This window comes from Spongiactinospora sp. TRM90649 (assembly GCF_029382225.1).
GTDB lineage: Bacteria > Actinomycetota > Actinomycetes > Streptosporangiales > Streptosporangiaceae > Spongiactinospora.
The window spans coordinates 229547-343342 of sequence record NZ_JARLTC010000002.1; the positions used below are offsets into that span (position 1 = coordinate 229547).

The window sequence follows — 113796 nt, forward strand, 5'->3', positions numbered from 1 at the left end:
CGAACTCCGACGACATCCGCGACTCGCCCGCGCTGGACGTCGCGGCGACCATAGGGGATCAGGGCGGCAGGGTGACCGTCTACGATCCGGTGGCGCTGGACAACGCCCGCCGGGCGCATCCCGAGCTGACCTACGGCTCCTCCGCGCTGGAGGCGGCCAGGGGTGCGCACGTGGTGCTGCTGCTCACCGAGTGGCAGGAGTTCATCGACCTGGATCCGGAGGAACTGGGCTCGGTGGTGGCCACCCGCAAGATCGTGGACGGCCGCAACGCGCTCGACGCCGAGACCTGGCGGGCCTCGTCGTGGCACTACCGGGCGCTGGGCCGTCCCTGACCTTACGGACGGCGCTGGGCCGTCCTGACCCTCGTACTAGGCTTCGGCTCTCAGTTTCTCGCCCTTGGCGTGGGCCATGGCCCGCAGGTCGTCCTGGAAGGCGACCATGCGCTCGCGGAGCGCCTGGTCGCCTGCCGCCAGGATGCGGACGGCCAGCAGCCCCGCGTTGCGCGCCCCGCCGATCGCGACGGTGGCCACCGGCACCCCGGCGGGCATCTGCACGATCGACAGCAGAGAGTCCATGCCGTCCAGGTATTTCAGCGGCACGGGCACGCCGATCACCGGCAGCGGCGTCACGGACGCCAGCATGCCGGGCAGGTGCGCCGCTCCCCCGGCCCCCGCGATGATCACCTGGAGGCCCCGGGACGCGGCCTGCTCGCCGTACGCGATCATCTCGTGCGGCATGCGGTGCGCCGAGACGACGTCGGCCTCGTAGGGCACGCCGAACTCCTTCAGGGCCTCGGCGGCGAGCCGCATGACCGGCCAGTCCGAGTCGCTGCCCATCACGATGCCGACCGTGGCGGTCACGTGTAGATCCCTTCGCTGAGGTAGACGGCGGCGTGCCGGGCGCGGGCGCGCACCGATTCGAGGTCGTCTCCGAGCGCGGTGACGTGGCCGATCTTGCGCCCGGGACGTACCTCCTTGCCGTAGAAGTGCACCTTGATGCCCGGGTCGTGGGCCATCACGTGCTCGTAGCGGGAGTACATGTCGGGGTCGTCGCCGCCGAGCAGGTTGGCCATCACCACGACCGGCGCGGCCATGGACGGCGAGCCGAGCGGCAGGTCGAGCACCGCCCGCAGGTGCTGCTCGAACTGGGAGGTGCGGGCGCCCTCGATGGTCCAGTGGCCGCTGTTGTGCGGGCGCATGGCCAGCTCGTTGACCACCATGCCGGTGCGGGTCTGGAACATCTCCACCGCGAGCAGCCCGGTCACGCCGAGCTCGTTGGCGATCTTCAGGCCGACCCGCTGGGCCTCGGCGGCGTGCTCGGGGTCAAGGTCAGGCGCGGGCGCGATCACCTCGACGCAGATGCCGTCACGCTGCACCGTCGCGACCACCGGGTAGCTGACGCCCTGCCCGTGCGGCGATCTGGCGACCAGTACGGCCAGCTCGCGCTCGAAGTCGACGTGCGCCTCGGCGATCAGCGGGACCCCGCTCGCCAGCACCTCGGCCGCCTCGGTGGCGTCGCCGCAGATCCACACGCCCCGGCCGTCGTAGCCGCCGCGGATCGCCTTGAGCACCACCGGCCAGCCGTGCTCCTCGCCGAACTCCCGCACGTCGGTCTCGGAGGAGACGCGCCGCCACGGCGGGCACGGCGCGCCGAAGGCGGTCAGCCGCTCCCGCATGACCGCCTTGTCCTGCGCGTGCACCAGGGCCGACGCCCCCGGGTGGACGGCCAGGCCCTCGGCCGCAAGGGCGGCGATGTGCTCGGTCGGGACGTGCTCGTGGTCGAAGGTGACCGCGTCGCACCCCTTGGCGAAGTCGCGCAGGTCGTCGAGGTCGCGGTAGTCGCCGTAGCGGGCGTCGGGGATGACGCGGGCCGCGCTCTCGCCGGGGACGCCGGCCAGCACGCGGAGTTCGACACCGAGGCCGATCGCGGCCTGTTGCATCATCCGGGCGAGCTGCCCGGCCCCGACCACGCCGACGACGGGCATACCGACACCAGGCATATCTTGGCTGCTCACGTCGGCTCAGCTTACCGGGGCCCGCCGGGCGGCCCGCCACGTGTACAGGGCGAACGTTCCCGCGCCCATGACGGCCTGGACGGCCGGCAGCCCACCGGCCGCTCCGGCGGGCAAGGAAAAGGCCAGCAGCAGCGGCGCGCAGCCGAGCAGGGCGATGTCGATCCCGGTGAACGCCCAGATCAGCGGGCCGGTAGGGATCGCGCCGCCGGGCGTATCGATGATCGGCATCGAGTGGTCCACGGGCCGCCGCCGGGCCATCCGCAGCGCCCCGGCCGCGATGGCGGGGGCGGCGAGCGGTGCGAGGGCGATGGTGGAGACGGATGAGTCCAGAGTCATGAGGGCGGCGGCCAGCCAGACGGCGGCGAGGAAGGCGGGGAGCAGGCCGCGGGCGGCGAGCAGGGCGCCCTGGCCGACTCCGAGCAGGCGGGCCAGGGTGGGGTCCTCGCCGTCTCGGCGGGCGCCCGCCGTACCCGCGACGGCGGCGGCCAGCGCACCGGCGAGCAGTAGGACCGGGGTGAGGTCGGTGTCGCCGCGCGCCGCCACGGCCAGCGCGGGCAGCGCGACGGACCCGGCCAGCAGCGCCATGCGGAGCGGACGGCGGGCCAGCCTGCGCCAGTCGTACCAGGCCAGGGCCAGCGGGGCGGGCAGCTTCGGCCAGGGCCGCGACCGCAGGACGCGGGTGCGCCAGTGGTTCTCCTCGGCGATCCAGGTGAGCACGCCGGGGTCGAGTCCGACGGTGGCGGTGGCGACGTGCCCGGCTCGGGTGGAGGCGGTCAGGACGGCGGCGGCGGGCATGCTCGCCAGGGCCGTCCAGGCGCGCCGGACGAGGAGGGCGGCGGCGACGGCCGTCCCCGCGCCCCCGGCGACCGGGACGAACACGGCGGCCAGCGCGACCAGTACGGCCAGCGCCACCGCGAGCGGGATCCACCATCGCTCCCACGCCGGATCGGCCTGGGCCAGCACGGTGAGCACGCCGCCGCCCGCCGTCGCCGAGACGCCCAGGACGGTCGCGACGGCCACGGACACCACGATGGAGCCCTCCGCGCCGAGGAGGCCCAGCAGCCCAAGGCCGAGCACCGCCCCGGCGGCCAGCGCCACGGCCAGCAGGATCGCCCCGGTACGGCTCAGCACCGCGCGGCGCGGCAGCGGGGAGAGCAGCAGCCAGGCGGCGTCGGCGGCGGAGACGGCGACCGGGCCGACCGCGCGCGCGGCGGCCAGCGCCCCGGCGAGGGCCAGCCCGAGCAGCACCAGGCCGGGCACGACCCGCGCCGGGTCGGCCTGCCCGGCGAGCGCGCCCAGCACGGACATCACCGGCTGGGAGAGGACGGCCACCGCGACCGCGAGGCCGACGAGCAGCGTGTAGCGGTCGCTCCAGGTCCGCGGCCGGATGTTCCCACGCCGGTATGCGCGGATCTGCGCGCGGACGGCCGTCACGTTGGTCACACCGGTCCTGACAGTCCCGGAGGTCACTTGGACACCGCCTTTCCGTCCGAGAGCACCACCAGGCGGGCGCCCGCGGCCTCGGCGAGGCGGGCGTCGTGGGTGGCCATCACGACGGTGCCGCCCGCGGCGGCGTACCCGGCCAGGACGGCGGCCAGGCGGAGCCGGAAGTCGGCGTCGAGGCCGCGTTCCGGCTCGTCGAGCAGCAGCAGCCTGCTGGGGCGGATCAGCGCCATCGCGAGCGACAGCCGCTGCCGCTGGCCTGTGGAGAGGTTGGGTGGCGCGACGTCGGCGCGTTCCCGCAGGTCGAAGGCGTCGAGCATGGTGTCGGCGGACTGGCATGCCGTCCCGTGGACGGCGTGCGCCAGCTCCAGGTGCTCGCGGACGGTCAGCCCCGGATACCAGCCAGGTTCGTCGGCCACCAGCACCACATCGCCCCAGAACGCCGCGTCGTCGCGCGGCGGCCCGCCGCCGAGGACGTCGAGGAGGCCGTCGTCGAGCCGCTGGAGCCCGGCCAGGCCGCGCAGCAGCGTGGACTTGCCGACGCCGTTGCCGCCCATGACCGCGACCACCTCACCGGCCGCGACGTGCAGGTCCACGCCGCCGAGCACGAGATTGCCGCCCAGTTCGACGCGGGCGTGGTCGAGTGTAACGACTGGTTCTGTCACGTTTGGGATGCTAGCGAGCCGGGGGGCCGGGTGGCCCCTGGAGGGACGCCCGGATGACCCCATGTGACTGGGTCTCCCCAGACCCCCCATTACAGGAGATAATCCGCACTTAGGTCGAAATATCAGTCAAGCGGCGATATTTCATTCCTAGCACTAGAGTGCAACAGATGCACCTTCGGGCATCTGCGTACGTGGGGGCTCACTCCCCCGGTAGCCTGATGTCAGAGCCAGGCCCGGCCCGCACCACACGGTCGGCCCTCCCGGAAAGGACCGCACCGGAGCCGTGCAGATACTCACCCGCCTCTACCAGCGGTTTTCCGCCCTGGTGTACGAGCTGGCCAAGTTCGGCACGATCGGCGCCCTCGCTTTCGTCATCGACTTCGGCTCCACCAACCTGTTCCGCTTCGGGATGGGCATGGGGCCACTGGTCTCGAAGGTCATCGCCACGGTGATCGCGGCCACGTTCGCCTACCTGGGCAACCGCTTCTGGACCTGGCGCCACCGCCAGCAGAACGGCATGGCGCGCGAGTACGTCCTGTTCTTCGTGCTCAACGGCATCGGCCTGCTGATCTCCCTGCTGGTGATCGGCTTCGTGTTCTACGGGCTCAACCTGAAGGACCCGCTGAGCTACAACATCGCGTTCGTCATCGGCACCGGCCTGGGCACGCTGTTCCGCTTCTGGTCCTACAAGAAGTGGGTCTTCCTCGAAGCCGGCGTCGAACCACAGCTCACCCGCGCCCGCTGAGCCCGCGAACACAGGACCACGCGATCACGCGGGCCCGCTGACCGCACGGTTGCGGCCGTCGCCGTTCAGCCCGCCGTTCTCCTCGCCGTCTCGCCGCACGGGCAGCAGGAACACGCCGAACACCGCCGGACGGGGCCGTAGCAGTTCCAGGCGCCCGCCGTCCGCCGCCGCCAGTGCACGGGCCAGGGTCAGCCCGAGCCCGGTGCCGCCCCCGCCGCTCACGTTGCGCTCGAAGACGCGCGGAGCGAGGTCGTCGGCGATGCCCGGCCCCTGGTCGCCGACCTCGATGACGATCGACTTCTCGGTGCTGCTGGTCGTGACGATGACCGGCCCGCCGCCGTGCTCCAGCGAGTTCTCCAGCAGCGAGGCCACCACCTGCCCGAGCGCGCCGGGAGTGGCCATCGCGCGCAGGCCGCGGTCGCCGTCCAGCATGAGCTTCCTGCCGGACCGGCGGAACGCCGGTTCCCACTCGGTGACCTGCTGGACCAGGATGGGGTCGATGGCGATCGGCGCCGCCTGGGAGTGACGCTGACGGCGCGCCGCGCTGAGCAGCTCGTCGATCACCGAGGTCAGGCGCTCCGCCTGGACGATCGCCGCCTCGCCCTCCTCACGCACCACCTCGGGCTCGTCGGCGGCGCCGACGATCTCCTCCAGCCGCATGGTGAGTCCGGTGAGGGGCGTGCGGAGCTGGTGGGACGCCTCGGTGGCGAACTCCCGCTCCCTGCTGAGCAGGTCGGAGATCCGTGTGGCGCTGCGGTCCAGCACCTCGGCCACCCGGTCGAGCTCCTGGATGCCGTAGCGGTGCTTGCTGGGGCGCGCGTCGCCGGAGCCCAGCCGTTCCGCGATCATGGCGAGATCCCGCAGCGGCAGCGTGAGACGGCGCGACTGCACGATCGCCAGGCCCACCGCGACGGCCAGCGCCGCCGCGGCCAGCGCCACGATCAGCAGCAGCCGGGCGCGCACGTCGCTCTCGACCTCACCGCGGTCGCGGCTGACCTGGACCCACACCCCGCTCTCCGAGTTGGCGTCGGCGGTCATCTTCCGCCCAGTGGGCGGCTCGGTGCCGACGATCGTGGCGCGTGGGGGGTTGCCGCCCTCGTAGACCTGAATGTAGCGATCCGGGTAGTTGCGTGCGAGCTGTTCGGCGTCGATGGGTTCGTCCTGAATGCGGGCGTACTCCACCTCCCCCAGCAGCCGCCTCGCGTCGGACTGCAGTTCCTGTCCGGCCTCATCGACGATCAGCCGGCTGACCACGACCCCGAGCGGCACCCCCAGCAGGAGGACGGCGATGACCGCGACGACCAGGGTGGAGGACAGTAGTCGTCGGCGCATCGCCTACTCGCGTTCGAACCGGAACCCGACTCCACGGACAGTCGTGATGTATCGCGGCTTGGCGGCGTCGTCTCCGAGCTTGCGGCGCAGCCACGAGATGTGCATGTCGAGCGTCTTCGTGGAGCCCCACCAGTTGGTGTCCCAGACCTCGCGCATGATCTGCTCGCGGGTCACCACCTTCCCGGCGTCCCTGACCAGCACCCGGAGCAGGTCGAACTCCTTGGTGGTCAGGTGCAGCTCCTTGTCGCCCATCCAGGCACGGCGGGAGTCGGCGTCGATCCGCACCCCCTGCACCACGGGCGTCTCCGAGGTGCCCCGGCGCAACAGCGCCCGCACGCGCGCGAGTAGTTCCGCGAGCCGGAACGGCTTGGTCACGTAGTCGTCGGCGCCCGCGTCCAGCCCGACGACGGTGTCCACTTCGTCAACGCGCGCGGTGAGGATCAGCACGGGTGTCCCGTGGCCCTCCGCGCGAATACGGCGGGCGACCTCCAAGCCGTCCATCTCGGGAAGGCCCAGGTCCAAAACGATCAGGTCGATGCCCCCCGACAAAGCCCTTTCCAGGGCCTGCGGGCCGTCGGGGCTCACCTCTACCTGATAGCCCTCACGGCGCAGTGCGCGCGCGAGCGGCTCGGAGATCGAGGTGTCATCCTCGGCGAGAAGTACGCAGGTCATGAAGCGATCGTAGGACCTTAGGGGATCGTTTCCCGGCTGCAGCGCGCGGTTTGACTCGTCATTGACCTATCCATTGACCTGGGCAAACGTTGATAAATCACGGTTTGTCATCGCCCATCGACCATCGTTTCTGAGCTACGCCGCGCCCGCGCCGCATAACCTTCCCCAAAAGCCGGCCCGCTAAATGTTCCCCCAATTCGATAATCCTTCCCCAGATCCCGCCGTAGCAGGCGTGTCCCGACATTCCCCCACCAATCGGGGCGCTGTGCGGTCACGGGCCCGCGTCGCCCGGCTCCCGCTCCTCCGTAGGGAAGAAGATCCCGCTGATCACATACGGCCGGCGCCCCGGCGCGGGCCCGTTGCCCGCCCGTGCCCTGAGCACCTCCAGCAACTCACCGGCCACCTCCTCCATCTCCTCCGGGCCGAGCCACAACGTCGACTGCCGGTACCCCACCCGATCCGCCTCCGGATCGGCCCCCGGCCGATCGAGATAGGCGTTGAACTCGGCGAGCAGCGCCGCCATGGCCGCCGCGAAGCCGTGCCGGTGGTCCTGGAGGGACATCGCCCTGGCCGTGCCGAGATCGATGTGGGTGGCGTCGCGCCGGAGCCGGTAGTGGCGCTCGACCATCCCCCGCACCCGCTGCTCGTCGGCGACCTCCAGCAGCCCGGCGTCGGCGAGCAGGCCGACATGCCGGTACAGGGTGGTCTTGGGTACGTCGGGAAGGCTCTCGCAGATGTCGGACGTGGTGCGGACGCGTCCACCGGACAGCGCCCACATGATGCGCAGCCGGACGGGATGCAAGATCAGCTCAAGCGAGTCCATCGGCCAATTATCCCATATCTGGTACTGTTCCCGAAGTTGGGAATATTTGGGAGGTAATCGATGACCACGCACACGCCCACGACGCCTGCCCGGCTCAGCGACGAGGCGGTGATCCCCCTACGCACCCTCGACCCGGCCGCCGACCTGAACGACCTGGACGACCTGGACGACCTGGACTGGCTGGACGACGCGATCGGTGACGCGCGGGTGGTGGCCATCGGCGAAGGCGCGCACTACAACCGCGAGTCCTACGAGCTGCGTCACCGCCTCCTGCGCCGGCTGGCCGAGCGGCACGGATTCAGCGCCTACGCGATGGAGACCGGCTTCACCGAGGGCCGCCGTACCGACGCCTGGGTCCGTGGCGGCGACGACCGGCTCGACGAGATCATGGCGAGCGGCCTGACCTCACTGACGGGCCTGTGGCGGCAGATGGGCGCCCACCTGGAGTGGATGCGGCGGCACAACGCCACCGCCGACCGTCCCGTCGGCTTCTACGGCATCGACCTGGGCGGTCAGAACGCCTCCCTGATCCCCGCCCTGGACGCCGTGCTCGCCTACCTGCCGCAGGCCGACCCCGGCTTCCGGATCGACCCGGCCCTCCGCGAGACGGCCACGGCCTTCGCGGCGACCTCGGCGTTCGCCGCCCCCGCGACCATGGCCGTCTACGCCCAGCTCCCTGCCGGGACGAAGGACGCGCTGACCGCCGCCCTCGCCGGCCTCGCCGAGCGCATGAAGGGACGGCGCCTGGAGTACGTCCGGCGCACCACCGCCGAGGACTACGAATGCGCGCTGCGATCCATGCGCCACGTGCTCACCCTGGACTCGGTCATCCGCGGCATGACCGGCGGCGACCAGCAGACCGTCCTCTACAACCGCGACGCCGAGATCGCCGGCACGGTCGAATGGATCCTGCGCCGGCACGAGCGGATCGTCCTGGCCGCCCACAACGGCCACGTCCAGCGCGGCCCCGCCACGCTCCCCGGCATGGACCCGGTGACCCCGCTGGGGATGCACCTGGCCGACCGGCTCGGCGCGGACTACCTGGTCATCGGCGCCACCCTGGGAACCGGCCACATGCTCAACTCCGACGCCGCGGCCTTCCAGGCCGGCGCCCTCTTCGCGCCGATGGAACCCCCGCGGCCCGGCAGCCTCGACGCCCTCATGCACGCCAGCCACGACGGCCTTTTCGCCACCGATCTGCGACGGCTGTCGCCGCACGACGCCGCCGCCGTCCGGGACGCCACCGTGCAACGCGCCGGTCTCGGCGAGCACTACTCCCCCGTGCGCGCGCTGGACGCCTACGACGTCCTGGTGCACCTGCCTCACGTCACGGGCGCCGACCCCGACAAGGCCGCGCTCGCCTGCTCACCGCCGGAGGTGCGGGAGGTGTTCTCGGCGTATGAGGCCGACCAGGGAGTGTGAGATAGGGGAGAAGGAAACCGATCCTATTCTGTAGAGCGTGATAGATCGGGGCCCATCGGTATCGGGATCGGCGTAGTTGCGCATCACGCGGGCGAACGCGCGCTTCCAGCAGTGGCAGGCGCTGCTGGGCAACCGGTCCAAGCGGCAGCGGGCAAGGGAGTTCCTGATCCAGGGCGTGCGCCCGATCAGCCTGGCGATCGAGTTCGGCTGGCCGGTGCACGCGCTCATCTACGACGCCGAGCGACCGCTGTCGAGCTGGGCGAGGCAGACGCTGAAGGCGGCCGGCTCGGCCAGCTCACTGAACGCCGCCAGCGCGGCGACGGTGATGCTGTACGAGGCCGCCCGCCAACGCCGCAGCGGAACGAGCGGCACCTGATGAGCCACCGGTCGCGCGCCCCCAGGCCCCGGACGGCACCGGGCCCAGCCCCGGACTAGCCGCCGCAAATGGCGACGCCCCCGGAGGGCCTGGGGGCGTGAGGGCGCCGGTCAGTCGTCGCCGGAGGGGGGTTCCGCGAAGCGGGCCAGGTAGAGCTGTTCGCCCAGGCTCTGGATGAGCCCCAGCTCGGTCTCCAGGTAGTCAATGTGCTTCTCTTCGTCTTCCAGGATGTCCTCGAAGATGCGGGCCGACGTGGCGTCGCCCTTCTCGCGCATCAGGATGATCGCGGGCTTCAGCCGCTTGATCACACCGAGCTCCAGGTCAAGGTCCGCCTGGAGCTGTTCGGGGACGGTCTGGCCGACCGCGATGGTGCCCAGCCGCTGGTAGTTGGGCAGCCCCTCCAGGAAGAGAATCCGGTCGGTGAGCCTTTCGGCGTGCCGCATCTCCTCGAAGGACTCGGCACGCGTGTGCTCGGCCAGTTTGAAGTAACCCCAGTTCTCCTGCATTTTCGCGTGCAGGAAATACTGGTTGATCGCGGTCAGCTCAGATGTGAGCTGCTCGTTGAGCAGTTCGATGATCTGCTTGTCGCCCTGCATTGGCAGGCCCCTCGTGCTATACGGTCGGTACCAATTCCTCGGACCGTTTCAGGATCGCACAGATCCTGCGCACGCAAGATGCACAGTCGCCCCCGGCGCCCGTAGTGTCGCGGATCTGCCGCGCCGACCTCGCGCCGGAGGCGATGCAGTCATGGACCTCATTCTCCGTGACCGCACGGCAAACGCACACGTACATGGCTGGGGAGGGGCCTTTCAAGCGTGGATCTTCCCTTAGGTTAGGCACACCTAAGGTAACCCACATTGGTAAGGCTTGCCTACGTGAGCTAAGCCACAATTCCTAACCCAATCCGCGGGCGGCCTCCGCCGCGATCGTGGTGTCGTCGCCGTGGCCGGTTCGCACCACGGTTTCGCCGGGCAGGCTGAACAACCGGATTCTGATCGACTCGACGATGGTGTCGTGTGAGGAGTACGACCGTCCGGTGGCTCCCGGCCCTCCGTTGAAGAGCGTGTCGCCGGTGAAGACGGTGCCGAGGCCGGGGGCGTGCAGGCAGACCGCGCCCGGGGAGTGGCCGGGGGTGTGCAGGACCTCCAGCCTGACATCGCCGACGTGCAGGGCCTCGCCGTCCTGGAGCGGTTCGTACGGCAGGCTCTCGCCGTACTCCATCTTCCACAGCACGTCGTCTTCGGGATGCAACCGGACCACCGCGCCCGTGGCCTCGACGACGCCGCGCGCCGCGTTGATGTGGTCGTTGTGGGCGTGGGTGCAGACCACGGCCTTGAGCCGCCGGTCGCCGACCGCCGCGAGGATCGCCGCCGGGTCGTGGGCGGCGTCGATGACGATGACCTCCTCGTCGGACCCGACGATCCAGACGTTGTTGTCGACCTCCCAGGTGCCGCCGTCCAGGGCGAACACGCCGGAGGTGACCACGCGCTCGATCACAGGACCACCACCGAGCGCAGGACCTCGCCCCTGCCCATCTTGGCGAACGCCTCCTCGACCTCGCCGAGCGCGATGGTCTCGGTCACGAACCCGTCGAGGTTGAGCCGTCCCTGCAGGTAGAGGTCGATCAGCATGGGGAAGTCGCGGGACGGCAGGCAGTCGCCGTACCAGGACGACTTGAGCGCCCCGCCCCTGCCGAACACGTCGAGCAGCGGCAGTTCGAGCGTCATATCCGGGGTGGGCACGCCCACCAGCACCACGGTCCCGGCCAGGTCGCGGGCGTAGAAGGCCTGCTTGTAGGTCTCGGGACGGCCGACCGCCTCGATCACCACGTCGGCGCCATTACCGTCGGTCAGCTCGCGGATGCCCTCGACCGGGTCGGCGCCGCGTGAGTTGATCGTGTGGGTGGCGCCGAACTCGCGCGCCCACTCCAGCTTGCGGTCGTCCACGTCGACGGCGATGATCCGCCGCGCGCCCGCCAGGGACGCGCCGAGGACGGCGGCGTTGCCGACGCCGCCGCAGCCGATCACGGCCACGGAGTCGCCCCTGGTGACCCCGCCGGTGTTGATGGCGGCGCCGAGGCCGGCCATCACGCCGCAGCCGAGCAGCCCGGCGACGGCGGGCGCGGCGGCCGGGTCCACCTTGGTGCACTGGCCCGCGGCGACGAGGGTCTTCTCCAGGAAGGCGCCGATGCCGAGCGCGGGGCTCAGTTCGGTGCCGTCGGCGAGGGTCATCTTCTGCTTGGCGTTGTGGGTGTTGAAGCAATACCAGGGGCGTCCGCGCAGGCAGGCGCGGCAGTTGCCGCAGACCGCGCGCCAGTTGAGGATCACGTAGTCGCCGGGCGCGACGGTGTCGACGCCCTGGCCGACGGCCTCGACGATCCCGGCGGCCTCATGGCCGAGCAGGAAGGGGAAGTCGTCGTTGATGCCGCCCTCTCGGTAGTGCAGGTCGGTGTGGCAGACGCCGCACGCCTGCACGTTCACCACCGCCTCACCGGGGCCCGGGTCGGGCACCACGACGGTCTCCAGCGAGACCGGTTCGCCCTTGCCCCGCGCGATCACACCTTGGACTTCGTACGGCATCGTGCACCCCTCAGCTCTCGGCAACACCGTCAAACGATCACTATTGGCGCCCTGCGGTCAAGCAGGGCGGTTCCTGGCTTCGACCTCGCCGTCCGAGGCGTCCTCGACCAGGCGGAAGAGCTGCGCGCGCACCTCCTGGATGCTCGGGATGTCGCGCAGCGCGATCTGCCCGCGCTCCCCCGCCGACTCCACGGTCAGCGTGCCGCAGCCGAGCATCCGTTCGACCAGGGTCTGGTCGGAGCTGACCGTGTTGACCTTCGTCATCGGGATCTCGTCGGTGGACTTGTTCAGCACCCCGGTGCTGATCGTGAAACGGTGCGTGGTCAGCACATAGGCGGTGTTCTTCCACCGCAGGTAGGGCACGAAGGCCCAGACCGTGAGCAGGATTACGGCGATCACCGCGATGGCGATCCGGGCGTACGTGGCGTACTCGAAGCCGTCCGGGACGAAGAAGATCCCCGCCCCGGAGGCGAGCACGATGACGACGAGGGCGATGAACGGGACGATCAGCCGCTTCCAATGCGGATGGAAGGAGCTGATCCGCAGCTCGCCCTCGGTCAGATGGTGATCTGGGAGACCCATGCGGGAAATCGTGGCACGGCCGGGCCTCGCCCCGCCACGACCTCCCGCTGCGTCTCTGGCAACGACTAGGTCTCGTCCAAGCGAACGGCTAGGACTCGTCGCGACGGACGTGGACGACGTCGCCCGCGCTCAGGGCGTGTTCCCTGCCGTCGGCGCGGACGATCAGGCAGCCGTTCTCGTCCACGTCGGTCGCGGGGCCGGTCAGCGTGCCGCCGCCGGGCAGGTCGACGCGCACCTCGGTGCCCACCGTGGCGGAGGCCGTCAGGTAGGCGCTGCGCAGGCCGCTGGCCTCCGGGTCGCCGTCGGCGGCGACCCAGTCGCGGTAGTGGGCCTCGAACTCGCGCAGCACGGCGCGCAGCAGCGGGTCGCGGTCGAGGCAGGCGGCCTTCTCCTCGGCGAGCGAGGTGGCGGTCTCCACGGGCAGTTCGTCGCCGTGCAGGCTGACGTTGAGCCCGACGCCGACGATCACCGCGGTCTCGACCCGCTCGGCGAGGATGCCGGCCAGCTTGCGCTCGCCGATCAGCAGGTCGTTGGGCCACTTGAGGCGGACGTCGGTCTCGGCCAGGCGGCGCACGGCGGTGGCGGTGGCCAGGCCGGTGAGCAGCGGCAGCCAGCCGATTCTGGGCGGCGGGACGCCGGGGCGCAGCACCATGGAGAACATCAACGCGGAGCGCGGCGGCGTGGTCCAGGAACGGCCCAGCCGTCCCCGTCCGGCCGTCTGCAGCTCGGCGACCAGCACGGCGCCCTCGTCGGCGGCCGGCGTGGCCCCTTCGCGGACGGCGGCGGCCAGGTCGGCGTTGGTGGAGCCGGTCTCCTCCACCACGGTGACGCTCGTCCACAGTCCGCCGGGACGGACGAGCGCGCGGGTCAGCGCCTCCTGCGAGAGCGGAGGCCGGTCAAGATCGGAATAGGGCGAGTCAGCCACCCTGCCATCATGCCCGCGTCAGGGAGAAGATGGGGGACATGAAGAAACTTCTGGATCCGCGCAACTGGGCGAGCCTCAAGCCGTTCGGGCTCGGCGAGCGCAAGCCCAACAACTACCTGGAGCTGCTGAAGGCCTTCAGGTCGGTCAAGGGCAACCGGCGCTACGCGTTGCGCATCCTGAACCAGGGCACCTGCGATGGCTGTGCCCTGGGCACGCGTGGCATGCGTGACTGGACGATGAACGAGATCCACCTTTGCAACATCCGGCTGCGGCTGCTCCAACTGAACACCATGCCGGCGCTCGACACCTCCGTGCTGGCCGACGTCTCGGCCCTGTCCGGCAAGCGCAGCGCCGAACTGCGCGACCTGGGGCGTTTGCCCTATCCCATGCTGCGGCGCGCCGGAGAGCCCGGTTTCACCCGAGTGAGCTGGGACGACGCCCTGCGGATCGCGGCCGACGGGCTGCGCGGCAAGCGCTTCGGCACCTATCTGACCAGCCGTGGCGTGCCCAACGAGAACTACTTCGCGGCGCAGAAGTCGGTGCGCGCGATGGGCTCGGCCGCCATCGACAACGCCGCCCGGATCTGCCACTCGCCCTCGACGGTGGCGCTCAAGGAGACCGTCGGCGTCGCGGCCACCACCTGCTCCTACACCGACTGGATCGGCAGCGACCTGATCGTGTTCATCGGGTCGAACCCATCGAACAACCAGCCGGTGGCGATGAAGTACCTGTATCACGCGAAAAAGGAGGGCACCCGGATCGCGATGGTCAACACCTACCGCGAGCCCGGGATGGAACGTTACTGGGTGCCCTCCAACGTCGAGTCCGCCGTGTTCGGCACGAAGATCACCGACCACTTCTACGGCGTGAACATCGGCGGCGACGCCGCCTTCCTGAACGGCGTGCTGAAGCACCTGATCGAGAACGACTGGCAGGACAAGGCGTTCATCGACGCGCACACCACCGGCTTCGCCGAGACGGCCGACGCGGTGAAGGCCATGTCGTGGAAGGACCTGGAGGCCCGCTCCGGCGCCACCAAGGAGCGGATGCTCGACCTGGCCAGGCGGCTCGGCGAGGCGCGCTCGGCCGTACTGGTCTGGTCGATGGGCATCACCCAGCACACCAACGGCGAGGACAACGTCCGGGCGATCGTCAACCTGGGGCTGGCGCGTGGGTTCGTCGGGCGCGAGAAGTGCGGGCTGATGCCGATCCGCGGGCACAGCGGCGTGCAGGGCGGGGCCGAGATGGGCGCGTACGCCACGGGCCTGCCCGGCGGTCTGCCGGTCACCCCGGAGAACGCCGCCCGGTTCACCGAGCTGTGGGGGTTCGAGGTGCCCGACGCCCCCGGGCTCACCGCCACCGACATGATCGACGCGGCGTACGCCCGCGAGCTCGACGCGCTGATCTCCTCCGGCGGCAACTTCCTTGAGGTGCTGCCGGACCCGGAGCACTGCCGGGAAGCGCTGTCCAGGCTCCCGCTGCGCGTCCACATCGACATCGTGCTGTCGTCGCAGATGCTCGTGCCCGGCGCGGGCGACGTGCTGCTGCTGCCCGCCCAGACCCGTTACGAGATGGTCGGCGGGGTCACCGAGACCTCCACCGAGCGGCGGATCATCTACTCCCCGGAGGTCGAGGGGCCGAGGATCGCCGAGGCGTGGCCGGAGTGGAAGATCTTCACCGAGCTGGCCGGGCGGGTGCGTCCGGAGATCGCCTCGAAGGTCTCCTACACCGGCACCGCGCAGATCCGCGCCGACATCGAGCGGGCCGTGCCGTTCTACCAGGGCATCGCGGGCCTGTCGAAGTTCGGCGACAGCGTGCAGTACGGCGGGCGCCACCTGTGCGCGGACGGCCGCTTCCCCACCCCCGACGAGCGGGCCCGTTTCTCCACCGTGCCGGTGCCCACGGCCGAGCGTCCCGACGGCGCGTTCATGGTGGCCACCCGGCGCGGCAAGCAGTTCAACAGCATGGTCCACGAGCGCCGCGACGGCTTCAACGGCGCCACCCGCGAGGCCGTGCTGATGAGCGCCTACGACGCCGACCGGCTCGGGCTGCCCGACGGCACGCCGATCGAGCTGCGCGGGCACGACGACCGGACCTTCCACGGCGTGGTGCTGCGCGCCCCGCTCACGCCGGGGAACCTGCAGGTCCACTGGCCGGAGGGCAACGTGCTGCTGGACGAGGCCCGCCGCTCCCCCGATGCCCGCATCCCCGACTACAACGCGCTCGTCACCGTGTCCAGGCGACCGCGGTGACCGTGCGCAAGGGACCGACCACCCGGACCCGCGTTCGCGAGGTCACCCCTGAGCGGGTCCGGGAGCGCCGCGACGACCTGGCCACCGAGGAGCCGCTGGAGATCCGCGTGCAGGCGGGCGGTGAGCGGCGCACCCTGGCGATCACCATGCGGACCCCGGGGGCGGACTTCGAGCTGGCCGCCGGGTTCCTGCACGGCGAGGGCGTGGCGGGTCCGGGCGGGATCGCGGCGATCGGGTACTGCACGGACGAGGACGTGCCGCCCGAGGCGCGGTACAACACGGTCACGGTGCGGCTGGAGGCGGCGACCCTGCCTGACCTGCCATCCCTTGACCGGCATTTCATGACATCAAGCGCCTGCGGAGTGTGCGGAACCGCCTCCATCGATGCCCTTCGCGCCCGCCGTCCGGCCGTCCCCCCGGGGGCCGACGGGCTGAAGATCGCGCCGGCCGTCCTGTACGAGCTGCCGGACCGGCTGCGCGCCGCGCAGAGCGTGTTCGGCAAGACCGGCGGCCTGCACGCCTCCGGGCTGTTCACCCCGGACGGCGCGCAGGTGGCCGTCCGCGAGGACGTCGGACGGCACAACGCGCTGGACAAACTGGTCGGCTGGGCGCTGCTCGACGGCCTGCTGCCGCTGCGCGACCACGTGCTGCTGGTCAGCGGGCGCACCAGCTACGAGATCGTGCAGAAGGCGGTGGTCGCCGGGATCCCGGTGGTGTGCGGGGTGTCCGCGCCGTCCTCCCTGGCCGTGGAACTGGCCAGGGAGTTCGGCCTGACGCTCGCCGGCTTCCTGCGCGGCGAGCGGGTCAACCTCTACACCTGCCCGGAGCGCATCATGTGATCAGCCCGTGTTCTGCAATCCCGCCGCCACACCGTTGACCGACAACAACAACAGCGTGGACAACCGCTCGCGCTCCTCCTCGCCGAGCTCGTCGCCGCCCGAGCGCAGCGCGGCGAGCGCGCGGAGCTGGAGGTGCGAGAGCGCGTCCACGTAGGGGTCGCGGAGCTGGACGGCCCGCGAGAGCACCCGGCGGTTCTCCAGCAGCCGGGTGTGCCCGGTCACCATGAGCACCAGCCGCCGGGTCAGGTCGTACTCGCCGAGCACCTGGTCGGTGTAGTCGTCGCGCCCACCCAGCGCCAGGTAGCGCTCGGCGATGGCCCGGTCGGTCTTGGCCAGCGACATCTCCACGTTGTCCAGCAGGGAGGCGAACAGCGGCCACTCGCGGTAGGCGGCGCGCAGCTCGTCGATGCCCTGCTCCGACACCACCGCGTCGAGGCCGCTGCCCAGGCCGTACCAGCCGGGGAGGTTCACCCGGGTCTGCGCCCAGGCGAACACCCACGGGATGGCCCGCAGGTCGTCGAGCGAGCGCGGCGCGCCGAGGCCGCGCCTGGCCGGGCGCGAGCCCAGCCGCAACGAGCCGATCTCCTCAAGCGGGCTGACCAGCCCGAACCACTCGGGGAACCCGGGCGACTCGGTCAGCCCCCGGTAGGCGTGCTCGGAGGCCGACGCGACCCGCTCGGCCAGGCCGCGGAACCGATCGGCCGCGGCGGCGGTGCGCTGCCCGGCGGCCTCGGTGGAGGCCAGCAGCACGGCGTGGGTGACCTGCTCGGTGTGCCTGCGGGCGATGGCGCCGTGGCCGTATCGCGCGAAGATGACCTCGCCCTGCTCGGTGACCTTGAACCGGCCGTTGACGGAGCCGGGGGCCTGGGCCAGCACGGCCCGGTTGGCCGGGCCGCCGCCGCGCCCGAGCGCGCCGCCCCGGCCGTGGAACAGCGTGAGCCGCACGTCGTGGTCGCGCGCCCAGGCCGCCAGCGCCTCCTGCGCCTGGTACAGCCGCAGCGTGGCCGCGGCGGGCCCCAGCTCCTTGGCCGAGTCGGAGTAGCCGAGCATGACCTCCAGCCGCCGGTCGTTGGCGGCCAGCCTGGCCTGGACGGCGGGCAGCTCCAGCATGCCGGTCAGCACGGCGGGAGCGTTGGCGAGGTCTTCGCCCGACTCGAACAGCGGCACCACGTCGAGCGCCGGGGCGCGCTCGCCGAGCGCGTGCTCGGCCAGCTCGTAGACGGCGGCGATGTCGCGCGCGCTGCGGGTGAACGACACGACATAGCGGGAGCAGGCGGTCACGCCGAAGCGCTCCTGGATCCAGGCGATCACCCGGATAGTGGCCAGCACGTCTTCGGTGCGCTCGCCGACCGCGCCCTTCACGATCTCCTCAAGGGCGGCGGCGTGCACCTGGGAGTGCTGGCGGACCTCCAGCTCGGCCAGGTGGAAGCCGAACGTCTCCACCTGCCAGATGAGGTGCTGCAGCTCGCCGTAAGCCTGGCGCTCCGCGCCGCTCTCGACCAGCGACTCCTGGCAGAGCCGCAGGTCGGCCAGCAGGTCGGCCGGGGAGCGGTAGGCGAGGTCGAGGTCGCGCCTGCGGGTAGCGGCGATCCGGGCGGCCAGGAACAGCAGCCACTGCCGGTGCGGCTCGCGCGGCGAACGGGTGGCCATCTCGGAGACGACCTCGGGGTGGGCGTCCTCGGCGTCGGCGACGGCGGCGCGCAGCCGCGCCGAAGGCGGGGTGTCCTCGGCGGACAGGGTCAGGCCCCGGCCGATCCGGTTGGTGGCGTTCTCCAGGGCGATCAGCACGTGCTCGGCCTGGATCAGCATCGCCTGCCGGGTCACGGCGGAGGTCACGTTGGGGTTGCCGTCACGGTCGCCGCCGATCCAGCTTCCGTAGCGGATGTAGGGGCGGGCCAGCGGCGGACGGGTGCCGGTGCCCTCGCCGAGCGCCCGGTCGAGCGACCGGTAGACCTGCGGGACCACCCGGAACAGCGTCTCGTCGAAGGCCGCCATGGCGGTGCGGACCTCGTCGAGCGGGTCGAGACGGGTGTGGCGGAGCTGGGCCGTCCGCCACAGCAGGTCGATCTCCTCAAGGAGCCGCCTGCGGGCCTCGGCCCGCTCCTCCGCCCCCCTTCCGGGCGCGTTGTACTCGGCGAGCTGCCCGCTGATCCGCTGGATCGCGGTGGCGACGGCACGGCGCCGCGCCTCCGTCGGATGCGCGGTCAGCACCGGCCGCAGCTCCAGCCCGGCCACCAGCTCGGCGGCACGCTCCGCCCCGACCTCCTGGACGGCGGCGGCCATCGACTCCGGCAGCGGCGCCTCACCGGTGTCCCGGTCGCGCAGCGTGCGAATGCGGTAGTGCTCCTCGGCCAGGTTGGCCAGATGGAAGTAACAGGTGAACGCGCGTGCGATCTGCACCGCGCGATCGACAGGCCATTCCGCGACCATCGCGGAGACCTGATCTATCGGCATCTGCCGCCTCCGGGCGGCGATGACCCCTTTACGCAGACGTTCGACGTCGGCGAGCAGCTCAGGACCGCCATGCTCGGCGATCACCTTCCCCAACAGCTCACCGAGCACACGCACGTCGGCCCGGAGCTCGTCCGGCATCTCGCTGACTGCGTTGTGGCGTTCGGCTGATGCGATCGCGGCCATGTCTCGAAGAGTATCGAGTCCCCCCAGACCACCGGAGACCGGTCTCACCAATTGGACTAGACCACTGCACCTGCACACCCAGACCAAGAGCTGGACCATCCCCCGCAGGCTCTGGCGCGGCCCCAGCAAGACCGGTCACCTGTGCGAGGCCATCGCGGCACTCCAGAACCACGAACTCCCTGAGAACCAAGAGTTCTACTACGTTAGGCCCTCTTAGGTGCCGTGCGTAATGAGGTGAGCGGTTTCGTTTCGCTGAGTTTTGTGCCAGCTGTACTTAACTTTGTGGCCGCGAGGCACTACCGCACCGGCCTGCGTCCGCCCGTTCTTCCAGCCGCTCTTCCAGCCACGGTTGCTTTGAACATAGGTCCAGCTGTGGCTGCCGCACCCTCCCTGCACCTTCCGGGTGTGGGCGCCGGAGTGGCTGCTGTAGAAAAGCCAGGTGCAGCCGCTTCGGCGCTTGTAGGAGATCTTCCTATGGGCCGCCTTGTTGCTGTCCACCGACGAAACAGTTGAGTAGGCGGGCTGTACCTGATCATGCGCCTGCGCGGGTGGGGCGGCAGGTAAACTCGCCCCCCAGACGAGCGCTGCGATCCCCAGGATCGAAGACTTGGCGATTCGCATTTCCCGGATCCTCTCTGTAGGAATTTGCGTCAGATCTCGTACAGCAGGCCGCAGATTGGGAGCCATGCGGCCATAAACGTCACCTCGCCATCGGGCATGGCCCATCTGGCCAACTCATCACCCCAGCCCCTCAGGCCATCGTTCATATGACAAGAGATCCGTCGCTTCCCGCATAATTCTCCAACACAAAAAAGTGGATGTCGTCAGCAATGAGTGCACTGTCCTACGCACTCAGTGAACCTTTTTCATCCTCCAGCGAGCTCATGGCTCTGGAGTACCGCCGCGGCGACATTCGACACCTTCGGCCGGGGCGGCGTGGACGAGTCGATCTGGGGCGAGGCGCGCAACCCCACCACGGGCGCGTGGGACGCGGTGCGCCGCCTGGTCCTCACCCAGAACTGGATCTACCAGCGCACCGACTTCAGCCCGCCGTACGACCTGGTGCTGTGGCTCGACACGGTGCACGAGGTCGGCATCGCCGGAACGCAGCAGATCACCCTGCCGCCGCGCGACCTCGACCCGGTGATGCTGGCCGTGAAGATGGACTATGACACCAGCCGAACCCCTGCGGCGGCGGTAAGGGCCGCGACGGCTCCGACTACCTGCCCGACAAGACCGGTGACTGCTACCAGGTCGACTACGGCAGCGATCCCGGCGAAGGCTACGAGAGCTGGTCGCGGTACTACAAGCAGCTCGCGGTCAAGGTGGTCGAGCGGGACATGGTGGCCGGGTCGCCCGACATGGTCTACGACTACGAGTTCATCGGCTCGCCGTGGTGGACCAACCGGGTGCAGTTCGCCCAGCCTGACCAGGCGCCGACCGGCTCCGACTGGCGCGGCTACGGGCAGGTGCGCGGTTGACGACCCATGGGCGGTCAGGTGGGGCGGGAGACGGCGGCGATGATTTCGGGGAGGCGGGAGTGGCCGATGGTGCCTGCCAGGCGGCGGCCGGTCCAGGCGATGAGGAGGCCGTAGGGGAGGGCGGCGAGGCTCACCCAGGGGAGGCCGAGGAGGACGGGGAGGGCGATGAGCAGGGAGAGGACGCTCGTCACGATCATGGTCAGGAGGGATCCGGCCAGGGCGACGCCGCCTTGGCCCGGGGCGGCGCCGGTGAAGGCGTTGAGGCGGTCCGGGGTGGTGTACGGGAGGAGGACGGAGACCACCGCGCCGACGCCGAGGGCGATGGCGAACAGGCCCCAGGCGGTGAGGACGGCGGGCAGCGCCCACAGCACGTTTCCGGCGAGTACCGAGGCCACGACCGAAACGATGGCGATGAGCGGGGCGGCGAGGGTGGCGACGGCCAGGTGCCGTCCGGCGAAGTCGGTGCGCAGGGCGCGCGGCGAGCCGTAGACGACGGCGTTCATCCACAGCGCGCGGCCGTCCAGGGAGAAGGCGTTGGCCGACTGCATGCCCATCACCAGCGCGCCCAGGCAGGCCGGGCCCACGACGGCGGCGAGGGTGCCCTGCGCCCCCGTGTCGCGGGTGAGTGAGAAGGAGATCACGACGCTGACCATGATCGCGGCGAGCCAGGAGATGCGGCCCCGGGGATCGCGGCGAGCGTACTTCAGGTCCTTGGCCACCACGGCGGCGATCGGGCCGTCGGGCAGCAGCCGGGCCACGCCGCCGCGCGAGCGGCGGACGCCGCTGCCGCCGCCCTGGGTGGAGGAGTCCGGGGTGACCAGCGCGCGGCGCAGCGCGGCCATCCACAGCCAGGTGATCAGCGCCACGATCACGGCGAGCGCGGCGATCTCGGCCAGCGCCACCGCCCCGCCGTCCGCGACGGCGTGCGCGGCCATGCCGGACGGCGTCCAGCGCAGCAGCGACGCCGCGTTCTCCAGCAGCAGCCGGGGGTCGCCGGACATGCCCTGGTTGAGCAGCAGGTTGGGAAGCTGGACGGCGAGCACCACCAGGATCGCCGACACCGCCAGGATGTCCCGCCCCCGCCTGCTGCGCAGCGCGCCGGACAGGCCCGTGGTGATCGCCCGCGAGGTGACCACGCACAGCGCGAACTGGAGCAGGACGGCCAGCACGCCGAGCACCGCTCCGACCGGCGAGGTCGCCAGCCCCGCCACCGCCCCCGCGCACACGATGAGGGTGGCCAGCGGCCACGGCCCCGTCGCCGACGCGGCGAACAGGCCGGCGGCGAGCGGGCCGGTGCGGACGGGGAAGAGGGCGAGCTTGGCCGGGTCGAGCGTGTCGTCCACGCCGAAGAGCAGAAGCGGCACCACGGCCCAGCTCAGGAAGATCATGGTGTAGGCGATGACGCCGACGTTCGCCGCGACGTCGTGCGGCGCCAGGCGGAGCAGCGCCATCAGCGCGAACCCGCCGAGGGCCAGCACCAGGGCGACGGCCAGCGTGAAGGCGAAGCCGAGCTGACGGCTCAGGTCGCCGCGCAGGTTGCCGCCGACCAGCCGCAGCTTCAACCGCACGAACAACCGAGCGGTGGCCCCCGCCCCCAGGGTGGTGATTGTGCCTGCGGTCATGAAGAGGTCGCTCCGAGCCAGGCCAGGCCGTCGCCTTCACCGCTGTGGGGGGCTCCGACGAGGTCGAGGAAGGCCTGGTTGAGGCCGCGTTCGCCGCGGACCTCGGTCAGGGGGCCCTGGGCGACGATGCGGCCGCGGTTCATCACCGAGACCCAGTCGCAGAGGCGTTCCACCAGGTCCATGACGTGGCTGGAGAAGACGACCGTGGAGCCCGAGGCGGTGTAGCGGCGCAGGACCTCGACCAGGGTGTTGGCGCTGACCGGGTCGACGCCCTCGAAGGGCTCGTCGAGGAAGAGCACGGCCGGGTTGTGGAGCAGGGCGGCGGCCAGGCCGATCTTCTTGCGCATGCCGGTCGAGTAGTCGACCACCAGCTTGTCGGCGGACTCGGTCAGGTCCATGACCCGCAGCAGTTCGTCCGCCCGGAGTTCCACCTCCTCCCGGGCGATGCCCCGGATCTGCCCGTTGTAGGAGAGCAGTTCGCGGCCGGACAGCCGCTCGAACAGCCGGAGTCCCTCGGGCAGGACACCGATCCTGGCCTTGGTCACGATGGGGTCGCGCCACACATCGGTGCCGTCGATCTCGATCAGCCCGCCGTCGGGCCGGAGCAGGCCCGTGATCATGCTCAGCGTCGTGGTCTTGCCGGCTCCGTTCGGGCCGACGAGCCCGGCGAAACTCCCCTTGGGGACGACGAGATCGACCCCGCCCACCGCGATTTGCTGCCCGAATTGTTTAAAGAGCCCCTGAGTGCGTACGGCATCCGCCATATGTCCCACTCTGCCAGATCAGCCGCGTCGGCGGTCCGCTGGTCACATCGATGGCCAGGCGCGGGTCTACCAAGGGAAGCCGACGTCAGGAAGGACTGTGGACACCGTGGACGACCGCGAATGGCTGACCGACCGGTTCGAGGAGCACCGCGACCGGCTGCGCGAGGAATCGTTCCAGGACCACTCCCCCGATCCACCGGACTTCGAGGGCGCTGACCGGAGCGTGAGGCGCTGCTCGCCGACTCGGTCGGTCCGGCGTTGCTGGTGGTGCTGGATCGCCGATCCGGAGCGGTTGCGGACGCTGGACATCGCCGTCCTCGGCCACTGAGCCGCCCAGAGTGGGGCGTGCGGATCCACGAATTCGCTTGACCGGCGTGACCGGTCGATTACGATGTGTAGCGCATGGTCCTTTCGGAGCCATGCCACGAGAAGCCGGGCCCGCCGATCCGTACGGCGGCCCGGCTTTCCCGATCGCGTCCCGGTGCGAGGCTGTCTCCCGCGATACCTCCTCCCCCCGGCTCGCAGCGATCGGAACCCCCGAATGGAACCGCACACCCTCCGGAGATTCGCCAGATGGGCCACGCTCAACGCCGACGGCCTGATCGCCCTCGTGCTGGCCCTCGTGGTGGGCGTGTTCGGCGTGTTCGCCGACCAGATGCCCGACGGGATCGCCGAATCGGCCACGCTGCTGGTCATCTCGCTGATGGCGGTGACGTTCCTCCGCGACCGGGCCCACCTGTCCTGGCGGCTCGACCGCATCGAGGAGCTCGCCACGAACTCCTCCCCCGCGTCGCGCCGCCGGCCCGTCACGACCGAGGACGAACACCTCGACGAGCGCTTCACCACGCTGGCCAACCGGCTTGAGGAGACCTTCCAGGAACTGGAGGAGCTGGAGAACGCGATGCGGGCCCGCGCCGCCATGGCCCGCAGGCTCGCCGCCGAGGCCGAGTCCAACCGCCGCGAGGCCGAGACGAGCCGCGAGGTGGCCGAACGCCGTCAGGAGGAGGCCAGCGCGTTCGATCTCCTCCTGCAGAGCAAGGTGGACGCGGTCGCGGCCCGCGTGGACGAGCGCAGCAAGGGCACCCAGCGCCGGTACATGCTCTACGGCGTGGCCCTCGGAGCCGGAGCCGCCATCCTCCTCGACGCCACCGAATCTCTCTGGAGCTTCTGGAACTGACGCGAAGGCCCCACGCCATGGGACAGTTTGGTGCCATGGATCACCAGTTCATCAGCCATCTCGCCCATCGGGACCATCCCATCGCCGCGCCGGTCTCCGGCGCGATGGTGACCCGGTTGCTGCGCCGGGCCCGGTTGCCCGAGGGGGCGCGGATTCTGGATCTCGGCTGCGGCGAGGGGGCCTGGACGCTGCGCGCGCTCGCGCTCTACGAGGACGCGACCGCCGACGGCGTCGACATCTCCGCCGAGGCGCTCAAGGCGGCCGAGTGGAACGCGGAGATGCAGGGCCTTTGGGAGCGCATCCGGCTGCACCAGCGGCCGGCCGCCGACTTTCCGGTGGCCGAGCGGTACGACCTGGTGCTCTGCGTCGGAGCGACGCACGCGTTCGGCGGTCTCGGTCCCACCGTCGAACACGTGCGGCGCTACCTGCGGCCGAACGGGCTGGCGCTGATCGGTGAGGGGTTCTGGGAACGGGAGCCGACGTCGGAGGCGCTCACCCGGCTGGACACGGAGTCGTCGAAGTACCTCGACCTGCCGGGTACCGTCGCCGCCGCCGAGTCCGCCGGTTTCGACACGGTCTATGCGTACACCAGCGACCGAGCCGAATGGGACGACTACGAGTGGTCCTGGACGGGGACACTACTGCGCTGGGCCAACGAGAACCCCGGCCCGGACTCCGACGCGGCCCGCACGGCCGCCCTGGAACACCGGGCCAGGTGGCTGCACGGCTACCGGGGAATCCTGGGCTTCGTCACCCTCCTGCTCCAGCGGACCGGCTGAGCGCGGCGCGGCGGCCCCGACCGCCGCGCGGAGCTCACCGTGTGTCCGGGCGGGGCAGCAGGCAGCCGGGGCGGTTCAGGTCGAGCCTGTTCCCCGCGCCGAGGCAGGTGGTGAGCCAGTACGTCTGGGTGCCGTAGGCGGTGCCCTTGCGGACGGCGATGGCGCCGTCGCGGTTCATCTCACACGGGTCGTCCATCGTGCAGCGGCCACCCGTGCGGTTGCTGGTGTTGTTGACGCCGATGACCTGGCCGGTCGTGGCGTCGATGACCGGGGAGCCCGAGGTGCCGGGGCCGGTGTCGCATCGCTTCGTGTAACGCAGGACGTCCCTGGTCACATAGCCCGTCTCCAACACCCGGTAGACGAGGGCGTCGAGCTCGCAGGAGAAGACCTTCTTCATGCTGCCGGAGGCCACCCGGATGTCCGTGCCCGGTGTCGGGCGGGCCGCCGACACCGTGAGCGGCCGGACGCGGTGGTTCCGCTCCAGTTGCCGGTAGGTCACGCCCAGCCGGTACAGCGCGATGTCGGTGCCGGTCATGGTCACGTAGACCGCTCTGGCCGCGTGCAGGGCGGCCACCGGCTTGCCCGCGCCGTCGAGCAGGTTCAGCACGCGGTGGGACGGCTGGTCCACAAGGACCTCGTCCGGGACCGTCCACGCGCCCTCGTAGCAGTGTCCGTTGGTCAGGACGAGCGCCGGGTCGTCGGGCGCGGTGGCCGGCATCCGTACGAGTGATCCCGAGCAACCGTCCACGTCGACGGTGCCCGCCAGGTCCACGGTCGCCGCCCCCGCCGGGGGTGCCAGGAGGGTCAGGCCGAGGAGGGCGGCACCCAGTGCCGCGCCGATTCGCCGAAACGCACGCATCTCATGTCCGTTCATCGGAGGGACCGCGGTCAGCGCACACCGGGGCAGGTGCCCCCGGTGGTACGGCCGGTGCGGAAGAAGTCGACCACCTTGGTGGCGCAGGGCAGCCCGCGCAGGGAGCCGTGCTGGTTGTCCTGGACCGTCAGCAGGGTTCCGCCCGCGGCCTTCCAGGTGTCCACGGCCCACGCGTACGGCGTGACGTTCTCGTCGACGTGGCCGGACACCTGGAGCGGGCTGGTCCCCTTGACCGGCTTCCACGGGCGCGCGGGCCACGGCCACGAGCCGCACCAGCCGCTCGCCTCGATGTAGCCGCCGGTGGCGGGGAAGGTGCTTCTACGGGCCTCGGCGTTGGCCCACACCTGCTCGAAGTCGCGACCGCCGACCCCGTCGTTGCAGAAGATCGCCTGGTACTGGAGGCCGTTCAGGCCCAACGGCGTGTCATCGAAGCCGAACGTCCCCGAAGGCTGCGGCGCCGGACGCGCCGACAGCGGGACGCCGCCCTCGCGGACGGTGGCGAGATCCTTGGCGTAGGAGATCCAGTCGCTCGGCCAGCCGCCGAGCAGCGACCTGACCCATTCGCCGTCGAGCACCGTGTTCTCGTCCACCTCGCGCGGCTTTCGTGTGAGCCGGTCGCGCAGGGCGAAGAGCGTCGTGCGGACCTCGGCGTCGGTGGTCCCGAAGTGGTATTCGGCGTCGTGCCGGGCCAGCCACGAGGTGAACCGGCCGAAGTTCTTCTCGGCGAGCGCGTCCCTCGCGCCGTCCATCGCGGCGAGGTCCATGGTGGGGGGCATCGTCGAATCCACCCACATCCGGTCCACCCGGGCGTCGAACATCGACCGGTAGTTCACGCCCACCGCGGTGCCGTAGGACACCCCGTAGAAGTTGATCTTCGATTCGCCGAGGGCCGCCCGGATCGCGTCGACGTCACGCGCGATGTTCGCGGTGGTCAGCTGCTGGACGAAGGCGGGGTCCTTCGCGGCGCACCGTTTGTTGTACGCGGCTTCGTGGTCGAAGAGGTCCTTCGCCTGTTCCTTGCGGGAGACGGGGGACGGAGGCTTCTCGCCGTCGTCCTTCGCCTCCTCCCTGGCGCACATGATCTTGTCGCTGTAGCCCACGCCCCGAGGGTCGAGCCCGATCAGGTCATGGTCGACGGCCAGCGTGGCGAGGCCGCTCGCGGCGTACGACGCGGGGGCACTGATGTTGGACAGGCCGGGACCGCCGGGACTGATCACCAGCACGCCACGTCGCCTGCCCGGGTCGGTGGCCTTCAGCCTGCTGACGGCGATCTTGATTTTGCGCCCTTGGGGCTTCGCGTAGTCCATCGGAACCGTGAGGAGGGCGCATTCCGACCTGGTGTCGTCCGGTTCCGGCCAGTCCTTGGCCGTCGTGACGCACTGACGCCACGACAGGGGGTCTTCGCCCGCGTGGGCCCCAGCCGCCTGGGCCTCGGCAGCGTGGGCCCCGGCAGCGCCGGCGACGCCGACGCTCGCCAGGCCGATCACGCACGCGACCGCCGTCCGCGCCAGGCGAGCGCCTGGCAGATCACGAATCCTGGGCATCGTCGCATCTTTCGGTGGTCCTGCCCGCGCGCCTCATGGCACGTGGGGCACGCCGTCAGGCGCACACTGGCCACCTTGGACAGCGAACATGACCAAACCGTCATGGCCCCGTCTCGGTGACCACACAGCTATATGGGTGTGCGAGGTCCGAATCTCACGAGGGTCACGCGTCGGCAGGCGGCCAGACCGTCGAAGGTCCCGTCGGCGACCGAGGAGTCGCGATGCGCGCGGTTGTCATCCGGCGGTTCGGCGGTTCGGCGGTTCGGCGGTTCGGCGGTTCGGCGGGCCGGAGGTGCTGGAGATCGCCGACGTGCCAGTGCCGGTGCCGGTGCCGGGTGAGGGGCAGGTCCTGATCCGGATAGAGGCCGCGACGGTCAACCCCGTCGATCTGGCCACCCGGTCCGGGGCGCTCAGTGCGGCGGGCCTGCTGCCCGCGCGGGACGTGATCGGCATCGGCTGGGACGTCGCTGGAACCGTCGAGCGAGTATGACCGGGGGTCACCGGCATCACCCCCCCTCCCCCCGGGACCGGGTGATCGGTCTGTCCGACCGGGTGGACATGCCGCTCGGCGCGCAGGCCGAGCACGCCGTCCTCGACGCGGACGCCTCCCGCGAACGTGACCCTCGCGCAGGCCGCCACGTTGCCGCTGAACGGTCTCACCGCCGCGCGGGCGCTCGACGGGCTCGGCCTGGAGCCCGGACGGACCCTGCTCGCCGAGCTCGCCGCCCTGGCCGGGGCGGGCTCCCTCACCCTGCGGGTGGCCGAGACCATGCCGCTCGACCAGGTCGCCGCCGCCCATCGCCGCCTCGCCGAAGGCGGCCTCCGTGGCCGCCTGGTGCTCACTCCCCAGCGCCGTTCACCCGGCAGGCATACGCCCCAGCCGGTCGTGGATCTCGTCGAGCGCGTCCCGCATCGTCGCGAGGTCGGACCGCATGATCGCGAGGTCGGAGTCGTGCGTGCCCGGTTCGTCGCGCGCCAGCCCTTCCATGATCTGGACGGCCCGCAGCGCCGGTTCCACCGCCTCGGCGGGGCTGAACCACCGCAGGTTGACCGCCTGGAGGTGCAGCGTCGCGGCGAGGGTGAGCGCGTCCACGCCGGGGAGGCCGTCTCGCGCGAGGCGATCGTAGATGCCGGCGGCCTCCTTCGCCGCGGTGGCCGCCTCTTCGTGGCACCGGACCCTGCCCGAGTTGTGCGCGTGGCGTTTCAGCGCGAGCGCGAGGTGTCCGCGGTGTTCGACGGCCCCGGCGTGCGCCAGCCGACGGCGGATCGGGAGGGCTTCGCGACCGGCGGCCAGGGACTCCCATCGCCGGTCCATGCTCCACAGCGCCCCGGCCAGCGTCTTCAGCGTGACGGCCAGGCCCTGATCACGCTCGCGCGCGTCGCCGTGGGAGCGCCGACGATAGGCCGCCGCGATCCGGTTCAGCACGGCGACGCTCTCGTCTCGCGCGAAGCTCTCGAAGCCATCGGCGGACCGCTCGCCAAGGTCGTCGGCGGCCACCGCCGTCAGCCCCGCTTGAATGCCGTACTCGCGCTCGGTGCCACCCCTTCGCCGGAGTTCCTCGGCGATCTCGCCGACCACGTCCAGGGTCTCGTCCCAGCGTTCCCGCATCGCCAGGACGCGGCCGTTGGCCGCCAGCATGCCCAGGACCAGCTCCGGGTCGTCCAGGTGCCTGAGCAGGTCGATGAAATCGCGCTGCGCGGCCAGGACGAGATCCCACCGCTCCCGCCGGCGCAGGAAGATGTCGAGCGCGTAGTAGGTCCGGCATATCCCGGGCCCGTTGGTGACAGGGTCGGCCCGCGCCTCGTGGCGGAACACCCGCAGGATCGTTTCCAGACCGGTCTCCACGTCGGCCTCGGTCCCCTGCATCCACATCACGCCGAGGATCACGGCGGCGGTGTCCTGCCAGGCGTCGCCGGGCTCCGCCTTCCGCCGGTCCAGGCGGCGACGGATCCGCACCGCCTCGTCGAACGCGGCGATGGCCGGTTCGGTGCGGCCCAGCCGCAGCAGCACCCCGGTCTGGAGGGTCAGCGTCGTGTGCAGGTCCTCCTCGTGCACGGACTCCGCGGGGTCCTCCCGGACGAGCCGGCGGAGCCTCTCGACGGCCTCGCGGGCCAGCGCCTCGGCCTGCTCCGGTTCCGTGGCCACCAGATTGCCCGCGAGGGTCACCAGCGCCATCGCGACGTCGCTCGTGGCCTCCTTGTCCCGGCCTTCCCCGTCGCGCGCCAGCCGGTCGAGGGTGTCGACGGCCTCGCGCGCGAGGGCCAGCGACTCCTCCCCCGCTCCCAAATACGGCCCGCAGAGCGCCGCCGCGAAAGTCGCGATGGCCAGGTGCTCCCGGTGTTCGGCGGGATCGTCGGCGGCGAGCCTGCGGTAGATCTCGACGGCTTCGCGGAACATCGCCAGCGCCTCATCCGGGCGGGCCAGGACGGGACGCAACGCGTCGCCGCCGACCGTCATGGGGGCCTTTATCGCCGCGAAAGCGTCGGGCTTGGGCAGGATGCCCCCGAGGGCCAGGAGCAGGGCGAGGTCGAACGCCGACTCGGCGAGCCTGGGTTCGAAGGTCGTCGGGTCGGTGACGGCCAGCGATCGATAGAGCCGGATGGCCGCGTCGAACGCGGGCGCCGCCTTCTCCTCCCGGTGGGCCTGGTTGAGCCAGCGGCCCAGGGTGTGGTGCAGGTCGGCGCGGGCGGCGGGATCGGTGAGCGCCGGCAGGCGGTGCCGGGCGAGGCGTTCGGTGAGGTCGGCCACGGCGACGACGAGGTCGCCCGCCGTCTCCTGCGGATCTTTGGGAAGGAGCCGCTCCAGCGCTTCCAGGACGGGGAGCACGTGCGGCCAGCGTTCACCGGCGGCGGTGAGGAACGTGATCGCCCGGGCGGCGTACGGCGGCAGCGTGCCGTCGCCGGACGGTGGGGTGAGCAGCACCTCGGGCGCGTCGGCGGCCCAAGCGTCCGGCCGATGCTCGGGCAGGTCGTGGCCGGGCAGGCACAGGGCCAGGAAGTCCTCGGCGAGGCGGTCGGGATAGAGGGGTTCCAGGACCGTCCGGGGGTCGGCGGGCGGGTAGCAGAAGGTGTGGTCGGTGAGCACGCCGTCGGCGTCACCGCCGACGCCGACGGCCTCCAGCACCGCCCTGGCGTCGCGATGGCCCAGCGGGCCGGTGAGCACGGCGGTGAACACGGCCCGGCGCATCCGGACCGGGTCGGTGCCGAACGTGGTGCGTGCGCCCGCGAGGGGATCGGTGGTGCCGTGCAGGGCGTTCCAGTGGTGGCTCTCACGCCCCAGCAGGTAGGCGGTCAGCGCGGGCATGTCCGCACGCGGCGGCGCGGGACGGGGCGTGTCGCGGGCTTGACGGTCCACGGCCACCAGCGCCGCCATGTGCACCGCGAGCGTGAGACCGAACTCCGCACGCTCCAACCAGTCGGGCACGCCGATCGCCGCCGCTTCCGCCTCCGGCAACCCGTAGCGGCGGGCGAAGCAGTCGCGGGCGGTGACGAACATGTCGCCACGGGCGTCTCTCTCGCCCGGCAGCGCGCCCAGTGACCGGGTGGTGCAAGCCTCGGACGGCCAGCCGCCCTGGGTGAGGGCGTGGCGCAGGGCGGGCCAGATGTGCTCGTTGCGGGCGAGGAGCAGCACTCGTACCGGTATGCGCTGGTCGAGCACCTTGTTGCCGAACAGCCAGGTCAGATGGGCCAGCGGCCAGCGGTCGGCGTAGTCGACCAGCATGAGCAGCCCACGGGCCGCCCCGATGCGCAGATCGTGGCTCGCCGGGTCCGTGGAATCGATCACCCGTGCGGCGGCGTGTTCGGCGACGATCACCTTCCACCCGTCGTGGGCCGCGGACGCGGCGAGGTGGGCGGCCAGGCGGGTCTTGCCCTGGCCGCCGGGTGCGTGCAACCAGCGGACGGCACGGGCCTCACCGCCGTCGCGCCAGGCGTTCAGTTCGCGGACTTCGCCGTGGCGGCCGGTGAAGTCGACGACGGCGTGGCGGGCGTTGAGCAGCCGACTGGGTTGGGCGGGCAGGCCGTGGCCGTCCGGCGCGGTTTTCAGGTCGGCCGGGCCATCGGCTTCCTTGAGGAGGTAGACGGGCCTGCCATCGCCGAAGACATGGAGATCCCCGCCGATCACCCCGTAGCCGAACCCACTCTCGACCCGCACCTCCTGGTGCGCGTTCCACCCCAACTGCCCGAAAACACCGTCCACGTGCCATCCCGCCCTGTCAGGGGTTCTACGGCAGATCGAATTCCCCGCCCCTGGCCCCGTCGAGGAAGCATGCCCACTCGTGCGGCGTGAAGACCAACGGTGCCGTGCCGGGGTTCTTACTGTCTCTGACGGCGACGATCCCGGAAATGTTCGTGGCGACCTCAACGCAGCCGCCGCCAGCATTCCCGCCGGACTTCTTCGCCTTATGCCAGACTGCCCGGGTAAGGTCGACTCTGTTCAGATCCGCTTGGTCCATTTGTCGATCGCATCCCTAATCGTCTGTTGTGACTGCATTTTCGGATAAGCATGCGCCCGTACCATGTCATGGTACTTCTGGTGCTCTGCGATAACCAGCGGGTCCGTGGCCACGATCCCACCTGCCGTGGACTCCATCAGCAAGGCATCTGGCCGCCCTGATACCTCAGCAAGCACGAAGCCTCCCATCAGGGAAGATGCGCAGTCCGCCGTCATTGGGACTATCTGAATCGTCACCCCGGGATGATCTGAAATCTCCAGCAGCGCCCGAAGTTGCTCGACGAGCACCACAGGTCCACCGACCGGCCGATGCAGGGCTCCCTCGTCCACCAGATCCCAGATGATCGGGAGTGGATTCCGCTCCAGCAGCGACTTGCGCCGCATGCGAATGCGGATCTGCTCCTCGACCTGATCGGCCTCGGGTGGAGCGGACGGAGATGACGCGAAAAGCGCTCTGACATATGCCTCCACCTGGAACAGGCCATAGATGACCACAGGCGTCCAGGTGCGGAGAACACTCGCGAACGGCTCGATCTCCTCAGTCCACCGGATGGACCACCTCGGGGAGCGGGCCTCGCGTTCCAACCGCTCGTACAAGCGGACAAAGACCTTCTTCTCCGTCAACCCGAAAAACTGGTCGAGCCGCTCTGCCTGGTACAACTGCGGGGCCCGCTTGCAGTGCTCCAGAGCACTGACGAGAGACTGATCGCACATCAGCACCCTGGCCACCTGTATCTGCGACAGCTTCCCTCTGAGACGGTATTTCCGCAGCTCAGCCGCAAAGGCCGCGCGGGCCGACGTGTGCGGGTCGAGGTCATTGAAGTTGGCCGCCATCTCGCCTCCCATTACCGTTCAGGACATCCAGGACCGAGTTATGACAGATAGCACAACAGTATTTGTCGCACCCGTCATGCAAGGTCCTCTGCCGTCCAGGGGGAACCTCCTCACGTGGCCGAGAATAGCGGCAACCTAATCGGGCAGCGCCATTTTTCCAGCTCTTCGCATACGCGGATATAACAATGCGGAACAAGGCGACAAATCAACCCGAGGATCGCCCATGCCTCACCTGACGGATTCACCGGCCCTCCGGAGAGACGGCCTTACCCTGGTCGCCCTCCCCAACTCCGTTCAAATCGGACGCCTCTACACGACGGCCGTCCTACGCGGATGGGGCTACTTAAACCAGGAGTTCCTCGACGACGCACAGCTCGTCGTCTCCGAACTGCTGACCAACTCCGTCCAGGCGATGCGATCGGCGAACGGCCACACCCCCGTCACCGCCCGCTCCTTCATCAAGATCACGCTGTCCGAGCTGCGCGACCGCATGTGCGTCGAAGTGTGGGACCCCCATCCCGGGCTCCCGCACCCCGGCGGCATGCCCGACGCCGAATCCCTGCGTGGACGCGGCCTGGAAATAGTGCGGGCCCTCGCACTGGACATGGGATACCGCGTCCCCCGCGACGGTTCCACCACAGCCGGTAAGACCGTTTTCGCCACACTGCCCTTCCCTTGATAAGTCACGCACCGTGTCCCGGTGATCGCCGGGACACGGCGGCGGCCCCTCTCAATGGCAGCCAAGCGACGATCGTTGGCAGCATTCAGGCGGGACGAAACTTCCGACCCCCATTAGAGTTTGTGCACCGACCGAAAGGACAAGCAGTCAAGTTCCGATTAGCACTGTCATGCGACGGGGGGAACACGCATGCCAGCACCACTTTTCAGCATGTCCAAGGGGCCGATCGCCGCCCTGCTGATTTTGACGGCGATATCGGGCTGCGCGAACGCCCACGGCCGGGCCCATACGTCGCATCCCCGCCCCACGCCTGTCTCTACCGGCAAGGCGACCCTCTCCGACCTGGACCTTCTGCACCAGGCCGAACAGATTCTCGTACGCGACTGCATGGCGCGGCGGAACCTCGAATACCGGCCCATCCCGCGAACGCAGGTGCCGGACATGGAGTCGTTTCCCTACGTCGTGGACGATGTGAAATGGGCCCAGAGAAACGGCTACGGCCGCGCTGAACGCCAAGCACTCGACAAAGCCGCCGGATCCTCCACACGCTACTACCGCACGTTCTCCGGAGCACAGCGGCAGACCTGGCTCATCGCCTACCACGGAGACCGCTCCTCGCCACTGACGGCACGGCTCCCCACCGGCGGCACGATCGGCCACAGCGGCAACGGCTGCGCCGCCCAGGCGTGGCAGGAACTCTACGGCGACAAGCGCCAATGGTTCCGGGCCGCCAGGATCACCCAGACGCTCGACAACCTGCGCGTCACCCAGACCCAGGGAGACCCCGAATACCGGGCCGCGCTGGAGCGCTGGCAGAAGTGCATGTCGGGCGAAGGCTTCTCCGCTCCCACGCCCCTCGCGCTCCGCAGCCGTTCTCTCGCCTATCGCGGAAAGGACGCCGAGGCCCGCGACATACGCGCCGCCACGGCCGAAGCCCGCTGCGCGGCGAGTTCCGGCCTGTCGAGAACGGCTCATGAGCTGGACGCCGCGAACGCCGCCGCACTCGACCAGCGCAATCGCGCGGAATTCGAGACCGCCGAGCGCTTGCGGGCGTCCGCGCTCCCCAAAGCACGTGCCCTTGTCGGCGCACGTTGATGATCACCCACAGAACAGGAGCAGCTATGAAGACTCTCCGGAATATGACGCTGGGCGTCGCGTCGGCCGCCGCCCTCCTCATGGGCGGCCCGGCCGTCGCACACGCCGAGCCCGCACCCGCCGCCGCCCCGACCGGCACCCCCGCGCCCGAGAGCGCCCCCGCCCCGAGCCCCGGCCCGAAGAAACAGGTGACCAAGCAGACCCTGACGGGGAAGAAGTCGTCCGCACAGGCCCTCTACCCGGACGGCTATCTGTACGTCTACTCCGACGACATGGGCTATTCCAAGAAGTACGCCGGAAACGCCTATGAGGGTTGGCCCTCCGGGTGGAACAACGCGGTGGACGTGCTGTGGAACAACGGCTACCCGGGCGGGGCCGACGACGTCAACATCTACGACTACTCGACCGGAGTGGGCGCCTACGCCTGCATCGGCAACGGCGACTACTGGGACCTGCGCGCCGACCCCTATGTCTTCTCCTGGTACAACGACTACCACGACGAATGGGCACGCGCCCCTTTGGGCAAGCGCGTCCACGACCGCGGCAGCGGCCACATCTGGGTGAGCTGGTGCGGCAACAACAACCGCTGATCCCTGCCCCGGCGGCCCTGGGCCGCCGGGGATGACCGATTTTCCGGGACGCTCGGCGTCCCTAACCGAGAATTGACGTACTGGGCGGGCCGATCGGGGCTACGGAGGGCGTTCGATCGGACACGATGGCAGGGTGAATCGACGCTCGGTGCGTTCGAGGGCGGCGGTGGCCGTGTTGGTCGTCGTGGCGCTGGGGGCGATCGTGATCCTGGTGGCCCGGGTGTTGGACCCGGTCGCCGAGGTCAGTGTCGCCGACCTGGTCGGGCTGCTGCTCGCGGTGATCCCGCTCGCCGTCGCCGTCGTCACCTGGGCGAGAACCCGGCCGTCCGTCCGCGCGGATGTGGAGGCCGCCGCCGGGGTCCTGGCCGGGCTGGTGGAGCGGCAGTGGCGTGACGAGGCCCGGCATCGGCTGCTCGACGACCCCGAGCCGATGCCCGTCCGGTGGCGGCTGACAAGTGCCGGGGCCGGCACGGGCCTGCCCCGATTGCTCGGCCCCGGGGCCGAGGCGCTGCGCGAGGGCGGGCATGACGTGCCCGCCCTGGCCCGTGCCTTCCGCGGCCTCGACCGCCCGCGGCTGGTCATCACCGGCGGCCCCGGCATGGGCAAGACCACCCTGGCCGTGCGTCTGCTGCTGCGACTGCTGGCCGACCGCGCCGCCGACCTGGCGGCGGCCGGTCCCGGCGAGATCGTCCCCGTCCCCGTGCTGGTGCCCGTCAGCGGGTGGGACCCGCGCACGGACCCCCGCCTGCACGACTGGCTCGCCGTCCGGCTGGCCCAGGACTACCCCGCCCTCGCCGCGCCCGAGCTCGGCCCCGGAGCCGCCGCCGCGCTGGCCACCGGCGGTCACATCCTGCCCGTCCTGGACGGCCTGGACGAGATCGGGCCGCAGGCCCGCGCCCGGGTGATCGACGCCCTCAACGCCTCCCTCGACGCCCGCGACCGGCTCGTCCTGACCAGCCGCACCGGCGAGTTCGGCGAGGCCGTCGCCATCGCGGGCCGTCCGTTGTCCGCCGCCGCCGTCATCGCGCCGATGACGCTCCCGCCGCAGGCCGGGGCCGACTACCTGCGCGCCTGCCTGCCCGCCGTCCCCACCGAGCCCTGGCGGCGGGTGCTGGACGCGCTCGGCGCGGGCACCGCGCCCGGCCTGACCGCGTTCGCCGCCACCCCGCTCGGCCTGTGGCTGATCCGCGCGGTCTACCTGGACACCCGCGCCGACCCGTCGCCGCTGGCCGGGCCGCTCGGCGGCGACCAGGCCGCGCTGCGCGCCCACCTGCTCGACCGCCTCATCCCCGCGCTGATCGCCACCCGCCCGCCCAGCGGCGACCCCGCCGACCACTTCCGCCCCGCCCGCGCGCTCGACCCCGACGCCACGCGCCGCCACCTGGCCTGCCTGGCCCGCCGCTTCCCCGGCACGGAGACCCGTGACATCGCCTGGTGGCGGCTGGCCCGGACGGTCCGGCGGTTCCCCCTCACCGTGGCCGTGTCGGTGGCGCTCATCACCACCGTGCTCTTCACCGTCATGCTCACCGCGGGCAACGTGGTCATGCGGCTGATGCTGACCGGGCCGAGCGACGTGCCGGACGGCGTGCGCGACGGCCTGGTCGGCGGGTCCGTCATCGGCGCCGCGCTCAGTCTGGCCTTCGGGGCCGCCGCCGGGCTGGCCGCCATGCGATCCCGGGACGGAGGTCCCCCGGCGTCCTGGTACCGCGCGCTCGGGCGCAGGATCGTGCGCGGGGCGCCGCCCGGCGTGGCCTTCGGCACGTTGATCTACCTGCTGGCGCGGACGATCGCGGGACCCGAGGAGTACCCCACCCTGGTCCTCCTCGGGGTGCTCGGCGCGCTGGCGGTGGGCATCGCGGCGGCCGGTTCGTGGGGGGAGCAGCCTCCCGGACACGCGGCGCTGAGCCTGCGCAAGCACTCCGGCCGCCGCTTCCTGCTCCGGGGCGCGTTGCGCGGGATCGTGCGGGGGATGGGTCTCGGCGTGCTGGTCGGGGTGATCTGCGGGCTGGTGTTCGGCCTGTCGATCAGCCCCCTGCACGGACTGGCCCTCGGCGTCCTGGGCGGGGGGCTCTACGCCTTCTGCTTCGGGCCCGCGATCGGGCTGATCAGATGGCTGGAGGTGCCGCTGATCACGACGATCGGCACCCCGGCTTCCAGCTACCGCGCCGACCGCACGCTGTCGCTGGTCCGCGCGCTCATCCCGGGGCTGGTGTTCGGGGCCATGATCGGGTGGGCGTGCGCCCTGCTGACGCCCTCCCTCGCCTACCCTCAACCGGCCGGGGTCGGGTTCGTTTTCGGCCTCACCTTCGGGTTCGCCTTCGGGGCGATGTTCGGGCTGGTCTCCGGAGATCACCACGCGTGGCCGTCGTGCTCGTTCACCGTCGCGCGGCTGGCGCTGACCCGCCGGCTGCCCTGGCGGCTCATGGCGTTCCTGGACGACGCCCACCGGCTGGGGCTGCTGCGGGCCGTCGGGCCGGTCTACCAGTTCCGTCACGCCGCGCTGCACGACCATCTGGCCGCTGAGGGGGTGGTGCGGGCTGTACTACGGAACTCCAGCCCACGGGATCGATCGGCGACGGGTTCCCCGGAAGGGTTGAGGTCGTAACAAACGACCACTCAACAGGGAGTTCTCATGTCGTTCCGGACACCCCTCGCCGCCGCCGCCCTCACCGCGCTCGCGCTGAGCACCGCCGCCACCCCGGCGAGCGCCGCGCCCGCCGTCCCGGGGTCGGTGCAGAAGAGCCTGGACGCGCTGGTCGCCGACGGCGCGTTCCCCGGGGCGCTGGCCGCCGTGCGGGACGCCGAGGGCCGTACGCGCCACTACACCGCCGGGGTGGGCGACCTGAAGACCGGTGCGAAGGTCCCGGTGAACGGGAGGGTCCGCATCGCCAGCAACACCAAGATGTTCACCTCCGTGGTCGTCCTGCAGCTCGCCGAGAAGGGATTGATCGACCTGGACGCCCCCGTCGAGAAGTACCTGCCGGGCCTGATCAGGGGCAACGGCAACGACGGGCGGAAGATCAGCACTCGCCGGTTGCTCCAGCACACCGCCGGGCTGCCGAACTACACCCGCGACATGCCGCCGATCCTGACGGTCCGCGACCGCTACACCGACCCCCGGCGGCTCCTCGACGAAGGCCTGGCGGAGAAGCCCTCGTTCCGGCCGGGCAAGGGCTGGGAGTACAGCAACACCGGCTATGTGGTGCTGGGCCTGCTCGTGGAGAAGGTCACAAGACGCCCGATCGGTGATGAGATCACCCGGCGGGTGATCCGGCCGGCGGGGCTGCGCGACACGTACTGGCCGGGCGTCGGCGACCGTTCCATCCAGGGCCCGCACCCGAAGGGGTACACGCCCAAGAAGCCCGGTGGCCCGATGGTGGACATCACCCGGCTGGACCCCTCGTGGGGCTGGGCGGCGGGGCAGCTCATCGGAACGCCCGGCGACCTCAACCGCTTCATGGTCGCGCTGCTGGACGGCAGGCTGCTCAAGCCCGCGCAGCTCGGTCAGATGAAGAAGACCGTCCCCGCGCCCGGTTTCCCGAAGGGCTGGGGCTACGGCCTGGGCCTGGTGAAGATCAAGCTCAGTTGCGGGGACGCCTGGGGCCACGGCGGCGACATCGACGGCTACGAGACCCGCGACGCCGCCATGGAGGACGGCCGGGCCGCCACGGTCGCGGTGACCGCCCTCCCCACCAGCGAGAAGAACGCCGAGCGGGTCAACGCCGTCCTGGACACCGCGCTGTGCGGGAAGTAGCGCCCCGCCCGCCGTACGGGTTCTCCTAAAACGATTCAGTGGGACCCGGCGGAACCGAGGCGGCGAGAGTGGTTAACCTGACGGGCATGAGCGCTGAACCCGTATCCGAGGATGTCGACATCCACACCACGGCAGGAAAGATCGCGGACCTGGAGCGGCGCATGTTCGAGGCCGCCCACGCGGGGTCGGCGAGGGCCGTGGAGAAGCAGCACGCCAAGGGCAAGATGACCGCCCGGGAGCGGGTGCTGGCCTTCCTCGACGAGGGCAGCTTCGTGGAGTTCGACGAGTTCGCGCGGCACCGCTCCTCGGCGTTCGGCCTGGAGCGGGAGCGCCCCTACGGCGACGGCGTGGTGACCGGCCACGGCACCGTGGACGGCCGGCCCGTGGCGATCTTCTCCCAGGACTTCACGGTCTTCGGCGGCTCCCTCGGCGAGGTCTTCGGCGAGAAGATCGTCAAGGTGATGGACCACGCGCTGAAGACCGGCTGTCCCGTGGTCGGCATCAACGACTCGGGCGGCGCGCGGATCCAGGAGGGGGTGGTGAGCCTCGGCCTGTACGCGGAGATCTTCAAGCGCAACGTGCACGCCTCGGGCGTGATCCCGCAGATCTCGCTGATCATGGGCCCGTGCGCGGGCGGCGCGGTCTACTCGCCGGCGCTCACCGACTTCGTGCTGATGGTCCGCGAGAAGTCCCACATGTTCATCACCGGCCCCGACGTCATCAAGACCGTCACCGGTGAAGAGGTCACCTTCGAGGAGCTGGGCGGCGCTCACACGCACAACTCCAAGTCCGGCGTGGCGCACTTCGAGGCGGCCGACGAGGACGAGTGCCTGGAGTTCGCCAAGGCGCTGCTGTCGTACCTGCCGGGCAACAACCTGGACGAGGGCCCCGTCTTCGAGGTCGATCCCGTCATGCTGGTCACCGACGAGGACCGCGAGCTGGACGCGCTGATCCCCGACTCGGCCAACCAGCCCTACGACATGCTCGAAGTGATCGGCCACGTCCTGGACGACGGCGAGTTCCTGGAGGTCCACGCCCAGTTCGCGCCGAACATGGTGGTGGGTTTCGGCCGGGTGGAGGGCCGGTCGGTCGGCGTCGTGGCCAACCAGCCGATGAGCCTGGCCGGGACGCTCGACATCGCCGCCTCCGAAAAGGCCGCGCGTTTCGTGCGCACCTGCGATGCCTTTAATGTGCCCGTCCTGACATTTGTTGACGTTCCCGGATTCCTCCCGGGTACCGATCAAGAATGGAATGGCATCATCCGGCGCGGCGCCAAGCTCCTCTACGCCTACGCCGAGGCCACCGTGCCGCTCGTCACGGTCATCACCCGCAAGGCGTACGGCGGGGCCTACGACGTCATGGGCTCCAAGCACCTGGGCGCCGACGTCAACCTGGCCTGGCCGACCGCGCAGATCGCCGTCATGGGCGCGCAGGGCGCGGTGAACATCCTCTACCGCCGTGAGCTGGCCACCGCCGACGATCCCGACGCCGAGCGCGCCCGGCTGACCACCGAGTACGAGGACACCCTGGCCAACCCCTACCTCGCCGCGGAACGCGGCTACGTGGACGCCGTCATCCGCCCCTGTGACACCCGTGTCCAGGTGGTGAAGGCGCTGCGCTCGCTGCGGAACAAGCGCAGCGTGCTGCCCCCGAAAAAACACGGCAACATCCCCCTTTAATCAACGACGATCCTGGGCAGGAGAGCTGGAGGAGGACGCAGGATGCCCGACGCGCACATGAGCATCGTTCGCGGTGACGCCACGCCAGAGGAGATCGCCGCCGTGATCCTGGCGCTCACCCGGAGGACGACACCCCCGAAGGCGCCGACCAGAAGAAAGACCGACCTGTGGAGGGATCCGACGCATAGGATGCGAAAGCCACTGGCCCATGGCCTCGGCGCTTGGCGAAGCGGTTCTCTCCCGTTTTAGGTAGGAGGATCCCCTCGGATGGGGTGTCAACTTCCTCAAGTGTTGGGACTATCTAGAAATGGGCGAATATAGTCAGCCGATCATCTAGTCCCGAGGCCTGGAGGACGACATGGCCATCCCGGACCTCTTGCCACATGCCGTGGTCGCCAAGTACGCGGTCCTCGTTGACGTCGGCTACCTCTACGCCGCCGCCGGCGAGGTCATCCTCGGGGCCAAGGAACGCAAGGAATACCGTGTCGCCGCCGATGAGCTGATCCAGGCGCTGCAAAAACATGCGGAAGACCGTATTTCTGGGGAGCTTCTCCGTATTTACTGGTACGACGCCGCGCGCGACCGTGTGCCCACCGTCGACCAACGGGTGATCGCCCAGCTCCCCTGGGTCAAGGTCCGGCTGGGCAACCTGAACGCGCGCGGCCAGCAGAAGGGCGTGGACGCCCAGATCAGGAGCGACCTGGAGGCGCTGGCCCGGCACCACGCGGTCAGCGACACCATCCTGCTGGCCGGTGACGAGGACATGGTGCCCGCCGTCGAGGCCGCCCAGGCGTACGGCGTGCGCGTCCACCTGTGGGGTGTCGAGCCCCCCTACGGCACCAACCAGGCCGAGCGCCTGGTCTGGGAGGCCGATACCGTCGAGGTGATCAGCGCCGACTTCCTGCGCCCCTACTTCAGCCGCGCGCCGCAGGCCGTGCCCGCGGCCCCGGCCACGCCGTCGCCCGCGCAGGTCTTCGCCGGGCGCACACACCCCGTCAAACCGGCGCTCAAGCACGGCCAGATCACCAAGCTGGGCCCCAGCCGCCCGCACGTCGAGGAGGTCGGCGAGCACGTGGCGCAGAAGTGGATCCTCACCCGGGGCCGCGACAACATCCGCGACCTGCTGCCCGGCCCGATCCTGCCCACCGTGATCGACACCGAGCTGCTGATCGAGGCGGAGAAGGAGCTGGGCCACTCGCTGCGCCCCTACCCGGAGGCCCGGGTGTGGCTGCGCGACGGCTTCTGGGCCCGCGTCTACCGCGAGTTCGACCTGGGCGTCGGGGTGTCCAGCAAGTAGTCGGGTGTCCGGCAAGTAGCGGAAACAGCGGTCGCCGTCAGGTCCGATTTCCGCGAGTCATAGCCTCTGGCATGGGCATATTCTGGCGAACATGTTGATGAGAGCGGAGCCGGCGAGCCCGGTCGGGCTGGACTTCGACGCCTGTTACCGCGCCGCGTCGGCGCGAGACCCGCGTTTCGACGGCCGCTTCTACACGGCGGTCAGCACCACGCGCATCTACTGCCGGCCGATCTGCCCGGCCCGCACACCGGCACGTCGTAACGTACGATTCTACCGGCACGCGGCCTCGGCCGAGGCCGCCGGATTCCGGCCCTGCAAGCGCTGCCGCCCCGAGCTGAGCCCCGGCGACCCCGGATGGGACGTCCGGAGCGACCTGATCGGCCGGGCCCTGCGGCTGATCGACGAAGGGGTCGTGGACGACTTCGGCGTCGCCGGGCTGGCCCGGCGGCTGCACATCACCGAGCGCCACCTGCACCGGCTGTTCACCGCCGAACTGGGGGCCGGGCCGCTGGCGGTGGCGCGCACCAAGCGGCTGCTGCTGGCCAAGCAGCTCCTCACCGAGACCGCGCTGCCGGTCACCGACGTCGCCTTCGCGGCCGGGTTCGGCAGCGTGCGGCAGTTCAACGCGACGATGAAGGAGACGTACGGCTTCGCCCCCGGCGAGCTGCGCGCCACGGCGGGCGGGCCGCGCACCGACACCACGGCCGCGCTCGCGCCGCTGAGCCTGCGGTTGCACCACCGCGAGCCGTACGACCCGGTGGGGCTGCTCGGCTTCCTGGCGGCGCGGGCGATCCCCGGCGTCGAAGAGGTCGACGCCACGTCCTACACGCGGGCCGTCGCCGGAGGGTCCGTCACGCTCAAGGTGGCGAAGGGCCATCTGGCGCTGACCGTTTCGGTGGCCGACACCCGGCACGTGGCACGCATCGTGGCGCGCTGCCGGCGGCTGTTCGACCTCGACGCCGATCCCACGGCGGTCGGCGAGGCGCTGTCGCAGACGGCGCTGCACCCGCTCGTCCAGGCGCGGCCTGGGCTGCGCGTCCCTGGCGCGTGGGACGGGTTCGAGCTGGCCGTCCGGGCCGTGGTGGGGCAGCAGATCTCCGTCGCGGGGGCGCGCACCCTGCTCGGGCGGATCGCCGAGCGGGCCGGGGGCGACGGGCTGTTCCCGACGGCCGAGGCCCTCGCCACAGCCGACCTGTCCGGGCTCGGGCTCACCGGCCGCCGGACGGCCACCCTCGCGGCCCTCGCCGAGCGGGTCGCGTCCGGCGAGATCGACCTCGACGGCGCGCAGGAGCCCGGCGAGGCCGTCGCCCGGCTCCTGGAGATCCCCGGCATCGGGCCCTGGACCACCAGCTACATCGCCATGCGCGCGCTGCGCGACCCCGACGCCTGGCCCGGCGGCGACCTCGGCCTGCGCAAGGCGATGGCGTGCCTGAACATCCCTGAAGATCACATCGAGCGGTGGCGGCCCTGGCGGGCCTACGCCGCGATGCACCTGTGGAGTTCGTCATGATCGAAGCACAGACCCTGCCGACCCCGGCCGGCCCGCTGTCCCTGCTGGTCCGCGAAGGCGTGCTGGTGGCGGCGGGATTCACCGAGGACCCCGGGGAGATGTTCGACCGGCTCCCGGCCGTGCTGCGGGCGGAGGAGGAGCTGAAGGTCGTGGACGACCTGGGCGAGCCCGCGCGGGCCGTACGAGCCTACCTGGACGGCGACCTGACGGCGCTGGACTCGATCCCGGTGAGCCAGCCCGGCTCCGAGCGCCGCCAGCGGCTCCTCACCGCGCTGCGGGACGTCCCGGCTGGTACCACCGTCACCTACGCCGAGCTGGCCGAGCGCGCCGGAATGCCGAGGACGGCGGCGCGCGCGGCGGGCGGCGCCTGCGCCCAGAACCTGATCGCGCCGTTCGTGCCCTGCCATCGGGTGCTGCCCGCAACGGGTGGCTTCGGCGGCTACTACTACGGCACGCCGGTGAAGGAGTGGCTCATCGCGCACGAGTCGGGCGCGGCCATCGGCTGACAGCGACGATAGAGGACGAAAGGGAACGGCCCCGGCTGAGGAAGCCGGGGCCGTCGTACGTCAGTCGCCCAGCTTGGTGACCGTGCTCTGCACCTCGCCCACCGGCACGTCGCGGGTGACCTCGATCGCGATCGGCTGGTAGGCCACCGGGATGGGGCCGCCGTCGGTCTCGACGTCGACCTGCCAGGTGGTGGTGACGGACAGCTCATATACCTTGCGCGGCAGATCGACCGAGGCCCGGCGGTAGATCACCCCGCACTGGAGCTTGCCGCCCTTGACGTAGGGGTGACCGGTGGGCCCGCACTCGGACTTCAGGTCGTAACGCTGGGTGTCCGTGGTGCCCGGGTCGATCTCCATCTCGTCCAGCGTCGCGGTGACCGTCGCACTCATCACCCCGGGAAGCTCGGCCGTGACCGAGCGGCTGGGATCGTCCACTCCCAGCCACACCCAGGTGCCCAAGTTGACGTAGCTCTTCTCGTTGGGATTGAGCATGATCTTGGGTTCGGGGACGGTCAGCGCCGCCCGCGCGATGTCCGCCAGTTCCTGGGCGGTGATGCCGTTGGGCGGGGTCTCGCCCTCCGGGGCCCAGACGAACGGGTCGAGCGCGCCCCAGCAGGACAGCCCGTTGGGGTCCTTCTCGTTGTAGGAGGGGACCCACCAGCGGCCCTTCTTCCCTTCCTGGTCCTTGAACTGCTTGAGGAACTCCTGGAACTCCTCTTCGGTGCCGTCGGGGTGGGCCTGGAACCAGTACGGGCGGATCTGCTCCTGCTGCTGGAGCATGTCCTTGCCGTCGGGGCCGGGTTCGTACCAGCAGGGGCGCTTGAGGCGGTAGCCATCGCCGCGCTTGCCGTTCAGGCCGTCGCCGCGCAGGACGATCTGCGAGTTCCACAGCTTCACCCCGACCGTGCGGTCGTTCTGGAAGCTCTCGCCCTTCGGCCCCGGCGGCGGTGCGGCGGCGGCCGAGGCAGCGCCCGCGCCGGACAACACCAGGCTTCCCGCGGCGAGGAGAACAAGCAGCCGGGGCATCCTCGGACTCATCGTCGGCATCCCTTCGCGCGTTCGTTCGTCAGAGCGGCATGGCGGAACAGCTTGATCCGCCAGGTTCCGTCGTCGCCACGATGGACGGCGGCCGACTGGAGGTAGGTGGACTTCGGCGGCCTGTACGAGGCGGGCTGCCGGGCGGCGGGCAGCTCCCGCCCGGTGCGGGCGTCGGTCAGCCGCAGCCCGGACTCATCGACGCAGACGTCGACCTGCGCGGCGGTCTCGAACTCGCCGCTGACCATGAGCCCGTACAGCCGGGCGGTGCCGCGCACGCCCCGGCGTCCGTCGACGTACGCCTTGACCCACTCGTAGGAGCTCTGACCGGCCTGCGTCTCCATCAGCGCCAGGTACCGGGTGTCCTTGCCACGGGTCACGACCGCCTCGAACATGCCGGTGTAGGCGTCGCGGAACGTCTCGATCATCTGGGTGTGCTCGGCGTCGAGGCCGCCCGGCCACTCCACGACGACCTTCAGGTCGTCGCCGACGCTCAGCGTCTCGCTGCGGGGCGGCGCGCTCGACGGGGCCGCCGAGGTGGCCCCCGACACGGGCGCGTCGCCGCCTCCCGGCGTGAACGGCCGATCGGCGCCGGAGGCGGCGCACCCGGCGCAGAGCACGGCGGCGACCGCCGACGCGATCAGCCCTCGCATGCCGATCACGTTAGGACGGCGCGGCACTTCCGGGCCACCGCTATATCCGGATCGGTATACCCCGGTTCCTCCGCCCACGCGGCCGGACTCCTCTCGTGTCGCACGGGCTCGGATCACGCCGACGGCACCGACTGCACGCGCCACGCCGGATACAGCTCGTCGATCAGCGCCTCGGTCTCGGGGGCCATGCCGCCGCCGTACGGGTGGGAGGCCGCGCGGCGGTGCAGGGCGTCCACCACGGCGCGCAGCCCGGCGACGTCGCCGGTGGCGTGCGTGGCCCGCAGCAGGTCGCGCCACAGCCCCTCGTCGTCGGCGGCCAGCAGCAGCCCGGCCCGCACCGCCGCGACGGCCTCGGCGGGTTCGTCCTGCGCCAAGCGCAGCTCGCACAGCCGGTGCGCGGTGTCGGCGACCGCCGCCGTCACGTCGTACTCCAGGTCGTCGTCGGCCAGCCAGGCGTAACGCCCGCGCGGACGCGGGCTCAGCAGCGGCCCGCGAACCAGCCGCAGCGCCCGGTCGAGCAGGACGGCACGCGCCGCCGTGTCACCATGCGACCGCCTGACCAGCTCGCGGAACAGCGCCCAGTCGGTGCGAACCTCCGGCCCGAGCCGCAGCCGCCCCGACGAGTCGGTGGAGAGATGGGGACGCCCCTCGGAGTCGTCGCCCAGCCAGGCGGCGACCCGCTCGATCGTCGCGTCGCGCACGTCGGGCTGCACCCCGCGCGGCCACAGCACCCCGCCCAGCACGACGGGATGCACGCCGCCCGGATGCGTGGACAGGTAGACGATCAGCTCTCCGGCGAGCGCCATCCTGCCCTCCTCCAGCGGCTCGGGCGCGGAGATCTCGATCGGCCCGAGGACGCGGACCTCGACGGCGGGCGGACGCGACTCGATCGGGATCTCCGTCTCGACCGGCAGCGGCTCGCCCTCGTAGCGCTCGGTCGTGCCGAACAGCTCGACCAGCGCCGTGTACTGGCGGCGCGGCAGGAGCTGGGCGACGACCTCGAAGCCGAGCGCGTCGACCCTGGCCCTGCCCTCGTCGGTGACCTCCCAGGTCCAGGTGGCGTGCGGTACGTCACCGGCCACCACGTAACCGGCGGCCGTACGGGTGCCCGCCCTGGCCAGCAGGGCGAGCCTGCGGGCCTCCTCCGGGTTGGGCGCGATGGCCGACAGCAGGTAGTGCGGCGGCCAGGCCGGGTCGGCGGCCCTGCCGTTCACCCGGCCGGTCAGCACCTCGCCCTCGCGCACCTGGTCGTGGACCCGCGCCTCCAGCTCGGGCAGCACCTCGGCCAGGCTTCCGGCGCAGGTGATCCGCTCGGGCGCGATCGCGGCCAGCTCGTCGCCGAAGCCGACCAGCGTGACGTGCATGGTGTCGGACCACCGGTTGGTGCCCAGCTCGACGGCCAGCGCCGCCAGCGCGGCCGTGGTGTTCGCGCCGGTGATGTTGATCAGCCCGTGCGCGGCCTCCAGATCGACCAGCACCCGGCCCGCCTCGTCGGTGCCCAGCGACACCAGGCCCGGGTAGGGCGCCGGGGCGTCGGCCACCGACTGCTCGTCGAGCATCCGGCCCTCGTGCGCTTCGAGCCGCCACACCCGCCCGCCGTCGTGGGCCGCCCACGGCGCGGGCGGCTCGCCCTCCGGCGGGTGGATCCACAGGTCGAGGCTGCGCGCCGACAGGTGCGCCGCGTAGATCGTGGGAGGGGTGCGCCCGCGCAGCGCCAGCGCCCTGCCGAGCACCCGCAGGCCGATGTCGAGCATCCGGGTGCCCGGAGCGTCGGCCCCCAGCCGCAGCGCGACCTCCGCCTGCGCGGCGTCGTCGCGGGGGCGGGCGATCCGCCGCCCGAACACCCGGCGCCACAACTGCGCCCTGCGCCGCCTGCCGAGCAGCACCAGCAGCCCGGCGGCGGCCAGCGACATGCCGGCCAGGAAGTCGCCGACGTCGAGGTGGACGCCCTGGTCGGCGACGGCCTTCTCGGCCCGCTCCCGGTCGGCCTGGGCCAAGTCGGCCCACGCCGCCTCCTCGGCGGTCTCCTCGGACGTTCTTTCCGGCTTCTCTTCGTTCTGGCCCTTCTCGTTCTGACTCTTCTCGGTGAGTTTCTCTTCGCGGGGGGCCGGGGGCTCCTGTGAGGTCTCCTTGCCCTGCTCGCGGGGCGTGACCCGCTCCTGCTCGCGCGGGACGGCCTGCTCGGCGCGCTCCTGCGACGGCGTGCGGTTCTCGACCTCGCCCCGGGGCGTGACGACCTCCTGGGGACGGCCGGTCCGCTCCTTGCCGTCGAGCTCCATCCGCTCGCCCGCGCCCTTGACCCCGTCGTAGCGGGTGCCGCCGTCCATCTCGGACGGCCGGTCGCGGTGGTCGGCCAGGGTCTCGGGGCGCGGCTGCTCCGACGGGACGATGTGCACGTTGACCGCGTCGTCCGGCATGTCGAGCACCCAGCCGGGGCGGATCAAGTCGGCCATGTGCAGGCGCGTGCCGTCCGGCTGCTCCTTCTGCTGGTTGAGCTTGAAGATCTCCGGATACCTGCGCCCGTCGCCCAGGCACTTCTCGGCGATCTCCCACAGGCTCTCGTGGTGACGGCCGTGCGGCGGCTGGACCACGTAGACCTTCTTGGCCTTCTGCACCTCGTGCAGCACCTGCCGCTGCTCCTCGATGGCCTCGTGCAGGGTGACCGCCGCCACGGAGGTCACCGCGGGCGACACCGGCGGAGCCTGCGCCCGGACCAGCGGAATGACCACGGCCGACGCGGTGAACAGCACCAGCGCCGCCGAGACCAGCCGGTTGGCCAGCGCCTGCGTGCCGCCGGACAGCGGCACCCGCACCGGCATCCCGATCCGGCGGACCCCGGCGTAGACCTCGACGATCACACAGAGCAGCAACTGCAGCCATGCGAGCCAGACGAAGAGCACCATGATCGCGATGAGCGTGCTCGTCCCGACCTGACTGGTGAGCAGGTCGATGTCGAGCAGTTCCGGGGCGATCGGCGGCCCGGCCAGGCGCAGCAGCGCGTACGGCACGCCGCTGACCAGCGCGACCAGCACCGCCAGCGCGCCCAGCCCGGCGATCACGTCGCCGAACGTCCGCCTGGTGGTGATGCGTTGGGGCTGTCGCGTCGGCATGCCTCTCCTTCCTCGTTCAGCGTCCTCCTGGGCGGCCTCCGGGGCCAGAGCCTCCGGAAGATCAGTCGGCCTCCTCGCCGATGTCCGGCCCCGCCGTGGCCGATCCCTCCATCTCGGTGCCCGCGAAGCCCAGCGCGGCCAGGAAGAACGCCTCCCAGCGCACGCTGACCCCGACGGTCACCTCGGTCTGCCCGTTGCCGACCTCGCAGCGGGTGCGCTCCATCGCGTCGTCCTCGTGCGCGTCCACGATCTCGTCGGCCTGCTCGCACACCGGGCCCTCGTCGAGCAGCCGGGCCTCGCCGGTCTCGCGCAGGTGCTCCTGGTCGATCACGTCGGCGGCGGCCCTGGCGGCCTGTTCGGCCACGTCGTTGGCGCGCAGCCGCGCGTTGATGGCGGCGCCGCCGTCCACGAGCAGCCCGGCGAGCAGGAACACCACCACGGAGAAGACCACCACGAAGATCGACATCGAGCCGCGCTCATGGTCTCGCTCCCGCCGATGCTCGCGTCCGCAGGTCACTCGAACCTCCGGAACCGCTCAAGGGGGACGACGGAGGTGCCGGTGATGGTCTTGCCGGCGCTCCAGCCGAGGAACGACAGGTCGAGGTCGCAGGTCACCTCTGCCGAGATCCGGCCGCCGTAGGTCTCCTCCGAGCCCTCCTCCGGCCGCTCGGCGTCGATGTCCAGCTCGGCGGCGGGGTTGTCGCACTGGCCCTCCAGCGCCGCCTTGACGGCGTCGTCGGCCGCGGTCTGCGCGGCGTCCTCGGTGCGCTGCACGGACGCGGCGCGGGCGGCGTCGCGCGCCGCGCCGTTCACCTCGCCCTGCGCCTCGACCAGCCGCCCGGCTCCCACGAGGAAGAGCAGGAACAGCAGCAGCACCGGCGCGAGCAGCACGGTCTCGGCCGACATCGACCCGCGCTCGGCGCGGGCGGTCGCACGAGAACGGCCGGCCGGCGTCATTCCTGGCATCCCTCCGAGCCGTCGTCGGGCCGGAAGCACTCCACCGGCCCGCCGAACCTGGCGGTGACGGTGAAGGTCAGCTCCGGCAGCAGCGGCACGACCTGTACGGCACTGCCCGTCACTTCCACCCCTCGCTCGTCGCCCTCCTCCCACGCCGTCACCTGACGGTCGGTGAGGATCTTCGGCCCCACGGTGTCCACGATGTGCTCGGCCCGCTCCTTGGCGCGCTGCTCCCAGTCGGTGGACTCCGTTCCCGCCGCCCGTGCGATCCGCGCGCCCTCGCGGGCCGCCGAGTCGGCGACCTGGCGGCCATGGAACCACAGCGCCATCTGCACCACGAGCAGGATCACCGCCAGCACGACCGGCATGATCAGCGCCAGTTCGAGCACGGTCGCCCCGCGCTCGCCTCGGCGAGCACGGGGCGTGGGGGAGGGAGCAGGGATCATTGGCCGCCGTCACCGCCACCGCCACCGCCACCGCCGTCCCCGCCGGAGCCGCCGCCGAACTGGTCCTCGATCTCGCTCTGTCTCTCCTCGACGAGGGTTCTGATCAGCGTGGCCAGGCCGAGGGCGACACCGGCGATGATCGCGGTGATGATCACCCATTCGACGGCCGAGGCGCCCCTGGTGGGGGCGGTGCGCGCGCGGTGGATCCGCACGCTGAGGAAGGCGACCAGGTAGATGACCCACGGGTGATTGCGCATCTATGACCCCAACATCTTCATCGCTGCCGGATAACTGAGAAAGACGACGAATCCCGCGCACAGCAGCAACTGGGCGACGAGCATGGACTGCGAGCGCTCCCCCGCCCGTCCCTCGATCTCGGCGAGCTCGCGCCGCCGGAGGGTCGCCGCGCGGGCCGACAGCGACGCGCGGACCTTCGCCCCGTCGTCGGCGACCAGGCCGAGCGCGGCCGACAGGTCGCGCAGCTCGTCCACGTCGATCTCGTCGCCGAGCTGCCCGAGTGCCTGCCAGGGGGTGATGCCTACGATCCGGGCGTTCGACAGCGCCTCGCGGATCCGGGACATCGCCCAGTTGGCCTCGTCGGGGCCGCCGCCCACCGACACCGACATCAGCAGCGCCTCGGGGACGCCCCGCCCGCCCGCGAGGTTCATCGACACCAGGTCCAGGAACGCGCCGACGACGTGCCGGAAGTCGCGCCGCCTGGCCGAGGCGTCGCGGCGGATCTGCACGTCGGGCAGCAGGAAGAAGACCAGGGCGAAGGCCAGCGCCGACCACAGCGGGATGGTCGCCGAGGTGCCCCAGCCCATCAGGGCCAGCCAGCCCCACAGGATCGGGAAGGCCAGCAGGCCGGACACCGACAGCAGCACCTTGGTCGCCAGGAAGCCCTCGAAGGACCTGCCGACCAGGGCGAGGTCCGCCTTGATCGAGCGGGCCTCCCAGCCGCGGGCGGCGTAGAAGCGGGCCAGCCGTACGCCCAGATTGCGGCGGAACGCGCTGACCTCCTCGTCGGGCAGCACGAGCTGGAGCATCGGCGAGTCGCCGTCGTGGCGGGCCGCGTCGAGCGCCAGCAGCCGGGCCACCAGGCCCGGCCTGGCCGGGAACAGCGCCCGCAACAGCAGGAACAGCCCCATGCCGAGCACGGCTCCGGCCAGGATGGACTCAGTCACCGCGGCCTCCTCCCGGACGCGGCGCTCCGGCCGCGGCCGTCTTCGGGGCCTGGCCGTTGGCGCCCGCCTGCTCGGGGCGGGCGGCGGCGGCCTGGCCGTCGTCGGCCATGGCGGTGCCGAGCAGTCTGCTCGGCTTGTCGAACCTGGCCAGCCGCCGCATCCAGGCGAACCCGGCGCCGAACAGCCCGGCGACCACCACCAGCACCGCCTGGCCGAGGGCGTCGTCGTACTCCTGCACGTAGGAGGGGTTCCACACCACCAGCAGCACCGCGAAGCCGACCGCCGTGCCGACCACGATCTGCACGCTGCGGCGGGTGGCGCGGCGCTCGGACTCGACCCGGCGGCGCATGTCCAGCTCCTCGCGGGCCGACACGGCGAGCGCGCCGAGCACGTCGCGCAGGCCGGGGCCGCGCAGCCGGGCGTTGAGGATCAGCGCGGCGATGACGAGGTCGGCCGAGGGGTCGTCGAGCTCGTCGGCGAACAGGCGCAGCGCGGCGGGCAGCGCCATGCGGGTGTGCAGGCGGTCGACCATGGCGCGCAGGTGCGGGCGCAGCATCGGCGCGGCGGCCCTGATCGAGGCGGGGATGGCCTGCTCAAGGCCGGCGGCCCCGGCGATGGTGTCGCGCAGCGACTCGGTCCAGGCGGCCAGGCCCTCCAGGCGGCGCATCGCGGATCGTTCCTCGGCGGCGCCGCCGGAGAGGCCGCGCCAGGCGAGCACCAGCAGGACGGCGCCGCCCGCCATCACGGGCCAGCCGGTGATGATCAGGACGCCCGCGCCGCTGATCGCGGCGATGGCGCCGCGGGTGGTCAGGGCGCGGATCAGCTCTTTGCGCCGGGCGCTCTTGTCGGGGGTGGGCGGGCGCGGGCGCATGCCGTACAGGGACAGGGCGAGCAGGAACAGGCCGCCGCCGACGGCCGCGCCCGCCAGCAGCACCAGCGGGTCGAGCGCCCCGGACCAGGACGGGATCATCCCCACCCCCCGGGCACGTAGCCGTGCGGGACCAGCTCGTCGAGGCACGACAGCGGCGCGTGCGGGACGGCGTACCCCTCCGGCGAAGGACGGAACACCTCGGATGACAGCACCCGGCCGTCACAGCCGGTCACCTCGCGCACGCTGGAGACGTATCGCCGCAGCCGCCCGCCCTGGGCGTAGTCGTTGCGCTTCTCGATGAAGACCACGAAGTCGATGGCCCCGGAGATCAGCATGTGGGTGGCCTCGATCGGCAGCCGCTCGGCGGCCTGCAGGGCGTAGGTGGCGACGCGGTTGAAGACCTCCATGCTGGAGTTGGCGTGGATGGTGGACAGCGAACCGTCGTTGCCCTGGGTCATCGCGTTGAGCATGGTGACGATCTCGTCGCCGAGGACCTCGCCGACGATCACCCTGCTGGGGTTCATGCGCAGGCTGCGGCGCACCAGCTCGGCCATGGTGATCTCGCCCTGGCCCTCGGAGTTGGGCAGCCGCTGCTCGAACGCGACCACGTTGGGGTGCAGCTCGGGGAACTGGTCGAGGCCCAGTTCGAGGGCCCGCTCGACGGTGATCAGCCGCTCGTGCGCGGGGATCTCGTTGGCCAGGGCGCGCAGCAGGGTGGTCTTACCGGCGTTGGTGGAACCGGCGATCATGATGTTCTTGCGGGCGCCGACGGCGGCGGCCAGGAACCGGCCGACCTCGGGGGTGAGGGAGCCGTTGCCGACCAGGTCGGTGAGGAAGACCTTGCCCAGGCGGGCGCGGCGGATCGACACGGAGGGGCGGACGGTGACGTCCATCACGGCCGACAGGCGGGAGCCGTCGGGGAGGCGCAGGTCGAGCTGGGGGTTGGCGGTGTCGAAGGGACGGCTGGACAGGCCGCTGTAGGCGGCGAGGATCTGGATCAGCTCGGTCAGTTCATCGTCGGACTCGGCGACCGGCTCGCTCATCGCCTCGCGGCCATCGGCGTATCCGACGAAGACGCGGTCACAGCCGTTGATGTCGATGTTCTCGACCTCGGGGTCGTCCAGCAGCGGCTGGAGCCGTCCGACGCCGAACAGCGCGGCGTGGATGCCCGCCGCCAGCGCCTCCTCCTCGTCGGCGGTCGGCGGCACCCGCCCGACCCCGATCTCCCCCCTGGCGTACTCCTCCAGCACCTGCGCGATCAGCGCCCTGGCGAACTGCCGCTCGTCCTCCCCCGTCATCGGCGGCAACCCCGACGCCTGATCCAACCGCCGCTGATGCGCCAGCCGATCCCCGACCTCCTGCCGGAACCGCTTCACCAGCGAATGATCAGTGCTCATCGCGCTCGCTCCGCTCGCGAGGCGAGGGCGCTGATGACCGGTGCCTTCGCGGGGCAGGGGATGGGGTCATGGGGTGCGCTCCGGGGTGCGGACGTGGGTGGCTAGGCGGGCGGCCAGTTCGCGGGCGGTGCGGATGAGGAGGGAGCGGTCCAGGCGGCCGCCCCATTGGCCGCGGAGGAGTTCGGCGCCCTTGGGGTCGTGGGCCAGGCCGCCGACGAAGGCGACCTCGCGGCCCGTGGCGGTGACGATGCGGCGGACCTCGTCGATGGAGGAGCGGTACTGGCGGGGGTCGGCGATCACCACGACGCCGATCTGCGGGCCCTTGGCCAGCACGCCGAGGCGTTCGCGCAGGTGGGCGACGTGGTCGAGGCTGGCCCTGGCGAACAGGACGACCAGTTCGGCCTCGGTCATCAGGTCGTTGATCTCGGGGTGGGCGCCGAGCCGGCCGCAGTCGGCCAGGACGTCGGCGCGCGGGATGGACGCCAGGGCGCGCCCCAGCGGACCCCACAGCCAGGTGAGGCCCGCCGCCTGCTCGCCGTGGGTGAGCCCGGTGAGGACGTCGAGGCCGCCCACGATCTTCTGGGAGTGCTCGTGGATCTGCTGGACGGTTAGCCCCCGGCGGGCCGTGGCGCCGAGTGTGAGCAATCCCCTTGTGGGATTGAGCACACCGCCGTCGGCCGACGGGAGGCGGTAGGCGAGGTCGCCGCCCGCCGGGTCGCACTCGGCGAGCAGCACCGGGCGGGGCCAGACCGCGCCGAGCGCCGTGGCGGCCGTGGTGACCCCCGGCGCGCCCTTGTCGGCGGCGAGCACGATGAGCGCCATGTCAGCGGGCTCCCGGCAGTTCGGCCAGGGCGATCTCGCCGATGGTGGCGTAGCCCGCGACGACCGGCGACAGCCCGCTGTCCACGATCACCGTGACCGCCCCGCTGGAGCCGCTCCTGCCCGACGTGCCGACGCTGTCCACCAGCGCGCTCTGGGCGAGGACCCGGGGCTCCCGATCGGCGCCCGACCGCCCGGGGACGTGGATGACCTGGACGCGGTCGCCCGGCCGCAGGCCGGAGGGCGACTGGCCGGGTTTCAGGGAGAGCCCGACCCGGGCCTTGCCCGGACCCAGCTCCTGACTGGCCCGCACGACCATCTGTTCGGTGAGCAGGGTGCCCGGCAGCAGCGTGACCTTCGCGAAGGTGCGGCTGACCTCGTCACGGTGCGCATATGCCACGTAGCCGAGCCCGGTGTCGGCGATCTGGACCTCTCGCATCGCCGCCACCGGGATCGCCTGGCCGGTGCCGACCTGCTGGGTGATCACGATCGCGGAGACCCGGTCGCCGCTGCGCATCACCAGCAGGGTGGTGGCCAGGGCGCCGCCGAGGATCAGCAGGACCGCGACGGCCGCCAGGGCGGGCCGGCGTTCGCGCGGGGAGACGGGGAGCTTGCGGGAGGCGGGGCCGGACAGAGTGCCCTGAGCACCCGCGGCGGCCGGGGTCCGGCTGTCGCGGGCGGGCTTCTCACTGATCCTCATGGGTCGGGGGCTCCCAGGAGTCGGTGGATCCGCCCACGCTGCTCATGAGCATGGGCTGCGATCACAATAACGGCCAAGCGTGAATAACGGAATTCACGCCATTATGTGCGTCGCGACGAAGACCTGGGGTGCTTATCCGCAGACCCATGCTCGTTTCATCGAGCTGACCATGTCAACACCGGGCGAGCAAGACCGTCTCGTTAAGACGGCTGGATTCCGCGGTGAATAGCTGGTAATGCGGATGGAATTAAACTTTAGTAACAGGCGCACCATAAATCCCACTGGTCGGCCTTGGGACCCGGCGAACCCGACGATTGACGTCAACCCATCGCAAGGCCGGGCCGGTCCTGGTTACTTTGAACCGCGAAGCACCCCCCTAGGAGTCGCGCTATGCGGATCATGCTCACTCTGGTGGGCGAGCACGGCGGTCGTGATGTCGTGATCGAAGTGGACGACGGCACCACCGTCGCCGGGCTGGCGGATGCGCTCGGCGGCGCGACCGGCGAGCGGCTGGCCAAGGTGGTCCGGCTGTCGCGGGCGCGCGCGCCGTACGGGATGGACCGGCGGTCGCTCGTCCCCGCCCAGCGCACCCCCGAAGAGAGCGAGGGCGGCGGGCGGCTCTGGCGCGGCGGCCGGGTGCTCGACCCCGACGCCGCCGTGGTCAGGGTGCTGCGCAACGGCGACCTGGTGACGCTCGACGCGCGCCTGGCCGGGGCCACCGTCATCGACGAGCCCGCCGGGATCGCCGAGCTGCGGGTGGTCGGCGGCCCCGGAGCGGGGTCGGTGCACCGCCTGGGCCTGGGCAGCCACATGATCGGCTCCGGCCCCGCCTGCACGGTCGCCGTGACGGACCCCACCCTGCCCGCCGAGGCCGCCCGCCTGCGGATCACCACCGAGGGCGTCACCGTGGAGCCGCCAGTACTCTCCGACGCCCCGCCGCCAAGGAAACCGCACAGGAAGCGCAAGGCGCGCAAGACCCGGAAGGGCGGTCGCCGTGGAAGCCCCCTGTCCGGCCCTGAGACGGCCGTTGCGGGAGTGACGCCCACCCTTGAGGGCGAACCACTGACCGGCCCCGCCACGTGGCCCTGGGGCGCGCTGATGCTCTGCGGCAGCTCGGCTTTCACGCTGACCCTGATCGAGCCGCCGGATGCCCACCTCGACTCCCGCGCCGACGGCGGATTCGCCTACAACCGCCCGCCCCGGCTCGCCAGGCCCGACCGCGTGCGCCGCCTGGCGGTGCCCGCCGAGCCCAGGCGCGGCGACGGGGTCAGGCTGCAGCTGCTGGCCGCCATGCTGCCCGCCGTCCTCGGGCTGGCGCTGGCCTGGGTCCTGCAGATGTGGTACTTCCTGCTGTTCGCGCTGATGACCCCGATGATCATGATCGGGCAGTGGTGGAGCGACAAACGCCACGGGCGCAAGCAGTACCGCCAGGCCGTCAAGGAGTACAAAGAGCGCACCCGCGCCTTCGAGCGGGAGCTGGAGGTGGCCAGGGCCGCCGACGAGGTCGCGCGGCGGGCGCTGGCGCCCGACCCGGCCGAGGTGCTGCTGACCGCCACCGGCCCCCGGCGGCGGCTGTGGGAGCGGCGCGTTCACGACGCCGACGCGCTGCGGCTGCGGGTGGGCCTCGCCGACCTGCCCGCGGACCTGGAGCTGGTCCCCGAGCGCGGCGCGCCCGGCGACTTCGTCGCGCCCGATCCGCCGACCTCCCACACCGTGCCGGTCGCCCTGGCCATGCGCCGCCTGGGCGTGGCCGGGATCACCGGCCCCCGGGCGCAGGCCGCCGCGCTGGCCCGCTGGATGGTCGGCCAGGCCGCCGCCCTGCACAGCCCCCGCGACCTGGCCGTGGTCGTGCTGTCCGCGCACGGCGACGGCGGCGACCACTGGAGCTGGGCCCGCTGGCTGCCGCACTGCGCCCCGCACGGCGGCGAGGACTGCGTGGCGCTGATCGGCGCCGACCCCGAGGCCGCCGCCCGCCGCGTCGCCGAACTGGCCGCGCTGATCGAGGAGCGCCTCGGCGAGGAGGCCTCCCCCGGCTTCGGCAAGATGCCCGCGGGCTGGGACGACCTGGGCTGGAACGGCGGCAGGAAGTCCTCCGAGTGGGGCGCGACCGAGGAGCCCGCCTTCTCCTCCTACGACGAACGCCCCTACGACGTGCTGGTGGTGCTCGACGGCGCGCAGTTGCTCCGCTCGCTGCCCGGCATGCCGCAGGTGCTGCGGCAGGGCCCCCGCGCGGGCGTCTACACGCTGGCGCTGGACGAGGACCAGCGGCTGCTGCCCGAGGAGTGCGCCACCGTGGCGGCCTGCGACCGCGAAGGCCGGGTGCGCCTGCACGGCGGCGGGCTCGACGCCATCGGCGACATCCTGGCCGACCAGGTACCGGCCTCGTGGTGCGACCGGCTGGCCCGCGCCCTGGCGCCCATCCGCGACGTGAGCCGCGAGGACGCGGGCTCCGCGCTGCCCGACTCGGTCCGCCTGCTCGACCTGCTGAACATGCCCGCGCCGTCCGCCCCCAAGGTCGCCGAGCGCTGGCGGGGCGCGACCACCCGCGCGCTGCTGGGCGTCGGGCCCGACGGCCCGTTCACCGTGGACCTGCGCCGCGACGGCCCGCACGCGCTGGTCGCGGGCACCACGGGCGCGGGCAAGTCGGAGCTGCTGCAGACCATGATCTGCTCGCTCGCCGTGGCCAACCGGCCCGACGAGATGACGTTCGTGCTGATCGACTACAAGGGCGGCGCGGCGTTCAAGGAGTGCGTACGGCTCCCGCACACCGTCGGCATGGTCACCGACCTGGACGGTCACCTCACCGCCAGGGCGCTCGCCTCGCTCGCCGCCGAGATCCGCCGCCGCGAGCGGCTCCTGCTGGAGGCCGGGGCCAAGGACATCGAGGACTACCAGGAGGCGCGCGGCTCCCACCCGCCGCTCCCCCGGCTCGTGCTGATCATCGACGAGTTCGCCGCGATGGTCACCGAACTGCCCGACTTCGTCACCGGCCTGGTGGACATCGCCCGGCGCGGGCGCTCCCTGGGCATCCACCTGATCCTGGCCACCCAGCGGCCCGCCGGCGTCGTCACCGCCGACATCCAGGCCAACACCTCGCTACGGATCGCGCTGCGGGTGACCGAGGGCGTGGAGTCGTCCGACGTGATCGACCGGCCGGACGCGGCGCACATCTCCAAGTCCACGCCTGGCCGGTGCTACGTCAAGTCCGGGGCGGGCGCGGCGGCGGCCGTCCAGGCGGCCAGGATCGGCGGACGCCGCGGCGCCGGAGGCGCGAACGGCCGGGTGCGGGTGGCCGAGCTGGGCTGGCGCGCGCTGGGCCACGCGCTGCCCACCTCCGCCCCCGAGCAGGCCGAGGGCGCGGCCGGCAGCGACCTGGCCACGCTCACCCAGGCGCTCATCGACGCCGCCCGGATGCTGAACGTCCCCGAGCAGCCCACGCCGTGGCTCGATCCCCTGCCCGACCGGGTGACGGTCGCCGAGCTGCGCCGTCCGGACAAGCCGGAGGGGCGCGAGGTCCCCCCGCTGGTGTTCGGCGTGACCGACGAGCCGTGGGCGCAGGGCCGCCGCGACCTGGCGCTCGACCTGGTCGACGGCGGGCACCTGCTGCTGGCGGGCGCGCCGCGCAGCGGCAGGTCCACGGCGCTGCGCACGATCGCCGGGGCCGTGGCGGCGGGCGCGTCGCCCGCCGACGTCCACCTGCACGCGATCGACTGCGGGTCCGGCGCGCTGCTGCCGCTCGTCGCGCTGCCGCACTGCGGCGCGGTGGTCACCCGCGACCAGCTCGACCGGGTCGAGCGGCTGCTGACCAGGCTGCGCGCCGAGGTGGGCCGCAGGCAGCAGCTCCTCGCCTCCGCCGGGTACGCCTCGCTGGCGGAGATGCGGGCCGCCGAGACCCTGGACGGCGAGCGCCCGCCGTGGCTGCTGCTGATGCTCGACCGCTGGGAGGGCTTCGTGGCCGCGTTCGAGGGCTACGACTACGGGCGGCTGATCGACACGACTCTGCAGATCTTGCGCGAGGGCCCCGCCGTCGGCGTGCGGGCCGTCGTGACGGCCGACCGGTCCGGGCTGCTCGGGCAGGTCTCCACGGTGTTCGACGAGCGGCTCATCCTGCGGCTGTCCGACCCCACCGACTACGGCCTGGCCGGGCTTCCGCTGCGCGACCTGCCGTCCGCGATGCCCGCCGGCCGGGTGCTCGCGATGAGCGACCACGGCCTGGTGGAGAGCCAGATCGCGCTGCTGGACGCAGAGCCGTCCGGGCCCGCGCAGGTCGCCGCGCTGCAGGCGCTCGCCCGCGACGCGGCCCCGCCGCGCGAAGGGTGGGAGCGCCCGATGCGGGTGGACCCGCTGCCGATGCGGATCACCACGGGCCAGGCGATGGAGCTGGCCCCCGCGTTCAAGCCGCCGTCGGCGCTGTGGGCGATGCTCGGCGTGGGCGGCGACGCGCTCGCCCCGCTCGGGATCGACCTGGTCGGCCATGGGCCGGGCGCGGTGATCGCCGGTCCCTCCCGGTCGGGCCGGTCGGCCGCGCTGCTCACCGCCGCCCGCTCACTGCTGGCGGCGGGCACGCCCGTCGTCGTCGTGACGCCGCGCAGGAGCCCGCTGCGCGACCTGGCGGGCGAACCGGGGGTGCTCGCCGTGCTGGGCGCCCAGGACGGCGACCTGCGGGCCACGGTGGCCGGCCACGACCGCTACGTGGTGCTCGTGGACGACGCCGAGCTGATCTCGCCCGACTCCTCGCTCGGCGCGGCCCTGGAGGAGGTGCTGCGGTCGGGCCGCGACGCCGAGCACGGCCTGATCATCGCCGGTCCGACCGGCGACCTGACCACCGCCTACCGGGGGTTCGTGGCCGAGGCGCGCAAGGCGCGCACCGGGCTGCTGCTTTCGGTGCAGAGCCCGGCCGACGGCGACCTGTTCACCGTGCGGCTGCCGCGCGGGGCCGTCGGCGGCCCGCCGGGACGCGGCCTGCTGGTCACCCTGGGCACCGTCACGCCGATCCAGGCCGCGCTGCCTGAATAGGGCGGATACGCGGCCGATACCGGGTGGACACGCGGCGGCGAAACACGACGGGCGCATTCCGGAAAGGAATGCGCCCGCGTGCGGGGTCAGGGAAGTCAGCGGGTCGCGGACTCGATGTTGCCGCGGTAGGTGTTGATGACCCTCGACGCCTCCTGCAGCTCCTCGGCCATCCGCTGGAAGGCGGCACGATAGTTCTGCCAGGAATCGCGGAACCGCTCGGCACCCGGACCGGTCCACGCGGTGCCCACCTTCGCGGCCTCTCTGTCCAGGGCGGCCGTGGTCGCACGAACCTGATCGGCCTGTTGGGTGAACTGGGTGGCCATCTGCTGCATTTCCGCGGGATTGCCACCGAGCAAGCTCTGGCTCATGCCAGTCTCCTTCTCGTCGACGTCACAGGGTCGCCAAGCGCCATCACGTTAGACGCCAGATTACGGGGAGAGAGCCGTTATGCCGAGTGGCTATGGAGAACTCGCCGAGAACAATCCCGTCGCATTGCCCCGGAGTTTGCCCCGGGGTCCCTCAATGCGACGGTCAGGGGACGCCTAAACTCCGTTGCAGGCCGAGTGGCTCTGACGCCCGCACGAGGCATCCGAGGTGCCCCGACGACCCGGCGGGCGTGCGAGGAAGGAACGACGTCTGTGCAGAAGATCCTGATCGCCAACCGTGGAGAGATCGCTGTTCGGATCGCCCGGGCCTGCCGGGACGCGGGGCTGGCCGGCGTCGCCGTGTACGCCGACGAAGATCTCGACGCGCTGCACGTGACCATGGCCGACGAGGCCTACGCGCTGGGCGGCACCACGCCCGCCGACACGTACCTGAACATCGGCAAGCTGCTCGACGTCGCCGCGCGCAGCGGGGCCGACGCCGTCCACCCCGGCTACGGGTTCCTGGCCGAGAACGCCGACTTCGCCCAGGCCGTCATCGACGCCGGGCTCACCTGGATCGGCCCGCCGCCCGCCGCCATCCGTTCCCTGGGCGACAAGGTCTCCGCCCGGCACATCGCCCAGCGGGCGGGCGCGCCGCTGGTCGCGGGCACGCCCGACCCGGTGTCCGGAGCCGCCGAGGTCACCGCGTTCGCCGCCGAGCACGGACTGCCGATCGCCATCAAGGCCGCCTTCGGCGGCGGCGGGCGCGGCCTGAAGGTCGCCCGCACCATGGAGGAGATCCCGGCGCTCTACGAGTCGGCGGTCCGCGAGGCCGTCACGGCCTTCGGCAGGGGCGAGTGCTTCGTGGAGCGCTACCTGGACCGGCCTCGGCACGTCGAGACCCAGTGCCTGGCCGACTCCCACGGCAACGTCGTGGTCGTCTCCACCCGCGACTGCTCCCTCCAGCGCCGCCACCAGAAGCTGGTCGAAGAGGCCCCCGCGCCGTTCCTGACCGACGAGCAGACCCGGGTGCTGTACGCGAGCAGCAAGGCGATCCTGCGCGAGGCGGGCTACGTCGGCGCGGGCACCTGCGAGTTCCTGGTCGGCCTCGACGGCACGGTCTCCTTCCTTGAGGTCAACACCCGGCTCCAGGTAGAGCACCCGGTCAGCGAGGAGGTCACCGGGATCGACCTGGTCCAGGAGATGTTCCGGATCGCCTCCGGCGAGGCGATCGGCTACGACGACCCGCCGCTGCGCGGGCACTCCATCGAGTTCCGGATCAACGCCGAAGACCCCGGCCGCGGCTTCCTGCCCGCCCCCGGCACGATCACCTCGATGCGCATCCCCACTGGGCCGGGCGTGCGCCTCGACTCCGGCTACAACGCCGGGCAGACGGTCCCCCAGACCTTCGACTCGCTGATCGCCAAGCTGATCGTCACCGGCGCCGACCGCCGTCAGGCGCTCGCCAGGGCCCGGCGCGCGCTGGCCGAGTACGACGTCGAGGGCATGCCCACGGTGCTGCCCTTCCACCGCGCGGTGGTGAACGACGACGCCTTCACCGGCGAGCCGTTCACCGTCCACACCGGGTGGATCGAGAACGGGTTCGACAACACCATCCCGCCGTTCGCCGCCCCCGCCGAGCAGGCCGACGGCCCGGCCGAAGAACGCGAGCGCATCACCGTCGAGGTCGGCGGCAAGCGGCTTGAGGTGGTCCTGCCCGCCGGGTTCGGCGGCGGCGCGGGAGCGGGCCGCGCGGCGGGGGCGCGTCCGCCGCGCCGCGCCGCCACGAGCGCCAAGAAGGCCGTGGCGGGCGGCGACTCCCTGGTCAGCCCGATGCAGGGCACGATCGTCAAGGTGATCGCGGCCGACGGCGACACGGTCGCCGCCGGCGACCCGATCGTGGTGCTGGAGGCGATGAAGATGGAGCAGCCCCTCACCGCGCACAAGGACGGCACCGTCTCCGGGCTCAGCGCGATCGTCGGGCAGACGGTCAACTCCGGCGCGGTCATCTGCGATATCAAGGAGTCCTGAGATCGACGAGAGGTACGGTCGAAACAAGGGGACGACCGGGAACTTCGCTGACCGCCCGTTCGTCCTTCCGGGCGAAGGAGGCTTGCTGCCGTGAACATGACCCACCCGGTCCGCCGAGCGGGCACAGCGCTGGTCGCGCTGCTCGCCGGGCTTTTCGCGCTGTTCGCGCTTGCGCCCGCCGCGAGTGCGGCGGCGCCGCCCGACGCCAACACGCTGGTCGCGTCCTGGAAGACCAGCGACCCGCTCTACGTGATGAGCGGAGCGTCGCTCAGCTCCAGCCAGCAGTCCGACATCCGCGCGGCTCTGGAAGACTCGAAGAGCAAGATCTACATCGCCGCGTTCCCCGACGGGACCGTTTCCAACGACCAGATCGCCGCGTACATGCGGTCGATCGGGCAGGCCCTCACCGCCGAGGGCCGCAGGGACGCCACCGTCGGCGTGATCGACGGCACCAACCTGTTCGCCTCGTCCGGCCTGGTGAACCAGAAGACCATGGCCCGGATCGCCAACCTGTCGGCGCAGAACAACCCGGGCGACATCACGGCGGTCGTCCAGGAGTTCGCCACCCGGACCAACGCCGCCGTCGACGGCGACCGTGGTGCCCTCGACCCGAAGCAGAACTCTTCGGGCGGTGGTTCCAGCGTGGGCATCCTGGTGGGCATCCTGGTCCTCGCCGCCGCCGGTGGCCTGGGCCTGTTCTTCTACGCGCGCAAGAAGAAGCAGCAGCGCGAGGCCCGCGAGGCCGCCGAGCTGGCCGCCGTGAAGCAGACCGTCGAGGAAGACGTGACCAAGTTCGGCGAGGAGATCACCTCGCTCGACACCGACGTCAAGCTGCTCGGCGCGGGCGGCGGGCACCTCACCGAGTGGCAGCAGGCGCTCGACTCCTACGAGAAGGCCAAGGTCGAGCTCGCCGGGGTCGCTCGCCCCGAAGACGTGCGCGGCGTGACCACCACGCTGGAGGACGGCCGTTACGCGCTCGCGGTGGTGAAGGCCAGGGTCAACGACCAGCCGATCCCCGAGCGCCGCGCGCCCTGTTTCTTCAACCCGCAGCACGGCCCGTCCGTGCGCGACGTGTCCTGGGCTCCGGCCGGTGGCGCGGTGCGCAACGTCCCGGCCTGCGCGGCCGACGCCGAGGCCGTCGAGCGCGGCTTCGACCCGCAGATGCGCGAGGTCATGGTCAACGGTCAGCGGCGGCCGTACTACGACGCGGGCCCGGCCTACCAGCCCTACGCCTACGGCTACTACGGCGGCTTCGGCGACGTGATGAGCCTGATGCTCGTCGGCACGCTCATGGGCAGCATGATGGGCGGCTTCGGCGGCATGGGCGGCTACGGCGCCGGCTATGAGCAGGGCCTCGCCGACGGCGGCATGGGCGACATGGGCGGCGGAGACTTCGGCGGCGGAGGTGGCTTCGGCGACTTCGGCGGCGGAGACTTCGGCGGCGACTGGTAACCCACCCTCCTTCGAGAACACGAACCCCGGCGGCCCCGGCCGCCGGGGTTTTCTCTTGCGGAGGGCATACTGAGTATGCATACTTAGTATGCATGACGATCCGGCACGGACTGCTCGCGCTGCTCAGCAGGGGGCCACGACACGGCTACCAGATGCGGGCGGAATTCGAGGCGTCGACGGGGGCGACCTGGCCGCTGAACATCGGCCAGGTCTACACGACGCTGTCCCGCATGGAGCGCGACGGCCTGGTCGAACCGGGCGAGTCGGACGAGCAGGGCCGGGTCGTCTACACGATCACCGAGGCGGGCCGGGCGGAGATGGTGCGCTGGTTCGGCACCCCCGTCGCCCCGTCCGACCGGCCGCGAGACGAGCTGGTCATCAAGCTGGCCATGGCCGTCGCCGCCGAGGAGGTGGACGTCGCCGAGGTCATCCGCGCACAGCGGACCGCGACCATGCGCGCCCTCCAGCGGCTGACCAAGGCCAAGCGAGACGCCACGGAGGGCGTCGCCCGGCGGCTCGTGCTCGATTCCATGATCTTTCAGGCCGAGGCCGAGCAACGGTGGCTGGACCACTGCGAGGCCGTTCTCAGGGAGGACCGATGACGGTCTTAAAGCTGGTCGAGGTGGCCAGAATCCACGGCGAAGGAGCGACGGCCGTATCCGCACTGAAAGGGGTGAGCCTTGAGGTCGGCGCGGGCGAGCTGGTCGCGGTCACCGGCCCTTCCGGCTCCGGCAAGTCGACCCTGCTCAACCTCGCGGGCGGGCTCGACCGGCCCACGTCGGGTGCGGTACACATCGACGAGCGGGACCTGGCCACCGTTCGCGACCTGGCGGCACTGAGACGCCGGGGGGTCGGTTACGTCTTCCAGGACCTCAACCTGATCACGTCGCTGACGGCGGTGGAGAACGTGATGCTGCCGCGCGAGCTCGACGGCGTGCGATCACGCACCGCCCGCGAGGAGGCCATGGCCGTACTGACGGAGATCGACGCGGCGCATCTGGCCGGCCGTTTCCCCGACGAGCTGTCCGGGGGCCAGCGCCAGCGGGTGGCGATCGCCCGCGCCCTGATCGGCGAGAGGCACCTGCTGCTGGCCGACGAACCGACCGGCGCGCTCGACACGCGCACCGGCGACGAGATCCTGCAGGTCCTGCGCGCCCGCTGCGACGCGGGCGCGGCGGTCCTGCTCGTCACCCATGAGTCGCGTTACGCCGCCTGGGCCGATCGTGTGGTGTTCCTCCGCGACGGGCTGATCACCGATGTCACGACCGCGTCGCCGGCGAGCGCCGGATGAGCGCCGTACGAGCCGCGCTGCGCCTGGCCCGCCGGAACGCGTGGCGTTCCCGGGGACGAAGCGCGCTCATCATGGTGATGATCGGCTTACCGGTCCTGGTGATCACGGCGGTTCTCACGCTCCTCGCGACCACGAGCGTCTCCCCGCAGGAGGGCCTGGTCGCGGAACTCGGCGCCGCCGACGCCCGTCTCATACGGATACCCGAGGGCACGGAGTTTCAGCAGGATCCGGACGGGGCAGCTTGGAGCGGGGGTGGCGGCGAAGAGGCCCTGACCAGGATCGGCGACGCCGAGGTAATAGCACTGCTCGGACCGGGCACCCGGTTGGTCCCATTCAGGAAGGCTGCGATACAGCTCGGCACCGAGCGGGTCGACGCGCTCGACACCGACCTGCGTGATCCCCTCACCAAGGGCATGCTGACGCTGAGCGAGGGCAGATTTCCCGGCGTCGGCGAGGTCGCGGTGACATCCGCGTTCGGCCTGCGGCCCGGCGATCTCCTGCGGCCGTCCGGCTCGGCGCCGCTGACGGTGGTGGGCGTGGTCGAGCACCCGCACGAGCCGTCGCTTCGACAGGTCGTGGGGCCGGATCTACCGCTGACGACGTCGGTGGAGTTCTGGTCTTCGTCCGGAGACGGCATCGGCTGGCTGGCCGACACCCCCAAACCCGTCTCCTGGGCCGATGTGCCCGCGCTGAACAAGGCCGGTCTGTACGTCACCTCCCGCTCCATGATCACGGACCCGTCGTCGTACTCCCAGCTTCGCGCCCCGGCCTTCGAGGTCCAAGGCGTGATCGCGATGGGCGCCATGGTGATCATGGTGGTGCTGGTGACCGTGCTGCTGGCCGGGCCCGCCTTCGCGGTCGGGCTCCGCAGACGGCGCAGGGAACTGGCCGAGATCGCGGCGCAGGGCGGCTCGGCCGGACACCTGCGGACCATCGTGCTGGCCGACGGGCTGATCCTCGGCGGAACGGCCACCCTGGCGGCGACGGCGCTGGGCATCGGGGCCGGAACACTGGGCGCCCCCGTGCTGGCGAGCTGGGGAGGGCAGACCGGCCCGCCGGAGGTACCGTGGACGCCCGTTGTGAGCATCGCCGCGCTGGGCCTGCTCACCGGGCTCGTGGCGGCACTGGTGCCGGCCGTCCAGGCGGCCCGGCAGAACACCGCGACCGTGCTGTCCGGCCGCGCGCCCGTGGTGGCCGATCGGCCGGGATGGCCCCTGGTGGGCGCCGGGCTGGTGGTGGGCGGACTGGTGGCGACCGTGGTGACACGGCGTCAGCCGGACTCGATCTGGGTATTGGTTTCCGCGCTGCCGGTACTGCTCGGGCTGGTGGTGCTGACGCCGTGGCTGGTCCGTCAGACGGGGCGCCCGGCCGCGCGGCTATGGCTCCCGCTGCGCGTGGCCGTCCGCGACGCGGTCCGCCAGCGAACCCGGACGGCGAGCGCCGTGGCGGCCGTCATGGCGGTCACGGCCACGGTCGTGGCGCTCGGCATCGGCACCAACAGCGAATACATGGACCGGCGAAACGCCTACACCTCGGCACGCCCGACCGGCTCGCTGGCGATCTGGGCCGGCAACATCGGTGACGCGTCCTGGAACAAGGTTCGCGCCGAAACCATCCGCCTGCTGCCGGGCGTACCACTGGCCTCCGGCTATCTGGCGAGGGACGCCAAGGGCCACCGCTACGCGTTGCGGTACTCGGTGCGCTGGAACGGGATCCGGACGCGTCGCACGGCGGCCATCGGGGACCAGGCCCTGCTCCGACTCCTGCAAGGGCGCCATGACCCGGTCGCGGCGGCCGCACTGGCGAGCGGCAAGGCCGTGGTTTTCGACCCGTCCTCGGTGCGGAACGGCAAACTGACCCTGCGGGCGGGCTCCACCGGCGGCCCGCCGCGCGGGCTCGAAGTTCCCGCCGTCGTGGCCACCCCCGCCGACCCGCACCAGGGCGGCGCCCTGCTGCCGCGCGCCCTGGTCGAGGGGGCCGGCTTCACCACAGTGGAGCGCCAGCTCTACGGCATGTACCGGCCGCCGACCAACTCGACGCTCTGGAGCGATCTCACCAAGGCGTCCCACTACCTGACGGTCGCCACGGAGGCGGGGTACGGCAATGTGCCCTACCCCGTCGAACCTTGGATCTGGCTCGGCGGCGCTCTCGTCCTCGTCGTAGGCGGCACGCTGGCCGCCACCCGCCTGGCGGCGGCCGACATGCGGCCCGAGCGGGCGGCGATGGCGGCCATCGGCGCCCCGCCCCGGACGTTGCGGATGATCGTGGCCGGCCAGGCCCTCTACATCTCCGGGCTGGGCGTGCTGGTGGGATTGACCGCGGGAACGGTGACGGGTGTGGCGCTGAGCCGGACGATGACCACACAGGCCGCCAGGGATCCGGCCACGCTCGCCGTCCCGTGGCCGTTCCTGCTCGCCGTGGTGATCGGGCTCCCCCTGCTGGCGACCCTGCCGGCGCTGCTCGGCCGCACCCCCCAGCCTCTCACCTGCCGATCCGTATGATGCTGGATCAAATCCCGTCACCGGACGTCGCCGCACTGCACCCGCGGGCCGACGTCCGGGCCGGATCGGGCCGGTCGATCGAGTTCCTCGCCGACCTGGACGTGCTGCCGTAACGGCAAGGACGCCCTCGACCCGGAAGAGTCGCAGGACGGCGACGCCCGTCGCGTCTACCTCGGCCCCGAATGCGCCGCCACCTTCCGCATTCAGGTGGAAGACGCTAGGAGACGAACTGGCTCGTCAGATCGCTGATCATGGTCGCGGAGTCGAACTGCCCGTCTCGCACACCGGCAAGGAAGGCGTCCCACTCGGCGATCGTGAAGACCTGCGTCTCGCGATCCCGGTTCTTGGTGTCGCGGACCAAAACGACGAACTCCTCGGCGGCCTTGTTCGCGATTCCCGCGTCACTGCCACGCACGACGGCGACCTCGACGCAGTTACCACCAGTGCTGTTGCTGCGGGTGCTCTTGCGCCAGATCGCGGTGGTCAAGTCCATGCTGGACGCTTCCCCCTTGTTGTTGGCCCCTTCTCAGGTCAGCTCCGCCGCCACCGCGCGCAACATCGCGATCGTCTCTGCGGGGCCGAGCGCTCGCGCGCGCAAGTGGTCGAATCTGAGGCTATACCACTCCACGTCGTGCGTCTTCTGGGTGTAGAGGCCGCCGAGATGCTGCTCGACATACACCTTGTCAGGGTCGCCTGCGGCAGGGAATTTCAATAGGTAGAACGATCCGCTCATGGCACCATGCTCGCCGGACTTGAACGGGAGGACCTGCAGTGTGACGTTACGAAGCCGGGCGAACTGGATCAGGTGCTCGATCTGCTCCCGCATGACCTCCGGGCCTCCAACCACACGTCGGATGACCGCCTCGTTCAGCACGAACCAGACCTGCAGCGGGTTCCGCTCTTTCAGCCGGACCTCCCGGCTGGTTCGGAGCTTCACCATGTCGTCGATTTCGTCATCCGGTTCGGCGGTCGATGTGGTCGAGATGATCGCCCGTGCGTAACGCTCGGTCTGCATGATGCCTGGGACGAGCTCTGATTCGTACCCGTGGACATGCGATGCGGACGCCTCCAGTACGACGTAGACCTGGAAGTAGTCCGGGATCGCGCTGGAGTACTGGTGCCACCAGTCGGGCTCGCTGGCCCGCCGTGCGAGCTCGATGATCGCGTCCACCTGCTTCGTGCCGGTTCCGTAGAGCTTGAGCAGGCGTTTCACGTCGCGTTGCAGGACGCGACTCTTGTCGTTCTCGATCCGGTAGAGCTTGCTCTCCGCCCATCCCATCTCCTCCGCGACGGCCTCTTGACTCAGGCCGGCCGCGTCGCGCTGAGCGCGTAGCTCACCCGCCAGCCGTGTGCTGGCGACCGTTGGGATGTGCTTGCCGCGTGCCACCATGCTCCCCTTGGATAAAGAATCTTGATTGGTTTCAAATGAATGCTTGCATTAAGGCCTGCCTATGTGAAAACTACCACTCAGATGTCGTGTTCGTTGGCTGACCAGCGAGATTGGCACCGATCTCACCTCATCGGAATGGGTACAACCCACCGATTAAGGTGAGATCGCGGCAAACCGCTGGCCGAGATACGGCGGTGATCGCGTGAGCGTGACGGCCCCTTCCGAGGCGCGAGAGCAGTACCTGTACCTGACCCGGCTCGCGTGGAGCCTGCGGCTGCTCGGCGCGGACGTGGTGCTCGAACTCGGGACGGCGGTGCCCGTGGTGGCCGTCCGGCGCGGGCCAGGGGATCGGCTGCGCGTCACGGCAGTCGTCTGGTCGGGCCGGTGGGTGTACGCCTGGGGACGGGGACGCAGGCGGTGGGCCGACGCCGACGAGAGCGCCGCCCGGGTGATCATGAGGGCCGCACGGTGACGGCGGTCGCGGCCGTGGTCCCGCTGATGGTCTCGATGCCGGGGACGCAACGGTCGGTGCCGGTGGCCCGGCACTGGATCGCCCAGGTCGTGGAGGCCTACGGCGGTTCGGGCATCGATGACGCGTTGCTAGTGGCCAGCGAGCTCGTGGGCAACGCCGTCCGCCACAGCCGCTCGGGCGAGCCCGGAGGCCGGGTGGTAGTGCTGATCGCCCGCCGAGGGCAGGCCGGGGTGCGGATCGAGGTGATCGACGAGGGTGCGGAGACGATCCCCCGCCAGCGTGATCCGGACTGGGAACGGGAGTCCGGCCGCGGCCTGTGGCTGGTGCAGCAGATGTCGCTGGCCTGGGGGGGTGGAGGTACTGACGGGCGGACGGCGGGCGGTATGGGCCGAGGTGGCGGTGCCCTGCCGCACGCCGGGTGAGGTGGGCGGGCGATGACGGTCGTAGCGCGGCGTCATGGCGGAGTCATGAGGGGAGGTGATTACAACCAGGCCGACCCGATCTTCGGTCATAGCCGATCGACTTCAAGTCGAGCCGACCGAAATTCATGACGAAATGGATAGACGGAGGGACCTTTTCGGCCTACCAAATCCGCAGGAGGTACGTTGTCCAAGCATGACCTTCTCGATTTCGTGTGGTGGGAGATCACAGGACGTTGTCAGCTCGCCTGTGACCACTGCTATGCCTCATCTGGACCTGGCGAGACCCACGGAACGATGACTGTCTCGGACTGGTGCCGCGTCATCACGCAGACTCGCGCGACCGGCGCGATATTGGGCCAATTCATCGGCGGTGAGCCAACTCTGCACCCGGCGTTGCCGGAACTGGTACGGCATGCCCTCGCCACGGGGATGGAGGTCGAGATCTATACGAATCTCGTCCGCGTCACCCCGGCGATGTGGGAGACCTTCCGCCTGCCGGGGGTCCGGCTGGCGACCTCCTACTACTCCGACCGGGCAGAGGAACACCGAGCCATCACGAAGCATCCCTCTCTCAGGAGCACCACGAAGAACATCGCTCGTGCCAGGGAACTCGGCATCCCGCTTCGCGCCGGTGTGATCGGGGTTCTCTTTAGGCAACGTACCGGCCAGGCCGCCGCCGTCCTGGAGCGGCTGGGCGTCACTGAAATCGGCTACGACGATCTTCGAGAAGTGGGGCGCGGCATTCGGGGGGACGGGCCAGGCGTTGATCAACTCTGCGGCAACTGCGCAGACCGGCAAGTCGCCATCTCTCCAACTGGAGAGGTCTGGCCGTGCGTGTTCTCGCGCTGGCTGCCCGTAGGCAACGTCCATCGATCGTCTCTCCCGGCTATCCTCATGGGCGAGACGTTCACCCAGGTCGTGAGCGATCTCCGGAGGGAATTCGGGGAGCGTCTGGCGGGCAGTCACAGCAAGCCGTGCCGACCCGATCCGTGCAGCCCGGACTGCAGTCCCTCGTGCCAGCCTCAGCGCAACTGCCGTCCAGCGGGCAATTGCGCGCCGAACTATAGCTGCGGGCCCTGCGCACCCAAGGACCAGAACTGCAATCCTCTACGGAACTGCAACCCCAACAAGTGCCGCCCAACCAGCAAGTAGGGATCGATATGACCAGCCGACACCGTGACCCCGAGTCCGGGCAGCGCGCCTTTCTGCGCCGTGTCCTCGCCGAAGGCGCTGACCGCCTCGGTGTGACTCTCACCGGGGACGCGGTGTTCGGCTGGCATGACCGCACGATCGGTTCGGCCTGTCTCAGGGAAGACCATCGGCTGTGGTTGCGGGCCACCGCCGAGCATTGCGATTGGGCGCACGGCGAAGGGTGGACCGGAAATCAGGATGCTACGGCGATCACCGGAGTGCCCAAGCCTGTATTGATCTCGCGTGCCGAGTGGGAGGAGACACCGGTTTTGATGTACGCGGAACTGCTCACCCACGTGGCCGACGAACCGTGCTCCACTTCTCCAGAACTGACCAGGCCGCTGGTATTGCCCGCTTCCTGGTGGGCTGATCTACGCGAAGCCGTCGATACGCTTGCCGCGCATTCCACCCCCCGAGGCGATCACGATCCGTCCAGGGTGCCACGCGATGTCGAAGCCTTTTACGGCAGAACACTCGACTTCCCCGAGCCCCCGATCATGCGCACCGAGCACACCGATCTGCATTGGGCCAACCTCACCCAGCCTCGCCTATGGCTCCTGGATTGGGAGTATTGGGGCAACGCCCCAGCGGGGTACGGCGCGGCCGTCCTCTACCTGCACAGTCTCCTGGTCCCCGCCACGGCTGCCCAGGTCTACGACGTATTCGTCGACGTCCTCGACACCCCGACCGGCCGTCTGGCACAACTTTCCGCCGCCGCGCACATCCTTCACCGAGCCGAGCACAGCGGTGACTACCCAACGTTGGCCGGTCCGGTGCGCACTCTCGCCGATCGCCTGATGATGCCCGCCAGGAGGCGCTAGCCGTGCTGCTCACCCGGCTGACGGCCCGCAGTGTTCCTCCTGGTTGGCCCGCCGCCTTGGCCCCCGTGGCCCACCTCGCGGAGCGCGGTCTCACACTGACCAGCCCGGTCGCCTTCCTCGTCGGTGAGAACGGCTCAGGCAAGTCCACCATTCTGGAGGCGATCGCCGATGTATGCGGCATCAATTCCGCCAGCGGTAAGGCCGGTACCAGGTACGCCAGTAGCAGTGGGCCGGAAACTCCGCTGGGTGAGGTGCTCGACGCCGATCTGACCGCAACGGGGCTACGGCTCGTTCGTGGTCCTCGTCTGAAGCGGCGAGCGTTCTTCTTTCGTGCTGAAACGCTCTTCAATCTGGGGCAGAACGTGTCTGGCCTGCACGGTTTCTGGGAGGACGACCTTACCGAGCAATCCCACGGTGAGGGGTTCTTCACGGTGCTCGAACGCATGGTGTCGGGGCCGGGACTGTTTCTGCTGGACGAGCCCGAAGCGGCTCTGTCCTTTCATTCGTGCGTGCGGCTGGTGGGTTTCATGCATCGTGTCGCACGTCAAGGGGGGCAGATCATCTGTGCTACCCATTCGCCGGTTCTCACCAGGCTCCCGGGCGCGGAGATCATCGAGCTCGGTGACCATGGCATGCGCACAGTCGCGTGGGAAAGCCTCCGGTTGGTCGATGATTGGCGGCGCTTCCTCGCCAAGCCGGACTTCTACCTGCAGCACGTTCTGGAGGCGGACTGAGGCCGAGTTCCCGAACAGCGTCACTGTGCGGCTTGTCGCCGGGACCGGAGTAGGTGCGGAGCGGGGTGGAGGGGGCGTGGCCGCGCGGAGCGCTGGGCCGCCCCGGCGGGGGGCATCGCCCCGGAGGGGCGGTGGGGGTGGTGGGTGGGTAACGGTCTGACAGTACCGGCACGGACGATCACCCCGGGGAGGGCCTTTCCAACTGGTGCCGTAACGGCGAGAACCATGCACGCTTGAGAAGCGCTCGGGCACGGGCCTTCGCCAGGCACGGGCGGCGGCGTTGGGAACGGCTTGCCGTACCGGCCGATCACCCGCACCTGTGCGCGATCAGATGCCGTTGCCGGTCATCGGTTGCATCAGGCGGCGGGCGGCCTCGGTGACCGAGCCGGACAGCGACGGGTAGACCGCGAAGGTGTGGGCGAGCTGGTCGACGGTCAGCCGCTGCTGCACCGCGACCGACACGGCGAGGATCTGCTCGGAGGCGCGCGGGGCGACGATGACGCCTCCAAGCACGATGCCGGTGTTCGGGCGGCAGAACAGCTTCACGAAACCGTCGTTGAAGCCCTGCATCTTGGCCCGCGCGTTGGTGGCCAGCGGCAGTTTGACCACGTTGGCCTCGATCTCGCCGGACTCGATCTGGCGCTGCGCGACGCCGACCGTGGCGATCTCGGGGTCGGTGAAGATGTTGGCGGCCACGGTGGCCAGCCGGAGCGGCTGGACGGCCTCGCCGAGCGCGTGCCACACCGCGATGCGGCCCTGCATCGCCGCCACCGAGGCCAGCATCAGCACGCCGGTGCAGTCGCCCGCCGCGTAGACGCCGGGGGCGGAGGTGCGGGAGACCTTGTCCACCTGGACGAACCCGTTGGCGTCGAGCGTGACCCCGGCCTCCTGGAGGCCGAGCCCATGGGTGTTGGGCACCATGCCGACGGTCATCAGGCAGTGCGTGCCCTCGGCCGTGCGGCCGTCCTCCAGCGTGACGACCACGCCGTTCGGGACGCGCTTGACCGACGCGGCCCGCGATCGGCCCATGACGTTCATGCCGCGCCGCCGGTAGACCTCCTCCAGCACCTCCGCGCCGTCGGCGTCCTCGTTGGGCATCATCCGGTCACGGCTGGAGACCAGCGTGACCTCCGAGCCGAGCGACCGGTAGGCGCCGGCGAACTCGGCGCCGGTCACGCCGGAACCGACCACGATGAGGTGTTCGGGCAGCTCGGGGAGGTCGTAGAGCTGCCGCCAGTCGAGAATGCGCTCGCCGTCGGGCCGGGCGGAGGGCAGCACGCGCGGGGTCGCGCCGGTGGCGACGATCACCACGTCGGCCTCGATCGTGCGGTCGCCGGCCCGGACCACCTGCGGATCGACCAGGCGGCCCGAGGCGCGGATCACCTCTACGCCCTCGGCCGCGACGCGCGCCGCGATGTCGGCGGACTGCGCCTGCGCCAGTTCCTTTACCCGTTTGTTGACCAGCGGCAGATCGACCAGGACGCCGCCCACCTCACCGTCGCCGCCGCCGCTGAAGTGGACGCCCAGCGATGCGGCGTCGAGCAGCGCCTGTTTACGAACGGACGTGGTGATAAGGGTCTTGGACGGCACGCAGTCGGTGAGCACGCACGCCCCGCCCAGGCCGTCCTTCTCGACCACTGTGACCTCGGCGCCGAGCTGCGCGGCGACCAGGGCCGCCTCGTAACCGCCGGGGCCGCCGCCTATGATCACGATCCTCGTCACGTACACCATTGTCCCGTATCGCGCGAGTGAGTAACGATCGGGGCGCGAACCACCGGTCGTCCCGGCATTAGACCGCCGAACGCGATCTTGGATTACGCTAGGGTGCCGTGCCTGTTTACGCCGCGTACGGCAGCAACATGGACCCCAAGCAGATGGCCCAGCGGGCTCCCCACTCCCCGATGCGGGGCACGGGCTGGGTCCAAGGCTGGCGTCTGACCTTCGGCGGGGAGGACATCGGCTGGGAAGGCGCGCTCGCCACCATCGTCGAAGACCCCATGGAGCAGGTCTTCGTCGTTCTCTACGACGTCCCCGAGTGGGACGAGGGCACCCTCGACCAGTGGGAGGGCGCCTCGCTCGGGCTCTACCACCGGGTGCGGCTGCGCGTGCAGACCCTGGAGGGCGAGGTGGTGGCCTGGTTCCACGTCCTCGACGAGTACGAGGGCGGCCTGCCCGCCGCCCGTTACCTGGGCATCATCTCCGACGCGGCCGAGAAGGCCGGGGCCCCCGACGACTACGTGAAGGACCTGCGCGGCCGTCCCTGCAAGTCGCTGGGCACGTGACCCGGGCTGCTTGATTCGGGGGGCTGATCTTCCAGGGCCACGGCCGGTAGCCTCGGGGGGTGAGCCAAGACGATCACGCGGCGGCGCTCGCCCTGGCGGGCGAGGCCGCCGATGCCCTCAGGTCCGCGACCGGCGCGGACGACATCCACGCGGCCCTGGTGCTCGGTTCGGGCTGGGTTCCGGCCGCCGACGCCGTGGGGCGCACGGTGGCCGAGATCCCGGTGACCGACCTGCCGGGGTTCGCGCCGCCCGCCGTCGCGGGGCACGCGGGCCGGATCCGCGTGGTGTCCACGGCCTCCGGCCGCAACGTCCTGATCTTCCTGGGCCGCACGCACCTGTACGAGGGGCTCGGCGTGGGGCCGGTGGTGCACGGCGTGCGCACCGCGATCGCCGCCGGGGCGGGCACGATCGTGCTCACCAACGCGGCGGGCGGCCTGCGCCCGGAGACCCAGCGGGTGGGCGATCCGGTGCTGATCAGTGATCACATCAACCTGACCGGCGCCAATCCGATCACCGGGGCCAGGTTCGTCGATCTGACCGAGGTGTACAGCCGCCGGCTGCGCGAACTGGCCCGCGCCGCCGAGCCGTCGCTCGCCGAGGGCGTCTACGTGGCCTTCCGCGGCCCGACGTACGAGACGCCCGCCGAGATCCGGATGTGCCGGGCGTTCGGCGGCGACCTGGTGGGCATGTCCACCGCGCTGGAGGCGATCGCGGCCCGCGAGGGCGGCGCGGAGGTGCTCGGCCTGTCCCTGGTCACCAACCCGGGGGCCGGGCTGACCGGTGAGCCGCTCGACCATCAGGAGGTCCTCGCGGTGGGCCGCGCCACGGCGGCGCGGATGGGCGAGCTGCTGGCCACGGTGGTGGACAAGCTCTAGCGCTGGAGGACGCGCGTGCACGATCTCGTACGGCGGGCCGAGGACTGGCTGTCCCAGGACCCCGATCCGGAGACCCGCGAGGAACTGGCCGGGCTGCTCGCCGCCGGTGATCTCAGCGCGCTCGCCGCCCGGTTCGGCGCCAAGCTGGAGTTCGGCACCGCCGGGCTGCGCGGCGAACTGGGCGCCGGGCCGAACCGGATGAACCGGGTCACCGTCCGGCGGGCCGCCGCCGGGCTGGCCGCCGTGCTCGGCCCCGGTCGCACGGTGGTGATCGGGTTCGACGCGCGGCACAAGTCCGACGTCTTCGCCCGCGACTCGGCGGCCGTGCTCGGCGGGGCCGGGCTGCGCGCGCTGCTGCTCCCCCGGCCGCTGCCGACGCCCGTGCTGGCCTTCGCGGTGCGCCACCTGGGGGCCGACGCCGGGGTGACGGTGACCGCAAGCCACAATCCGCCGCGCGACAACGGCTACAAGGTCTACTGGGGCGACGGGCGGCAGATCGTGCCGCCCGTCGACGCCGAGATCTCCGCCGCGATCGACGCCGTGGGGCGGGTGGACCTGCTCCCGGAGGGCGAGTGGGAGGTGCTCGGCGAGGAGATCGTGGACGACTACCTGGACGCGGTCACCGCGCTGCCGCTCGGCGATCCGGAGGTCCGTGAGCTGACCGTGGCGTACACGCCGCTGCACGGCGTGGGCGCGGCGACGCTGGCCGAGGCGTTCCGGCGGGCGGGTTTCGCCCCGCCGCACATGGTGGCCGCGCAGCGCGACCCGGATCCGGACTTCTCCACCGTCTCCTTCCCGAACCCGGAGGAGCCCGGCGCGATGGACCTGGCGCTGGAGCTGGCCGGCGGCATCGGGGCGGACATCGTGATCGCCAACGACCCCGACGCCGACCGGTGCGCGGTGGGCGTCCCGGCGCGCGAGGGCGGATACCGGATGCTGTCCGGCGACGAGCTGGGCGGGCTGCTGGCCGAGCACGTGCTGGCCTCGACGTCGGGGGCGGAGCGGATGGTGGCGACCACCATCGTGTCGTCCTCGCTGCTCGGCAAGATCGCCGCCGCGTACGGGGTGGCGTTCACCGAGACGCTGACCGGCTTCAAGTGGATCATGCGGGCCGGTCCTGGGCTGGTGTTCGGCTACGAGGAGGCGCTGGGCTACTGCGTCGGGTCCGACGCCGGGCCGCCCGTCCTGGACAAGGACGGCATCGGCGCGGCGCTCACCGTGGCGGCGATCGCCGCCGCCGCGCGGCGCGCGGGCCGTACGCCACTCGACCTGCTCGACGACCAGGCCAGGCGGTACGGCCTGCACGCCACCGGCGCGCTGCCGGTCCGCGTCGCGGACGTGTCGCTGATCATCGAGGCGATGGCCCGGCTGCGTGCCGAGCCGCCCGCCGCGCTCGGCGGGCGGGCAGTGGAGCGGATCGACGACTACGCCCCGGGTCTCACGGGCCTGCCGCCCACCGACGCGCTGCGCTTCCGGCTCGCGGGCGAGGCCCGCGTGGTGGTGCGTCCGAGCGGCACCGAGCCGAAGCTCAAGTGCTACCTGGAGGTCGTGTGCCCGGTGACCGGCGACGTGGACGCCGCCAGGGCGCGGGCGGCGCGTGACGTCGAGGCCGTACGGCACGACCTCGCCGCCACGCTCGGGCTGTGATGCCCGCTTCGGGGCCTGAGAGGACCCCGCTCAGCCCACCGGTGCTCGCCGGGCGAACTCGGGCGCGTGCTCGGGGCGCAGCCCGACCCCGATGAGGTAGGCGGGGATGTAGGACGCCTTCGGGAAGCGCCGGACGAGCTTGGCGATCACCGCGGGCGGGCCGGAGCGCTCGCCGTTCACGATCGGCCGCACCACGGCCCGCTGTAGCATCCGCTGCAGCGACTGGACCAGGATCGTCGGCAGCAGCCTGCGCTTGCGGACCCGCGCCAGCGCGGCGGGGGTGAGCGTGCCGCGCCGCAGCGGCCCGGCGAGCAGGGTGGCGGCGGCCACGGCGTCCTGCACGGCCAGGTTGATGCCGACGCCGCCGATCGGCGACATGGCGTGCGCGGCGTCGCCGATGCACAGCAGGCCGGGGACGCTCCACCGGTTCAGCCGGTTGAGGCGCACGTCGAGGTGCTTGATGTCGTCCATGCTGGTCAGTTCGCCGACCCTCCCGGCCAGCCATGGGACGGCCTCGGCGAGTTCCCTGCGGAAGTGCTCGATGCCCTGGGCACGCAGTTGCGGATCAATGCCCTTCTTGTCGACATAGGCGAGCTGCAGGTGGTTCTCGCGTGGGATGACCAGGACGAACCTGCCCTTGCTGGTGACCGGCGTGAGCGCGGAGAACTCGTCCTCCGGCAGGCGGGGCAGGCGGAACCACCAGACGTCGATCGGCACCGGAAACTCCTTGGGCACCAGCTTGACCTGCTGACGGGCGATCGACCACCGGCCGTCGCAGGCCACCGTCAGGTCGGCGCGGATCTCGCCGGTCGTGCCGTCCTCCCTGCGGTAACGGACGCCCGCCACCCGGCCGGGCTCACGGATCAGCTCCGTCACCTCGGTCCGCATCCGCAGCTCGAACGACTCCTCCTGCTTGGCCGCCTCGGCGAGCAGATTGAGGAAGTCCCACTGCGGAACCATCGCGATGTAGGGGTAGCGCACCTTGAGCCGCCGCAGGTCGCCGACCACCACCTTGCCCCCGTCGGCGTTGGGGAACGAGATCTCCTGGATCCGGCTCTGCGGCAACTTGGCGAAGCGTTCTCCGAGCCCCAGCTCGTCCAGGAGCTGCTGAGTCGAGGGGTGCACCGTGTCGCCACGGAAGTCACGCAGGAAGTCACCGTGCTTCTCCAGCACGGTCACCCGCACCCCGGCTCGCGCGAGCAGCAGCCCCATCACCATCCCCGCCGGGCCGCCCCCGATGATTACGCAGGTCACGTGCTCTGACATGACCACCACCTGATTTCATCGACTGTTGAATTACCTTTACTATCCGCCTTCGGCCCTTACCCCGTCAATGTGTCCCTGCTCACATCGGGGGCCGGTCGATAGAGTCGGGGCGCACTGGGTCGTTGGGGAGGGGCGGAGATGGTGGTGGTGCGCAGGTCGGTGCCGACGGCGCCGGTGGTGCGGGCGGCGGCTTCGCTGTATTTGGCGGAGGCCGAGGCGCAGGGGATCAAGGCGGGGCGCCGGATGCTCTACGTGGGGCCGGAGGCGGCGAGTGAGCGGATCGCGGGGCGGCTCGGGGTGGCGCCCGGGGCGGAGGTGATCGCGCGGCGCAAGGTGATGACGGCCGACGACGTGCCGGTGCGGGTGGCGACCAGCTTCTTCCTGGCCGACCTGTTCACGGGCACCCGAATCGCCGAGCCGGGCTTCGTGCGGCCGTCGTTGCAGGCCGCGCTCACCGATCTCGGGCACGTGTTCGGCCACGCCGAGGAGACCCTGACGGCGCGCCCGGCCGAGCCCGTCGAGCGTGAGACGCTGGCCGTCGGGCCCGGCGAGTGGGTGGTGGAGATCCTGCGCGCCGGATACTCGGCGGACGGCACGCCCGTGCACGTACTTGAGACGATCTGCGCGGCCACCCGGCACGTGTTCGACGTGACGCAGTTTCCCGGGCACGACGAGTTCTGACGGGCGCCTTCAGGGGCGCCTTCCTCAGGAGGCGATGATCGCCACCACGACGAGAGCGGCGGCGATCAGGCAGCCCGCCGCGGCGAGGATCGACCAGGTGGTGCGGGCGGCCGGGGTCTCGGCGGCCTCGCCCTTCCCTTCGAACGCCGCCTTGCTCCTGGCCTTCTCGGCCCGCTCGGTGATCTGGTCGGCGACGAAGTCGGCGTGCGTGCGGCCCGCCATCGCGTCGACCGCCGCCTGCTCGCCGGAGGTGGTCTTGGGCATGGTCGTAAGCCCCTGCGAGGCGCGGGTGCGCCCGTCCTGCGACGTCGTACGGCGCAGCGCCGACACCCGCTCCCGCGCCGAGGACTGCGGGGTCCAGCAGCGCACCGTGCCGCCGTCGTAGTCGATCTGGATGGCATGCGAGACGCGCACCTCGCCCACCGCCGCCCACGGCAGGAACGTGTCGCGAAACGGGTTGCGGACCAGCACGCCTTCCTCCAGCAGGACGGTCGCGGGCCGCAGCGAGGTAACCACGATCATCGCGGTCAGCACGGCCAGCACCGCCCCCGCGACCAGCGAGGGCGGCCCGTTGTAGCGCATCACCAGGTCGACGGCCATCACCGCGGCGAACACCACCCACAGCCAGCCGAGGACCTGGGCGAGCCGCGACCGGTAGACCTGCTTCACGACGCCTCCCCCGCCCACTTGAGCTTGGCGTATCCGGGTTTGATCTGCCCGTTGATCAGCGCGAGCCGTTCGTCGAACGGGATGAACGCCGACTTCATCGCGTTCACCGTGAACCACTGCAGGTCATCCCAGCCGTAGCCGAACGCCTCCACCAGCTTGCCGAACTCCACCGACGGCATGGTGCCGCTCATCAGCCGGTTGTCGGTGTTGACCGTGACCCGGAAGCGCAGCGCGCGCAGCAGCCCGATCGGGTGCTCGGCGATCGACTTGGCCGCGCCGGTCTGCACGTTGGAGCTGGGGCACATCTCCAGCGGGATGCGCTTGTCACGGACGTAGGCGGCGAGCCTGCCGAGCTTGGCCTCGCCGTCCGGCGAGACGGTGATGTCGTCGATGATGCGGACGCCGTGGCCGAGGCGGTCGGCCCCGCACCACTGGATGGCCTGCCAGATGGACGGCAGCCCGAACGCCTCACCGGCGTGGATGGTGAAGTGGGCGTTCTCCCGCTGCAGGTATTCGAAGGCGTCGAGGTGGCGGGTGGGCGGGAAGCCGGCCTCCGCGCCCGCGATGTCGAAGCCGACCACGCCGACGTCGCGGTAACGCACCGACAGTTCGGCGATCTCCCTGGACCTGGCCTGCGTGCGCATCGCGGTGAGCAGCGACCTGACCTTGATCGGACGGCCCGCCGAGCCCTGCGCGAACCCCTCGGTCACCGCCTGGACCACCTCGTCGAGCGTCAGCCCGCCGCCGGTGTGCAGCTCGGGGGCGTAACGGACCTCCGCGTAGACGACGCCATCGGCCGCGAGGTCCTCCGCGCACTCGGCGGCCACGCGGACCAGCGCCTCGCGCGACTGCATCACGCCGACCGTGTGGGAGAAGGTCTCCAGGTAGCGTTCCAGCGAGCCGGAGGCACTGGCCTGTTCGAACCACACGCGCAGTTCGCCGGGGTCGGTGGTGGGCAACCGGTCGTAGCCGGAGGCGCGGGCCAGCTCGACGATGGTCTCGGGGCGGAGCCCGCCGTCGAGATGGTCGTGCAGGAGCACCTTCGGGGCCTGGCGGAGCGCGGCTGGGCTGGGCGGGTGGCTCATTCCGCCATCTTAGGGTTCGCGGGCCCCCGGGACATGGCGGGCGCACTGCGGGGACGCGGGGCACTGCGTGGGCGCTGCGGGCGCACGGCTAGTGGGCCACGTCCACCACCAGCCTGGACGGGTTCTTCTGCTCGAAGACCCGGAACCCCGCGCGGTGGTCGAGCACGAGCCCGACGCCGACGACCCCTTCGAAGTCGCCCGTCCGGACCACCTTGGTGACGTTGGTCAGCCCGGCGGTGTAGATCGGCCCGCCGGTCCACACCGGGTCGCCGTCCGTGTCGTGGGCGTGCGCGGGGCGGAGCGTGACCGCGAGGTACGCGCCGCCCTTGACCGGGATGGGGTCGCCGCTGCCGTCCTGGACGAGTTTCGACGCCCACCTGGCCGAGTAGCCGGGCACCGCGCCGGTGAGGTCGATCACCACCCGGTCGAAGCCGGGATGCCCGGCGAACCTGACCTTGCGGACCAGCGCCGGGTCCATGCCGTCGCGTTCGACCTCGACCTCTTCGGTGCCGGTCGGTGGCAGCGCGACCGCGCTCGGCGAGCCCGATGTGGTCGGCGACGCCGGCGAGGTCGCCGAGGTCGGGGCATCGGCGGACGGCGTCGCCGAGCCCGGCGCGGGCGAGCCGGTGCCCGGGGCCGTCGTGGCCTGCCCGCTGCCCGAACCGCAGGCCGTGAGCACCATGAGGGCCAGTAGGGAAAGAGCTGTGCGCGTGGTGTTCATAGGGCGGCCTCCTACCGATTGAGATACCCGCCCTGACGCCGCCTGCCCACCGAACCGCCCCGCAATCGACGGCTCCCGCGCCCTGGCTGGACGCGGGAGCCGTACGCGGAGTGGCTTGCTAGACGGTTTCGAGAACCTTGTCCGATTCGACCTGCGGACTCTCCGCAGGCCGCCGGGCCCGCACGCCGGTGAGCGCGACGAGCAGTCCCACGACGGCCAGGACCATCGAGACCACGATCGCCGAGCGGATGCCCACGATCGGGTCTCCGGAGTCCCCCGACGTCATGACCGCGGTGACCACCGCGAGCACGATCGCCCCGCCGACCTGGCCCGAGGTGTTGAGCAGGCCGGAGGCGAGCCCCTGTTCCTCGTCGGCCACGCCGTTGGTGGCCTGGATGTTCAGCGAGGGGAACGACAGGCCGAACGCGATGCCGAGCAGGGTCATGCCGGGCAGGATCAGCAGCCCCAGGCTGGGGTTGGCGTCCACGCCGAGGAAGATCCCGTAGCCGCCCGCCAGCGCCACCGCGCCGACCGCGATGAGCCGCTGGGTGCCGAACCGGTCGGCGAGGCCGCCCATCTTGGTGGAGGTGAGCGCCACGATCAGACCGGCGGGCAGGAACGCCAGCGCGGTCTCCAGGGCCGACCAGTGCAGCAGGTTCTGGAAGTACTGCATGGCGACGAACTGGAAGCCGATGTAGGAGCCGAACAGGATCACCAGGCCGAGGTTGGCCCGGATGAGCGGCGCCGAGCGCAGGATGCCCAGCCGTACCAGGGGGTGCCGGACGCGCCGTTCGGTCACGACGAACGCGATGAGCAGCACGACGGCGGCGGCCAGCGACGCGATGGTGCGCGGCGAGGTCCATCCGGCCTCCGGGGCCTCGACCACCCCGAAGACGAGCAGCAGCATGGAGAACGTGATCAGGGCCGCGCCGAGCAGGTCGTAGCCGCCCGCCGCGCGCCCCTCGCCGGAGTGGCGCGGCAGGAGCCGGTAGCCGGCGGCGAGGGCGATGAGCGCGACCGGCACCGGCATCAGGAAGGTCCAGCGCCAGCCCACCTCGGTCAGCAGGCCGGAAAGCACCAGGCCGAGCGAGAAGCCGCTCGCTCCGCAGGCGGTGAAGATGCTGAGGGCCCGATTGCGCGCCGGGCCCTCGGCGAAGGTCGTGGTGATGATCGACAGTGCGGCGGGCGCGGTGAAGGCGGCACTGATGCCCTTGATGAACCGGGCCACGATCAGCAGTGTGCCGTCCTCCACGATGCCCCCGAGCAACGAGGCGATGGCGAACACACCGAGCGCGATGAGGAAGACCCTGCGACGCCCCAGCAGGTCGGCGGTCCGGCCCCCGAGCAACAGCAGACCGCCGTACCCCAGCACATATCCACTGACCACCCACTGCAGCGCGGAGGTGGTCATGCCCAGGTCGGACTGGATGGACGGGAGGGCAACTCCGACCATCGACACGTCGAGTGCGTCAAGGAAGATAACGGCGCAAAGCACCGTGAGCGCGCCCCAAAGGCGCGCATCCCAGCGCTCGCCGGTAGACGAGGGATGCATGAGAAGGAACATTACATGCATCCACATCTAATGCAACAGCATTAAATGCATGTGCATCTTAAGTTCTTCCCTGGTACACTCGCGGCTGTGAGCGAGGAAGCGATCGTCGCGAGCTGGCGGCATCTGCTCGCCCAGCACGCCGCGACCTGGTGCGCTCTGGAACGCGAGCTGGGCGACAAGCACGGCCTGGGTCCGAGCGAGTTCGAGGTCCTCGACCGCATGGTCGAAGACGGCGAGCACCAATACCGCGTTCAGGAGCTCGCCGACGCCGTGCACCTGAGCCAGAGCGCGCTGTCCCGGCTGATCGCCCGCCTGGAACGCGCGGGCCTGGTCAGCCGCGCCATCTGCGACAGAGACAGGCGCGGCGTGTTCGTCTGCATCACCGCCGACGGCCGCGCCCGGCACGCCGCCGCCCTCCCCACCCACCGCGCCGTCCTCAGCTCCACCCTCGGCTGACCCTGCTCGCCTGCCGGTTCAGATGATCAGGAGCGACTTGCCGACCGTGGCGCGCTCCTCCAGCGAGCGGTGCGCGTCCGCGGCGCGGGCCAGTGGGAAGACCGCGCCGATCGCCGGGCGGATCGTCCCCTCGGCGGCGAGCGCGAGCACCCGCCCGAGCGCGTCCTTCACCACCTCCGGCGACGGCGGGCCGTCCGCCAGCGTGTTGCGCGCCGAGATCCGGCGGCGTCCGGCCTCCTCGGTGTCGATCTCGGCGAACCCGCCGTCGCTGGTGCCGTAGGTGACGAACCGGCCGCCGTCGGCGACCGTCCGGAACACCGCCGCGCCGAGCGCGCCGCCCACGCCGTCGAAGGCCAGGTCCACGCCCGCGCCACCGGTAACCTCACGGACCTCCTGATCCCAGCCCTCCCGCGAGTAGTCGATCACGGCCTCCGCGCCCAGCTCGCGGGCCAGCGCGAGCTTGCGCTCGCCGCGCGCCGCCGCGACCACCCGCGCCCCGGCGTCCACGGCCAACTGCGTCAGCAGCGAGCCCGCGCCACCGGCCGCGGCCGACACCAGCACCCACTCGCCCTTGGCGATGGCCGCGCCGTCCGCGAGCATCAGCGCCGTCACCCCGTCATGGACGACGGCGGCGGCCTTCGACAGCGGCAGGCCGTCCGGCACCTCGGTCACGTCGGCCACGGGGGCCGCGATCCGCTCGGCGTAGCCGCTGGCCGTCCGCACGACGACGCGGCGGCCGGCCCAGTCCGGATCCACGCCCTCCCCCACCGACACGACCCGGCCCGCTCCCCCGCCGCCCGGGATGTACGGCAGGTCGCGCGGGAAGATCTCGCCCCCCCAGCCGCGGCGCAACAGGGTGTCGAGGTAGATGACGTCGGCGACCTCCATCGCGACGACGACCTCCCCCGCCGCGGCGACCGGCTCGGGAATCTCCGCCGGCGTCAGCACCTCGGGCCCACCGAACTCACGCACCTGGATCGCGCGCATGACGACCACCACTCTCCTTCTGGATTCGAACGATGGCCCCAGCCTCCAACCTCAAGTTGACTTAAGGTCAATTCGCCATCAGCGGACAGCTTCACGCGCACGCTCCGAGCGGGCACGCGACCCCTGCGCGTGCCCGCTCGCTTCGCGGCTCAGTTCTTCAGGAACTCCAGCAGGTCGGCGTTGAACTTCTCCTTGTCGCCCGGCACCAGCGCGATGCCGTGCGAACCGCCTTCGTAGACCTTGAGCTTGGCGTTCGCGATGATCTCCGCGGCCTTCTTGCCCGTCGCCGCGAACGGCACCACCTGGTCGTCGTCACCGTGCACGACGAGCGTTGGAATGTCGAACTTGCGCAGGTCCTCGGTGAAGTCCGTGGTGCCGAAGGCCGTCACGCAGTCCACGGCCGCCTTGATGCTCTCCTGCATGGCCATCAGCCAGAAGGCGTCCCGGTTGCCCTGCGTCACCTTGTTGCCCGGCCGGTTGGCGCTGAAGAAGCCCTCCGAGGTGTCCTTCCAGAACTGCGAGCGCTCCGCGAGGATCCCTGCCTTGATCTTGTCGAACACCTCCATCGGCACCCCCTCGGGGTTGGTGTCCGACTTCAGCATCACCGGCGTGATCGCCGACAGCAGCAGCGCCTTGCGCACCCGCGACGTACCGTGCCTGCCGATGTAGCGGGCCAGCTCACCGCCGCCCATGGAGTGCGCCACCAGCGTCACATCGCGCAGGTCCAGGGCCTGGATCAGATCCGCCAGGTCGTCGGCGAAGGTGTCGAAGTCGTAGCCCTCCCAGGGCAGGCTCGAACGACCATGCCCCCGCCGGTCGTGCGCGATCCCCCGGAAGCCGTTCTCGGCGACCAGCTTCATCTGGTCTTCCCACGCGTCGGCGTTCAGCGGCCACCCGTGAATGAACACCACCGGCGGCCCCGACCCCCAGTCCTTGTAGAAGATCTCGTTCCCGTCCCGCGTCGTCACGTACCCCATCGCATACCCCCTCCGCCCCAGGCCCCCGCCCCGGACACCTCAGAAAGAACCGGCCCTCGGCACACCGCCCCCTCAGGGCACACCGAATGACCGTTTTCTACACTTTTCGACATTCCCGACCACGCCACCCCAAAGCTCCCCCTTCGGCAAAGCAAGGCCCTCGCTGCGCTCGGACGTTCTTTCCGATGTCGGGCTTCGCCCGACGCTGTCGCCGCAGGTCAATCGCCTGGACACGGAACGCACGAGATCGACCACTCCGCCCGGACAGACCGCGAGCAACGCCATCCCATCAGCCTGAAGGCTGCACCACGTCACAGACCATTTCTGACCAGCCCCCCGGGCCCACCCACCGGCGGAGGCAGCGCCCGAAACCCTTGGCGATGAACGAGCCGCCGACGCCGAAGATCGACCGAACGCGGGACCACCAGCGGGTGCAGGCGATCTCGCCAGGACCGCCATCGACCTTTCGGAGGGATATGTGCACCCCGCCGAGGGGTCAGGCGTCGCCCAGGTGGACCAGGATGCCGAGTTGTTCGGCCAGCGCCTCGGACAGGGCGACCGGCGTCGGCCGGGCCACACGCTCGACCAGCCCCGCCGCCCGCTGGACGGCGGTCGGCGTGCCACGCCGCCCGGCACGCCACTCGCCCCCGTCCACGGTGATCTGCCAGCCGGGGAAGGTGACCTCCAGAGCGGCCAGGTGGGCGCGGTCGCGGACGGTCAGGTCATCCACGGCCGCCACCTCCCGTCTGGGGGCGCGGACGGGCCGGGATGTGAGTGACCACGGCCCGCCCGCGCCGGGGCACGGGAACCGTCAGGTCCCGTGCCGCGCGGTGGTGTGGCCACCGCGCTTCCTGGAAGTTCTCAGGCGGAACGGGCGGACGGCGCGTGCCGACCGGGGCGGCCACCCACCCGCGCCTGTAGGTGCTGCCGCTCACTGGTGCCATATGGCGCAGCAGCGGCCATATCCCGTCTCCGCTCCCGCTCATTGGACGAGGTCCCATGCGTCACCCGGCACGGTCGTCGTCGCACCGGCACGGCGGTGGGCGGTCAGCACCGTCGCGCCGTACCGGTATTCGGCCCCGGACATCGACGGGATGACCCGCGCGAACCGCACCCGGCCCCGCCCGTCATGGAAGGCGGCCAAGGCAGCCAGCATGTCCTTCGCCGCGGCGGCGGCCGAGCCGGTCACACCGGCCGAACCGCGATCGCCCGCATCGACCTCCCACGAGGCGAGCACGTCATCCTCTTGTTCGACAAAAGCGGTTATGCCGGATTCCGGCACGCAGTTAAGATCTCCCACGGGTCGCACCTCCATACGGCCAAGACCCCGGTCGGCGGGTGAGATCATCGCGTCCGAGACCGCCTCTTCTTACGTGTCGGCCACACCCAGTGAAGCGCTGACGGCGAGCGTGGACGACGGGCAGGATGGGGGCAAGAAAGGGCAGGAAGGGGTGGGACTGAAAGCGTCCACCACCTCCTCGTGGAAGGCGCATCGCAACATGTCGGCTAATAGGGCATTTTCCATTCGCCTGCGGGAGCTGCGCGAGGCACCCCCGTACTGGTCCCGGGCCGACCTCGCCCGGCGTCTCCGCGCCGCCGCGCACCCCGACGATCCCATTCCGCACGTACCGAGCCTCATCGGCTTGATAAAACAATGGGAAGCAGGACGACATACGCCAGGACGCCGATATCGTCCACTGCTCGCCCGCGCACTCCGCGTGCCTGAACACGAACTCTTCGGCGACGCATCACCGACCACCGGTCCCGAAGACGGCGCGACCCGCCTTTCCCTTACTTCCTTGAACGGATCGCCCGCCTCACGGAAACTTGCGCGAGAACACGGCGATGTCTGGGTGATCAGAGAAATGCTGCGCTCTCTTACCGCCTCAGATCGCCAATTCGGCGGCGAACACGTACGCGAGTACGCCACCGGCTACCTCAGCGACGTCATCACGCCACGCCTGCACAGGTGCGCCAAGAGTAAAGAGCGGCGAGAATTGGCAGCGGTGAGCGTTGAGTTCTCTCTCCGGGTCGCGGCAATGCATCTGGACGCAGGACATGACACGATGTCGCATCACCTGCTCGGCGTGGCCCTCGGCCTGGCCCAGCAGATCAATGATCGCCCATTGGCCGCCTGGGTCCTGAGTCGCTGGGGTGAACAGGCGCTCCACGAGGCTTCGCTGCTCCCCGACCGTCACCGCCAGCTCATCGACAGCGCCGTGGCCTGCACGACCGCCGCCGCCGCGATGGTCAAGGACGCGCCTCCCATGGCCCGCTCGTTCATCCTGACCAAGGTGGCGCTGGCCACATCGCTCACCGGCGACCGCACCTCGACGAAGCGCGCCCTCGGACAGGTATGGACGGCATACGGCCAGGTCGGAACCTTGGAGGAACCCGCCTGGGTAGACGCCTACGAATGGGGCCACCTTCGTCACGAGGAGGCCCGCTGCTACGCCAACCTCGGCATGGCCGCCGAGGCGACCCAGGCGGCGGAGGACGCGTTGCGGGTCCGCACCGAGGCGCGTCCCCGGGCGTTCTCGCTCGGAGTGGCCGCCCTCGGCTACGCGCAAGCCCCTGGCGCAGACATCGAACGCGCATGCGCACTTGGTCAGGACCTCATCGATGCCGCCGCCGAACTGCGCTCAAGGCGACTCATGCTTCGAGTGAGCGAGGTGCTCCAAGCGCTCGCGCCGCACCGGGGACGGCGCGACGTCGAGGCTCTGCGCGAGTCCGCCACGACGGTGCTCGGCCGGGGCACAGGGTGAGCGGCCACGGGCTGGAGGAACGGCTTCGTGCGGCTCTGGGCGAGGCAGGCGACCGGTTCGGCCTTCCGGTCGGCGACGCCGAGCTGATCCGATTGCACAGCAATGCACTCTTCGCGATACCACGACTGTCCCTCCTGATCAGGATCGCCACCAACCCCCTCGCCCTGCCGAAGGTGATCTCTTCGGTGGCGGTGACCCGATGGCTCGCCGCCAAGGGCTTTCCGTGCGTAGTCCCGGCCGATCTCACCGGCCACCCCTGCATGCTCAATGAGCACGTGGTCTCCGTATGGCGATACGAGGAGACGGTCATCGACCCGCCTCCGTCCGCGTCGGAGCTCGGGCGACTCCTGCGAAACCTGCACACCATGGATCCCCGCCCGGTCCGCGAGCTGAGCGTGCTCACCGATCCGCTGGCCGGGGTGTCCAGCGCCGTTGGCGACTCCGACCTCGCCGGCCCGCCTCGGGCCTGGCTCCAAGACAGAATCAGCGAACTACGGGCGGCGTGGCGAGCACTGAGCTACCTACACCCGCCTGCCCTGATCCATGGCGACGCCCATCCGGGCAACCTGATGCGCCTCGCCTCCGGACAGGCGGTGCTCGGCGATTGGGACCACGTCGCCTGGGGCCCCCGCGAGTGGGACCTCGCCCAGGTTCACTACACCCAGCGCCGGTTCGGCCGTCCCTCCCCCGAAGACATCGAGGCGTTCACCGCTGCGTACGGATGGGACGTTCGCACCTGGCCCGATCTGACGACCCTGATGGCGATACGTGACATCACCGGCCTCGGCCCCTACATCCGCACCGCGCCGACGAACGAGTCGGCCCGCCAGGAACTGACCCACCGCCTGAACACCCTGCGCGAAAACGACACCAACGCCCGCTGGCACCCGCCCAACCCCCGCTGACGAGGCATGCCAAGAACGGCCTGCCCTACGCTCACGATGGCCGGCGATCATCGAAGGCACCCATAACGGCGACAAGCGTCCACACTCGATCAACGCCTGGCCCGGAGCGCAACCACCGTAGGGCGAAGCCCGACCCCGGAAAGCTCGTCCGAGCGCGGGCATGTCGGCGTAGACGGCGCTCCACCACTGTTCGGGGTCGGCATCGCGGTCGATGACGCGGCGGGGCTTCTCATCGGCGACGGCGAGTGAAGGCACGAAGAGATGGCGTGGGACGGCGTGCAGCGCGTCTCGCGTGTGCGGGCTGGGCGGTTCGGAGATCTGGCTCAGTAGATGTTCGATCCACTGCTCGGTGTCCACCGTGGCCTACTTCTCGTCCTTGGGCTTCTCGTGCTTCCCCGATGGCGGTCGGCTGTCGCCCGTGTCCTGCCCTTGCGGGTTGCCAGGCTGTTTGGGGTTGAACGGCTCATCCTGCTTGGGTTTGCCGGAGTGATCGCCCATGAATCCCTCTCACATGACCGAAGTCGCTTACCGTGACCGTACGGCTACCGTTAGGCGGCGGCAATGGGCGTCCTCCGGCGAGGCGTTCGCGAAACGCCCCCGTAACGGCGAGAAGCGGCCACACTCGCGAAGCGCTGAACACCGGGGCGCGACCACTGTCGGGCGAAGCCCGACCTAGAAAAGATCGTCCGAGCGCAGCGAGGCCCTTTTGGCGTGCAGCGCGCGGGACGGTATGAACGGACCTTCTCAGGGGGTGAGGCGGTCGATGATCAAGGGGAGGAGGGCTGGGGCGGGGCCGATGGTGTAGGCGTCGGACAGCGAATCCTGGGCGCGGGGGAAGCGGGATGGGTCGTCGGTGTGCAGGGTCATGAGGGGGGTGCCTTCCTGCACTACGTCGCCCGGTTTGGCGTGCAGGACGATGCCCGCGCCAAAAGACACCGGGTCCTCCTTGCGGGCGCGGCCCGCGCCCAGGCGCCAGGCCGCCACGCCGACGGCGTAGGCGTCGAGGTGGGACAGCACGCCGGAGGCGGGGGCGAGGACGGTGTGGGTCTCGGCGGCGCGGGGCAGTGGGGCGTCGAGGTCGCCGCCCTGGGCGGTGATCATGCGGCGCCAGGTGTCCATGGCCGAGCCGTCCTTCAGAGCGTCCTCGGGGTCCTTGCCGCCGGTGATCCCGGCGGCGGCGAGCATCTCGCGGGCCAGCCGCACGGTCAGTTCGACCACGTCGGACGGCCCGCCGCCCGCCAGCACCTCCACCGACTCGGCGACCTCCAGGGCGTTGCCGACGGCCAGGCCGAGCGGCCGGTCCATGGCGGTGAGCAGGGCGACCGTCCGGACCCCGGCGTCGGTGCCCAGTTCGACCATGGTGCGGGCCAGCTCACGCGCCCGTTCGACGGTCTTCATGAACGCGCCTGAGCCCACCTTGACGTCGAGGACGAGCGACCCGGTGCCTTCGGCGATCTTCTTGGACATGATGGACGACGCGATCAGCGGGATCGACTCGACCGTGCCGGTCACGTCGCGCAGCGCGTAGAGCTTGCGGTCGGCGGGGGCGAGGCCGCTTCCTGCGGCGCAGACGACGGCTCCGGCGTCGCGGAGCACGCCGAGCATCTCGGTGCCGGACAGCGAGGCCCGCCAGCCGGGGATCGACTCCAGCTTGTCGAGTGTGCCGCCGGTGTGCCCGAGGCCGCGTCCGGAGAGCTGCGGCACGGCGGCCCCGCAGGCGGCGGCGAGCGGGGCGAGCGGCAGGGTGATCTTGTCGCCGACGCCGCCGGTGGAGTGCTTGTCCGCGGTGGGGCGGTCGAGCCCGGACCAGTCCATCCGCTCGCCGGAGGCGATCATGGCGCGGGTCCAGTCGGCGATCTCCCGCCGGTCCATGCCGTTCAGCAGGACGGCCATGGCCAGGGCCGCCATCTGCTCCTCGGCGACCGCGCCGCGCGTGTAGGCGTCGATCATCCAGTCGATCTGCTCGCGGCTCAGTTCGCGTCCGTCGCGTTTGGTGGTGATGACGTCGATGGCGTCCAAGTCGTCAGGCCCCCCGGCTCAGGTCGTCGGGCCCGAAGGCCCACGGCAGGATCTCGGCCATCGGTTTCGGCCCGTCGAGGGTCTCGACCAGCAGGCCGGCGCCGCCGTGTTCGTAGAGGAGCTGACGGCAGCGCCCGCACGGCATCAGCAGTTCCCCGTGCCCGTCCACGCAGGTGAACGCGACCAGCCGGCCGCCTCCGGTGGCGTGCAGGGCGGATACGAGCCCGCACTCGGCGCACAGCCCGAGGCCGTAGGAGGCGTTCTCGACGTTGCAGCCGGTGACGACCCTGCCGTCGGCGGTCAGCGCCGCCGCGCCCACGGGGAACTTGGAGTAGGGCGCGTAGGCGCGGGTCATCGCGTCGGCCGCGGCCTCGCGCAGGGCCTCCCAGTCGATGTTCATCGGATGCTCACCGCTGTTCTCCCCTGCGATACGGCACGCCGTCCGCCTGCGGCATCCGCAGCCGCTGCGAGGCCACCGAGAGCACCAGCAGCGTCAGCACGTGCGGGGTGATGAAGACGAACTCGTTGGGCAGCGCCTCGACGGTCAGCCAGAGCCAGAAGAACAGCACCGCGGCGAGCGCGCTGACCGCGACGACCGTGTAGGAGCGGACTCCGGCTCCCGAGGGGCCGCTCGCCGTCAGGTTGTGCCGGATGCGCACCGCGGCGTAGCAGAGCAGCAGCAGCGCGCCGAAGAGGAACAGCCCGGTGACGGCCTGGGAGCTGCGGAGCTGGAGGCCGTCGGCGTAGCCGAACAGCGAGGCTCCGGCGGCGAGCATGCCGGGCCGCCAGTTTCCGAAGATCATCGCGGCGAGGCCGATGAAGCCGCGCCCGGCCGTCTGGCCTTCGACGTACTTGGCCGAGACGAACACCAGGAACACGCCGCCGAGCCCGGCGAACGCGCCGGAGATGACGGTGGCCACGTACTTGGCGCGGTAGACGTTGACGCCGAGCGACTCGGCGGCCTGCGGGTTCTCGCCGCAGGCGCGCAGCCGCAGGCCGAAGGGGGTGTGCCAGAGCAGCAGGTAGGAGATCGGCACCAGCGCGACGGCCAGCAGGGTCAGTACGCCGACGTCGCGGGTGAGCCCGCCGAGGATTCCGGCGACGTCGGAGGTCAGGAACCAGTGCGTCTCCTCGACCCGCTTGAGCAGGTCGGGGCCGTCGGACAGCACCGGCAGGCTGAAGTCGGGGGCGACGCCCTTCATGGACGGCGAGGAGGTGATGCCCGCGCCGGCCTCGGCTGCGGGGGTGCCCTCGGCGTAGAGGACCTCGGACAGGAACCGGGTGACGCCCGGCCCCAGCAGGTTGATGGCCACGCCGCTGATGATGTGGTCCACGCCGAAGGACACGGTGGCGACGGCGTGCAGCAGCCCGCCGAGCGCGCCGCCGAGCAGCCCGGCGGCCAGCGCGGCGACGGGACCCCACTGGTATCCGGCCCAGGCGGCGAACCAGGTGCCGAGGACCATCATGCCCTCAAGGCCGATGTTGACCACTCCGGCGCGTTCGGCCCACAGCCCGCCGAGTCCGGCGAGGCCGATCGGCACGGCGTAGCCGAGCCCGGCGGCGAAGGTGCCGGAGGAGGTCAGGTCGTCGTCGCCGGTCAGCAGGCGGACCAGCGAGAGCAGCGTGATCAGCAGCGCGACGCCGATCAGCGCCAGGTGGTAGCGGTGGACCCGGCGGACGGTCGCGGCGGTGACCGGGGCGGTGGCCGTCATGCCGCCGCGCCCTCGGGAGCCGAGGGGGTCTCGGCGAGACGGCCCGCGGCCCGGCGTTCCTCCCAGCGCAACGCGATCCGCCTGGTGACCTCGTTGACGATCACGACCATGAGCACGATCATTCCCTGGATGATGGCGATGACTGAGGGTGGGATATCGGCGAACTGCATGGGCGTGGCGGCCCGGTCGAGGAAGCCGAACAGCAGCGCGGCCAGCGCGATTCCGACGGGCCGGTTGCGGCCGAGCAGCGCCACCGCGATGCCGAGGAAGCCGAGCCCGGCGGTGAAGCCGCTGGTGCCGTAGGCGTGGCTGCGGCCGAGCATCTCGGGCAGCCCGATCAGCCCGGCGACCGCGCCGGACAGCACCATGGCGGAGATGACCATCCGGCGGGGGTCGATCCCGGCGGCGAGCGCGGCTCCGCCGTTCAGGCCGCTGGCCTTGACGTCGAATCCGAACCTGGTGCGTTCGAGGATCAGCCAGACCAGCACGCCGAGCAGCGCCGCGATCAGGATGAACCCGTAGAGGCCGCCGCCGCGCGGCGCGGGCAGGCCGAGCAGGGTGAGCAGGAAGTTCGCGTCGGGGAACCAGGCGGACTGCGGCAGCTCGCTGGTCGAGGCGATGAGCTGGCCCTCGACCCGTTCGCCGCCGAACGGCCCGCGCACCAGGTACGCGGCGACACCCACGGCGACGAAGTTGAGCATGATGGTGGAGATGACCTCGTTGACCCCTCGGTAGACCTTGAGCAGCGCGGGGATCAACGCGTAGAGGCCGCCGACCACCATCGCCACCACGATGATCACGGTGAGGTGGATCGGCGCGGGCAGCATGAGCTGGCCGCCGACGAAGGCCGACACCAGGGCGGCCATCCGGTACTGCCCCTCGACGCCGATGTTGAAGAGGTTCATCCGGAAGCCGATGGCCACCGCGAGGCCCGCGATGAACAGCGCGACCGACCGGTTCAGCCAGAACGCGACGCCGTCCGCCACGTCGGTCGGGCGGGTGCCGAAGTCGAACATCGCGGTCAGCGCGGTGGTCGGGTCGGCCCCGGCCACGGCGATGGCCACGCTGGAGATGCCGATCGCGACCAGCACGGCCACGACCACGCCTGCCGCGGTCAGCAGCACCCGCTGCAACACCGCCGCCTTCACGTCTCGTCCCTTTCGATGGCGCCGGTCATGTGGCCGCCGAGCTGTTCGGGGGTCACGCTGCCGGGGTCGAGCCGGGCGACCAGACGCCCTCGGTAGATGACGCACAGCGTGTCGGACAGGCCGATCAGCTCCTCCAGGTCGGCCGAGACCAGCAGGACGGCGAGCCCGGCGGCCCGCGCCTCGCGCAGGTGGTCCCAGATCGCCGCCTGGGCGCCGACGTCGACGCCACGGGTCGGATGGGCGGCGATCAGCAGTTTGGGGTCGCCGCTCATCTCCCGCCCGACGATGAGCTTCTGCTGGTTGCCCCCGGACAGCGCGAGGGCGAGGGTGTCCACGCCGGGGGTGCGCACGTCGTAGCGCCGCACGATCCGCGCGGTGTCGGCGCGGGCGGCCCGCCGGTTGATCCAGATGCCCTTGCGGGCGGGGGCCACCGTCTGGTGGCCGAGCACGCGGTTCTCCCACAGCGACGCCTCAAGGAGCAGGCCCTGGCGGTGGCGGTCCTCGGGGATGTAGCCGATCCCGGCGGCTCTGCGCCTGCTGGTCGGCCAGCCGCCGATGTCGTGCTCGCCGAGCGTGATCGAGCCCTCCGCCGGGCGGATGCCCATGATCGCCTCGATCAGCTCGGACTGGCCGTTGCCCTCGACCCCGGCGATGCCGAGGATCTCTCCTTCGTGGATCTCGAAGGAGACGTGGTCGAGCGGGTTGCGGCCGTCGCGCTCGGCGACGGTCAGCCCGGTCACCCGCAGCGCGACGGTCTCGGTGACCGTGGAGTCGCGCGTCTCGGGAGTGGGCAGCTCGCTGCCGACCATCAGCTCGGCGAGCCGCCTGGCCGTGACGTCGCCGGGCAGGACGCTGGCCACGGTGGTGCCCAGGCGGATCACGGTGATCGCGTCGGCGATGTCGAGCACCTCGCCCAGCTTGTGCGAGATGAAGATCACGGTCAGGCCGTCGGCGACGAGTTCGCGCAGGTTGGCGAAGAGCTCCTCGACCTCCTGCGGCACCAGCACGGCGGTGGGCTCGTCCAGGATGAGGATCCGCGCGCCTCGGTAGAGGACCTTGAGGATCTCCACCCGCTGCCGGTCGCCGACGCCCAGTTCCTCGACCGGCCGGTCGGGGTCTACGCGCAGGCCGTGGCCTTCGGCCAGTTCCAGGATGCGGGCGCGGGCGGCGGCGCGGTTCAGGCGGCCGAACCTGGACGGCTCGGCGCCGAGCACGATGTTCTCCAGCACCGTCAGGTTGTCGGCCAGCATGAAGTGCTGGTGGACCATGCCGATGCCGGCGCCGATGGCGTCGCTCGGGGTGCGGAACACCACGTCGGCGCCGTTGACACGGATGTGGCCCTCGTCGGGGCGCTGCATGCCGTACAGGATCTTCATCAGGGTGGACTTGCCGGCGCCGTTCTCGCCCACGATGGCGTGCACGGTGCCGGGCTCGATGGTGACCCGGATGTCGTGGTTGGCCACGACGCCGGGAAATCGTTTCGTGATGCCCTCAAGCTCGACGGCCGGGGGCCGTACGGGGGCCAGGGTGTCGGAGCTGGTCACAGTGCAATCTCCAGGAACCTGTTGGGTCGCCGGCCCGGGGTAGCGCGAAGCCCGGGAAGCTGAGCACGCCGGTCGGCTCCCCGGGCTCTCATACGCCTTCCCGCTCGAAATACCCGGATTCGAGCGGGACGGATCTCACGGCTTGTCCGGAACCTTGATCTCGCCGCCGATGATCTTCTCCTTGGCCTCGTCCACCTTGGCCTGGACGTCGGAGATGTGGTCACCGGTGGTGGCCAGCCCGACGCCGTCCAGTTTCAGGTCGTAGGCGACCGTCTGGCCGCCCTTGGCGCCGCCCTGGACGGACTTGACGAACTCGAAGACGCCGTTGTCCACCCGCTTGATCATCGACGTCATGATGATCTTGGTGAGCGCCGGGTCCTTCACGGTCTGGGCCTGGTCGGAGTCCACCCCGATGGCCCACTTGCCGGCGCCCGCCGCCACCGCCGCCTGGAAGACGCCGAGCCCCGAGTCGCCCGCGGCGGCGTAGACGATGTCCGCGCCCTCCTCGTACATCTTCGCGCCGGCGGTCTTGCCCTTGTCCGGGGCCTTGAAGCCGGTGAAGTCGCCCTCGGGGGTGAGGTACTTGGTGTCGATCTTGATGCCGGGCTTGGTGGCCTCGGCGCCCGCCTTGTAGCCGGCCTCGAACTTCCTGATCAGGTCGCTCTCCACGCCGCCGACGAAGCCGATGTGCCCGGACTTCGACTTCAGCGCGGCGGCCACGCCGGCAAGGTAGGAGCCCTCGTGCTCGGCGAAGGTCAGGCCGGTGACGTTGGGGCCGTTGGAGATCGAGTCCACGATGGCGAACTGGACGTCGGGATACTCCGCGGCGACCTTCTGCACGTCCGGGGCGTAGGCGAAGCCGACGCCGATGATCGGGTTGAAGCCCGCGCCCGCGAGCTGCCGCAGCAGCTCGCCGCGGTTGGAGCCGTCGCCCTGCGGGCTCAGCTCCTTGATCTCCACGCTCAGCTCGCTCTTCGCGCGTTCGAGGCCGGCATAGGCGGAGTCGTTGAACGACTTGTCCCCTCGTCCGCCGACGTCGAACGCCAGCCCTACCTTCAGGGCCGGTTTCGCGGCCTCGGTAGCGGACTCGGAACCGGATGGGGCCGTGGTCGCGGCGTTGTTCCCGCCGCCGCCACAGGCCGCGGTGGCCATGAGCAGGCCGCCGGCCAGCGCGCCCAGAGCCAGCTTGCCGATGTTCATGCGGAGCAAGAGGATCCTCCAAATTCCCCGCCGTCCGTCCGCCGCACACCCGGCGATCCGCACGGCAACCCTGAACGGAACATAGTTCAGCGGTTACCGCAGGCAGAAGGCGCGAACAGCAACGCAACCGCTCCGTTATCGACCTCAAGCGGGACTGTGACCCTAAGGGAGATCTTGCCTTTGACGGGATCTCGCAGGACATTTCTCACAGTCGTGGAAAGCCCACGCGCATCACCGGTCAGCCGAATGAGCAGAGACCCAGGAGAACCCAGGAGCACTCATGCGTAGCTGGAAGGCACTACTGGCCGTACCGACGGCCTTGTTACTCACGGGCGCGCTGGCGCCCGCCGTCAACGCCGCGACACCGGCGATCAGTGTGGTCAACGGTATGACCCAACCCGTCTTCTCCCGCGCGGACGCCATCACCCAGACCGTGTACGTCGAGGTCGCGGGCGTGGACAGCGACAGCGACGGCAAGGCGGACCGCGTCGCCGTGGACATCATGCGGCCCAAGGAGACCGAGCAGGGACTCAAGGTGCCCGTCATCATGGAGGCGAGCCCGTACTACGCCCCCCTGAACGACGTGCCGAACCACAATGTGGACATCGACGGCGACACCGGAGGTAAGGTCTCCGGGCTGATCGCCAGGGGCCGGGCCGACGCCCTGAAGGGCATCGGCGCCGCTCAGGCCGTCGCGTTCGACGGCTACTACGACAACTACTTCGTGCCTCGCGGCTACGCGATCGCACTGGTGGAGAACCTCGGCAGCGGCCGGGCCACCGGCTGCCCGACCACGGGCGACCGCAACGAGACGCTCGGCCCGAAGGCCGCCGTGGACTGGCTGAACGGCCGGGCCCGGGGATTCGACGCGAACGGGAACCCGGTTCGCGCCGACTGGTCCACGGGCAACGTCGGCATGATCGGCGTGTCGTACAACGGCACACTGCCCAACGCGGTCGCCTCGACCGGCGTCCCCGGGCTGAAGACGATCGTGCCGATCGCCGCGATCTCCTCCTGGTACGACTACTACCGGGCCAACGGCGGCGTGCTCGCCCCCGGCGGCTACCAGGGAGAGGACGCGGACGTGCTCGCCCGCGTGGTGCTGACCAGGCAGAACGCGCAAGAGGCGTGCGGCGCGCTGATGGACCGGATAGAGACCGACCAGGACCGGGTCACCGGTGACTACAGCCGCTTCTGGGACTCCCGCAACTACCTGAACGACGTCCGCAAGGTCAGGGCCAGCGTCTTCCTGGTGCACGGGCTCAACGACTGGAACGTCAAGACCAAGCAGGCCGCGCAGTGGTGGTACGCGCTGTCCAAGCAGAACGTGCCCCGCAAGATCTGGCTGACCCAGGGCGCGCACACCAACCCGTTCAGTTTCCGCACCGAGGAGTGGCTGCGCCAGCTCAACGCCTGGTTCGACTACTGGCTCTACGGCGTCAAGAACGGAATCATGAAGGAGCCGCAGGCCGACGTGGAGATCGCCGCCGGGCAGTGGGAACGGCAACCGTCGTGGCCGCTGCCGGGCTCGCGTCCGGTCTCCGTGCCCTTGAAGACCACGGGAGCCGGCGAGTGGTTCGTGGACCAGCGGACGCGCACCGCCGAGCAGCTCGCGGCCTCGCCCGAGGCGGCGGACGGCAACCGGCTGGCCTACCTCACCCCGGCGCTGAAGAGGGACGTCAGGATCTCCGGGACCCCGGAGATCAAGGTGCGGGCGTCCCTGGAGGGCGGGCGCTCGCCGTACCTGACGGCGTTGCTCGTGGACTACGGCACCGACACCCGCGCCACCGGCGCGCTGCGCACCACTGGGCAGCAGTACTGCTACGGCGAGAGCGTGGAGGGCGATCCGGGCTGCCTGATCACCCGCCAGCACGTCACGGTGGAGGCCCCGTTCAAGATCGTCACACGAGGGTGGCTGGACGTGCGCAACCGCCATCGCCCGGACCGCACCGAGGCGGTGAAGCCGGGCAAGGCGTACGACTTCCGCTGGGACCTCCAGCCGCAGGACTACGTCTTCAAGGCCGGGCACCGGATCGGCGTGGTGCTGCTGTCCACGGACTACGACTACACGCTGCGGTATCCCGGCGGCACCCTGGTGAAGGTGCAGCCGGGCAAGAGCGCGGTGACCCTTCCCGTCACCGGGCCGGGCCCCAAGCTCTGACCCGGCCGTGAGGCGGGGCCCTGGCCTGACGGCCCGCCGTCAGGCCAGGGCTTCCGCGACGTAGGTCTCGCTGCCGGGCCGGCCACCCTCCCACAGGGCGGTCAGCGCGGTGGCGGCCATGAACCGCACGCCCATGCCGATGCAGGTCTCGTCCACGTCGAAGGTGCCCTGGTGGATGTCGAGCCGACCGGCCGAGCCGGGCTTGCGCACGCCGAGCCGGGCGAAGGCCCCGGGGATCGACTCCAGATACCAGCCGAAGTCTTCACCGCCCAGGCTCTGCTCGGTCGGCACGACGGCGCCCGCGCCCAGCGCCCGATCCGCCGCCTCGGCCAGCATCTGCACGCTGACCTCGTCGTTGACCACCGGCGGGACGCCCCTGGTGTACTCCATCTCGGCCTCAAGGCCGTAGGCGCCCGCCACGGAGTCCAGCAGGGTCTTCAGCAGCTCGGGAGCGCCGTGCCAGGCGGATTCGTCCAGGCAGCGCACGGTGCCCTCGGCGACGCCGTCGTCGGGGATGGCATTGGCCACCGAACCGGCCTCCACGCGGCCCCAGACCAGGCTGAGCGACGAGCGCGGATCGACCCGCCGCGACAGTGCGGCGGGCAGCTCGGTGAGGATCTTGGCCAGCCCGAAGACCAGGTCGGCGGTCAAGTGCGGGCGAGCGGTGTGGCCGCCGGGGCCGCTCACCCTGATCCGCACCTTGTCACAGGCCGAGGTGATCGGCCCGGTGCGCAGCCCGACCTGGCCGACGTCGACCCGGGGGTCGCAGTGCAGCCCGAAGATCCGGTCGACCCCGCTGATCCCGCCGGAGGCCATCACCTCAAGGGCGCCGCCCGGCAGCTCCTCGGCCGGCTGGAAGATCATCCGTACCCGGCCGGGCAGCAGCCCGGCGGCGGCCTGCTCGGCCAGGAAGAGCGCGGTGCCCAGCAGGATGGTGGTGTGCACGTCGTGGCCGCACGCGTGGCACCTGCCCGGCACCGTGGAGCGGTACGGCACGTCCTTCTCGTCGGCCAGCGCGAGCGCGTCGATGTCCGCGCGCAGCGCCACCGTCGGCCCGTCACCACTACCGACCTCGCAGACCAGCCCCGTCCCCTTGGGCAGCACGGCGTGGACCAGCCCGGCCCGCTCCAGCCGCTCCGAGATCCGCTTCGTCGTGCGGTACTCGGCGAAGGCCAGCTCCGGGTGCATGTGCAGGTCACGCCGGAAGTCGATCAGCGCTGGCTCGGCTTGGACGAGGAACGCGTCGAGTTCCCCCCGCAGATCCCGTCCTCGCATCGGTCACCGTCCCATTCTCGCGTCGCCGTCTGGGTGGACGTCTTGAGCAACGTGTCTGCTTTGTCACGCGCCACGCCCCCGGCGTCTCCGGACGCCGGGTCAAGTGGCATCGGGCCGCCGGGGTCGCAGAAGATCATCCCAGATCGGCCACGACCGTTGACATGTCGAATTCCGCTCCATCGCCCGATACGGCGATCGGGGCGGCACCACCCGTAAAAGCGAGTGCCCGGCCGGGTGGTCGTCGGGTGTCGCGATCGCTCCGGCACGGGCTGTGCGAGCCCTCGCGCGCCCGGGGGATGGGTGAAGCCCACGTGCGCGTAGGCGATAACACGACTGTATCTCGCCACGGCGCTCTCTCGCGAAAATCCACGCGAAATGGCAGGCATCGCTGGGGCACCCCTTAGGGCGCCGCTCCCGTCTCACGAATACGCTCTGACCACGGCGAACGTGCCGCTCACCAACGGCATACCACCCGGTGCACCCGAAACGCACTACCGGTGCACGGCCCGTACGGCATGCCGTCTCGACCGGAAAACCACCCGAATGAACCACGCGCCTATAGCCCTCTCCTATCCAGCCGCCCGGCAAGTGTGCCACTCGCCCCGTGCGCCGTCCGTGTCCCACCAACTCCGCTGCACGACAAATTTCCGTTTAAACCCGCGTGACCCTCCCCATTGGGGTCACCTCTGGTGCTAGTCATCGCACCTCCTCGACTCATCCCATCAGGAGAATTGCGTGCTTTACTCCGCTTGTGATCACGAATATCCCATTCGCGGAGAAGTATGCGAAGCTCAGCATCTTCGAACCGAGCGAAGGGACTCTGGTGATCGTGCCCTCGCTCTCGCTACCCCAGGATGAGCTACGCCGCATCACCGGAGTCACGTGCTACGAGGAGCGCCTCCTCTTCCTCCTGCTGACCCTGCGACGACCCGGGATAGAAGTGATCTACCTGTCCTCCCGCCCGGTGGACGAGGAGATCATCGAGTACTACCTGGGCTTCCTGGACGATCCCGTCGGCGCGCGGGCCCGTCTGCACCTGATCAGCACCGACGAGCCGGACACCCAGCCGCTGACCCGCACCATCGTCCGGCGGCGCGACCTGGTCGGCCGGATCCGCGAGCTGGCCGGGAGCGATGCCTGGCTGGTGCCGTTCGTGGTCAGCGAGCACGAGGAGCGGCTCGCCGCCATGCTGGCCGTCCCGATCTACGGCCCCGCGCTGAACCTGGCCCACCTGGGCTCCAAGAGCGGGTCACGGGAGGTCGGCGAGGAGGCAGGCGTCCCGATGCCGCGCGGCACCGGCGACCTGTACTCCCTGCCCGCCACCGAACAGGCGGCCGGGCTGCTCAAGGTGCGCGACCGGCTGATCGTCAAGCTCAACGACGGCTACTCGGGCCTGGGCAACGCGGTGGTCCGCAAGATCCCGGGACTGCCGCTCACCGATTCGCCGACCAGCTTCTCGGCGGACGAGGAGACCTGGGAGACGTTCGGGCAGAAGATCTCCGAACGCGGCGCGGTGATCGAGGAGTTCATCGAGGACCGCCCGCTCTACTCCCCAAGCGCGCTGGCCATGATCACCCCGGGCGGTCACTTCGACGTGATCGCCACGCACGACCAGGTCCTCGGCGGCGCCAACGCCGACGTCTTCAAGGGCTGCACGTTCCCCGCGCGCAAGCGCTACCGCCACCAGGTGGGCGAATCGGCCCGCCGCATCGCCGGAGTGCTCGCCGAGCGCGGCGTGGTCGGGCTGTTCGGCATGGACTTCTTCGCGCTGAAGACCGACGGCGGCTACGGCGCGCTGCTGTGCGAGATCAACCTGCGGATCGGCGGCACCACGCACCCGTACGGCGCCACCGTGCTCACCACCGGCGCCACCTACGACCCGGCCACCGGCACGCTGATGGACGGGCCCCGGCCCAAGTACTACACGGCCACCGACAACTGCGCGTCGCCGCACCTGCTCGGCCGGACGGCGGGCGAGATAATCCGCCTGGTCGAAGGCGCCGGGCTGGGCTTCGACGCGGCCACCCGCACCGGAAACGTGCTGCACATGCTCGGCGCGGTGCCCGAGCACGGCAAACTCGGCTTCACCAGCATCGGCGACTCCAGGGAGCACGCGAACGAACTGCACAGGGCCACGCTCACCGCGCTCGGCGCAGAGCCCGCCATCCGATGAGGCCCAAGGCCAGCGCGATCAGGATGTTCACCCCGGCCAGGATGCCGTGGACGACGTAGAACGAGGTCTCGTGCCCCTCGGCCAGGTTGAAGCCAAGATTGATCCACTCAAAGATCATGAAAGCGGCAACCACCAGGAGAAATACGGCGATCCTTCGTGACATTTGCATGTGCCCAGTATCAAGCTCCCCCCACACCAGGTAGTTCACCGGGCGCGCTGGGAAGTCATGTCACATGAAATTCGGCGCGAAGCTACGCTGAGATCGCTATGCGGACAAAACACCAGATGTCGGCCAGTGCTCTGCTCGCCGCCGCGCTGCTGGCCACGGCCGCGCCCGTCGCGCCCGCCATGGCCGGCAGCGCCCCAGTGACCACCGGCAGGCCGGGTCCGCAGGACGCGCCCGCCACCCCCGACCCCGCCCAGGCGGAGGACCCAGCGGGGGACACAGGCCACGACACAGGCGGGGACACAGAGGCGGAGGCGGGAGCCGCAGGCACGGCCGCCGAGGTCGAAATCCCCGCCGGTGCCGGCAGCGGCTCCACGCCGATCGGCGGCGAACTGCTCGGCCGCCGGGGCATCGTGCTCCCCCAGGGCATGCCCGCCGGGATGAAGGCCCCGCCGAAGACCAAGGCGAAGTCGTTCGTCATCGCCGACGCCGGCACCGGCCAGGTCCTCGCCGCGAAGGACCCGCACGGCCACTACCTGCCCGCCAGCACACTGAAGACCCTCACCGCGCTCACCCTGATCCCCAAGCTGAACAAGGACACCAAGATCCGGCCCAGCGCCAACGCCTGCAACCAGGAGGGCACCGCGGTCGGGCTGAACGTCAAGGGCAAATACCGGGTGGAGGACCTGTTCCTGGCGCTGATGATGTCATCGGGCAACGACGCCGCGATGGCGCTCGCCGAGGCCAACGGCAGCCTGCGCACGACCATGGCCGACATGAACGCCGAGGCCAAACGCCTGCAGGCGCTCGACACCGTGGCCAAGACCCCGAGCGGCCTGGACAAGCCCGGCCAGCGCAGCTCCGCCTACGACCTGGCGCTGATCGCCCGCGCCGGGCTGGCCAACGCCGACTTCCGCCGCTACATCAGCACCAGGATCGCGAAGTTCCCCGCCCCCAAGGGCAAGTACTACGAGATCTCCAACCACAACCGGCTGCTCGGCCGCTACCGGGGCATGATCGGCATCAAGAACGGCTGGACCTCCAAGGCCATGGGCAGCTTCGTCGGCGCGGCCCGGCGCGGTGAGAACACCATCATCGTGGCCATCATGCGCCACGAGGGGTCGTTCTGGGACGAGGTCGGCGACCTGCTCGACTGGGGGTTCGCGGCCAGGGGCAAGGTCACCCCGGTGGGACAGCTCGTCGATCCGGTGCCGGAGGTGGTGCCCACCAAGCCGGTGGGCGACCCCCGGGCCGCCGCTCCGGCGGCCAGCGCGTCGGCACCCGCCGCCGCCCCCGTCTCCGGGAAGAGCGGCGGCGACGGAGGCTCCACCGCGCTCGTGGTGGCCGGGGCGGGTCTGCTGGGCGGCATCGCCTGGCTGTTGTACGGGCTGGAGCGGCGAGCCAGGACCCGCCGCCGGGCGCGCTCAGGCTGAGTTCTCAAGCCGAGCGTTCGGGTGAGCCGGTCGTGGGGGTCTCCGTGCTGGGCAGCGGCGTCGGCTCGGGAGGGGGCCCCATGTCGGCCGTGGCCGTCCACGCGGCGGCGTACAGGACGATCCGGGCCGACAGGTTGATCCACACCAGCAGCCCGACGATGACCGCGAACGTGCCGTAGACCGGGTTGCCCAGCGTGCCGCCGAGCACCAGCGCCGCGACCTGCTTGAGCACGCCGAAGCCCACCGCGCCGAACAGCGAGCCGCGCAGCAGCACCCGGAACGGCGCGGACGCCTCGGCCAGCCAGCCGAGCACGACCAGGAAGACCAAGGTGTCGGCGGCCACGCTCACCAGCAGGCCGACCCCCCACAGCCCGGCCTCGCTCGCCGGAGACTCCGACAGGCCCAGCCAGCCCGCCACCGCCGCCGTCGCGCCGGTGGCCGCGCCGCCGACGCCCACCGACACCAGCAGGGTCGCCCCGACCATCACCAGGGCCAGCAGGTCGCGCAGCTTGGCCACGAAGAAGTTCAGCGGCGGCCGGGTGGTCAGCCAGATCTCGCGCAGCGCCTGCCGCAGCGCGTCCACCGCGCCGAGCCCGGAGTAGAGCAGGCCGAGCAGACCGATGATCCCCGCCCCGACCCGCGCCTCGCTGACCTCGGTCAGGCTGAGCTGCCCGGCCAGGCCGGGCAGCTGCTCCTCGATGGCCTTCTGCAGCGTGTCGAGCGCCCCGGGACTGACCGTCACGACATAGCCGACCAGCGCGTACGCCAGGGCGATGAGCGGGAAGAAGGACAGGAACGCGAAGTAGGTGACCGCGCCGGCCAGCCGGTCTCCCGAGGTCACCTGATAACGCTGGAACGTGCGGATCAGATGGTCGAACCAGGCCCACCTGACGCGCGTCCGGCGGACCACACGGCGGCCGCGCTCCCGCCCCTTCGCGACGCGCGCCAGCGCGCGGTCCACCACCCTTGCCATATCCGGGGCCTACCCGCGTGGCGCGAGGTCAGGCGCGCGGCAGGAAGCCCACGCGATCGCGGACCATGGCCATCGTGCGCCGCGCCACCTCGCCCGCGCGCCCGGCCCCGACGGCCAGCATGCGGTCAAGCTCGGTCTCGTTGGCCAGCAGCTTCTCGGTGCGCTCGCGGATCGGGGTGAACGCCTCGACGACGGCCTCCGCGACGTCCTTCTTGAAGGTGCCGTAGCCCTGCCCGGCGTAGCGGGCCTCCAGCTCGGGGATCGGCGTGCCGGTCAGCGCGGACTGGATGCGCAGCAGGTTGGTGACGCCCGGCTTGTTCTCGTCGTCGGCGCGCACCTCGGTGCCGGTGTCGGTGACCGCGCGCATGACCTTCTTGCGCAGCGGGCCGGGGGCCTCCAGCACGTCGAGGATGCCCTGCGGGCTGGAGGAGGACTTGGACATCTTCGCCGAGGGGTCCTGGAGGTCGGTGATCTTCTCGACCTCCTTGAGGATGTGCGGCTGCGGCAGCGTGAAGGTCTCGCCGAAGCGGTGGTTGAACCGCTGGCCGAGGTCGCGGGTCAGCTCCAGGTGCTGCTTCTGGTCGGCTCCGACCGGCACCCGGTCGGCCTGGTAGAGCAGGATGTCGGCGGCCTGCAGGATGGGGTAGGTGAACAGCCCCACGCTCGCGGCGTTCTCGCCCTGTTTGGCGGACTTGTCCTTGAACTGGGTCATCCGCGCGGCCTCGCCCATGCCGGTGAGGCAGTTGAGCACCCAGGCCAGTTCGGCGTGCTCGGGCACGTGGCTCTGCACGAAGACGGTGCAGCGGTCGGGGTCGAGCCCGGCGGCGAAGAGCTGCGCGGCGGCCACCCGCGAACGGCGGCGCAGCTCGGCCGGGTCGTGCGGCACGGTGATCGCGTGCAGGTCGACGACGCAGTAGAACGCGTCATAGGTCTCCTGCATCGTCACCCACTGGCGGAGCGCACCAAGGTAGTTGCCGAGGTGGAAGGAGTCTGCCGTGGGCTGGATTCCGGAGAGCACGCGAGGTCTGGCCATAGCCGTCCATTCTGTCATTTCTCCGTGCCACCGGGCGACTCGACGGGCTCGGCGGGGTTCTTCTCCGGAGTCAAGGATTCCCCTGGTTCCGAGGGGTCTCCGGGCGGCGGCTCCGGGCCGATCAGCGGGCGGCGCAGGATGCGCACCCGGGCCACGCGCCGGGCGTCCATCTCGGTGACGGCGAACTGGAACCCGAGGAAGTCGACCTCGTCGCCGTGCTGCGGCACGCGGCCGAGCGCGGCCATCATGAACCCGCCCAGCGTCTCGTACGGCCCGCGCGGCAGCCGGATCCCGGTCTCGTCCTCGACGTCGTCGAGGTTGGCCAGGCCGTCCATCTCGATCTCACCGGCGGGCAGCCGGACGGCCTGGTCGTCCTCGACGTCGTACTCGTCGCGGATGTCGCCGATCAGCTCCTCCACCAGGTCCTCCAGGGTGACGATGCCGGCGGTGCCGCCGTACTCGTCCACCACGATGGCCAGGTGGTGCCCCTCGTCGCGCATCTCGGAGAGGGTGGGCAGCACCCGCTTGGTGGCGGGCACCATCTTGACCGGCCGGATCGTGACCAGCTCGCTGATCGGCTCGGTCCGCCCGGTCAGCACCGGGTCGAGCAGGTCTCTGACGTGCACGAACCCCAGGACGTCGTCGTAGGAGTCGCGGTAGACCGGGAAGCGGGAGTGCGGCATGGTGGCGGCGAGCACCGCGGCCTCGGCCAGGGTGGTGTCGGCGGCCATGAACTCCACCTCGGTCCTGGGCCGCATCACCTCGCGGAGCTGGCGCTTGCCCGCGGCGAACACCTCCACGATGAGCTGCCGCTCGTCCTGCGGCAGCTCCTGGTGCCCGGCCACGATGTCGCGCAGCTCCTCGGTGCTCATCGCCTCACGGTCGGTCTCCGGGTTGCCGCCGAGCAGCCGGACCACCAGGTCGGTGGACTTCGAGAGCAGCCAGATGATCGGCCTGGACAGCGCGGCGAGCCGGTCCAGGGTGGGCGCGACGAGCAGCGACAGCCCCTCGGCGCGCTGCAGGGCGAGCCGCTTGGGCGCCAGCTCGCCGAGCACCAGGGAGACGTAGGAGATGGCCAGGGTGACCAGGACCAGGGCCACCGGCGGGGCGAGGCCGCCGGGCACCCCCCAATCGGCGAGCACGGGCACCAGCTCGCCGGCCAGCGTGTCGGCGCCGAAGGCGGCGGACAGCATGGTCGCCACCGTCACGCCGATCTGCACGGCCGACAGGAAACGGTTGGGGTCGTTGGCCAGCCGGGCGACCCGCGCGCCACGACGGCCCTGCTCGCCGAGCTTGCCGATCTGACTCTCGCGCAGCGACACGAGCGCGATCTCCGCGGCGGCGAAGAAACCGCCGATGAGAATGAAGAGAAGGACCAACGCGATGTTGGCGACGACATTGTTCACACGAGTACCCGGTTTCGCACGGGCCGATATTGACGGTGGTGTGCCAGCGTACCCGGCGACTTTATGCCGGACGGAGGTCGTGTGCGCGTATGCTGGGCACGCTGGCCGTACAAATACAAACAGACTCCATCACAAATCAACACTTTGGGAGCAAGTAGTGAAGCTGCTGGTCACTGGCGGAGCTGGATACATCGGAAGCGTCGTCGCCGCCCAGCTCGTCGAGGCAGGTCACGAGGTGGTCGTGCTCGACGACCTCTCCACCGGCCACGCCGACGCCGTGCCCGGCGGCGCCAGGTTCGTCCAGGGCTCGATCACCGAGTCCTTCGACGTCCTCGACGGCGCGGGCTTCGACGGCGTGCTGCACTTCGCCGCCAAGTCGCTGGTCGGCGAGTCCGTCCGGCACCCTGACGTGTACTGGGCCGGCAATTTGGGCGGCACGCTCGCGCTGCTGGAGGCGATGCGGGTCACCGGCGTGCGCCGCATCGTGTTCTCCTCCACCGCCGCCACGTACGGCGAGCCGGAGAACATCCCGATCCGCGAGACCGACCCCACGCGCCCCACCAACCCCTACGGCGCCTCCAAGCTCGCCGTCGACACCGCCCTCGCCGCCCACACGGCGATGCACGGCCTCGGCGCCACCAGCCTGCGCTACTTCAACGTCGCGGGCGCCTACACCGCCGCAGACGGCCGCGTGTACCGCGAGCGCCACACCACGGAAACCCATCTCATCCCCAATGTCCTGGCCGTCGCGCTCGGCACGCGCGACTCCCTCAGCCTGTTCGGAGACGACTACCCAACTCCCGACGGCACGTGCGTCCGCGACTACATCCATGTCGCCGACCTGGCCCGCGCCCACCTGCTGGCCCTCGAAGCCTGCGCGCCGGGCCGCCACGCCGTCTACAACCTGGGCAACGGCACCGGGTTCTCCAACCTGGAGGTCGTCTCGGCCTGCCGCGAGGTGACCGGGCACCCCATTCCGGCGGCGGTGGCCCCGCGCCGCGAGGGCGACCCGGCCACGCTGGTGGCCTCCTCCGAGCTCATCCAGAGCGAACTGGGCTGGAAGCCCGACAACCCCTCGCTGCACACCATGGTCGCCGACGCCTGGGCCGCGCTGCACTGATGTCGCCGCCGGGCCCGGTTCAGCCGCCGAACGGGATCCGCAGCCTGGCCTTGCCGTTGTCGGGCCTGCGGTCGCCGAGCACGGCCGAGTAGACCATCGCCGAGGCCGTCATCCGCCGCCCGTGCCGGGCGTTGGCGGCGGGCACGAACACCATCCGCACGCGGGTGGCCGCGCCGACCTTCACCGGCTGCAGGCGGCAGCCCACGTACCCCGCGTACGCGCCGCATCTGGCCCCGTCGGAGGACAGCAGCCGCGCGCCCCGGATCCGCAGGAACAACTGGCCGTCCTGCACGGCCTGCGGCCCGTGGTTGGTCACCAGGGCGCGCAGCGTGGCCCCCGGCAGGCCGCCGCGCCGCGCGCGGTCCACCCGGTCGAGCCGGATCGCGAGGTCCGCGCCCTCGCCCACCTGGTTGACCGTCTCGGCCGTGTTGTCGGCCGGGTTCAGCTCGCGGGCCGACGACCGGATGGTGGCCACCGCGCGCAGCGGCCCACGCGCCTCCGGCGGGACCATGCCGACCACGGTGAGCACCCCGTGCCCGCCGCTGAGCACATCGGAGCCCGACGCGCAGACCACCTCACCGCTGCCACCCGAGGTGCCGGGACGGCATTCGGCGACGTCCACGCTGAGCACCTTCATCCCCTGCGGCAGCCGCACCCGCAGCTCCGGGCGCACGGCGGGCCCCGGCCCCGCGTTGCCGACCTCGACCCGATACCCCACGGGACGGCCGGGCTGCGCGACCCGCGGATACGACGTCATCCGCACCGACAGGTCGGCCGCCGGCGGCTCCACCGGAATCGGGGTGGGCGTGGGACGGGGCGTGGCCTCCGGCCTCGGGACCAGCGGTCTCGGGACCTGCGGCGCTCCCCCAGGCGGGTACGGCGGGGCGGGGTCGCCGATCGCCACGCCCGGCGCCGCCCAGACGCCCGTCCCCAGCAACCCAGCAACAACGCCCGCCGCGAGACGCCGCATCAAACCCACCCCCGGAACCGACCCCGATCATTCTGGCCGCGATACCCCTTCTACCTGCGCAGACACGCCGGATACCGCCCGGGAGGACGTCGGCTCGGCGGTCCATAGGGTCGCGCAGCGGGGCGAGGCCGAGCAGCCCGACCACCTGGTCGAGTTCGGCGGAGGCGAGGTCGGGGCGCAGGTTGCCCCGTCCAGCGCCGCGCCGAGTTCGCGCAGCAGCCGCTCCAGCTCGTCCTCATCGGAGGGATAGATGGTGATGCGGGTCAGAGCAGGCCGAGACGGGCGACCGCCTCGCGCTCCTCGGACAGCTCGGCCACCGAGGCGTCGATCCGCTCGCGGGAGAAGGCGTCGATGTCGAGACCCTGCACGACCTGCCACTCGCCGCCCCTGGACACCACGGGGAAGGAGGAGATGAGTCCCTCGGGAACGCCGTAAGAGCCGTCGGAGGGGATCGCCGCGGAGGTCCAGTCACCCTCGGGGGTGCCGTTCACCCAGTCGTAGACATGGTCGATGGCGGCGTTGGCGGCCGACGCGGCGCTGGACGCGCCCCGCGCCTCGATGATCGCCGCGCCGCGCTTGGCCACGGTCGGGATGAAGGTGTCGCGCAGCCACGAGTCGTCCACCTGCTCGGCGGCGACCTTGCCGCCGACCTCGGCGTGGTAGAGGTCGGGGTACTGGGTCGCGGAGTGGTTGCCCCAGATGGTCATCTTCTTGATCTCGGTGACCGGCACCTGGAGCTTGCCCGCGAGCTGCGACAGCGCGCGGTTGTGGTCGAGCCTGGTCATCGCGGTGAAGCGGCTCGCCGGCACGTCGGGCGCGTGCGCCTGGGCGATCAGCGCGTTGGTGTTGGCCGGGTTGCCGACCACCAGGACGCGCACGTCGTCGGCGGCGCCGTCGTTGATCGCCTTGCCCTGCGGGCCGAAGATGCCGCCGTTGGCCTCAAGCAGGTCGCCCCGCTCCATGCCCTTGGTGCGCGGACGGGCGCCGACCAGCAGCGCGACGTTGACGCCGTCGAACGCGACGGCCGGGTCGTCGCTGATGTCGATCCCGGCGAGCAGCGGGAACGCGCAGTCGTCGAGCTCCATCGCGGTGCCCTCGGCCGCCTTCACCGCCTGCGGGATCTCCAGCAGGCTCAGGCGCACCGGCACGTCCGGGCCGAGCAGGTGCCCTGAGGCGATGCGGAACAGCAGTGCGTAGCCGATCTGGCCGGCGGCGCCGGTGACGGTTACCTTGACGGGAGTCTGCGGCATTGCCTTCCCCCAACTCGCGGGTCGATTTCGTGACGCTCGGATGCTATCTGGCGCGCACCCGGACCCTCACCGGCAGGGTTCCATCGTGGGCGTGCGCAGCTCCGGCGTGAACTCCACATTGCCGAAGTACTTGGTCATCAGCGCCTTGACGGTGCCCTTGGCGTACAGGTCGGCGATGGCGGCGCGCACCGCCTCGCAGCCGCGGATGTCGCCCTTCCGCAGCGCGACGGCGTAGCGCTCGTTGGTCAGCTTCAATCCGACGATCTTGTAGCGCAGGTTCTCGCGGTTGGCGAACCCGGCCAGCAGCAGGTCATCGCCGGGGACCGCGTCCACGAGCCCGGACTGCAGCTTGTTGATGCACTCGGTGTAGGTCGCGGCCGGGACCAGTTCGATCCGGTCGACCACCGACTGCACCGCGCCCACCGAGGAACTGGACTCCGGCTGGCACAGCCGCTTGCCTTCGAGCCCGGCCTTGCCGGTGATCGACGAGCCGTCCTTGACCAGGACGTCGACGTGCGCCAGGTAGTAGGGCCCGGCGAAGGTCACCTCGTCGACCGAGTTGATGGAGTACGTGGAGATCACCATGTCCAGCGCGCCCTCGGCGAGCAGCACGGGACGCTGCTGGCGCTCGGTGGCCTGGAAGGTCACGCCCTCGGTCGGGACGCCGAGGGCCTTGGCGATCTCGGTCGCCAGATCGACCTCGAAGCCCTTCCACTCGGTGCCCGCCCCGGTGCCGGATGCCAGCGCGATGCCCGGCAGCCAGTTGCGCAGCCCGATGGTGATCTTCCGGTTCCTGAGCGCCTTCTCCACGACCGAGTCGTCGGTGGGGACGCCCACCGCCGCCCGGTTCTCGCCGGTCGGGGTCGGCGACGCCCCGCCCCCCAGGAAGGTCGGACGCCAGCCGGACAACAGGGCCAGGCCCGCGGCCCCGGCGATGAGCAGCAGGACCAGCAGCAGCGTCAGCGGCAGCACCGGGAACCGCCTGCGGGCCGGTTCGACGACGCCGCCCCGGCCGGGCCCGGTGGAGTCGACCAGCGGCGCGGTGCCCGGCTGGGCGGGCGGCGGCCACTGCTGCTGCGGCGGAGCGGGCAGCGGCGCCTGCGGCCCGGCCATCACGGGCCCGGGCGCGAACCCGCCGGACGTGCGGACGGCCGTGGGCCCCGGAAGCCTGGCCAGGCGGGTGCTCTCGGGGTCTTCGGCGGCGTCGGGTTTGGCCAGTTGTACGCCCTGGGTGAGGACGGCGGGCGACGCCCCGCCGCTCTCCGGACGGCCCAGCAGCCGCAGCAGCAACTGGTCGGCGGTGGGCCGGTCGCGCGAGGACTTGGCCAGCGCCGCCCGCACCACGCCGCGCAGCGGTTCGTCCAGCCTGGCGGTGTCCACCTCGTGGTTGAGCACGCGGTTGAGCACGACCGCGATGGAACTGCCGTCGAACACCGCCACGCCGGTGGCCGCGAAGGCGATCGTGGCCCCCCAGGCGAACACGTCGGTGTAGGGGCCGATGTCGTCGCCCGCGATCTGCTCGGGGGCCATGTACGCCGGGGTGCCGATGGCCCGGCTGGTGATCGTGCCGGTGGAGTCGATGATCCGGGCGATGCCGAAGTCGACCACCCGCGGGCCGTCGTTGGCCAGCAGCACGTTGTCGGGCTTGAAGTCGCGGTGGATGATCGAGGCGTGGTGGATCGCGGTCAGCGCGGTCGCGGTGCCGACCGCCAGGCGCTCCAGCGCCGAACCGCGCATCGGCCCGTCGGTGTCGATCACCTCGCGCAGCGACCGGCCGTCGATGTACTCGCTGGCGATGTAAGGGACATCGCCCTCCAGGTCGGCCTCGATGACCCGGGCCGTGCAGAACGACGCCACCCGCTGGGCCGCTCGCAGTTCGCGGGCGAACCGCGAGCGCGCGACGGTGTCGCCGCTGAACCGGACGTGCAGTAGCTTGATCGCCGCCCGTTCCCCGTTGTCGGCGACGCCCAGGTAGACGACCCCCTGGCCCCCCTCGCCGATTCTGCCCGACAACCTGAAGGATCCCAGCCTGCCCGGGTCCCCGGCGACGAGCGGCTCGATCTGCGGCATTACCTTCCTTACCAAGGATTCGTAAAGTCCCGACCAGGGAAACTTTACGGCCCCGCCGCCGGTCGAACCCCGCGCATCGTCACGAGTTACTCGCCCGTTACCGCAGGAAACTCCCCGGGAAAGCAGGAAGGACCACCACGGGGGCGGTCCTCCTGGGGGCGGCGCGTCTTCAGACGGCCATCTTCTTCTTCAGGTTCTCGTCCAGGGCGGCGAGGAAGTCCTGGGTGGTCAGCCACTGGGCGTCACTGCCCACGAGTAGGGCCAGGTCCTTGGTCATCTGGCCGCCCTCGACCGTCTCGACGCAGACCTGCTCCAGGGTGTCGGCGAACTTCGTCACCGCCGGGGTCTCGTCCAGCTTGCCGCGGTGGGCCAGGCCACGGGTCCACGCGAAGATCGAGGCGATCGGGTTCGTGGAGGTGGGCTTGCCCTGCTGGTGCTGGCGGTAGTGCCGGGTCACGGTGCCGTGCGCGGCC

General features: G+C 71.0%; 103 protein-coding genes and 3 pseudogenes (2 of these 106 only partly in view). 44 read left to right on the forward strand and 62 right to left on the reverse strand.

Translation table 11 applies throughout. The annotated features are described in order from the left end of the window. On the forward strand, nt 1-332 hold the 3' portion of the coding sequence (locus tag P3X83_RS01100; protein ID WP_277303323.1) for a UDP-glucose/GDP-mannose dehydrogenase family protein. The gene continues 982 nt to the left of window position 1, outside the view; 332 of the gene's 1314 nt are visible here — the last part of the coding sequence; the start codon falls outside the window, past its left edge; its stop codon occupies nt 330-332. A 36-nt stretch (nt 333-368) separates the two neighbouring features. On the opposite strand, the gene purE is transcribed toward P3X83_RS01100, so the two are convergent. The 4 genes from purE to P3X83_RS01120 are packed head-to-tail and all read right to left on the reverse strand — an operon-like array spanning nt 369 to nt 4122. After that, nucleotides 369-836 carry a 5-(carboxyamino)imidazole ribonucleotide mutase gene (gene purE / locus P3X83_RS01105; protein ID WP_277303495.1) on the reverse strand — a complete coding sequence of 156 codons (468 nt, stop codon included), beginning with the start codon at nt 834-836 and terminating at the stop codon, nt 369-371. Between the two features lie 20 nt (nt 837-856). After that, entirely contained in the window at nt 857-1999 is a 1143-nt protein-coding gene (locus P3X83_RS01110; protein ID WP_277303496.1) for a 5-(carboxyamino)imidazole ribonucleotide synthase, read from the reverse strand. A gap of 21 nt (nt 2000-2020) precedes the next feature. Then, nucleotides 2021-3484: a DUF6297 family protein gene (locus tag P3X83_RS01115; protein ID WP_277303324.1), complete on the reverse strand. Its 1464-nt coding sequence runs from the start codon at nt 3482-3484 to the stop codon at nt 2021-2023. Then, a complete protein-coding gene (locus P3X83_RS01120) occupies nt 3481-4122 on the reverse strand; it encodes an ABC transporter ATP-binding protein (RefSeq protein WP_277303325.1) in 642 nt (213 codons plus the stop codon). The genes P3X83_RS01115 and P3X83_RS01120 overlap by 4 nt, the downstream gene beginning before the upstream one ends. Before the next feature lie 283 nt (nt 4123-4405). On the opposite strand from P3X83_RS01120, the gene P3X83_RS01125 reads away from it, so the two are divergent. Then, complete coding sequence (locus tag P3X83_RS01125; protein ID WP_277303326.1) at nt 4406-4867, forward strand: GtrA family protein; 462 nt, start codon at nt 4406-4408, stop codon at nt 4865-4867. A 24-nt stretch (nt 4868-4891) separates the two neighbouring features. Here P3X83_RS01125 and P3X83_RS01130 read toward each other — a convergent pair whose 3' ends face one another. The 3 genes from P3X83_RS01130 to P3X83_RS01140 form a co-directional block, all read right to left on the reverse strand. After that, on the reverse strand, nt 4892-6199 hold the full coding sequence (locus P3X83_RS01130) for an ATP-binding protein (RefSeq protein ID WP_277303327.1): 1308 nt from the start codon (nt 6197-6199) through the stop codon (nt 4892-4894). Between the two features lie 3 nt (nt 6200-6202). Further along, nucleotides 6203-6871 carry a response regulator transcription factor gene (locus P3X83_RS01135; RefSeq protein WP_012888073.1) on the reverse strand — a complete coding sequence of 223 codons (669 nt, stop codon included), beginning with the start codon at nt 6869-6871 and terminating at the stop codon, nt 6203-6205. Between the two features lie 271 nt (nt 6872-7142). Next, nucleotides 7143-7694, reverse strand: a complete 552-nt coding sequence (locus tag P3X83_RS01140; RefSeq protein WP_277303328.1) for a helix-turn-helix domain-containing protein — start codon at nt 7692-7694, stop codon at nt 7143-7145. A gap of 60 nt (nt 7695-7754) precedes the next feature. On the opposite strand from P3X83_RS01140, the gene P3X83_RS01145 reads away from it, so the two are divergent. Next, entirely contained in the window at nt 7755-9116 is a 1362-nt protein-coding gene (locus P3X83_RS01145) for an erythromycin esterase family protein (protein ID WP_277303329.1), read from the forward strand. 76 nt (nt 9117-9192) lie between these two features. Continuing rightward, nucleotides 9193-9390 (forward strand): annotated as a pseudogene (locus tag P3X83_RS01150) (rRNA methyltransferase); the annotation flags it as partial. Between the two features lie 212 nt (nt 9391-9602). Here P3X83_RS01150 and bfr read toward each other — a convergent pair. From bfr to P3X83_RS01180, 6 genes are all read right to left on the reverse strand, one after another. Continuing rightward, nucleotides 9603-10088, reverse strand: coding sequence for a bacterioferritin (gene bfr / locus P3X83_RS01155; protein WP_277303330.1), 486 nt, complete (start codon nt 10086-10088; stop codon nt 9603-9605). 16 nt (nt 10089-10104) lie between these two features. After that, nucleotides 10105-10350 (reverse strand): (2Fe-2S)-binding protein, encoded by a 246-nt coding sequence (locus tag P3X83_RS01160; protein ID WP_346742676.1) that lies wholly within the window; start codon nt 10348-10350, stop codon nt 10105-10107. Nucleotides 10351-10386: 36 nt separating this feature from the next. Continuing rightward, on the reverse strand, nt 10387-10989 hold the full coding sequence (locus P3X83_RS01165) for an MBL fold metallo-hydrolase (RefSeq protein ID WP_277303331.1): 603 nt from the start codon (nt 10987-10989) through the stop codon (nt 10387-10389). Next, nucleotides 10986-12071: an S-(hydroxymethyl)mycothiol dehydrogenase gene (locus P3X83_RS01170; protein WP_277303332.1), complete on the reverse strand. Its 1086-nt coding sequence runs from the start codon at nt 12069-12071 to the stop codon at nt 10986-10988. Before P3X83_RS01170 ends, P3X83_RS01165 begins: the two co-directional genes overlap by 4 nt. A gap of 57 nt (nt 12072-12128) precedes the next feature. Continuing rightward, nucleotides 12129-12653, reverse strand: coding sequence for a PH domain-containing protein (locus P3X83_RS01175; protein ID WP_277303333.1), 525 nt, complete (start codon nt 12651-12653; stop codon nt 12129-12131). Nucleotides 12654-12741: 88 nt separating this feature from the next. Beyond that, complete coding sequence (locus P3X83_RS01180; RefSeq protein ID WP_277303334.1) at nt 12742-13578, reverse strand: biotin--[acetyl-CoA-carboxylase] ligase; 837 nt, start codon at nt 13576-13578, stop codon at nt 12742-12744. Between the two features lie 38 nt (nt 13579-13616). Here P3X83_RS01180 and P3X83_RS01185 point away from each other — a divergent pair, with 38 nt between their 5' ends. Then, nucleotides 13617-15830 (forward strand): FdhF/YdeP family oxidoreductase, encoded by a 2214-nt coding sequence (locus P3X83_RS01185; protein ID WP_277303335.1) that lies wholly within the window; start codon nt 13617-13619, stop codon nt 15828-15830. Then, entirely contained in the window at nt 15827-16669 is an 843-nt protein-coding gene (fdhD, locus tag P3X83_RS01190) for a formate dehydrogenase accessory sulfurtransferase FdhD (protein ID WP_277303336.1), read from the forward strand. Before P3X83_RS01185 ends, fdhD begins: the two co-directional genes overlap by 4 nt. On the opposite strand, the gene P3X83_RS01195 is transcribed toward fdhD, so the two are convergent. Together P3X83_RS01195 and P3X83_RS01200 are read right to left on the reverse strand one after the other, a co-directional pair. Next, on the reverse strand, nt 16670-19306 hold the full coding sequence (locus tag P3X83_RS01195; protein ID WP_277303337.1) for a phosphoenolpyruvate carboxylase: 2637 nt from the start codon (nt 19304-19306) through the stop codon (nt 16670-16672). 213 nt (nt 19307-19519) lie between these two features. Then, a complete protein-coding gene (locus P3X83_RS01200) occupies nt 19520-19927 on the reverse strand; it encodes a hypothetical protein (RefSeq protein ID WP_277303338.1) in 408 nt (135 codons plus the stop codon). 704 nt (nt 19928-20631) lie between these two features. Between P3X83_RS01200 and P3X83_RS01205 the strand changes: the two genes are divergently transcribed. Continuing rightward, entirely contained in the window at nt 20632-20787 is a 156-nt protein-coding gene (locus P3X83_RS01205) for a hypothetical protein (protein ID WP_277303339.1), read from the forward strand. Nucleotides 20788-20801: 14 nt separating this feature from the next. On the opposite strand, the gene P3X83_RS01210 is transcribed toward P3X83_RS01205, so the two are convergent. Continuing rightward, nucleotides 20802-22409 carry a hypothetical protein gene (locus tag P3X83_RS01210; RefSeq protein ID WP_277303340.1) on the reverse strand — a complete coding sequence of 536 codons (1608 nt, stop codon included), beginning with the start codon at nt 22407-22409 and terminating at the stop codon, nt 20802-20804. Beyond that, entirely contained in the window at nt 22406-23173 is a 768-nt protein-coding gene (locus tag P3X83_RS01215) for an ABC transporter ATP-binding protein (protein WP_277303341.1), read from the reverse strand. Before P3X83_RS01215 ends, P3X83_RS01210 begins: the two co-directional genes overlap by 4 nt. 97 nt (nt 23174-23270) lie before the next feature. On the opposite strand from P3X83_RS01215, the gene P3X83_RS01220 reads away from it, so the two are divergent. From P3X83_RS01220 to P3X83_RS01230, 3 genes are all read left to right on the forward strand, one after another. Beyond that, entirely contained in the window at nt 23271-23501 is a 231-nt protein-coding gene (locus tag P3X83_RS01220; protein ID WP_277303342.1) for a hypothetical protein, read from the forward strand. A gap of 213 nt (nt 23502-23714) precedes the next feature. After that, the gene (locus tag P3X83_RS01225; RefSeq protein ID WP_277303343.1) at nt 23715-24350 is read left to right on the forward strand and encodes a hypothetical protein; all 636 of its coding nucleotides are present in this window, start codon (nt 23715-23717) and stop codon (nt 24348-24350) included. Nucleotides 24351-24385: 35 nt separating this feature from the next. After that, nucleotides 24386-25129: a class I SAM-dependent methyltransferase gene (locus tag P3X83_RS01230; RefSeq protein WP_277303344.1), complete on the forward strand. Its 744-nt coding sequence runs from the start codon at nt 24386-24388 to the stop codon at nt 25127-25129. Between the two features lie 34 nt (nt 25130-25163). Here the strand turns inward: P3X83_RS01230 and P3X83_RS01235 are convergent, their stop codons facing one another. Together P3X83_RS01235 and P3X83_RS01240 are read right to left on the reverse strand one after the other, a co-directional pair. Continuing rightward, the gene (locus P3X83_RS01235) at nt 25164-25988 is read right to left on the reverse strand and encodes a serine protease (RefSeq protein WP_277303345.1); all 825 of its coding nucleotides are present in this window, start codon (nt 25986-25988) and stop codon (nt 25164-25166) included. 29 nt (nt 25989-26017) lie between these two features. Continuing rightward, the gene (locus tag P3X83_RS01240; protein ID WP_277303346.1) at nt 26018-27547 is read right to left on the reverse strand and encodes an alpha/beta fold hydrolase; all 1530 of its coding nucleotides are present in this window, start codon (nt 27545-27547) and stop codon (nt 26018-26020) included. A gap of 292 nt (nt 27548-27839) precedes the next feature. On the opposite strand from P3X83_RS01240, the gene P3X83_RS43250 reads away from it, so the two are divergent. Next, nucleotides 27840-28037: a hypothetical protein gene (locus P3X83_RS43250; RefSeq protein WP_346742677.1), complete on the forward strand. Its 198-nt coding sequence runs from the start codon at nt 27840-27842 to the stop codon at nt 28035-28037. A gap of 126 nt (nt 28038-28163) precedes the next feature. Then, a pseudogene (locus tag P3X83_RS43255) lies at nt 28164-28376 on the forward strand (zinc-binding dehydrogenase); the annotation flags it as partial. Between the two features lie 27 nt (nt 28377-28403). Here the strand turns inward: P3X83_RS43255 and P3X83_RS01250 are convergent. Genes P3X83_RS01250 through P3X83_RS01260 form a run of 3 tightly spaced genes read right to left on the reverse strand, consistent with a single transcriptional unit; the run spans nt 28404 to nt 32834 of the window. Next, a complete protein-coding gene (locus tag P3X83_RS01250) occupies nt 28404-31745 on the reverse strand; it encodes a hypothetical protein (protein ID WP_277303347.1) in 3342 nt (1113 codons plus the stop codon). Nucleotides 31746-31770: 25 nt separating this feature from the next. After that, nucleotides 31771-32001, reverse strand: coding sequence for a DUF397 domain-containing protein (locus P3X83_RS01255; RefSeq protein ID WP_277303348.1), 231 nt, complete (start codon nt 31999-32001; stop codon nt 31771-31773). Next, complete coding sequence (locus P3X83_RS01260; protein ID WP_277303349.1) at nt 31983-32834, reverse strand: helix-turn-helix transcriptional regulator; 852 nt, start codon at nt 32832-32834, stop codon at nt 31983-31985. The genes P3X83_RS01255 and P3X83_RS01260 overlap by 19 nt, the downstream gene beginning before the upstream one ends. A gap of 223 nt (nt 32835-33057) precedes the next feature. On the opposite strand from P3X83_RS01260, the gene P3X83_RS01265 reads away from it, so the two are divergent. The 10 genes from P3X83_RS01265 (at nt 33058) to P3X83_RS01310 (ending at nt 43944) form a co-directional block, all read left to right on the forward strand. Beyond that, nucleotides 33058-33513: an ATP-binding protein gene (locus tag P3X83_RS01265; protein WP_277303350.1), complete on the forward strand. Its 456-nt coding sequence runs from the start codon at nt 33058-33060 to the stop codon at nt 33511-33513. A 210-nt stretch (nt 33514-33723) separates the two neighbouring features. Beyond that, the gene (locus P3X83_RS01270; RefSeq protein ID WP_277303351.1) at nt 33724-34608 is read left to right on the forward strand and encodes a hypothetical protein; all 885 of its coding nucleotides are present in this window, start codon (nt 33724-33726) and stop codon (nt 34606-34608) included. 26 nt (nt 34609-34634) lie between these two features. Beyond that, on the forward strand, nt 34635-35198 hold the full coding sequence (locus P3X83_RS01275) for a hypothetical protein (RefSeq protein WP_277303352.1): 564 nt from the start codon (nt 34635-34637) through the stop codon (nt 35196-35198). 133 nt (nt 35199-35331) lie between these two features. Next, the gene (locus tag P3X83_RS01280; RefSeq protein WP_277303353.1) at nt 35332-37803 is read left to right on the forward strand and encodes a hypothetical protein; all 2472 of its coding nucleotides are present in this window, start codon (nt 35332-35334) and stop codon (nt 37801-37803) included. A gap of 27 nt (nt 37804-37830) precedes the next feature. Then, a complete protein-coding gene (locus P3X83_RS01285; protein WP_277303354.1) occupies nt 37831-38952 on the forward strand; it encodes a serine hydrolase domain-containing protein in 1122 nt (373 codons plus the stop codon). Nucleotides 38953-39038: 86 nt separating this feature from the next. Beyond that, nucleotides 39039-40631: an acyl-CoA carboxylase subunit beta gene (locus P3X83_RS01290; RefSeq protein WP_277303355.1), complete on the forward strand. Its 1593-nt coding sequence runs from the start codon at nt 39039-39041 to the stop codon at nt 40629-40631. Between the two features lie 57 nt (nt 40632-40688). After that, complete coding sequence (locus P3X83_RS01295) at nt 40689-40880, forward strand: acyl-CoA carboxylase subunit epsilon (RefSeq protein WP_277303498.1); 192 nt, start codon at nt 40689-40691, stop codon at nt 40878-40880. Nucleotides 40881-40989: 109 nt separating this feature from the next. Beyond that, entirely contained in the window at nt 40990-41928 is a 939-nt protein-coding gene (locus tag P3X83_RS01300; RefSeq protein ID WP_277303356.1) for an NYN domain-containing protein, read from the forward strand. 91 nt (nt 41929-42019) lie between these two features. Beyond that, nucleotides 42020-43438 carry a DNA-3-methyladenine glycosylase 2 family protein gene (locus tag P3X83_RS01305; protein ID WP_277303357.1) on the forward strand — a complete coding sequence of 473 codons (1419 nt, stop codon included), beginning with the start codon at nt 42020-42022 and terminating at the stop codon, nt 43436-43438. Continuing rightward, entirely contained in the window at nt 43435-43944 is a 510-nt protein-coding gene (locus tag P3X83_RS01310; protein WP_277303358.1) for a methylated-DNA--[protein]-cysteine S-methyltransferase, read from the forward strand. Before P3X83_RS01305 ends, P3X83_RS01310 begins: the two co-directional genes overlap by 4 nt. A gap of 60 nt (nt 43945-44004) precedes the next feature. On the opposite strand, the gene P3X83_RS01315 is transcribed toward P3X83_RS01310, so the two are convergent. From P3X83_RS01315 to P3X83_RS01370, 12 genes are all read right to left on the reverse strand, one after another. Continuing rightward, nucleotides 44005-44982: a hypothetical protein gene (locus tag P3X83_RS01315; RefSeq protein ID WP_277303359.1), complete on the reverse strand. Its 978-nt coding sequence runs from the start codon at nt 44980-44982 to the stop codon at nt 44005-44007. Further along, a complete protein-coding gene (locus P3X83_RS01320) occupies nt 44979-45632 on the reverse strand; it encodes a hypothetical protein (RefSeq protein WP_277303360.1) in 654 nt (217 codons plus the stop codon). Before P3X83_RS01320 ends, P3X83_RS01315 begins: the two co-directional genes overlap by 4 nt. Nucleotides 45633-45745: 113 nt before the next feature. After that, nucleotides 45746-48742 (reverse strand): hypothetical protein, encoded by a 2997-nt coding sequence (locus P3X83_RS01325; protein WP_277303361.1) that lies wholly within the window; start codon nt 48740-48742, stop codon nt 45746-45748. A 61-nt stretch (nt 48743-48803) separates the two neighbouring features. Next, nucleotides 48804-49259 carry a pilus assembly protein TadG-related protein gene (locus P3X83_RS01330; protein WP_277303362.1) on the reverse strand — a complete coding sequence of 152 codons (456 nt, stop codon included), beginning with the start codon at nt 49257-49259 and terminating at the stop codon, nt 48804-48806. Continuing rightward, nucleotides 49256-49699: a TadE/TadG family type IV pilus assembly protein gene (locus tag P3X83_RS01335; protein ID WP_277303363.1), complete on the reverse strand. Its 444-nt coding sequence runs from the start codon at nt 49697-49699 to the stop codon at nt 49256-49258. The genes P3X83_RS01330 and P3X83_RS01335 overlap by 4 nt, the downstream gene beginning before the upstream one ends. Beyond that, entirely contained in the window at nt 49696-50145 is a 450-nt protein-coding gene (locus tag P3X83_RS01340; RefSeq protein WP_277303364.1) for a TadE/TadG family type IV pilus assembly protein, read from the reverse strand. Before P3X83_RS01340 ends, P3X83_RS01335 begins: the two co-directional genes overlap by 4 nt. Further along, nucleotides 50142-50402, reverse strand: a complete 261-nt coding sequence (locus P3X83_RS01345; protein ID WP_277303365.1) for a hypothetical protein — start codon at nt 50400-50402, stop codon at nt 50142-50144. Before P3X83_RS01345 ends, P3X83_RS01340 begins: the two co-directional genes overlap by 4 nt. After that, complete coding sequence (locus P3X83_RS01350) at nt 50403-51329, reverse strand: type II secretion system protein (protein WP_277303366.1); 927 nt, start codon at nt 51327-51329, stop codon at nt 50403-50405. Next, the gene (locus P3X83_RS01355) at nt 51322-52299 is read right to left on the reverse strand and encodes a type II secretion system F family protein (RefSeq protein WP_277303367.1); all 978 of its coding nucleotides are present in this window, start codon (nt 52297-52299) and stop codon (nt 51322-51324) included. Before P3X83_RS01355 ends, P3X83_RS01350 begins: the two co-directional genes overlap by 8 nt. Next, nucleotides 52296-53597, reverse strand: a complete 1302-nt coding sequence (locus tag P3X83_RS01360) for an ATPase, T2SS/T4P/T4SS family (RefSeq protein ID WP_277303368.1) — start codon at nt 53595-53597, stop codon at nt 52296-52298. The genes P3X83_RS01355 and P3X83_RS01360 overlap by 4 nt, the downstream gene beginning before the upstream one ends. 66 nt (nt 53598-53663) lie before the next feature. Continuing rightward, complete coding sequence (locus tag P3X83_RS01365; protein ID WP_277303369.1) at nt 53664-54419, reverse strand: hypothetical protein; 756 nt, start codon at nt 54417-54419, stop codon at nt 53664-53666. A gap of 1 nt (nt 54420) precedes the next feature. Continuing rightward, on the reverse strand, nt 54421-55116 hold the full coding sequence (locus P3X83_RS01370; RefSeq protein WP_277303370.1) for a hypothetical protein: 696 nt from the start codon (nt 55114-55116) through the stop codon (nt 54421-54423). Between the two features lie 390 nt (nt 55117-55506). On the opposite strand from P3X83_RS01370, the gene P3X83_RS01375 reads away from it, so the two are divergent. After that, nucleotides 55507-60132, forward strand: coding sequence for an FtsK/SpoIIIE domain-containing protein (locus tag P3X83_RS01375; protein WP_277303371.1), 4626 nt, complete (start codon nt 55507-55509; stop codon nt 60130-60132). A 95-nt stretch (nt 60133-60227) separates the two neighbouring features. Here the strand turns inward: P3X83_RS01375 and P3X83_RS01380 are convergent. Further along, nucleotides 60228-60509 (reverse strand): annotated as a pseudogene (locus tag P3X83_RS01380) (WXG100 family type VII secretion target); the annotation flags it as partial. A gap of 261 nt (nt 60510-60770) precedes the next feature. On the opposite strand from P3X83_RS01380, the gene P3X83_RS01385 reads away from it, so the two are divergent. The 5 genes from P3X83_RS01385 (at nt 60771) to P3X83_RS01405 (ending at nt 67772) form a co-directional block, all read left to right on the forward strand. Then, nucleotides 60771-62528, forward strand: a complete 1758-nt coding sequence (locus P3X83_RS01385; protein WP_277303373.1) for a biotin carboxylase N-terminal domain-containing protein — start codon at nt 60771-60773, stop codon at nt 62526-62528. Nucleotides 62529-62624: 96 nt separating this feature from the next. Continuing rightward, on the forward strand, nt 62625-63980 hold the full coding sequence (locus P3X83_RS01390) for a hypothetical protein (protein WP_277303499.1): 1356 nt from the start codon (nt 62625-62627) through the stop codon (nt 63978-63980). Nucleotides 63981-64072: 92 nt separating this feature from the next. Further along, the gene (locus P3X83_RS01395; protein WP_277303374.1) at nt 64073-64582 is read left to right on the forward strand and encodes a PadR family transcriptional regulator; all 510 of its coding nucleotides are present in this window, start codon (nt 64073-64075) and stop codon (nt 64580-64582) included. Next, nucleotides 64579-65271: an ABC transporter ATP-binding protein gene (locus P3X83_RS01400; protein ID WP_277303375.1), complete on the forward strand. Its 693-nt coding sequence runs from the start codon at nt 64579-64581 to the stop codon at nt 65269-65271. The genes P3X83_RS01395 and P3X83_RS01400 overlap by 4 nt, the downstream gene beginning before the upstream one ends. Continuing rightward, complete coding sequence (locus P3X83_RS01405) at nt 65268-67772, forward strand: FtsX-like permease family protein (protein WP_277303376.1); 2505 nt, start codon at nt 65268-65270, stop codon at nt 67770-67772. Before P3X83_RS01400 ends, P3X83_RS01405 begins: the two co-directional genes overlap by 4 nt. A gap of 217 nt (nt 67773-67989) precedes the next feature. On the opposite strand, the gene P3X83_RS01410 is transcribed toward P3X83_RS01405, so the two are convergent. Beyond that, nucleotides 67990-68265: a DUF397 domain-containing protein gene (locus tag P3X83_RS01410; RefSeq protein WP_277303377.1), complete on the reverse strand. Its 276-nt coding sequence runs from the start codon at nt 68263-68265 to the stop codon at nt 67990-67992. Between the two features lie 33 nt (nt 68266-68298). Further along, nucleotides 68299-69159, reverse strand: a complete 861-nt coding sequence (locus P3X83_RS01415) for a helix-turn-helix transcriptional regulator (protein ID WP_277303378.1) — start codon at nt 69157-69159, stop codon at nt 68299-68301. Nucleotides 69160-69364: 205 nt separating this feature from the next. Here P3X83_RS01415 and P3X83_RS01420 point away from each other — a divergent pair, with 205 nt between their 5' ends. The 5 genes from P3X83_RS01420 to P3X83_RS01440 all read left to right on the forward strand — a co-directional run bounded on the left by P3X83_RS01420 (nt 69365) and on the right by P3X83_RS01440 (nt 72802). Then, nucleotides 69365-69634 carry a hypothetical protein gene (locus P3X83_RS01420; RefSeq protein ID WP_277303379.1) on the forward strand — a complete coding sequence of 90 codons (270 nt, stop codon included), beginning with the start codon at nt 69365-69367 and terminating at the stop codon, nt 69632-69634. Then, nucleotides 69631-70056, forward strand: a complete 426-nt coding sequence (locus tag P3X83_RS01425; RefSeq protein ID WP_277303380.1) for an ATP-binding protein — start codon at nt 69631-69633, stop codon at nt 70054-70056. The genes P3X83_RS01420 and P3X83_RS01425 overlap by 4 nt, the downstream gene beginning before the upstream one ends. A 183-nt stretch (nt 70057-70239) precedes the next feature. Beyond that, nucleotides 70240-71208 (forward strand): radical SAM protein, encoded by a 969-nt coding sequence (locus P3X83_RS01430; RefSeq protein ID WP_277303381.1) that lies wholly within the window; start codon nt 70240-70242, stop codon nt 71206-71208. After that, on the forward strand, nt 71187-72068 hold the full coding sequence (locus P3X83_RS01435; protein WP_277303382.1) for an aminoglycoside phosphotransferase: 882 nt from the start codon (nt 71187-71189) through the stop codon (nt 72066-72068). The genes P3X83_RS01430 and P3X83_RS01435 overlap by 22 nt, the downstream gene beginning before the upstream one ends. Before the next feature lie 2 nt (nt 72069-72070). Further along, the gene (locus P3X83_RS01440; RefSeq protein ID WP_277303383.1) at nt 72071-72802 is read left to right on the forward strand and encodes an AAA family ATPase; all 732 of its coding nucleotides are present in this window, start codon (nt 72071-72073) and stop codon (nt 72800-72802) included. A gap of 327 nt (nt 72803-73129) precedes the next feature. On the opposite strand, the gene P3X83_RS01445 is transcribed toward P3X83_RS01440, so the two are convergent. Beyond that, nucleotides 73130-74524 carry an NAD(P)H-quinone dehydrogenase gene (locus tag P3X83_RS01445; protein ID WP_277303384.1) on the reverse strand — a complete coding sequence of 465 codons (1395 nt, stop codon included), beginning with the start codon at nt 74522-74524 and terminating at the stop codon, nt 73130-73132. Nucleotides 74525-74631: 107 nt separating this feature from the next. Here P3X83_RS01445 and P3X83_RS01450 point away from each other — a divergent pair, with 107 nt between their 5' ends. From P3X83_RS01450 to P3X83_RS01460, 3 genes are read left to right on the forward strand one after another with little or no spacing between them, the layout of a single operon-like run. Further along, nucleotides 74632-75084: a gamma-glutamylcyclotransferase gene (locus P3X83_RS01450; RefSeq protein WP_277303385.1), complete on the forward strand. Its 453-nt coding sequence runs from the start codon at nt 74632-74634 to the stop codon at nt 75082-75084. Between the two features lie 59 nt (nt 75085-75143). Beyond that, nucleotides 75144-75959, forward strand: a complete 816-nt coding sequence (locus P3X83_RS01455) for a purine-nucleoside phosphorylase (protein WP_277303386.1) — start codon at nt 75144-75146, stop codon at nt 75957-75959. 15 nt (nt 75960-75974) lie between these two features. Beyond that, nucleotides 75975-77606, forward strand: a complete 1632-nt coding sequence (locus P3X83_RS01460; RefSeq protein WP_277303387.1) for a phospho-sugar mutase — start codon at nt 75975-75977, stop codon at nt 77604-77606. Between the two features lie 30 nt (nt 77607-77636). On the opposite strand, the gene P3X83_RS01465 is transcribed toward P3X83_RS01460, so the two are convergent. Next, complete coding sequence (locus P3X83_RS01465; RefSeq protein WP_277303388.1) at nt 77637-78872, reverse strand: FAD-dependent oxidoreductase; 1236 nt, start codon at nt 78870-78872, stop codon at nt 77637-77639. A gap of 138 nt (nt 78873-79010) precedes the next feature. Here P3X83_RS01465 and P3X83_RS01470 point away from each other — a divergent pair, with 138 nt between their 5' ends. Further along, on the forward strand, nt 79011-79553 hold the full coding sequence (locus tag P3X83_RS01470) for a UTRA domain-containing protein (RefSeq protein WP_277303389.1): 543 nt from the start codon (nt 79011-79013) through the stop codon (nt 79551-79553). Nucleotides 79554-79577: 24 nt separating this feature from the next. Here the strand turns inward: P3X83_RS01470 and P3X83_RS01475 are convergent, their stop codons facing one another. The 4 genes from P3X83_RS01475 to P3X83_RS01490 all read right to left on the reverse strand — a co-directional run bounded on the left by P3X83_RS01475 (nt 79578) and on the right by P3X83_RS01490 (nt 83592). Continuing rightward, the gene (locus P3X83_RS01475) at nt 79578-80222 is read right to left on the reverse strand and encodes a PH domain-containing protein (protein WP_277303390.1); all 645 of its coding nucleotides are present in this window, start codon (nt 80220-80222) and stop codon (nt 79578-79580) included. Then, on the reverse strand, nt 80219-81307 hold the full coding sequence (locus P3X83_RS01480; protein WP_277303391.1) for an adenosine deaminase: 1089 nt from the start codon (nt 81305-81307) through the stop codon (nt 80219-80221). The genes P3X83_RS01475 and P3X83_RS01480 overlap by 4 nt, the downstream gene beginning before the upstream one ends. 88 nt (nt 81308-81395) lie before the next feature. Further along, nucleotides 81396-82028, reverse strand: coding sequence for a hypothetical protein (locus P3X83_RS01485; protein ID WP_277303392.1), 633 nt, complete (start codon nt 82026-82028; stop codon nt 81396-81398). Between the two features lie 118 nt (nt 82029-82146). After that, nucleotides 82147-83592: an MFS transporter gene (locus P3X83_RS01490; RefSeq protein WP_277303393.1), complete on the reverse strand. Its 1446-nt coding sequence runs from the start codon at nt 83590-83592 to the stop codon at nt 82147-82149. A 75-nt stretch (nt 83593-83667) separates the two neighbouring features. Here P3X83_RS01490 and P3X83_RS01495 point away from each other — a divergent pair, with 75 nt between their 5' ends. After that, a complete protein-coding gene (locus P3X83_RS01495; RefSeq protein ID WP_277303394.1) occupies nt 83668-84036 on the forward strand; it encodes a MarR family transcriptional regulator in 369 nt (122 codons plus the stop codon). Between the two features lie 18 nt (nt 84037-84054). On the opposite strand, the gene P3X83_RS01500 is transcribed toward P3X83_RS01495, so the two are convergent. From P3X83_RS01500 to P3X83_RS01515, 4 genes are all read right to left on the reverse strand, one after another. Next, complete coding sequence (locus P3X83_RS01500) at nt 84055-85023, reverse strand: zinc-binding dehydrogenase (protein ID WP_277303395.1); 969 nt, start codon at nt 85021-85023, stop codon at nt 84055-84057. Nucleotides 85024-85172: 149 nt separating this feature from the next. Then, nucleotides 85173-86000, reverse strand: a complete 828-nt coding sequence (locus P3X83_RS01505) for an alpha/beta hydrolase (RefSeq protein WP_277303396.1) — start codon at nt 85998-86000, stop codon at nt 85173-85175. A gap of 496 nt (nt 86001-86496) precedes the next feature. Further along, nucleotides 86497-86730 carry a hypothetical protein gene (locus P3X83_RS01510; RefSeq protein ID WP_277303397.1) on the reverse strand — a complete coding sequence of 78 codons (234 nt, stop codon included), beginning with the start codon at nt 86728-86730 and terminating at the stop codon, nt 86497-86499. A gap of 252 nt (nt 86731-86982) precedes the next feature. Beyond that, nucleotides 86983-87282 (reverse strand): hypothetical protein, encoded by a 300-nt coding sequence (locus P3X83_RS01515; RefSeq protein WP_277303398.1) that lies wholly within the window; start codon nt 87280-87282, stop codon nt 86983-86985. A gap of 91 nt (nt 87283-87373) precedes the next feature. Between P3X83_RS01515 and P3X83_RS01520 the strand changes: the two genes are divergently transcribed. Then, complete coding sequence (locus tag P3X83_RS01520) at nt 87374-88765, forward strand: hypothetical protein (protein ID WP_277303399.1); 1392 nt, start codon at nt 87374-87376, stop codon at nt 88763-88765. Further along, nucleotides 88762-89670 (forward strand): aminoglycoside phosphotransferase family protein, encoded by a 909-nt coding sequence (locus tag P3X83_RS01525; protein WP_277303400.1) that lies wholly within the window; start codon nt 88762-88764, stop codon nt 89668-89670. Before P3X83_RS01520 ends, P3X83_RS01525 begins: the two co-directional genes overlap by 4 nt. 744 nt (nt 89671-90414) lie before the next feature. Here P3X83_RS01525 and P3X83_RS01530 read toward each other — a convergent pair. The 6 genes from P3X83_RS01530 to P3X83_RS01555 all read right to left on the reverse strand — a co-directional run bounded on the left by P3X83_RS01530 (nt 90415) and on the right by P3X83_RS01555 (nt 97293). Then, a complete protein-coding gene (locus tag P3X83_RS01530; protein WP_277303401.1) occupies nt 90415-91689 on the reverse strand; it encodes a thymidine phosphorylase in 1275 nt (424 codons plus the stop codon). Nucleotides 91690-91693: 4 nt separating this feature from the next. Continuing rightward, a complete protein-coding gene (locus P3X83_RS01535; RefSeq protein ID WP_277303402.1) occupies nt 91694-92089 on the reverse strand; it encodes a cytidine deaminase in 396 nt (131 codons plus the stop codon). A gap of 7 nt (nt 92090-92096) precedes the next feature. Next, the gene (locus P3X83_RS01540) at nt 92097-93401 is read right to left on the reverse strand and encodes an ABC transporter permease (RefSeq protein WP_277303403.1); all 1305 of its coding nucleotides are present in this window, start codon (nt 93399-93401) and stop codon (nt 92097-92099) included. Then, nucleotides 93398-94549, reverse strand: coding sequence for an ABC transporter permease (locus tag P3X83_RS01545; RefSeq protein ID WP_277303404.1), 1152 nt, complete (start codon nt 94547-94549; stop codon nt 93398-93400). Before P3X83_RS01545 ends, P3X83_RS01540 begins: the two co-directional genes overlap by 4 nt. Beyond that, on the reverse strand, nt 94546-96093 hold the full coding sequence (locus tag P3X83_RS01550) for an ABC transporter ATP-binding protein (protein WP_277303405.1): 1548 nt from the start codon (nt 96091-96093) through the stop codon (nt 94546-94548). Before P3X83_RS01550 ends, P3X83_RS01545 begins: the two co-directional genes overlap by 4 nt. 135 nt (nt 96094-96228) lie before the next feature. Continuing rightward, nucleotides 96229-97293 carry a BMP family ABC transporter substrate-binding protein gene (locus P3X83_RS01555; protein ID WP_277303406.1) on the reverse strand — a complete coding sequence of 355 codons (1065 nt, stop codon included), beginning with the start codon at nt 97291-97293 and terminating at the stop codon, nt 96229-96231. Nucleotides 97294-97573: 280 nt separating this feature from the next. On the opposite strand from P3X83_RS01555, the gene P3X83_RS01560 reads away from it, so the two are divergent. After that, nucleotides 97574-99454 carry a Xaa-Pro dipeptidyl-peptidase gene (locus P3X83_RS01560; protein ID WP_277303407.1) on the forward strand — a complete coding sequence of 627 codons (1881 nt, stop codon included), beginning with the start codon at nt 97574-97576 and terminating at the stop codon, nt 99452-99454. 39 nt (nt 99455-99493) lie between these two features. Here the strand turns inward: P3X83_RS01560 and P3X83_RS01565 are convergent, their stop codons facing one another. Next, complete coding sequence (locus P3X83_RS01565) at nt 99494-100729, reverse strand: amidohydrolase (RefSeq protein ID WP_277303408.1); 1236 nt, start codon at nt 100727-100729, stop codon at nt 99494-99496. Nucleotides 100730-101552: 823 nt separating this feature from the next. On the opposite strand from P3X83_RS01565, the gene P3X83_RS01570 reads away from it, so the two are divergent. After that, nucleotides 101553-102902 carry a peptide ligase PGM1-related protein gene (locus P3X83_RS01570; protein WP_277303409.1) on the forward strand — a complete coding sequence of 450 codons (1350 nt, stop codon included), beginning with the start codon at nt 101553-101555 and terminating at the stop codon, nt 102900-102902. On the opposite strand, the gene P3X83_RS01575 is transcribed toward P3X83_RS01570, so the two are convergent. After that, nucleotides 102868-103110 carry a hypothetical protein gene (locus P3X83_RS01575; RefSeq protein ID WP_277303410.1) on the reverse strand — a complete coding sequence of 81 codons (243 nt, stop codon included), beginning with the start codon at nt 103108-103110 and terminating at the stop codon, nt 102868-102870. The genes P3X83_RS01570 and P3X83_RS01575 overlap by 35 nt on opposite strands. A 77-nt stretch (nt 103111-103187) precedes the next feature. Here P3X83_RS01575 and P3X83_RS01580 point away from each other — a divergent pair, with 77 nt between their 5' ends. Next, nucleotides 103188-104501, forward strand: coding sequence for a D-alanyl-D-alanine carboxypeptidase (locus tag P3X83_RS01580; protein ID WP_277303411.1), 1314 nt, complete (start codon nt 103188-103190; stop codon nt 104499-104501). A 4-nt stretch (nt 104502-104505) separates the two neighbouring features. On the opposite strand, the gene P3X83_RS01585 is transcribed toward P3X83_RS01580, so the two are convergent. From P3X83_RS01585 to P3X83_RS01595, 3 genes are read right to left on the reverse strand one after another with little or no spacing between them, the layout of a single operon-like run. Continuing rightward, nucleotides 104506-105474 carry a YihY/virulence factor BrkB family protein gene (locus P3X83_RS01585; protein ID WP_277303412.1) on the reverse strand — a complete coding sequence of 323 codons (969 nt, stop codon included), beginning with the start codon at nt 105472-105474 and terminating at the stop codon, nt 104506-104508. 28 nt (nt 105475-105502) lie between these two features. Continuing rightward, nucleotides 105503-106507, reverse strand: coding sequence for a tryptophan--tRNA ligase (gene trpS / locus P3X83_RS01590; protein ID WP_277303413.1), 1005 nt, complete (start codon nt 106505-106507; stop codon nt 105503-105505). A gap of 14 nt (nt 106508-106521) precedes the next feature. Then, on the reverse strand, nt 106522-107913 hold the full coding sequence (locus P3X83_RS01595; protein ID WP_277303414.1) for a hemolysin family protein: 1392 nt from the start codon (nt 107911-107913) through the stop codon (nt 106522-106524). 157 nt (nt 107914-108070) lie between these two features. Between P3X83_RS01595 and galE the strand changes: the two genes are divergently transcribed. Then, nucleotides 108071-109033, forward strand: a complete 963-nt coding sequence (galE, locus tag P3X83_RS01600; RefSeq protein ID WP_277303415.1) for a UDP-glucose 4-epimerase GalE — start codon at nt 108071-108073, stop codon at nt 109031-109033. 19 nt (nt 109034-109052) lie between these two features. Here galE and P3X83_RS01605 read toward each other — a convergent pair whose 3' ends face one another. The 4 genes from P3X83_RS01605 to P3X83_RS01620 form a co-directional block, all read right to left on the reverse strand. Then, nucleotides 109053-110003: a hypothetical protein gene (locus tag P3X83_RS01605; RefSeq protein ID WP_277303416.1), complete on the reverse strand. Its 951-nt coding sequence runs from the start codon at nt 110001-110003 to the stop codon at nt 109053-109055. A gap of 263 nt (nt 110004-110266) precedes the next feature. Further along, nucleotides 110267-111253, reverse strand: coding sequence for a malate dehydrogenase (locus P3X83_RS01610; protein ID WP_277303417.1), 987 nt, complete (start codon nt 111251-111253; stop codon nt 110267-110269). Nucleotides 111254-111319: 66 nt separating this feature from the next. Then, complete coding sequence (locus tag P3X83_RS01615) at nt 111320-113323, reverse strand: serine/threonine-protein kinase (protein ID WP_277303418.1); 2004 nt, start codon at nt 113321-113323, stop codon at nt 111320-111322. 169 nt (nt 113324-113492) lie between these two features. Further along, a protein-coding gene (locus P3X83_RS01620) for an NADP-dependent isocitrate dehydrogenase (protein WP_277303419.1) crosses the window boundary here: on the reverse strand, nt 113493-113796 show its 3' end. 914 nt of this gene lie beyond the right edge of the window; only the last 304 of its 1218 coding nucleotides appear in the window; its start codon lies beyond the right edge, outside the window — the gene reads right to left on this strand; the stop codon is at nt 113493-113495.

What these genes read in the sequence shown, in the direction of transcription:
- purE (WP_277303495.1), bottom strand. Translation starts at nt 836, where the DNA reads ATGGGCAGCGACTCGGACTGGCCGGTCATGCGGCTCGCCGCCGAGGCC.
- P3X83_RS01110 (WP_277303496.1), bottom strand. Translation starts at nt 1,999, where the DNA reads ATGCCTGGTGTCGGTATGCCCGTCGTCGGCGTGGTCGGGGCCGGGCAG.
- P3X83_RS01130 (WP_277303327.1), bottom strand. Translation starts at nt 6,199, where the DNA reads ATGCGCCGACGACTACTGTCCTCCACCCTGGTCGTCGCGGTCATCGCC.
- P3X83_RS01135 (WP_012888073.1), bottom strand. Translation starts at nt 6,871, where the DNA reads ATGACCTGCGTACTTCTCGCCGAGGATGACACCTCGATCTCCGAGCCG.
- P3X83_RS01140 (WP_277303328.1), bottom strand. Translation starts at nt 7,694, where the DNA reads ATGGACTCGCTTGAGCTGATCTTGCATCCCGTCCGGCTGCGCATCATG.
- P3X83_RS01145 (WP_277303329.1), top strand. Translation starts at nt 7,755, where the DNA reads ATGACCACGCACACGCCCACGACGCCTGCCCGGCTCAGCGACGAGGCG.
- bfr (WP_277303330.1), bottom strand. Translation starts at nt 10,088, where the DNA reads ATGCAGGGCGACAAGCAGATCATCGAACTGCTCAACGAGCAGCTCACA.
- P3X83_RS01160 (WP_346742676.1), bottom strand. Translation starts at nt 10,350, where the DNA reads ATGTGGGTTACCTTAGGTGTGCCTAACCTAAGGGAAGATCCACGCTTG.
- P3X83_RS01170 (WP_277303332.1), bottom strand. Translation starts at nt 12,071, where the DNA reads ATGCCGTACGAAGTCCAAGGTGTGATCGCGCGGGGCAAGGGCGAACCG.
- P3X83_RS01175 (WP_277303333.1), bottom strand. Translation starts at nt 12,653, where the DNA reads ATGGGTCTCCCAGATCACCATCTGACCGAGGGCGAGCTGCGGATCAGC.
- P3X83_RS01185 (WP_277303335.1), top strand. Translation starts at nt 13,617, where the DNA reads ATGAAGAAACTTCTGGATCCGCGCAACTGGGCGAGCCTCAAGCCGTTC.
- P3X83_RS01195 (WP_277303337.1), bottom strand. Translation starts at nt 19,306, where the DNA reads ATGGCCGCGATCGCATCAGCCGAACGCCACAACGCAGTCAGCGAGATG.
- P3X83_RS01200 (WP_277303338.1), bottom strand. Translation starts at nt 19,927, where the DNA reads ATGCGAATCGCCAAGTCTTCGATCCTGGGGATCGCAGCGCTCGTCTGG.
- P3X83_RS01210 (WP_277303340.1), bottom strand. Translation starts at nt 22,409, where the DNA reads ATGACCGCAGGCACAATCACCACCCTGGGGGCGGGGGCCACCGCTCGG.
- P3X83_RS01215 (WP_277303341.1), bottom strand. Translation starts at nt 23,173, where the DNA reads ATGGCGGATGCCGTACGCACTCAGGGGCTCTTTAAACAATTCGGGCAG.
- P3X83_RS01225 (WP_277303343.1), top strand. Translation starts at nt 23,715, where the DNA reads ATGGAACCGCACACCCTCCGGAGATTCGCCAGATGGGCCACGCTCAAC.
- P3X83_RS01230 (WP_277303344.1), top strand. Translation starts at nt 24,386, where the DNA reads ATGGATCACCAGTTCATCAGCCATCTCGCCCATCGGGACCATCCCATC.
- P3X83_RS01235 (WP_277303345.1), bottom strand. Translation starts at nt 25,988, where the DNA reads ATGCGTGCGTTTCGGCGAATCGGCGCGGCACTGGGTGCCGCCCTCCTC.
- P3X83_RS01240 (WP_277303346.1), bottom strand. Translation starts at nt 27,547, where the DNA reads ATGCCCAGGATTCGTGATCTGCCAGGCGCTCGCCTGGCGCGGACGGCG.
- P3X83_RS01255 (WP_277303348.1), bottom strand. Translation starts at nt 32,001, where the DNA reads ATGGACCAAGCGGATCTGAACAGAGTCGACCTTACCCGGGCAGTCTGG.
- P3X83_RS01260 (WP_277303349.1), bottom strand. Translation starts at nt 32,834, where the DNA reads ATGGCGGCCAACTTCAATGACCTCGACCCGCACACGTCGGCCCGCGCG.
- P3X83_RS01265 (WP_277303350.1), top strand. Translation starts at nt 33,058, where the DNA reads ATGCCTCACCTGACGGATTCACCGGCCCTCCGGAGAGACGGCCTTACC.
- P3X83_RS01270 (WP_277303351.1), top strand. Translation starts at nt 33,724, where the DNA reads ATGTCCAAGGGGCCGATCGCCGCCCTGCTGATTTTGACGGCGATATCG.
- P3X83_RS01275 (WP_277303352.1), top strand. Translation starts at nt 34,635, where the DNA reads ATGAAGACTCTCCGGAATATGACGCTGGGCGTCGCGTCGGCCGCCGCC.
- P3X83_RS01285 (WP_277303354.1), top strand. Translation starts at nt 37,831, where the DNA reads ATGTCGTTCCGGACACCCCTCGCCGCCGCCGCCCTCACCGCGCTCGCG.
- P3X83_RS01290 (WP_277303355.1), top strand. Translation starts at nt 39,039, where the DNA reads ATGAGCGCTGAACCCGTATCCGAGGATGTCGACATCCACACCACGGCA.
- P3X83_RS01295 (WP_277303498.1), top strand. Translation starts at nt 40,689, where the DNA reads ATGAGCATCGTTCGCGGTGACGCCACGCCAGAGGAGATCGCCGCCGTG.
- P3X83_RS01300 (WP_277303356.1), top strand. Translation starts at nt 40,990, where the DNA reads ATGGCCATCCCGGACCTCTTGCCACATGCCGTGGTCGCCAAGTACGCG.
- P3X83_RS01305 (WP_277303357.1), top strand. Translation starts at nt 42,020, where the DNA reads ATGTTGATGAGAGCGGAGCCGGCGAGCCCGGTCGGGCTGGACTTCGAC.
- P3X83_RS01310 (WP_277303358.1), top strand. Translation starts at nt 43,435, where the DNA reads ATGATCGAAGCACAGACCCTGCCGACCCCGGCCGGCCCGCTGTCCCTG.
- P3X83_RS01315 (WP_277303359.1), bottom strand. Translation starts at nt 44,982, where the DNA reads ATGAGTCCGAGGATGCCCCGGCTGCTTGTTCTCCTCGCCGCGGGAAGC.
- P3X83_RS01320 (WP_277303360.1), bottom strand. Translation starts at nt 45,632, where the DNA reads ATGCGAGGGCTGATCGCGTCGGCGGTCGCCGCCGTGCTCTGCGCCGGG.
- P3X83_RS01325 (WP_277303361.1), bottom strand. Translation starts at nt 48,742, where the DNA reads ATGCCGACGCGACAGCCCCAACGCATCACCACCAGGCGGACGTTCGGC.
- P3X83_RS01335 (WP_277303363.1), bottom strand. Translation starts at nt 49,699, where the DNA reads ATGACGCCGGCCGGCCGTTCTCGTGCGACCGCCCGCGCCGAGCGCGGG.
- P3X83_RS01340 (WP_277303364.1), bottom strand. Translation starts at nt 50,145, where the DNA reads ATGATCCCTGCTCCCTCCCCCACGCCCCGTGCTCGCCGAGGCGAGCGC.
- P3X83_RS01345 (WP_277303365.1), bottom strand. Translation starts at nt 50,402, where the DNA reads ATGCGCAATCACCCGTGGGTCATCTACCTGGTCGCCTTCCTCAGCGTG.
- P3X83_RS01355 (WP_277303367.1), bottom strand. Translation starts at nt 52,299, where the DNA reads ATGATCCCGTCCTGGTCCGGGGCGCTCGACCCGCTGGTGCTGCTGGCG.
- P3X83_RS01360 (WP_277303368.1), bottom strand. Translation starts at nt 53,597, where the DNA reads ATGAGCACTGATCATTCGCTGGTGAAGCGGTTCCGGCAGGAGGTCGGG.
- P3X83_RS01365 (WP_277303369.1), bottom strand. Translation starts at nt 54,419, where the DNA reads ATGGCGCTCATCGTGCTCGCCGCCGACAAGGGCGCGCCGGGGGTCACC.
- P3X83_RS01370 (WP_277303370.1), bottom strand. Translation starts at nt 55,116, where the DNA reads ATGAGGATCAGTGAGAAGCCCGCCCGCGACAGCCGGACCCCGGCCGCC.
- P3X83_RS01375 (WP_277303371.1), top strand. Translation starts at nt 55,507, where the DNA reads ATGCGGATCATGCTCACTCTGGTGGGCGAGCACGGCGGTCGTGATGTC.
- P3X83_RS01390 (WP_277303499.1), top strand. Translation starts at nt 62,625, where the DNA reads ATGACCCACCCGGTCCGCCGAGCGGGCACAGCGCTGGTCGCGCTGCTC.
- P3X83_RS01395 (WP_277303374.1), top strand. Translation starts at nt 64,073, where the DNA reads ATGACGATCCGGCACGGACTGCTCGCGCTGCTCAGCAGGGGGCCACGA.
- P3X83_RS01400 (WP_277303375.1), top strand. Translation starts at nt 64,579, where the DNA reads ATGACGGTCTTAAAGCTGGTCGAGGTGGCCAGAATCCACGGCGAAGGA.
- P3X83_RS01405 (WP_277303376.1), top strand. Translation starts at nt 65,268, where the DNA reads ATGAGCGCCGTACGAGCCGCGCTGCGCCTGGCCCGCCGGAACGCGTGG.
- P3X83_RS01410 (WP_277303377.1), bottom strand. Translation starts at nt 68,265, where the DNA reads ATGGACTTGACCACCGCGATCTGGCGCAAGAGCACCCGCAGCAACAGC.
- P3X83_RS01465 (WP_277303388.1), bottom strand. Translation starts at nt 78,872, where the DNA reads ATGTCAGAGCACGTGACCTGCGTAATCATCGGGGGCGGCCCGGCGGGG.
- P3X83_RS01470 (WP_277303389.1), top strand. Translation starts at nt 79,011, where the DNA reads ATGGTGGTGGTGCGCAGGTCGGTGCCGACGGCGCCGGTGGTGCGGGCG.
- P3X83_RS01480 (WP_277303391.1), bottom strand. Translation starts at nt 81,307, where the DNA reads ATGAGCCACCCGCCCAGCCCAGCCGCGCTCCGCCAGGCCCCGAAGGTG.
- P3X83_RS01485 (WP_277303392.1), bottom strand. Translation starts at nt 82,028, where the DNA reads ATGAACACCACGCGCACAGCTCTTTCCCTACTGGCCCTCATGGTGCTC.
- P3X83_RS01490 (WP_277303393.1), bottom strand. Translation starts at nt 83,592, where the DNA reads ATGTTCCTTCTCATGCATCCCTCGTCTACCGGCGAGCGCTGGGATGCG.
- P3X83_RS01500 (WP_277303395.1), bottom strand. Translation starts at nt 85,023, where the DNA reads ATGCGCGCGATCCAGGTGCGTGAGTTCGGTGGGCCCGAGGTGCTGACG.
- P3X83_RS01505 (WP_277303396.1), bottom strand. Translation starts at nt 86,000, where the DNA reads ATGGGGTACGTGACGACGCGGGACGGGAACGAGATCTTCTACAAGGAC.
- P3X83_RS01535 (WP_277303402.1), bottom strand. Translation starts at nt 92,089, where the DNA reads ATGAACATCGACTGGGAGGCCCTGCGCGAGGCCGCGGCCGACGCGATG.
- P3X83_RS01540 (WP_277303403.1), bottom strand. Translation starts at nt 93,401, where the DNA reads ATGACGGCCACCGCCCCGGTCACCGCCGCGACCGTCCGCCGGGTCCAC.
- P3X83_RS01555 (WP_277303406.1), bottom strand. Translation starts at nt 97,293, where the DNA reads ATGAACATCGGCAAGCTGGCTCTGGGCGCGCTGGCCGGCGGCCTGCTC.
- P3X83_RS01560 (WP_277303407.1), top strand. Translation starts at nt 97,574, where the DNA reads ATGCGTAGCTGGAAGGCACTACTGGCCGTACCGACGGCCTTGTTACTC.
- P3X83_RS01565 (WP_277303408.1), bottom strand. Translation starts at nt 100,729, where the DNA reads ATGCGAGGACGGGATCTGCGGGGGGAACTCGACGCGTTCCTCGTCCAA.
- P3X83_RS01580 (WP_277303411.1), top strand. Translation starts at nt 103,188, where the DNA reads ATGTCGGCCAGTGCTCTGCTCGCCGCCGCGCTGCTGGCCACGGCCGCG.
- P3X83_RS01585 (WP_277303412.1), bottom strand. Translation starts at nt 105,474, where the DNA reads ATGGCAAGGGTGGTGGACCGCGCGCTGGCGCGCGTCGCGAAGGGGCGG.
- trpS (WP_277303413.1), bottom strand. Translation starts at nt 106,507, where the DNA reads ATGGCCAGACCTCGCGTGCTCTCCGGAATCCAGCCCACGGCAGACTCC.
- P3X83_RS01605 (WP_277303416.1), bottom strand. Translation starts at nt 110,003, where the DNA reads ATGCGGCGTCTCGCGGCGGGCGTTGTTGCTGGGTTGCTGGGGACGGGC.
- P3X83_RS01610 (WP_277303417.1), bottom strand. Translation starts at nt 111,253, where the DNA reads ATGCCGCAGACTCCCGTCAAGGTAACCGTCACCGGCGCCGCCGGCCAG.
- P3X83_RS01615 (WP_277303418.1), bottom strand. Translation starts at nt 113,323, where the DNA reads ATGCCGCAGATCGAGCCGCTCGTCGCCGGGGACCCGGGCAGGCTGGGA.